The organism is Sphingomonas baiyangensis (genome assembly GCF_005144715.1).
Taxonomy (GTDB): Bacteria; Pseudomonadota; Alphaproteobacteria; order Sphingomonadales; family Sphingomonadaceae; genus Sphingomonas; species Sphingomonas baiyangensis.
The window spans coordinates 1-115,343 of record NZ_SWKR01000001.1; the positions used below are offsets into that span (position 1 = coordinate 1).

Genomic DNA, 115,343 nt, shown 5'->3' on the forward strand with positions numbered 1-115,343 from the left:
TCCGATCCCCACATCACCGGGATGCGCGGCAGCGTGCCGTTGGGGCGCATCGAGGCGGCGTGGAACGCATCGGCCAGCGCCAGCCACTCGGGCGCAGGCGCATTGTACGCGCCGCTAGGCGTCGAATTGCCGCCGTTCAGCACCGAGCCCAGATGATAGCGATGCACGTCTTCGGGCGTCAGGCTGGCGATGTCGCCCTGCACCACCTGCCCCACCTTCTGCTCGAGCGACATCGCCCGCAGCAGCGCCTCAACCCGCGCCTCGACCGCCGCATCCGACGTGACCGTACGCGACGGCACCGGCCATGACTGCGGATCGACGGAAGGGGCAACGGAGGCCGCCTGCTGCGCCGATGCAACCACGGGCAGCGCGAACGCCGCGATCGCGACGCCCGCCGCGAGAATTGCACGGCGAAGCCCTGGCTGCGCGATCATACACCCGTCCCCTATCAATTTTGAGAACGTTCACTTAGCAGCCCAGGGGTCGCTGTCCAACCCCTTCGCGCCGTCCGATCACGCAGTGGCGCGGCGACGGGCGAACAGGCCGAAGCCGCCTATGACGGCATAGCAGGCGGCGGGCACGACGAGCGCGAAAGCAAGGCTGCCGCTCGCATCGGCCAGCCCGCCGGTGAGCGGCGGGATCACCGCGCCGCCGACGATCGCCATGCAGATGATGCCCGAGCCGTCGGCCGCGCGGCGGCCCAGTCCCTCGCTCGCCAGCGAGAAGATCGTCGGGAACATGATCGCATTGGCAAGCCCCACCGCGAGCAGCGAATAGCCCGCGACCGCGCCCGTCGAATTGGCCGAGATCGCGATGAGCACGATCGCCGCGGTCGCGACCGCCGCCAGCACCTTGCCCGGCGACACGACGCGCAGCACGCCCGCGCCGATGAAGCGCCCGACGAGCGCGCCGCCCCAGTAGAGCGGCACGTGCTGGCCCGCGACCTGCTCGGGGAGCGCCAGCACATCGGCCTCCATCAGATAATTGACGATCAGCGAGCCGATCGCGACCTCGGCGCCGACATAGAGGAAGATGCACGCGGCACCGAAACCGAAGCGCGGGCGCCTGAGCAGCGCGAACGAGGCGAGCACCGATCCGCTGCGATCGTGCACATCCTGCAGACGGTTGCGGCGCGCGAACACGACGATGGCGACGATCGCAAGCGCTGCGGCGAGCCCCAGATAGGTGTTGACGATGACCTGCGCTTCCTCGGCGCGATAGGCGGCGAGCGCGGCGCCGCTCAGCGTCGCGGGATCGACGGTGGCGAGCGTGCCGAGGATCAGGATCGAGCCGACCCAGGGAAAGATCGTGGTGCCGAGCGAATTGAATGCCTGCGCGAAGGTGAGGCGGCTATGCGCGGTCTGCGGCGCGCCGAGCAGCGAGATCAACGGATTGGCGACGACCTGCACGATGGTGATGCCCGCCGCGAGCACGAACAGCGCGACGAGAAACATGCCGAAGGTGGCCGATGACGCCGCCGGGATGAACAACAGGCACCCCGCCATCATCGTCAGCAGGCCGATCGAGGCGGTACGCATGTAACCGGCGCGCTTGACGATGGCGGCGGCGGGCAGCGAGACGAAGAAATAGGCTGCGAAGAACGCTGACTGTACCAGCATCGCCTGGAAATAGTTGAGCGTGAACAGCTCCTTGAGCTTCGGAATCAGCACGTCGTTGAGCGAGGTGATGCCGCCGAAGATGAAGAACAGCGCGAACACGAACAGCTGGAGATCGGGCGCGTTGACGTGCGTGCCGTCCCCCTCGCCGGGAAGCGGATCGCTGCTCGAGGCGGCGGCGGGATCGATCGTCATGGCCACGGGGCGTCTCTCCTGATGCGCGGGGCAGGCGTACGTGAAATCAGGCCCGGCGGGGCGGCGCGGTCGACGAGCGCACGGCCAGGCTGGCGGGAATGGCTTCGGGCTGGCGATCGGCTTCGCCGTCGCTGCCGTCGCCGGCGATGATGCGCTCAACCGCGCGCGCCGATACCTCGGCGATCGGCTGGACGACGGCGGTGAGCGGCGGATGCGTGAAGCGCACGATCGGGGTGTCGTCGAAACTGATGACCGAGAGGTCCTCGGGCACGCGCAAGTCGCGGCGTCGTGCGACCTCGAGCGTGGCGAGCGCCATGCGATCGCTGCTGGCGATGATCGCGCTCGGCATCAGCGGGCCATCGAGCAGCGCTTCGGCGGCGGCGATGCCCGACTCGTACCCGAAATCGCCGCGCGCGAATGAGTCGGTCGCAAGACCCGCGGCCTGCATCGCATGCTGCCAGCCCTTGATACGCCACTGGCTGAGTTCATAGGCCGCCGGCCCGGCGATGAAGCCGATGGCACGATGGCCGAGCTCGATCAGATGGTCGGTCGCAAGACCCGCCGCGCGCTCGTCGTCCATCGTCAGCGCGAAGCCGGGGCCGGGCTTGAGCGAGCCGATGCGCGCCACACGGATATGCGCGGCTTCGAGCATGGCGAGGATGACGGGGTTTTCCGAATGCGGCGGCGTCAGGATCACGCCGTCGGGGCGCAGCGCCGCGAGCGCCGCCGAAAGCTCGCGCTCGACATGGTCGCTATGCGTGTCGACGAGCTCGACGATGAGGCGATAGCCGTGCTCGGCGCATTTCGACATGCCGCCGAGCATCATCTGGTCGACCCAGTCGGCGCCCTGCCGCTCGCGCCAGTCGGCAAGCGTGCGCTCGCGATCGTTGAGTGCGAGGATGAGGTACGAACGCGAGCCGCGCATCCGCTGCGCCGAGATCGAGGGAACATAGCCCAGCCGGTCGATCGACGCCTGCACGCGCTCGGCCATCTGCGGGCGGACATTGGGTTCCTTGTTGATGACGCGGCTGACCGTCTGGAGCGACACGCCGGCATCGGCGGCGACATGCTTGATCGTGACCGACGGGCGACGCACCATGATTTCAGGCGGCCTTGCCGGTCGCGGCGGCAGCGGTGGCGCCGCAATAGCGCGCGACATAGGCGGCATGGCCGGGCAGCCCCGCCACGGTGCGCGTCACCCGCTCGCGGATGCCGCCGAGCAGCCGCGCGAGCTCGTCGTCCGAAAGGCGGGCGGCAATGGGATGCCAGCTGCGCGGCACGATGCCCTGCCCCAGCATCACCTGCACCCAGCTATTCTCGGCGAACAGCTCCTCGTTGCGGCGGAACACGCGACCCGTCTCGGCGAACAGCGCCATCTTCTGTGCCAGCGTATCGGGCACGTCCATTGCCGCGCATTGGCGCCAGAAGGGCGAATCGCGCCGCTCGGTCGCCTTGTAGTGCAGGATCAGGAAGTCGCGGATCTGCTCCATGTCCTGCAATTGCTGGTCGTTGAATTCGGCGACGTCGCTGGGATTGACCGCCCCTAGCGGCAGCATGCGGATGAGCCGCAGGATCGCGCGCTGGATGAGGTGGATGCTCGTCGATTCGAGCGGCTCCATGAACCCGCCCGACAGGCCGATGGCGATGCAGTTGCGGTGCCATTGCCGCCGCCTGGCGCCGGTGGTGAACTTGAGGTGATTGGGCTCGGTCAGCACAGTGCCTTCGAGATTGCCCATCAGCCGGTCGAGCGCGGCGTCGCGCGAGAGGTAGCGGCTGCACCAGACGAGGCCGTTGCCGGTGCGGTGCTGCAACGGGATGCGCCACTGCCAGCCGGCATCATGCGCCATCGCGCGCGTATAGGGCACCGGCGGGCCGGCATTGGCGGTCTGCACCGCGATCGCCGAATCGCACGGCAGCCAGTGCGTCCAGTCCTCGAACCCGGCGTGCAGCGCGCCCTCGATCAGCAGCGCGCGAAAGCCCGTGCAGTCGAGGAACAGATCGCCCTCGATGCGGCGGCCATCGTCGAGCACCAGGGCCGCGATGTCGCCGCGTTCGGGATCGAGCGCGACCTCGGCGATCCGCCCTTCGATGCGCTGCGTGCCGTCGCCCTCGGCCATGCTGCGCAGGAAGCGCGCATAGGCGGTCGAATCGAGCTGATAGGCGTAGTTGAGCGCGTTGTCGGGCAGATGCGCGAACTTGCCCTCGAGCGCCGCGACCAGCTCGAGGCAATAGTCGTCATAGGGCGCGTCATGGCCGCGCGTCCGGCCGTTGAGCCAGTAATGCTGGAAGCCGGCGGCCCAGTGATCGTTGCCCGTCGAGCCAAACGAATGGAAATAGCGGTCGCGCCCGTTCTTCCAGCCGTCAAACAGGATGCCCAGCTTGAAGGTGGCGTTGGTGGCGCGCATGAAATCGGCTTCGTTGATGCCGAGCAGCCGGTTGTAGGTCACGAGCGGCGGGATCGTCGATTCGCCGACGCCCACGGTGCCGATGGCGTCCGATTCGACCAGCGTGACGCTCGCCGCCGGGCCCATCGATCGCGCGATCGCAGCGGCTGCCATCCAGCCGGCGGTGCCGCCGCCCGCCACGACGATGCGCTTGCACACGCCGCCGCTCATCGGCTGAGCTGCCGCAGCAGATAGGCGCGCAGCCGCCCCGCGGTGTCGGGCGTCAGCGGTGCGAGCACGCCGCGCCCGTCCTGGGGCAGATGCGCGGCGGCGGCATCGCGCGCGCCGAAGACATAATGATCGAACATGTCGCGCCAGTGCGCCCTTTCGTCATCGGGCAGGTCACGGATCGCGAGCAGCGCGTGGTTGAGCGCGTCCTGCGGGTGCCCCAGCCAGCGCGGCGTGTCGCGCCACCAGTAATTGACCAGCACGTTGAAGCCGTCGAGCCCCTCGACATGGTGCCACCACATCGCCGGGATGTGCAGTGCGTCGCCTGGCGAAAGATCGGCGACGAGCGCGTGCGCCAGTGCATCGGCGAAGCGCGGGTGGCGTGCGAGGTCGGGGCGATGGAAATCGACCATGCTTACCGCGCGGCCGGCGGGCGTGTTGTCGATCGGGCCGAGATAGAGATTGGCGAACTGCTCGCGCGGGAACAGCGTGAAGCGCCGGCGGCCGACGGCGACGCAGGCAAGGTTGTGCGGGACGTCGTTATGCGCGGCGATGCGCGTGGGCGTGCCGATCCAGATGCTCGCCAGCGCCTCGCGTTCGCCGAGATCGACATGGTTGGCGGCGTGCAGCCCGTCGAAATAGTCGTGGATGTCGACCGAGCCGAGATAGATGGTGGGCGCCCCCGCCTGCCCCTCGCACTCCTCGATGCGCGCGAAGATTTCGGGCAGCCCGGCCTTCAGCATGCGGAAGTTCATCGCCATGCCGTCGTCGTAGAACAGCCGCCCGCCTTGCGTTTCGACGCCAACCGACACGGCGAAGGCACGGTCGCGCGCATGGGCAAGAAGATAGGCGCGCGCTTCGGCGGCGGATCGCCCGCCGGCCTGCACCAGCGGCCAATCGGCCACCAGCCCGCGCACGACGAACGGCGCATCCGCTTCGCGCAGCAGCGCATCGAGCGCGGCGGCGTCGCCCGCCTCGACCTCGCGCACCGCGGGTAGCGCGCCGAAGATGCCGGGACCGGCCTCAGCCATCGGCGCTCCGCCGGTTCTTGCGCGCGACCAGCCCCGACAGGTTGGTGAGCGAGGCGAGCGCCATGAAGATCGGCATCAGATGCCCCCCGCCATGCAGCTCGCCGAGCGCCGCGGCATCGAGCGCGCGCAGCTTCGCCTCGTCGATCACGTGATAACCCACCAGCCGGTTGACCGCGCCGTCGGCGAGCGTGACCTCGAGCGTGAAGGGTTCGAGCAGCTCGTGCCGGCGCAGCGCCGAGAAGAAAGCGGGGGCGGCCTGCCAACCGGTATCGAGCGCGCTCAGCTTCTCGACCGCGGCGTCGGTGAACGGCGTGGTGCGCCCGTCCTCGTCGAACAGCCGCACGCCGGCCGGCGCCACGCGCACATGGTCGAGATCGATATGCACCTGCCGCGCGGTGCCGTCGCGCGTCGCGCCGATCAGGAAGGGCTGGATGTCGATGGCGAGCGGCAGCGCGCCGGCGTCCCAGCGATCGCCCTCCAGATACAGGTTCTCGCCGGGCTCGAAGCCGAACAGCGCATGCGCATCGAAACGGTCGGCGGCCAGATCGTGGCGGAACAGGATGGCATAGTCGTTCTGCACGCGCCGGAACTCGGCGGGCGTGACGATCGCGCTCATCACCGCATCGCCCCATTGCGCGCCGCGCGCGAAGCTGACGCGCAGGTCGCGATGCGCATCGGGATCGAGCATGACGTGCCGTGCCATCAGCGCATTCCCTCTAGTGCGGGCGCCTGCGCGTGCAGCGCGTCCAGATAGGCGCGGTTGGTGGGCAGGCTTGCGGCGAGCGCCCGCGCGCGCTCGGCCGCCTGCGCCATGCGCTGCGCCACGCCCGCGCGATCGGCGACGCGCATCGCGCCGGCGGGGGGTGGCAAAGCGCCCATGCCGTAGAGCACATATTGGTGGCTGGCGGCGGGGAATATCTCGTCCTCGGCACCGAAGTCGCGCGCGCTCGGGGGCGCCTCACGCCACATCGCCAGCAGATCGGCGAGGCGGCCGGGGATCGAGGCGGCGGCGCGGTGATCGCGCCAATAGGGCTCGCTTCGCACGCTTGGCACATAGTGCAGCTTGAGGAACTCGACGATGCGGTCCCAGCGATAGGCGAAGCGCGCGTTGAAGCGCGCCGCGTGGTGCGCCATGCCGCCGCGCGTCACGGGAAAGTCGCCGACCAGCGCATCGAGCGACAATTCGATGAGCACGATCGCCGATGCCTCGAGCGGTTCGAGAAAGCCCGCCGAGAGGCCGATCGCAAGGCAGTTGCGCTCCCAGAAGCGCGCGCGATGGCCCGATCGAAACGCGAGCCGGCGCGGCGCGAGGGCGGCTGCATCGGCATCGGGCATCGTGCGGCGCACATAGGCGGCGAGCGTGTCGGCCGCTTCATCGTCGCCCAGATGCGCCGAGGAATAGACGCAGCCGATGCCGCGCCGGCCGGGCAGGCCGATATCCCAGATCCAGCCGGCGGCGTGCGCCGTCGCGTCGGTCTGCGAGGCGATCGGCGATCCGGGCGCGACGGGCACCTGCACCGCGAGCGCGCGATCGTTGAACAGCACGTCCGACCGGTCGACGAAGGGCACGCCGTAGCGCTCGCCGATCAAGAGCGCGGCATGGCCGGTGCAATCGATGAACAGGTCGCCCGCCACGGCGCCGCCCGCCCGCGTCTCGACCGCGGCGATATCGCCATTCTGGGCGAGCACGACGCGGTCGACATGATCGCGCAGGTGCCGCACGCCCAGCCGCTCGACGCCGTGGCGGCGCAGCAGCGCGGCGAAGCGGCCGGCGTCGAGGTGATAGCCATAGTTCAGCGCGCCGGCATAATCGGGCATCGCCGGCTGGCGCGGCGCCAGATCGCGCGCGCAGACATGCGGCTGCGGCGAGACGGCGGCGGCGAACGGCAGCGCCCCGCGCGCCTGCCAGCCTGCTAGAATCGCGCGCGCATCGCCCTCGACGGGCGGCGTGAAGGGGTGGAGATAGGCGTCGTCGGGCGCGCCGTCGCGCCAGCCGACGAAGCGCGATCCCTGCTTGAACGAGGCATCGCACGCGACGAGGAAATCGGCCTCGGCGATGCCGATCGCCGCCAGCGTCCGGCGCATCGTGGGCCAGGTGCCCTCGCCCACGCCGATGGTCGGAATGTCGGGCGATTCGATCAGCGTCACGCGAAGCGGCGTGTCGGCATGCGGATCGGCAGCGGCGGCGATGCGGCAGGCGGCGAGCCAGCCGGCGGTGCCGCCGCCCACGATCACAACGCTTGTCACCCGATCCGCCACGCGATCCACCCGCTCCCAGACTGCCTTTCGTGGCCGGCATGTGTGCCGTGCGGCTCAAAAAAATGCCACCCCCGCCGAACGGAGGTGGCACAAGGGGGAGCCTTAGAAGGTGAAGCGCAGGCCCGCCATGTAACGGGCGAAGCCGGGCTGCGCGAAGGTGACGAAATTGTCCGACCGGCGATGGCCGCGACGATTGGCGTTGAGGATGTTGATGCCCTCGCCGAACACCGTCAGCCCGCGCATGAACTCGTAGCTGATGCTGCCGTCGACCTGCCCGTAATCCTCGACATAGAGCGGATCGAACGCGCCGCCGGCGTAGAATTCGGCACGCCAGTTATAGGCGATGCGCGCCTGCAACCCGTTCTTGTCGTAATAGCCGACGACGTTGGCGCTGTCGCTAAGCCCGGTCAGCGCGAACTGGCCGATATTGGGATCGAGCGTGTTGTCGTAGGTCGCGTCGCCGTTGACGATCGTGTAGTTGAGCTGGACGCCGAGACCCGTATCCCAGAAGCGATGCTGGATCGCGAACTCCCAGCCGTTGATGTTCGCGGTCTGGTCGCTGTTGAAGGGCTGGGTGATCTGGAAATTGAACAGATCGTCCTCGGGCAGGCCGAAGATGTTGCCGGTCAGATAGCTCACGCCGCCCGCCTCGGTCGTGCCGGTGACTTCGGACGATCCGGGGAAGTTGCGCAGGATATAGTCGCGCACGCGCACCGCATCGCTGGTGCCGAGCGCCGCCACCGCCTGGCGATAGCGCGGGCCCGAACCCGGATTGCGCAGGTTGAACGCGTTCTGGTTCACCTGCGTGTTGCCGATGAAGTTCTCGACGTCCTTGTTGAAATAGCCGACCGAGATGTAGCTCTCGCGCGTGTAGTACCACTCGGCCGAGAAATCGATGTTCATCGACTTGAAGGGTACGAGGTTGGGATTGCCCAGCCGCCCGGTGCCACCGCCGATGCGCGGATTGGCATCGAGCTCGAGCCCGCCTTGCAGGCTGCCGTAATCGGCGCGCGTGATGGTGTGGCTGTACGATGCGCGCAGCTTGACGTTGCGCACCGGCTCCATGTCGAAGTCGATCGCCGGCAGCCAGTTGGCATAGCTGCCCTTGAAGGTCGTGAAATCGGCGTCGGGCGCATAGACGAGCGCGAACTCGTTGGCGCCCGTCCAACGCGTGCCGGTGGGCACGGGCACCAGTGCCGACGAATTGACGTTGGTCTGGTCGTAGCGGATGCCGGCGATGATGTGCGCGGGATTGCCGAACAGGTCGAAGCGCGTGTTGACCTGCACGAAGGGCGAGATCGTCTGCTCGCGGATGCGGCGATCGACGGTGAAATCGGCAAGGCAGGTGCCGGGCGCGACCGTGCCGGTCTGCGGATTTTCGCAGATGGCATATTGCGCGCGCAGCAGCTCGGCCATCTGCTCGAAGTTGAAGGTGTAGATCGCCGGCGGCAGGTTGCCGTTGCCGTCGAAGCCGCGGAACTTGTCGGGCAGGCTCACGCGCTCGAAGAAATCATCGGGCACCGCCGCCGCTCCGAACGACTGGCCGCGCGGATCGACGCCGCCCCAGGTCTCGTTCTGGATGAAGCCATAGGCCGAGCGGACCTGGTTGTTGATGTACGAGAATCCGGCATCGATGCTATCAAGGAACGAGCCGTCGTGATCGTAGCGGCCCGCGAGCTGCACCTGATCGAGATCGTTGCGGAAATAGGCGTTGCGGAAGGCATTGCCCGTCGGCGTGATGAGCGCGGGATTGAGCGGATCGATGCCCGGATACATCTGGTAGTTGATGATCGGCAGGTCGCCGGTGAAGTCGACGCGCTGCGACTGCACGCCGAAGATCGCGCCGCCGATCGAGGTGCTCGATCCATATTCGTTGGTGGGCTTCGATTCGGCGCTCGACATGTGCGCGTCGAGCGACACGGTGACGCCGCCCGGGGCTTCCCAGGTGAGGTTGCCGCCCAGCGAGCGGTTGACCGACTTGTTGGCGGTCAGCGCGCTCGAATAGGACAGGTCCTTGCCCGGATCGAACTGCTCCGAATAGAAGACGGGGCCGGCATTGGGGCCGTCGGTCCACTCGCTCGAGGTGTTGCCGAAGTTGAACCAGATGCCGACGCTGCTGGTGCGCGCCTCGACGCGGTTGCTCGAATAGGTATAGTCGAGCGTGGCGGTGAGCGTGTCGGTGGGACGCGCCTGGAGCACGAGCTGGCCGTTGATGCGCTCGCGATCGATGTCGATCAGGTCGTAGGCCGCGCTCTGCGGCACTTCGTACACATCGGTGGGGCCGGGGCGGTTGGTGACGCGCTCGGAACCCGGCGTGCCCGGCTGCGGCAGCGTGCCCCAGTTGTTCTCGGCACCAAGAAAGCCGTCGCGGAAGCCGACGCCGGCGTTGTTCACGCTCGCCTTGCGGCGCTGGTAGGTGCCGCTCAGCAGGATGCCGAAGCGATCATCGCCGAAGGTGGTCGAGGCGACGCCCGAGACTTCGGGGGTGATCTCGTCGCCGCTGTTGAGCGAGGTGTCGAGCACGCCGCGCGCCGCGATCGAGCCGCGCAGGCCCGGACGGTCGAGCGGGCGCGGGGTGCGGATGTTGATCGTCGAGCCGATGCCGCCCGAGGGCACCGAAGCGCGGCCGGTCTTGTAGACCTCGACGCCGGCAATGCCTTCGGACGCGAGATTGGCGAAATCGAACGAGCGCGAGTTGGGCGCGCTGGCGCCGTCGCCCAACGTCGAGGTCGGCATCTGGCGGCCGTTGAGCGTGACGAGGTTGTATTCGGGACCGAAGCCGCGGACGGTGACGGTCGAGCCCTCGCCGTTCGAACGGTCGATCGAGACGCCGGTGATGCGCTGCAGCGACTCGGCGAGGTTGGTGTCGGGGAACTTGCCGATATCCTCGGCCGAAATCGCATCGACGACGCCCTGCGCGTTGCGCTTGATGTCGACGGCTTCGCGCAGCGAGGCGCGGATGCCGGTGACGACGATATCCTCGCCCTGCTCGTCGACGGGCGCGGTTTCCTGGATTTCCGACGGACCGGGCGCGCCGAGCGTGGCGGCGGCATCCTGCGCCATTGCCGTGCCGGGCAGCCCGGCAAGCGCCAGACCCGAAACGCCGGTCACGAGTCGCGAAATCAAGCGAGCCTTTGCGCGCAACATCCCAGTTCCTCCCCTGATGGCCACGCCTATGCGCGCGGTCGCCCTGCAATTGAGAACGTTCACTCTGCCTGTCTCGATTGAAAGTCAAGCGGCGCGAGCGCGCGGGCGTCGCACTGTTGCCTATTCGACACATGGCATTTGAGAACGTTCTCAGTTTAGAAAGCCCGCGAGAGGAAATCCTGATGCGCCATCGCTTCGCCGCGCTGCTTGCGGCTGCCGCCTTCATCGCCCCCGCCGTCGCGCAGACGCCGCCCCCCGCCCCCGCGCCGCCCACCGACGCGGCAGCCGCCGAGCGGGCACGCGGCATCGTCGCGCGGATGACGTTCGACGAGAAGATCGCGCTGTTGCACGGGCTGTTCCCGCCGATGGCGGCAGGCAAGACGCCCAACGAGCTGATTCCATCGGCCGGGCATGTCGACGGCATCGCGCGGCTCGGCGTGCCGATCGTGCGCAAGAGCGATGCCTCGCTCGGCGTCGCCAACCAGGTCGAGCAGCGCAAGGGCGACGTCGCCACCGCGATGCCCTCGGCGCTCGCGACCGCCGCGAGCTTCGATCCGGCGATCGCGCGCGAAGGCGGCGCGATGATCGGCGCCGAGGCGCGCGCCAAGCGCTTCAACGTGCTGCTGGCCGGCGGCATCAACCTGACGCGCGATCCGTGGGGCGGGCGCAACTTCGAATATATGGGCGAGGACCCGCTGCTCGCGGGCGTGATGGGCGGTGCGCAGATCGCCGGCGTGCAATCGAACGGCATCGTCTCGACGGTCAAGCATTTCGCGCTCAACGCGCAGGAAACGGGCCGCATGGTGCTCGATGCGCGCATCGACGAGGCGGCGCTGCGCATGAGCGACCTGCTCGCCTTCCAGATCGCGATCGAGCAGGGCCGCCCCGGATCGGTGATGTGCGCCTACAACAAGGTGAATGGCGACTGGGCGTGCGAGAACGACTTCCTGCTCAACAAGGTGCTCAAGCGCGACTGGGGCTATCGCGGCTGGGTGATGAGCGACTGGGGCGCGGTGCATTCGTCGGCCAAGGCGGCGAATGCGGGGCTCGACCAGCAGGCGGGCCAGGAACTCGACCCGCAGATATGGTTCGATGCGCCGCTGCGCGCCGACGTGGCAGCGGGGCGCGTGCCGATGGCGCGGATCGACGACATGGCGACGCGCTACCTGACCGGCCTGATTGCGACGGGCGCCTATGACCGCGCGATGCCCGAGGCAGCACAGACGATCGACTATGCCCGCCACGCCGATGTCGCGCAGCTCGCCGCCGAGGCGGGGATCGTGCTGCTCAGGAACGAGCGCGACCTGCTGCCGCTCGCGCGCACCGCGCGGCGCATTGCGGTGATCGGCGGCGCGGCCGACAAGGGCGTGCTCTCGGGCGGCGGATCGAGCCAGGTGCGCTCGGTCGGTGGCGCGCCGATCGAGATACCACTGGCGCATGGCCCGGCCGCCTCGTTCGTGCGCGTGACCTATCACGCCTCCTCGCCGCTCGCCGCGCTGCGCAAGGCGCTGCCCGAGGCCGAGATCGCCTTCGTCGACGGCCGCAACCTCAGCGAGGCGACCGAAGCGGCGGCCAAGGCCGACATCGCCATCGTCTTCGCGACGCAGTGGACGACCGAGGCCGAGGACGTGCCCGATCTGCGCCTGCCCGATCATCAGGACGCGCTGATCGCCGCGATCGCCGCCGCGCAGCCCGCGACGGTAGCGGTGCTCGAAACGGGCGGCCCGGTGCTGATGCCCTGGGCCGACAAGGTGCCCGCGATCGTGCAGGCCTGGTATCCCGGCCAGCGCGGCGGCGAGGCGATCGCCAACATCCTCACCGGCCGCGTCAATCCCTCGGGGCGGCTGCCGATAACCTTTCCCGCGCATGCCGGCCAGCCGCCGCGCCCCTATCCGGTAGGGCTGGAGACCGCGCGCGCGCTCGAGAACAAGGCCGCCGCCGATCCCGCCAATGCCGGCAAGTACCGGCTCGAGAGCTTCCCGGTCGACTATCAGGAAGGCGCCGATGTCGGCTATCGCTGGTACGAGCGGCAGGACCAGACGCCGCGCTTCGCCTTCGGCCACGGCCTCAGCTACACGCGCTTTACCTATGGCACACCCACTGTCACCGGCGGCAAGGGCATCACCATCGCGTTCGACGTGACCAACAGCGGCAAGCGCGCGGGCGCCGACGTGCCGCAGCTCTACGTATCGCGCGATGGCGCCGACGCGCCGATGCGGCTGGCGGCGTTCACGCGCATCACGCTCGCGCCGGGCGAGACGCGGCGCGTGACACTGACCGCCGAGCCGCGCGTCGTCGCCGATTACGATCCCCGCCTCCCCGGCTGGCGCATCGCGCCCGGCCGCTACCGCGTGGCACTCGCGCGCGATGCCGCCGATCGCAGCATGGTCTCCACCGTCACGCTCGATGGCGCGACGATGAAACCATAAGGATTGCAGGCGGCGCAGCGGGGGTGGATAGCGTGGCGATGGCACGCCCGCCCGCCCCGCCCCCGCGATCCGCGCGTCTCGTCGCGCTCTATGCGCTGGCCAATGCGGGCGGCGTCGTCGCCTATCTGCCGCTCTTGTCGCTACTGCTGCCGCTGCGCATCGCCGAGGTCGCGCCCGCCGCGCGGATCGACTGGTTCACGCTTGCCGCGATCCTGGGCGCCGTGGTGGCGAGCATCGCCAACATCGCCGCCGGCTGGGCGAGCGATCGCTCGGTCGCGCGCGGCGGCGGGCGGCGCGGCTGGGTGATCGCGGGGCTGGTGGCGCTGCTGCCCGCCTATGCCGCCGTCGCGCTTGCGACGACGCCGGCGCTGTTGGTGGCGGCGGTCGTCGGCGTGCAGCTAGCGGTCAATCTGCTGCTCGCGCCGCTGCTCGCGATGATGGCCGACGAGATCGACGATGCGCACAAGGGGGTCGCGACCGGGCTGCTCGCGCTCGGCGCGCCGTTGGCGGCGGCGTTCGCCGCGCTGCTGCTGACGCTGTCGAACGACGCCGATGTCGCGCTCGCGCTCGTGCCGCTCGCGGTGATCGTCTGCGTGCTGCCGCTCGCGCTTGCCCGCCCGGCCATGGCCGCGCCGATCGCGGCGGCATCCTCGCGCCGGGCGACGCGGCGCGACCTTGCCATCGCATGGACGGCGCGGCTGCTCGTGCAGGTCGCGGGCACCGTGCTCTCGCTCTATCTCGTCTTCTATTTCCAGAGCATCGCGCCGCCCGGCGGCGACGCGCGGCGCGGCGCGGCGAGCGTTGGGTCGCTGATGGCGCTGGCCTCGGTGCTGGCGCTCCCCGCCGCCGTCGCCTTCGGCCGCCTGTCGGATCGCACCGGGCGGCGGCTCGCGGTGCTGTGCGGCGCGGCGATCATGGCCGCGACGGGGCTGCTGGTGATGGCGTTCGCGCGCGGCTGGGTACTGGGCGCGGCGGGCTATGCGCTTTATGCCGTGGGATCGGGCGTGTTCCTCGCACTCCATTCGGGCGTGGCGATGCTGCTGCTGCCCGACCCCGCGCATCGCGGCCGCGATCTGGGCATCGTCAACCTCGCCAACACTGCCCCCGCGCTGATCGGCCCCGCACTCACCTGGGCGCTGGCGACGACACAGGATTTCAGCCGCGCGCTGGTCGCCCTGGCGGCGCTGACCGCCGCCGGCGGGGTCACGATGCTTGCGGTGCGCGGGCGGGGTTCGGATTAGATCGGGCGACTTGGCAAGGCGTGCGTCCGTCGAGCGCAACGTTTCGCGCACCTGGCGATCGGCGCTTTTCCATTTCGGCGCGCTCGAAGCTCTCGTCGCCGATCCGAACGGCCTGGTGTTCGACCACCTCGAACCCCAGCGCGGCGAATGCCGGTTGCGCCATCAGGCTGGCATGTACCCACATCCGGGCGTCGCCGCGCGCGCGGCTGTGCTGCTCGATGCGCTCGAAAAGCCGCCGGAACAGGCCCGTTCGCTGGGCTTCGGGGCGGATATAGGCGAAATCGATATAGCCCGCCGGATCAATGCTCATGAACCCGAGCATGCGCGACGCGTCGCGTGCCACGATGACCGTCTGCCGGTCGAGCCGTGCTTCCCAGTCGTCACCGCTGCGCCGATGCGGCATCCAGGCGGTGCGCTGCCTTTCCGAATATAGGCTGTCCCCGCTCCTGACGGCCTCGAACATCACATCCGCGATGTCGTCATAGTCCCCGTGCATCGCCTCGCTCAGGATGACGCCGCCGAGCGGACCCGCGGAACTGCCGGTCGGCGGCGCCACCCCTACCCCGCCTTCCAGTAGCGAACATGGTCGATCGAGAGGCGCATCGGCATCGCCGCGTCGTCGACGCCCTGCTTGCCGCCCCAGTCGCCGCCGACGGCGAGGTTGAGGATCATCTGATAGGGCTTGTCGAACGGCCAGGCGCCGTCGTCGCCGGGCTTGTCGTTGGTCACGCGCATATAGGCGCGCCCGTCGACGCCAATGGTGATCGCCTGCGGCGTCCATTCGAGCTGATAGTCATGGAAAGCGGTGCACGCCGTCGGGACGCGCTTCTGCGCGCCGCGCTGCGTGCCCTTGGCATGGTTGTAATCGCCCGAATGGAGCGTGGCGTGGATGACGTGGGCGTCCCAGCCGACCATCTCCATGATGTCGATCTCGCCCATCTGCGGCCAGGTGCCGCGCTCGGGCAGCATCCAGATCGCCGGCCATGCGCCACGTCCGCACGGCAGCTTGGCGCGCACTTCGTAGAAGCCATAGCCCATCGGCGTGCGCGACACGAGCTTGGCCGAGCTGTAGGCCTGCCCGCCCCAATCGGGGAAACGCGCCTTGTCGAGCTGCTCGCGATGCGCCTCTATCACCAGCACGCCATCCTCGATCCGCGCGTTCTGCGCGCGATCGTCCGAATAATATTGCAGCTCGTTATTGTGCCAGCCTTCGGCATTGCGATGCGTGTCGAACCGCCACGCCTGCGTGTCGACGCGCGGGCCGTCGAACGCGTCGGCGAAGTCGGGCGCGTCGGTCGGCGCCTGCATCGGCGCGTCGGCGGCGTAGTTGGTGGCGCCAAGGCCGGCGGTCTGGAGCGCGAGAGCGAGAAGGATCGTCATCGGGCGATGCTAGGCCCGCCGAAGCGGGGCGGCAATGCCGCGCTCAGTCGACGGCCAGTACGCGTAGATCGGCGTCGAGCGTCACGGTCGCGTCGCGCGGAACGCCGCCCGCGAGCATGTGCCGCGTCAGCCGCTCGTAATGGCTGACGAAACGGCGCACTTCGGCGGGGCGCATCACCGCGCTGCCCGCCGGCGTGGCCTCGCGCAGCCTGGCCTCCTGTCGCTCGCGATTGGCAAGCACTGCCTCGAAGCCGGGCACCGCAAGCGCGATCATCCGGTCGATCCGCGCGAACCAGTCGGCATAGTCGCTCGCCAGCGCCGCGTTGACGGCGTGGCGCCAGCGGCCATCGGCATCCTCGTCGCGTTCGAGCGCGTTGACCGGCGGCGCGAGCGCATCGGCAGGCTGCGGCCGCGCGCCGGCGCACCAGCCCTCGAACAGCACGATATCGGCGGGGCCTTCGAACCGCGGCCAGCCCTCCTCGGGCGCGCGATCGTCCTCGGCCTTGGCGAAGCGCGGCAGGCGGACGGGCTGGCCGACGAGCAGCGCATCGAGCACCGCCTGGCCTAGCGCAACGTCATGCGTGCCCGGTACGCCACGCGTCGCGAACAGCGGATGGACGTCGCGCGCGAGCCGCTGCCGTGCTGCGCGCGTCAGGTAGAAATCGTCGAGCGACAGCGTGACGGCGGCGAGCCCCAGCTCGGGCAGCAGCGCCTCGCCCAGCATCCGCCCGACCGTCGACTTGCCGCTGCCCTGCGGCCCATTGATGCCGACGACGATCGGCCGGCCGACTTCCGCATGCCAGCCCGCGATCCGCGCGGCGAGCGGACGCCACCAGCGATCGACGGTGGCGGGATAGTCGGCGGGCAGTTGCTCGTCGGCGATTATGCGCGCGACGGCGTCGCTCATGTGCGCAGGTCGGCCGGCGTTTCTCCGGCGGCGAAGGCGTCGAGATTGGCGAGTGCGCGCATCCCCATCGCCTCGCGCGTCTCGACCGTCGCGCTCCCCAGATGCGGCAGCAGCACCGTGTTGGGCGCGCCGCGCAGCCGTGCCGAGACGTTGGGCTCGCCGACGAACACGTCGAGCCCCGCGCCCGCGATCCGTCCGTTCTCGAGCGCGTCGGCCAGCGCCTCCTCGTCGACCACGTCGCCGCGCGCGGTGTTGATGAGGATGGCATGCGCGGGCATCCGCGCCAGCGCCGCCGCGTCGATCAGGTTGCGCGTCTCGGCGCCGCCCGGCACGTGCAGCGACACCACGTCGCTCGCGGCGAGCACGTCGCCGAGCGAGGCCAGCCGCCGCGCGCCGAGCGCCGCCGCATCGGGATCGTCCACGCCGCGCCGCGAGTGATAGACGATGTCCATGCCGAAGCCCGCATGCGCGCGCCGCGCCACCGCCTTGGCGATACGGCCGAAGCCCACCAGTCCCAGCGTCTTGCCCGTCACGCTGGTGCCCAGCATGTGCGTCGGCCGCCAGCCGGTCCATTCGCTGCTACGCAATTCGCGCTCGCCCTCGCCCGTGCGGCGGCTGGTCATCAAGAGCAGCGTCATCGCGAGATCGGCGGTGGCGTCGGTCAGCACGCCAGGCGTGTTGCTCACGCCGATGCCCGCCGCGCGCGCGGCGTCGAGATCGATATGATCGAGCCCGGCCCCATAATTGGCGATGAAGCGCACGCGCCGCCCCTCGGCCGAAAGCACGTCGGCGTGCAGCCGGTCGGTGATCGTCGGGCACAGCGCGTCATGCTCGCGCATCGCCGCGCGCAGCGCGTCCTCGGAGAGCGGGCGGTCGTCGGGGTTGAACGTCGCGTCGTAGCGCGCGGCGATCGCCTGCTCGACGGCCTCGGGCCATTTGCGCGTGACGAGGATTTTCAACCGCGTCATCGTTCAGGCCGGCGCGGTCGACTTCACGAAATAGTCGGTGAAGGGATCGTCGGCGGCCTCGGGCGGCGCACCTTCGCGCACCGTGGTGCGGCGCATGTCGCGGCGTTCGTTGAAGATGTCGAAATCGCCGCCGCGGTGCATCGTCGTCAGATTGTCCCAGATCGCGAGGTCGCCCGGCTGCCAGGTGACGCCGAACACATATTGCGGCTGGGTCGCGAAATCGATGAGATACTCGATCAGCTCGAGCCCTTCCTTGCGCGGCAGGCCGACGACGTCGAGCGCGTGGCTGCCGATATAGATGGCGGTGCGCCCCGTCGCCGGCTGCGGCATCGCCATCGGCTGGCGCGCCTTGGGCCGCGCGTCGACCTCCTCCTCGGTGATCGGGAAACCCGCCAGCAGGCGCGACCACCACAGCGAATGTTCGGCCTCCATCGTGTCGACCTTGTGGCGCACGTCGTCGGGCAGGTCCTCATAGGCCGATCGCATGTCGGCGAAAAAGGTCTGGCCGCCTTCGGCGGGCGTTTCATAGGCCAGCAGCAGCGAATAGGCCGATCGCTTTTCCATGAACGAGCTGTCGGTATGCCACAGCCGGTCGCCCTTCTTGTGCAACACCATGTTGTTGTCGACGAGGATCTCGCCCGCCGGCGTCAGGTTGCTCGCGTCGAAGATCTCGGCATGGTCGGGGTGGCGGCGCGGCCGGTCCTTGACGACGGGCGCGGTCTCCAGATGGCCCAGATTGCGGCTGAAGGCGATGTGCCCGGCATTGTCGAGCCCGGTGTCGCGAAACACGCACACGCCCCAGCGGTTCATCGCGTCGACGATCGCGGCGCGCGCCTCGTCGGTCAGCAGCTGGCGCAGGTCGATGCCCGAGATTTCGGCGCCGAAGCGCGGCAGGATGGGGGTTTCGGTGAGCTTCATAGTGGCGTCCTAGCTTGATTGCCCGGCGGCGGCGGGCGGGATGGCGGGAATGGGCGGCAACGCGGCGTCGGGCGCGGCGCGCATCCGGCGCTGCTGGCGCCCCAGCAGCAGCAGCGCGACCGCCGACAAGGCGGGCGTCGCGGCGAGTAGCACGAACAGCAGCCGCGGCGCGATGCTGGTGGCGAGCAGATAGCCGCCGATGAGCGGCGCGCTGATCGAGCCGATCTTGGCGATCGACGTCGCCCAGCCGGCGCCGTTGGCGCGGATGGCGCTGGGGTAGAAGATGCCCGAGATGCTGTGCATCCCCACATGCGTGCCGCTTATCATCGCCATGCTGACGAGCGTGAGCGCGGCGAAGGCCGCAAGGCCGATATCGGCGAGGCCCATCAGCAGGAGCAGTGGGATGGCGACGACGGGATAGACGGCGATGGCGATGGGGCCGAAGCGATCGGTGAAGCGCATCAGCACGAGGCCGGCGACCGCGCCCGCCACCGAACTGGCCGAGGTTATCATCGCCGCCTGCGTGCGCGTGAAGCCCACTTCCTCGAACAGGATCGGCCCCCAGCTAGACTTGAAGAAGATCGCCATCGACGTGCCGATATAGGCCAGCCAGATGAGCAGCGTGATCTGGCGCAGATGGCCCTTGAAAAGGTCGGAGAGGCGGAAGGCGTGCGCGCTCTCGGCGGGCGTCTCGTCGGGCACGCCGAAGCGGTCGCTCGCGCGCGCGCCGAGGCCGGGCTCGATGGCGTTGAGCGCCTTGGCAATGCGCTCGGGCGAGCGGTTCTTGACCGCGAGGTAACGCGCCGATTCAGGAAGCGTCGCCAGCAGCAGCGCGACGAGCAGCAGGGTAGCGAGGCCCGAGAACAGGAATACCGACTGCCAGCCCATCGACGGCGCCATCCAGACGGTCACCGGCCCCGCGATGACGCCGCCCAGCGTATAGCCGAGCATGATGACCGTCACCACGGTGGCGCGGAAGCGCGTGGGCACATATTCGATGTTGAGCGCCCAGGCGAGCGGCATCAGCCCGCCCAGCGTGATGCCGTTGACGAAGCGCGCGACCATCAGCGCCGACATCGACCCGACAAGCGCGATCGCGATGCTCGACAAGCCGAATGCGGCGACCGAAGCGATAATCATCGGCCGCCGGCCGAAGCGGTCGCCCAGCCAGCCGAAGGCGATGCCGCCCAGCATCGCGCCGAAGGTGCCGCACGCGAACAATTGGCCCAGCGTCACCGCGTCGGCGCCATATTCCTCGCGGATATAGGGCGCGACGAACGAGATTAGCAGCATGTCGAACCCGTCGAAGAAGGTGACGGTCCACGACAGCAGGATCAGCCGGATGACGAAGCCGTTGGGCCGCTGCCGCTCGATCACCTCGGCAACATCGATATCGACGGGCGATCGCGCGGCTTCGTGCATCGAGGCGGCGGCTGCGCTCACAGGTGGAAGCGCGCGCCCATCTTGAAGGCGCGGCCTACGGGGTCGAACAGGATCTGGTTGGTGCCGCCGAACGGGCCCGGCAGCGAGGGCGGATCGCGGTCGAGCACGTTGTTGACGGTGCCGAACAGCTGGAAGCGCCGGCCGTCGGCGGTGTCGACGTTCAGCCGCGCGGTGAAGTCGAGATAGAAGCGGCTGGGCACGCTGTTGTCGTCGACGCTGTTGGGCGAGGTGATGCTGTAGCCCGGATCGTTCGGCCCCACGAAATTGGTCCAGTAGATGCCTTCGGGGATGTAGCGGCCATGCCCCGTCAGCTGGAAATTGTCGATCGTCCAGGTGATGACGCCGTCGATCACATAATCGGGCACGCCGGGGATGGTGCCGGTGCGCAGCCCCGTCTGCCCCGCACGATCGACCGCGCCGGCCGAATCGACGGTGGTGAGCTCCTGCGTGATGTTGGCGATGATCTGCGCGTTGAGGTCGCCCATCCGGCCGAGTCGTTGGCGATACTGCATCTCGATGTCGAAGCCCGAGGTGCGCAGCGCGTTCGAGTTGAGATACACGTCTTGGATGTCGCTGATCTGGCCGAACTCGTCGCGCGTGATCTGGTTGCAGAACGCGGTCACGCCCTCGAAGCAGCGGTTCACCAGCGTCTGCGCGCCGAGCAGGCCGATCGCGTCGTCGACCTCGATATTGTAATAGTCGGCCGACACGCGGAAGCGGCCGAGGAAGCCGCCGCGCGGCGTGAGCACCACGCCCGCGGTCCAGCTGTCGGCCTTCTCGACCGACAGATTGGGGTTCGATCCGCTGGTGACGAACGGATTGGTCTGGAGCCCGCCTAGCTGCGGGTCGGAGAGGCCGATCGAGCGGCGCGTGCGCGGGCCGAACAGCTCGAACAGGTTGGGCGCGCGGATGTCGCGCGAGCGCGTGGCGCGCAGGCGGATACCGTCAACGGGCTCGTACACCGCGCCCACCTTCCACGTCGTCACCGCGCCCGTGGTGCTGTAGTCGGTACGGCGGATCGCGCCGTTCAGGTCGAGCAGATGCCCAAGCGCCGATTCGGCGAGCACCGGCACCGCGATCTCGCCATAAGCCTCGCGCACCTCGACCGCGCCCGAGAGCGCCGATCCGTTGAGCGTGTAGAAGCCGTTGGCGACCGAGATGGGATCGGCGGTGCCGACGATCGCGTCGCGGCGATATTCGGCGCCGACCGCCACCGTCACCGCGCCCGCGGGCAGTGCGAACAGCGATCCGCGCACGTCGAGCGCTGCGACATGCTGGTCGCTCTCGGTGCGCTGGAGGCCGTTGCCGGTGATGTAGGCCGCCGATGCCGCGCTGTAGTTGTTCTCGCCGAACGGATTGAACGGCACGCAAGCCGGATCGTCGTTGGTGGTCGATGCGTCGGCATTGACGCGGCAGACGATCTGCCCGGCGCCGTTGCGCACCGCATCGATCGCGCGCGGCAGGCGCGACAGGATCACGCTGTTGGTCGAGCGCTGCTCGAAGATCGTGCGGCCATATTGATAGAAGCCCTCGACGGTCCAGTTCTCGTTGAGCCGCGCTTCGAGCCCGACGACGCCGCGATAGGTCTCGGTGTCGGATACGCCGATCGCCGGGCCGAGATCGAAATAGGCACGGCCGAGAATGAACGAGTTGACGCCGTTGGCGTCCATCGCCGCGGCGACGCCCGCCGGGATGAACGGATTGTCGCGGCGGATGCGGCCCATCAGCGATGCGTTGAAGTCGCGGAAGATAGCCGCGTCGACGGTGCCCGTGACCTTGCCGTAGGACAGGTCGGTCGTCAGCGTCACATTGTCGGTCAGCTCGGCGGTGAGCGCGCCATAGGCCGACACGCGCTCGAGCGGCGCCTTCAGCCGCAGGCGCGAGACGAAGCCGTTGCGCCCCAGCCCCTCGCCGCCCAGCATGAACAGCGGCCCCACCAGCGTGCCGTACTGGAAGGCGCCGGGCGTGCCATCGGCAAGGAACTTGGTGCCGCGCAGCGGATCGGTGGCGGTGGTGCCGATCACCTGGCCGGCGGCGTTGTACGAGCGATTGATGAGGCCGCCCGGCGTCATCGTCGAGGTGTTGACGCCCGGCACGATGAGGTTGGCGGGAAGTCCGCCGGTGCCCGGCGGCGTGTTGCCCAAGATCAGCGTCTGGTTGGCGCACCAGCTGCGCGTGTTGCAGGTGCCGAGCCCCTCGAGCTTCTCATATTCGACCGCACCGACGATGTGGATGCGATCGCCGATGCCGAAGCCGCCCGACAGCGAGGCGAAGAAATTGCCGTCGTCGCCGCGCTCGGAGACGCCGGCGGCGATCTCGCCGTCGAGCCCTTCCTTGCGGCGATCGAGCACGAAATTGACGACGCCGGCGATCGCGTCCGAGCCATAGGCCGCCGAGGCGCCGCCCGTGACGACGTCGATCGTACGGATCAGCGACGAGGGGATGAGGTTGGTGTCGACCGAGCCCTGCGAGGTGCTCGGCACGAAGCGGCGGCCATCGACCAGCACCAGCGTGCGCTGCGGATCGAGCCCGCGCAAATCGAGCAGCCGCGCGCCGATATTGCCGCCCAGATTGGCCTGCTGCGCGGGGCCGCTCGAAGCGCGGAAGCTGGGAAGCTGGTTGAGCGCCTCGCCCACATTGTTCACCGACAGCGCGTCGAGCCGTTCCGAGCTGATCGAGGTGACGGGCGTCGGCGCGGTGAAGTTGGCGCCGAGGCGCGATCCGGTGACGACGATTTCCTGGCTTGGCGGCACGGCATCGTCGGCCTGCTGCTCGGCGGCGCGCTCCTCGACGGGCGTGGCGTTGAGCGGTGCCGATGGCTGGGCGGCACCTGTGTCCTGCGCCGCCGCGGGGGTTGCCGCAATCGTCGCCGCCAAGGCGATCAGGCTGGTGCCGACACGGCCGCGAGTCCAAGCGAAGTCGATCATCATTCCCTCTCCCGTGCCGTGTCTGCCGGCTTGGTAGTATTCTATGTATCACGCTACGCATTGCGTCAATCGGGCAAATGCAGCATTCGTCGCGTAATGAACCGGGGGCGAGGATGAACGACATAGCCGGCAGCCCGGCGCCACCCGCGCGCATGGCCGATTATTTCGAGCCCGGCTCGCGCGCCGAGACCGAGTTTCTGTTCACCCGCGCGCTGTCGCTCGCCGCGCGGCGCTGGGGCCAGCATGTCGAGACCAGCCTCCAGGCGATGACCGGCCAGTCGCGCCCGCGCTGGCAGACGCTGTTCGTGCTAAGCATGGCCGAGCCGCCCGTCACCACCTCGACGCTCGCCACGCGCCTCGCCATCCGCTGGCCGTCGCTCATCCGCACGCTCAACGGGCTCGAGGCCGACGGGCTGGTGCGCCGCACGACCAACCCCGACGACCGGCGCTCGCGCTGGATCGCAATCACGCCGGCGGGCCTTGCCGTGCTGCACAGCGTGATGCCGGTGCTCACCGAGGTGCGCGCCGACGCGCTCGACACGCTCGACGATGCCGACATGCAAGCCGCCACGCGCGTGCTCAGGGTGTTGATCGACGGACTGGCGAGCGCACCGCTGCGCTGACGCGCGCGCAGGTCAGGGGCGCCCCCCCTTCCAGATCGTCACGGTACCCGCATCGCCGTCGACGCGCACCCAGTCGCCCGTCGCGATCAGCGCCAGCGGATCGCCGTCGAGATCGGTGACCGAGGGCACGCGCATGACCACGCAGCCGAGCGCCACCTTGGTCGTCATGGTGGTGAACACCATCGCCAGCGGCGCGGTGCCCGCCAGCCGCGCGGTGTGGAACACCCCCGACCAGCCCGACGACCCCTTGGCGCCGGGGAACACCAGCACCTTGCCCGCGAAGCTCACGCCCTTCAGCTCGTGCCGGCTTTCGATGACTGTCCCCGTCATCGCGTGCACGCCGCCCCAGCCCGAGATCGTCTCCTGCGTCACCAGCGCCTCGCCTTCGGCGACGCCCTCCACCACGCGGCGGCCGGTGAGGACGATCGGCTCCACCTCGTCGATCACCGCGCTCATGCCGCCAGCCTCCCGGCCCAGCGGCCGGTACACGCCGCATCGATGCATTCGGCAGTGGTGCCGTACCAGCCCTCGATCCCCATGATCGCAGGCAAGTAATGCACCTGCTTGGCGCTATCGAGCGCCGCCACGCGCGTGCCCGGCGGCACCGCCTGGCTGATCGACGAGCAGGTATCGGTCATGAGCCGCGCGCCCGCGCGCTCGAGGATGCGCGTGAAGCCGCTGGCGTCCGCCGTCGCCTTCACCGCGCGCGAAGTGAAGATCCACAGCGCCGAGCTGGCTGAGACGCTGCGTCCCTCGATCAGGTGCGCGGCCTGGGCGATCTGCTCGATCGAATAATGCGGGCAGCCCAACATCACGAAATCGACGTCGCGGCTGTCGCCCACCGCGTTCAGCCGCTCATAGGTGCGCGCGCGTGCGGCGGCGTCGTAGACGAACACCTCCTCGGCCTTTCCGCCGCCGAATGCCCGCTCGGCGCTCGGCGCCTCGGGCGTGATGCCGACCATGTGATACATCTCGACTCCGCCCGACGAAGCGGCGGCAGCGCCGAAATGCTTGTGGCGGATGAGGCTCGGCGCGCCGATCGCGCCATCGAGCACGGGGATGGTGTCTTGCACCGCGTCGCCGGTGAAATAGCCGAGCATCCCCCATTCGAAGATGTCGTCCACCGGCACCTCGACGCGCACTGCATGGCGCCCGTAGCGGAAATCGTCGCGGTGGAAGCCCCAGTCGGGAATGCGCTTGGTGAGCATCGCCGCCGACGTCGATTCGCGCCCCTCGCAATTGGTGCGCCCGCCGATCACCGAATTGCAGAACACGACGGCGCTGCTCTCCATCCACGCGCAATGCTCGCCCATCACCGGGACGTTGCCCGCCAGATAGGGCGTGCAGGTCTTCATCACCTGGATGCCGTGCGCCGCGACCTGTCCCTCGTCATAGGCGAAGTTCGCGTGCTGCGCCTCGGTCATCCCCTGTTCGCGCCACAATTCGGGATCCATGCCGCCCTGGAGATGGCACGAAAAGGCGTTCATCCGCGGTACGTCGACCACTTCGTCCGAATCGAGATCGAAGCGCGAGAAGATGGCGCGGTAATCGCCGCCATCGGCCTTGTAATATTCCTTGATCCACGGCGTCGACGAACCCGGCACGCCCGCCACGTTGTTGGTCTCGACGAAGCGCTCGGCGCCCAGCGCCTCGGCATAGCGGATGAGCAGGTTCATCGCCTTGGCGGTCGCGGCACCCTGCTCGCCATCGAGCATCGCCTGTTCGGCGGTCGTGAGGCTGACCATGACACTCTCCTCTATTGCGTAGAGTGCTACCTATAACGCTGCACTTCGCTTGCCAAGGCTCAGCGCAACGTATCGATTTTGCGCAGGATCTGGCCGAGCACCTCGATCGTCGTCGCCAGCTTGTCGCGATCGATATCCTCGAGCACTTCGCGCCGCAGCTGGTTGGTGATGCCCATCAGCTCGCCGATGACGCGCATCCCCTCGGGCGTGATGCGGTTCGAGGTCACGCGCCGGTCGGTATCGCTCTGACGCCGCTCGATCAGCCCGTCGCGCGCGAGCACGTCGAGCATCCGCACCATCGTCGGCCCTTCGACCGAGATGAGGTGCGCAAGCTCGCTCTGCGTCAGGTCGTCGCCCGAAAAGGCGACGAGGAACAGCGTTTCCCAGCGCGCCATCGTCTGCCGCACGGGTTTGACGCGATCGTTGGCGAGCTTGCGCCAGCGTCGCGCGGCGGTGACGATCGAGCGCGTCGCACGGAAGAACAGGTCGTCGTCGCCGAGGTCGCCGAAATGCCGGCTGTAATTCATCAGATGGCGCTCGCCGTCGCGCGGTCGCCACCGGTTGCCGCTTTCGCGCTCGACCGTCGCGGCGCCACTGGCGGCATCGAGCGCCGCCGCCTTGGGGCCACGGCGCTGGCGCGAGCGCTTGCCCGCTGGTGCATCCTCACTCATCGGCAGCGTCTTACCGCGCGGCGCGGGCGCGACAAAGGCCCATCAGGCCACGCGCGCATTCTCCGTTTCGGCCGGCGCTTCGGCCTGGAGAAACACCTTCTGCCGCCGCAGCTCGGCCTGCAATGCCGGCACGTCGACGTCGCGCGGCTGCACACCCTGCCGCACCGCCAGTGCCGCGGCGGCGCCCGCTGCCTGCCCCGTCAGCCAGCATTGCGGGATCTCGCGCAGGAAACCGTGCGAATTGGCGTCGCACGAGATGTGCCGGCCGCACGCCAGCAGCCCGTCGAGCCGCCGCGGCACCAGCGCGCCATAGGGCACCGAGATCACCGGGAACTTGGGCGATACCGAGGGGCTGACGCCCACTTCGTCCGCATGCGGCACGCCCGCCGACCATTGCGCGCGCTCGACACGGCCAACACCGGCCAGCCGCCGCGTATGGCGCACCCCCAGTTGCGAGGCGCTTTGCAGCATATAGGCGTTCTCGAACCCCGGCGCGTTGGCGCGGAAGAAATCGCAATGGCTCGCCATGAAGCGGTGCGAGCGGATCTCGATCTCGGTCATCTCGTCGACATCGAGCGCCGAAAGGCCCGTCTGGCGCGGCCCGAGGAACAGCGCGATATCGTCGCGCCACGACACATAGGGTGCCTGGAAGAAGCCCAGCTCGCTGCGCCCGCGCTGCACGAATTCCATGTATCGCGTCTGATCGGCCGCGCGGAACGCCAGCCAGCGCGGCATGTCGACGCCGCCCAGCATGAAGGCGGTGTTCATCGCATGATGCGTGTCGGCAGGCTCGATGTCATGCTCGAATTCGGCGCCGGCGCGCGCGAACAGGTCGCCGTCGCCCGTCGCATCGACCACGACCTTGGCGAGCATCGCCTGCCGCCCGCCCTTGCTCTCGAAATAGGCGCCCTTGACGCGCCCTTCCTCGACGATCGGCAACGCCGCCCAGCCGTGGAACACCAGCCGCACGCCCGCCTCGATCAGCATGTCCTGCGACAGCAGCTTCAATCGCTCGGGATCGATCGTCGGCGCCCAGGCGACAATGCCGTGGAACGCAGCGGTGCGCTGTGCCCAATAGGCCGCGAGCGCCGGGTCCTGCGACCCCCACTGGTTCGGCCCCGGCCCCGCCACCGCCTCGGCGGGCATCCGCGCCAGCAGTTCCTCGGCGAAGCCGCGAATGACCGGGCGGCCCTCCCAGTCGGTCATCCGGTCGATCCAGATCACCAGTCCGCCGGTCGAGAGCCCGCCCAGGTGATTGTAGCGCTCGAGCAGCACCACATCCGCGCCCGCCTTCGCTGCGGCATAGGCCGCCGCACAGCCCGACGGACCGCCGCCCACCACCAGCACGTCGCATTCGTGATACACGGGCACGTCGCGCGCGGGCTCGTGATGCGTGCCCGTGCCGTTGCGCGGCGGCAGCGTACGATCGCGCTTCTCGAAGAGATCGGACGTGAGGATGCGGTCCTCGGTCCGCGTGACGCTGCGCACCGCGGGGGTGTCGGTCGGAATATCTGCCATGCTTCCCTGCCTAGTTAGGTAGCATGTTACCTATTTCGCGACACAGGTCAACGGTGGCGCCGGAACAAGGCGAAGCGCGACTTGGATAGCCAAGGAGAACCGCGATTCCTTCGCCGGCGTCAGGACATTGCCGGCGGTGACTTGGGACCATGTTCGGGCATCGGAATGAACTCCGCATCGTCGGCGTCGGGCAGCTTCATCCGGCCGCCCTTCCAGTCCTCGGCGGCCTGCCGCAGCCGGTCCTTCGAGGACGATACGAAATTCCATTCGAGGAAGCGCTCTCCTACCGGTTCGCCGCCGAGCACCATCACGGTCGAAGGCTCGACCGCGCGCATCGCCGATGCTGCAGGCTGCACCACCGCCATCTGTCCTTCGCTGACACGTTGGTGGCCGACCTCGACCGCGCCGCGTGCCACGTAGAGCGCCCGTTCGGGATAGTGCGGCGGCAGCTGCGCGACCGCGCCGGCCGCCAGCTCGAGGTGGACGTAGAATTGCGGCGAGTGGATCGCGGCGGCCGCAGTCAGCCCATAGGCGCTGCCGACGATCAGCATGCCGTCGACGCCGCCGTCGCTCCACGCGGGCAGATCGTCGCCCTCGTGGTGCGAGAATGCCGGCGCGGTTTCCTCGTCCTCGGTCGGCAGCGCCACCCAGGCCTGGATGCCGTTCAGGAAATCGCCTTCGGCGCGCGCCTTCTCGAAACGTTCGGAATGCGTGATGCCGCTGCCCGCGGTCATCCAGTTGACCTCGCGCGGACGGATCGGCTGCTCGTACCCCAGGCTGTCGCGATGCATGATCTCGCCCGAAAAGAGGTAGCTGACCGTCGACAGGCCGATATGCGGGTGCGGGCGAACGTCGAGGCTGCGATCGATTCCTGCGTGCAGCCGGACCGGCCCCATATGGTCGAAGAACACGAACGGCCCCACCGTCCGCCGCCGGGCGAACGGCAGTACGCGCCCGACCTCGAACCCGCCGCCCAGATCCTTGCGCCGTTGGTCGATGACGATCTCGATCATGGCTCATCCTTTCGCACGCGATGCCACATGGTAGCGCTCGACGCGCGTCGCTTCCACCCGATGCCGGCATGTCCCCCCGCAGCCGAGCCTTGACGCTGGGTGCTTCGAGCCCAAATTACCGTTGCCGCAGGGAGAAGCACGATGGTCGAAGCGCGATGGAACGGCTCGGTGATCGCCAGCAGCGACGATACCGTGATCGTCGAAGGTAATCACTATTTCCCCGCCGACGCGGTCGATGCCGCGATTCTTCGGCCGAGCAGCACCACGTCCGTCTGCCCCTGGAAGGGCACGGCGCATTATTACGACCTGCATGTCGATGGCGCCGACAATCGTGATGCCGCCTGGTACTATCCGGACCCCAAGCCCAAGGCGGAGAATATCCGCCGCCGCATAGCCTTCTGGAAAGGCGTGACCGTCGGTTGATCGAGCCGCATCATGTCGCCACCGACGCCAGCATGAGCCGCTCCTCGTCGCACGCGCACTTCAAGGCGATAGAGGATATGATGCCCCTCGAATATTAAAAGCAGCCGCGGGTCTCATGTGCTTCCGGGATTGCCCGGCTGTGATCCTCGGCGCAACGTCGGTCGTTAATCGGCAAATCCCGATCGAAGTTGACAGGCAGAATGCATCGGATAAATCCGATGTGTGGACATGTCTGACGCTTTGGCGGCGCTCGCCGCGCTATCTCACCCGACCCGCCTCGATGCGTTTCGGCTGCTCGTCCGGCATTCGCCCAATGGCTTGCCGACCGGGGCGCTCGTCGACGCAAGCGGCCTGACGCAGAGCACCTTCTCGACCCATCTCGCGGTGCTGGCGAAAGCCGATCTCGTGACCGCCGAGAAGCGCGGGCGGCAGCAGGTCCAGCACGCCCGCCTCGATACCCTGCGGCAGCTGATGACGTTCCTCGCCAAGGATTGCTGCGAGGGCCGAGCCGAGCTGTGCGAACCGCTGATCGCCGATCTGACCTGCTGCTGAGAGAGCCGACATGCCGACCGATATCGTCATCTATCACAACCCCGGTTGCGGCACGTCGCGCAACGCGCTGGCGATGATCCACAACGCCGGGATCGAGCCGCACGTCGTCGAATATCTGAAGACGCCGCCCTCTCGCGCGATGCTGGTCCAGTTGATCGAGCGGGCGGGCCTGACGCCGCGCGCGCTGCTGCGCGAGAAGGGCACGCCCTATGCCGAGCTTGGCCTCGGCGACGAGAGCCTGTCGGACGATGCGCTGCTTGATGCGATGATGGCGCATCCGGTACTCATCAACCGGCCTCTGGTGGTGACGCCGCTCGGGGTGCGCCTGTGTCGCCCGTCGGAGGCGGTGCTCGACATCCTGCCCGAGCCGCAGCGCGCCGCGTTCGCCAAGGAAGACGGCGAGCAGGTCGTCGACGCCGCCGGACAGCGGGTGCGCTGATGGCGACGCTGGCAAGCGAGGCGCAGCGGCCCGGCATCGGCACGTTCGAGCGGTACCTGTCGGTCTGGGTAGCGCTCTGCATCGTCGCGGGAATCGGGCTTGGCCAGCTCCTGCCCAGTGCATTTGCCGCGATCGCGGCGGCAGAGGTCGCGCAGGTCAACCTCGTGGTCGCGGGCCTGATTTGGCTGATGATCGTGCCGATGCTACTCAAGATCGACTTTGCCTCGCTCAAATCGGTGCGCCAGCACTGGAAGGGCGTCGGCGTCACGCTGTTCGTCAACTGGGCAGTGAAGCCATTTTCGATGGCGGCGCTCGGCACCTTCTTCCTCGGCTGGCTGTTCGCGCCGCTGTTGCCCACGGGCGAGATCCCGTCCTATATCGCCGGACTGATCCTGCTCGCGGCGGCGCCGTGCACAGCAATGGTCTTCGTGTGGTCGAACCTGTGCGACGGCGAGCCGACCTATACGCTCAGCCAGGTCGCGCTGAACGACGTGCTGATGGTGTTCCTGTTCGCGCCGCTGGTCGGGCTGCTGCTTGGCGTCGCATCGGTGACGGTGCCGTGGGACACGCTGCTGCTGTCGGTCGCGCTCTACATCGTCGTGCCCGTGATCGCCGCGCAGGTCGTGCGGCAGGTGCTGCTGGCATCGGGCGGACAGGCAGCGCTCGACCGGCTGCTGGCCACGCTTGGCCCGATATCGCTGGTCGCGCTGCTGGCGACGCTCGTGCTGCTGTTCGGCTTTCAGGGCGAGCAGATCCTCGCCCAGCCCGCCGTCATCGCGCTGATCGCGGTGCCGATCCTCATTCAGGTCTATCTGAACGCGGGCATCGCCTATTGGCTGTCGAAGCGGCTCGGAGTCGCCTGGTGCGTCGCGGCACCCGCGGCGCTGATCGGCGCGTCGAATTTCTTCGAGCTGGCGGTCGCAGCCGCCATCAGCCTGTTCGGCCTGAAGAGCGGCGCTGCGCTCGCCACCGTCGTCGGCGTGCTGGTCGAGGTGCCGGTGATGCTCAGCGTCGTCGCGATCGTGAAGCGGACGCGCGGATGGTACGAGGGAGCAAGCGCATGAGCCGCCTGCGCACGCTGACCGACGCCGGCCATCTGCCCGCGCTCGACCCCGCTTCTGTCATCCGGCGCCCCGCTGCCGGGCTGGGCGACGACCAACCGCCGCCGCGCATTCTCCTCCTCTACGGCTCGCTGCGCGAGCGGTCCTTCTCGCGCCTGGCGGTCGAGGAGGCTGCCCGGCTGCTCCAGCTGTTCGGCGCGGAGACGCGCATCTTCGATCCCAGCGACCTGCCGCTGCCCGATCAGGTGCCCGGCGACGACCACCTCGCGGTCCATGAACTTCGCGAGCACGCGCTCTGGTCGGAGGGCATGGTCTGGTGCAGCCCCGAGCGGCACGGACAGATAACCGGGATCATGAAGGCGCAGATCGACCATCTGCCGCTCGAGATGAAGGGCATGCGCCCGACTCAGGGGCGTACGCTCGCCGTCATGCAGGTGTCGGGCGGCTCGCAGTCGTTCAACGCCGTCAACACGCTGCGGCTGCTCGGCCGCTGGATGCGGATGTTCACCATCCCCAACCAGTCGTCGGTCGCGATGGCCTATAAGGAGTTCGACGAAGCCGGGCGCATGAAGCCGTCCGCCTATTACGACCGGATCGTCGATGTGATGGAAGAACTGGTGCGCGTCACCGTCCTGCTACGCCCGCACGCAGCGCAGCTGGTTGATCGGTATTCCGAGCGGAAGTCTGTCGGTCTCATCACCGCCGATGCGGATCACGCGGCCATCGCGATCAGGCCGCAGCCGCCTGTCACGAAGTGAGTTTCATTGCCCGTTCGATCAGGTTGCAGAGACCCCTGCCCCAATCTCTATTGTCCGAAGCATGCCTTTCGCAGCAGCCAGATCGGTACATCCGCCCGCCGGCGACGGACGAACCGGTCGCCCAAGGTTCCGCGCGCACCATAGGCCCCGCGCAACACGTTGTCAGCGCGCGCACTTCTGCTAACCCTCTGGCAAACAGAAATGACCTGGGGGGTGTGATATGCGGCGGATGGTTGGACGAGCGGCGCTGATCGGATGGTTGCTCGCGAGCACCGCGGCGTTCGCGCAGGACGACAAGGGCGATACGTCGGCCAGCACCGCGATCGAGGACGCCGCGCCGCCCGAGGACGAGCAGGCGTTCTTCACCGCGCTCAGCTGGCGCAATATCGGCCCAAACCGTGGCGGGCGCTCGATCTCGGCGGCGGGCAGCGTCAGGCGGCCGCACGAATATTACTTCACCGCAGCCGGCGGCGGCCTGTGGAAGACGACCGACAGCGGCACGACATGGAAGCCGGTGACCGACAAGCAACTCGACACCGCCGCGGTCGGCGCGGTGGCGGTCTGCGAGGCGAACCCGGACGTCGTCTACCTGACCACCGGCGAAACGCAGCTGCGCGGTAACATCCTGCCCGGCAATGGCGTGTGGAAGACGGTGGACGCGGGCAAGACGTGGAAGAAGGTGGGGCTGGCCGCCGTCCACAACTTCTCGCGCGTCCGTGTCCACCCGACCGATTGCGACACCGCTTATGTCGGCGGTTTCGGCCATTACGGCGAGCCCAATCCGGAACGCGGCGTCTTCAAGACCACCGACGGCGGCGCGAACTGGAACAAGGTGCTGTACCGTGACACCAGGACCGGCGCGGTCGACATCTCGATCGATCCCAACAATCCCCAGACGCTCTACGCCGCCATGTGGGAAGCGTGGCGCAAGCCATGGGGCATGAGTTCGGGCGGGCCGGGCAGCGGGCTGTTCCGCAGCACCGACGGAGGCGCCAGCTGGACCGAGCTGACGCGCGCACCGGGAATGCCGCAGGCGGGGCTGATCGGCAAGATCGGCGTCAGCGTATCGCCGGTCGACGCCCGGCGCGTCTACGCCATCGTCGAGCATGAGACCGAGGGCGGCGTCTACGTGTCGGACGATGCGGGCGCAAGCTGGCGCCGGACCAACGACAGCCGCGACCTGCGCCAGCGCGCCTTCTACTATTCGCGCCTCGTCGCCGATCCCAAGGTGAAGGACCGGGTCTACATCCTCAACGTCGAGTTCTACCGCTCGGACGATGCGGGCAAGACCGTCACCAAGATCAAGACCCCGCACAGCGACAATCACGACCTCTGGATCGCGGCCGACGACAACATGCGCATGATCCAGGCCAATGACGGCGGCGCGAACGTCAGCGTCAACGCCGGCGAAAGCTGGACACGGCAGAACTACCCCACCGCGCAGATGTATCGCGTGGGCATCAGCCATCACTTTCCCTATTTCGCCTGCGGCGGGCAGCAGGACAATTCGACGATCTGCGTGCCCTCGGACGACTGGAAGCACGTCAACGTGCTGGGCGGCCTGTACGGCTTCGCCGCCGGCGGCGGCGAGAGCGGTTATGTGACCAACGATCCCCGGAACCCCGACATCTTCTATTCGGGAAGCTATGGCGGCACGCTCGACCGCTACGATCACGCAAGCGGGCAGGAGCGCCGGATCAACGTGCTGCCCGACAATCCGATGGGCTATTCGGCAGGCGACATCGCCGAGCGGTTCCAGTGGACCTTTCCCATCGTGTTCGATCCGCACGATCCCGCCAGCCTGTACGTCACCTCGCAGCACGTCTGGCGCACGCGCGACGAGGGGCAGAGCTGGCAGAAGATCAGCCCCGATCTGACGCGCGCCGATCCGGCGACGCTCGGGCCGTCGGGCGGGCCGATTACGCTCGACCAGACGGGGGTGGAAACCTACGCCACGGTATTCGCGCTGGCTCCCTCGCGGCGTGAGCGCGGCGTCATCTGGGCGGGCTCCGACGACGGGCTGGTCCATCTGACGCGTGATGGAGGCGCCAGCTGGGCCAACGTAACGCCCAGCGGACTACCCGCGAACACCAAGATCACGACGATCGAGGATTCGCCGCACGCGGCAGGCACCGCCTATCTGACCGGGCATCGCTTCCTCCTCGGCGATTCGAAGCCCTATGTGCTCAAGACCACCGACTATGGCCGCAGCTGGTCGCCGATCGCCGCGAACGTGCCCGCCGACGAAATGGCGCGCAGCATTCGGGAGGACACGGTTCGTCCGGGACTGCTGTATCTCGGCACCGAACGCGGCGTTTGGGTGTCGTTCGACGCGGGCGGGCGCTGGAACAAGCTCCAGCGCGAGCTTCCGGCGGTTCAAGTGTCCGACCTCGCGGTCGCGGGCAATGATCTGGTGATCGCGACGCACGGCCGCTCGTTCTGGGTCATGGACAATATCGACGTGCTGCGACAGCTCGGATCGGGCAACGACCGCCGCCAGCGGCTGTTCACGCCCGGCGCGGCGGTGCGCGGCGTCGACAAGGGCGTGGCGATCGATTATTTCCTGCCCGCGCGTCCCGACACGCTGTCGCTCGAGGTGCTCGATGCCGAGGGCAAGCTCGTCCACCGCTTCGCCGGCAGCCTGGCCGAACCCAAGAAGGCGCAGGACGACGAGGAGGACGAGGATCCGAACAAGCCCCGGCCCGCTCCGACCGCGACCATGAAGGCGGGGCTGAACCGCTTCACCTGGGACATGCGCTATCCCGGCTTCACGAGCTTTCCCGGCATGATCTTGTGGACCAGCCGCAACAAGGGCGTGCTGGCCCCGCCGGGGCGCTACCAGGCGCGGCTGACGGTCGACGGCAAGGCGCAGACGCAGCCCTTCGAGATCCGCACGGATCCGCGCGTGACGGGCGTGACGCCCGCCGATCTCGCCGCGCGGTTCGATCTCGCGAGCCGCGTCAGCGCGCGGGTCAGCCAGGCCAACGAGGCGGTGCTGCTGATCCGCGGATTGAAGCAGCAGACCGCCGCGGCGGCGGCGAAGGCCGACCCCGCGCTCAGGACGGCGCTGGCGGCGTTCGACGCGCGGCTGAGCGCTATCGAAGGCCGGCTGTACCAGGTCCGCAACCGCAGCCGGCAGGACCCGCTCAACTATCCGATCATGCTCAACGACAAGCTCGCCGGGCTGATCGGTGCGGTCGAGAGCGCCGAGGCGCGGCCGACCGCGCAGAGCGTGGAGACGTTCGATCGGCTGGCGGCCGAACTGGACCGCGAACTCGCGGCGCTCGACGGCGTGATCGGTACCGAGCTGCCCCGGCTCAACGCGCAGGTGCGCCAGACCGGCGGGCGGGAAATCGTCCGCCGGCCATTGGCGGTTTCCGACAAGCCCTGACCGCCCGGCCGCAGCAGGTCGCCGCCGCCATCGCGGCGGCGCCTCCGGCGCGCGAGTGCCGGTATGCCAAACGTGCGGAGAAACTGCGCCCGACGAGCGCATCGGTATCGCCTGCACGCGCTCGGCCATACCGCCAGCACCGACTAGTCGACTTGGCAGCAGCGCACAGCACCACCATCAAATTAGAACAAAATCAAAAGCTGTGAAATGGTGCCGCCTACAGGACTCGAACCTGTGACCCCCGCATTACGAATGCGATGCTCTACCAACTGAGCTAAGGCGGCGCAGCGCGGGCGTGCCGCGTGCGGAGGCGGCGCTTAGCAGGCGGCTTGCGGGCTGGCAAGGCGCGAGATTGAGCGGGGCGTAATCGCCGACCGCTTTACGCATCGTTTACCACGCAGCGTGCACAAGCGGCATCACCGGGGCCGCGTTCGGCCCGCGTTGGGGACAGGCGCATGAATATGGTTCGCGGCGAGGATGATCGGTTCGGCGGCACCGGCGGCGCCGATGCCGGACGCGGCGACGATCGCGGTCGCCGCCCGCTCGACATCGGCACCGATGAGCGGCGGATGCACGTCCGCGCCTATAATCACTGGGTTTCGCTGCTGCACGGACGCGCCTATCCCTCGATCGAGGATCTCGATCCCGCCAATATAGCCGATTTCGGATCGAACAGCGTGCTGCTCGATTTCTCGCGCGGCATCGAGGATCCGACGATCCAGTATCTGGGCCGCGCGCTGCGCGAGGAGTGCGGCGTCGAATCGGGCATCACGCAGATCAGCCAGGTGCCCAGTCGCTCGCTGCTGTCGCGCCTCACCGACCATTATCTCCAGATCATCGCCAATCGCGCGCCGATCGGCTTCGAGGCCGAGTTCGTCAGCCAGCGCGGCCACAACACCATGTATCGCGGCATCCTGATGCCCTTCTCGTCCGACGAGGACACGATCGACTTCATCTACGGGGTCATCAACTGGAAGGAGATGGTCGACGCCGAGACGCAGGCGCGCCTCAATGCAGAGATCGAGGCGGCGCGGCGCGAGCTTCCGCGCCCGCAGGCGGCGCACCATGCCTGGGCCGACGGACCAAGCGCCGGGTTCGACGAGGCGCCGGCAACGTCGGCACCCGAACCCGCCGCCGACACGCCGCCCGGCGCCGATGCGGCGATCTGGGACCATCTCGACCATGCACGCGCCTGCGCTGCCGAAATGGCCGAGAGCGACGGCCGCTCGCGCGCCGCGCTCTATCGCACGCTCGATCGCGCCTATCGCTTCGCCGAGGCGGCGGCCGCCGATCCCGCAGGCTATGCCGAGCTGCTCGCCGATGCCGGCGTCAAGCCGCAGGCGCGCGCGCCGATGACGCCGATCGTCAAGCTCGTCTTCGGCATCGGCTACGACAAGCGCCGCGTCACCGAGTTCGCGACGGTGCTGACGCATGCCCGCCGCAACGGCGTGGCGGCGCCCGAGTTCGCCGATTTCCTCGATCGCGCCGAAGGCGGCATCAAGGGCGTGGTCGCCGCCGAGCGTGCCGCGCGTCGCCCCGCTGCCGATACCGGCGCCACGCTTGCCGATGCGGCCAAGCGCCTGCGCGAACGCGCCGCGCTCGCCAGCCTGCCGATCGCGGCGGGCGACGACGAGTTCGTGCTGCTGCTGGCGCGCGCGAACATCGACGGCATGCTCGATATCGTCGCCACGCTCGACGGCGACCGCGCGATGACCGAGCGCGCGGTCCGCAGGGCGGCGCGCTGACGCGCTCGCGCGTCGCTTCGCCACCGCCAAGCGTCGACGGCGCTTGAGCCATGCGCCAACCCGGCGCATAGGCGGGCATATGTCGAAGAAACAATCGAACAATGCCGAAAAGGCAATCGCCGCGTTGCTGTTCGAAGGCGCGCTGCCGGGAGAGACCGAAGGACTGGACAAGGCCGAGCGCGGCGAGATCGCGCGCTTCGTCGCCGAGGCTGCCGCCGTGCGGCCGCCGGGCAAGGCGGTATCGGCGATCGCGACCTTCGCCGATGGCGAGCGGCGGCGGATGCGGCTGGCGGTCATCAACGACGACATGCCCTTCCTCGTCGATTCGATCGCCGCGACGGTGGCGGCGCACGACGTCCAGATCGACCGCATCATCCATCCGGTAATCGGCGTGCGGCGCGATGCCGAAGGCGCGATCGAGGCGATCGACGCAGCCGCCACGCCCGAATCGATGATCTATCTCGAGCTTGACCGCATCGACGCGCGCGATCGCCGCGCGCTGCTCGCCGAGATCGAGCGCAACCTCGCGCATGTCCGCCACGCCGTCGCCGACTGGCCGGCGTTGCAGGCCGCGCTCGGCGCCGATGCCGATGCGATCGAGGACGACGAGGGCGCGGCGCTGCTGCGCTGGTTCCTCGACCGCAACATGACGCTGCTCGGCCATGAGCGCTGGCTGCGCGACGGCACCACGAGCGACCGGCTGGGCATCGCGCGCGCCACCTTCGACGTGCCGCTGCTGGCCCCCGCCTCGCGCGAGCTCGCGATCGAATGGTTCGAGCGCGGCAATGCGGCGCCGTTGCTGCTCAAGTCCAACTGCATCGCCACCGTCCACCGCCGCGTGCCGCTCGATCTGGTGCTGGTGCCGATCCGCGAGGGCGGCAAGGTCGTGGGCCTCTCGCTGCACGCGGGCCTTTGGACCTCGGCGGCGCTCAACGCCGCGCCCGGCGACGTGCCGCGGCTGCGCGCCAACATGGCCGCCCTGTCGCACAAGTTCGGCTTCGATCCCAAGGGCCATACCGGCAAGGCGATGGCGCATGCGCTCACCGCGCTGCCCAACGACCTCACCGCCGCTTTCCCGGTCGAGGCGATCGAGGCGCTGGCGCTCACCGCCATGTCGCTCGCCGACCGCCCGCGGCCCAAGCTTGTGCTCGTCAAGAGCGCGCTCGGCCGGCACCTCTATGCCTTTGTCTGGATGCCGCGCGACGAGGTGTCGACCGGCCGGCGCGAGGCGATCGGCGCGATGCTCACCGAGGCGGCGAATGCCAGCCTGCTCAACTGGTCGATCGAGCTCGAGGACGGCGAGGTCGCGCTCATCCGCTACATGCTCGATCTGCGCGGCGAAGGGCGCATGCCCGATGCCGCCGCGCTCGACCGGCGGCTCGAGCGCATGGTGCGCGGCTGGAATCCCGCGGTCGAGGCGGCGCTCACCGAGCTTGCCGGCGCGCGCGCGACGCGGCTGACGCTGCGCTACGCCGCCACCTTCCCCGCCAACTACCGCACCACCTACGGCCCCGACGAGGCCGCGCACGACACGCTGCGGCTGGCGGCGATCGAGGACGAGACGCAGCGCCAGGTACGGATCATCGCCGACGACGATCCCGACGACAATTTCTTCCGCATCAAGATCTATCGCGAGGGCGGCACGCTGCCCTTGTCCGACGCGGTGCCCGTGCTCGAGAATTTCGGTTTTCGCGTGATCGAGGAAGTGCCGACCGAGCTGATCGACGAGACGCGACCCGTCATCCACGACTTTCTCGTCGAAACGCCGGGCGCGCCCGATGCCGAGCGCAATCTCGATCGCCCGATGGTCGAGGATGCGATCCGCGCGGTGCTCGAGAACCGCGCCGAGAACGACGCGTTCAACCGCCTGATCGTCGAGAACGGCGTCGCGCCGCGCTCGGTGGTGCTGCTGCGCGCATGGTTCCGCTATCTGCGCCAGACGGGCATGGCTTATGGCCTGCAGACGGTGGTCGATGCGCTGCGTCGCGCACCCAAGGTGGCGACCGCGCTGATCGCGCGGTTCGAGGCGGCGCATGATCCCTCACGCGATCGCGCCAAGGCCGACGCCGAGGTCGAGAAGGCGGCGAAGGCGATCGATGCTGGGCTCGAAAAGGTTTCGGCGATCGACGACGATCGCATCCTGCGCGCGCTGTCAGGCGTCGTAGCCGCGACGCTGCGCACCAACGCCTTCGCGCCCGCCGCAAACGAGGCATTGGCGTTCAAGCTCGATTCGGCGCGCGTGCCGGGGCTGCCGCAGCCCCTGCCGTGGCGCGAGGTGTTCGTCTATTCGCCGCGCGTCGAGGGCATCCATCTGCGCGCCGGCCCGGTCGCGCGCGGAGGCCTGCGCTGGTCCGACCGGCGCGACGATTTCCGCACCGAGATCCTCGGCCTGATGAAGGCGCAGCGCGTGAAGAACGCGGTGATCGTGCCGACGGGTGCCAAGGGCGGCTTCTATCCCAAGCAGCTCCCCTCCCCCGCCAATCGCGACGCCTGGCTCGCCGAGGGCACCGAGAGCTACCGCATTTTCATCCGCTCGCTGCTGTCGATTACCGACAACATCGTCGAGGGCGCGGTGGTGCATCCCGATCAGGTCGTGGTGCATGACGGCGAGGACCCTTATTTCGTCGTCGCCGCCGACAAGGGCACCGCGACGTTCAGCGATGTCGCCAATGCGCTGGCGCAGGAGCGCGGCTTCTGGCTGGGCGACGCCTTCGCGAGCGGCGGGTCGAAGGGCTACGACCACAAGGCGATGGGCATCACCGCCAAGGGCGCCTGGGTGTCGGTGCAGCGCCACTTCGCCGAACAGGGCGTCGACGTGCAGACCGACAGCATCGACGTCGTCGGCTGCGGCGACATGTCGGGCGACGTGTTCGGCAACGGCATGCTGCTGTCGAAGGCGATCCGCCTCAAGGCGGCGTTCGACCACCGCCACATCTTCCTCGACCCCGCGCCCGATCCCGCCGCAAGCTGGGACGAGCGCGACCGGCTGTTCGCGCTGCCGCGATCGAGCTGGGCCGATTATGACCCGGCGCTCATCTCGAAGGGCGGCGGCGTGTTCGCGCGCAGCGAGAAGACGATCAAGCTCACGAAGCAGGTGCGCGAGATGCTCGGCGTCGAGGATGCGCAGCTCGAACCATCGGCGCTGATCCAGGCGATCCTGAAGGCGCCCGTCGACCTCATCTGGTTCGGCGGCATCGGCACCTATGTGAAGGCCGCCTCCGAAGGCCATTCGGATGTCGGCGATCCGGCGAACGATCGCACGCGCGTCAACGCCGAGCAGCTGCGCGCCCGCGCGATCGGCGAGGGCGCCAATCTGGGCGTGACGCAGGCGGCGCGCATCGCGTTCGCCGCGCGCGGCGGACGCATCAATACCGACTTCATCGACAATTCGGCCGGCGTCGACTGCTCGGACAACGAGGTCAACATCAAGATCGCGCTCAACCGCGAAGTGACCGAAGGCCGCCTCAAGCTCGACAAGCGCGACGCGCTGCTCGAATCGATGACCGACGAGGTCGCGCACCTCGTGCTCGAGGACAACCGCCTCCAGACGCTGGCGCTGTCGTTCATGGAGAGCGACGGTGCGGTCGCGGTGCCGAGCTATCTGCGCGTGATCGAGATACTCGAGGCCTCGGGCCGGCTCGACCGCACGGTCGAGGGGCTGGGCACCAACGAGGATCTGCTGCGCCTCGCGCAGGACGGCCGCGGCCTCACGCGGCCCGAGCTCGCGGTGCTGCTCGCCACCGCCAAGCTGGCGTTGCAGGACGCGATCGAGGATGCGCCGCTCGCCACCGATCCCGAGACCGAGGGCGATCTGATGGCCGCCTTCCCGCGCCCGATGCAGAAGAAGTTCGCCGATGCGATCCGCGAGCATCGCCTGCGCGGCGAGATCGTCGCGACCAAGCTCGCCAACCGCATCGTCAACCGGCTGGGCGTGCTGCATCCCTTCGAGCTTGCCGAGGAGGAAGGCGCTGCGATGGCCGACATCGCCGCGATGTTCGTGGTCGCCGAGCGGTTGTTCGGCCTGCCCGCCTTGTGGGAGGAAATCGAGAACGCGGCGATCCCCGAAGCGGCGCGCATCGCGCTGCTTGACGAAGTGGCGGTCGCCGCGCGTTCGCAGATCGCCGATCTGCTGCGCACCGCGCCGAGCGGCGCCTCGCCCGCCGATGTGATCGCGCGGCTGAAGCCCGGTATCGACAGCCTCGACAAGAAGACGCGCGAACTGCTGCTCGAGGAAGCGAGCGCGCAGAGTGACCGCATCGCCGCCAAGCTCGAAGCATCGGGCGCGCCGCGCGCGCTGGTGAAGAAGGTAGTGCGCATCTTCGAGCTCGACGGCGCCGTCGGCCTCGCCGATCTCGGCTCGCGCCTCGGTATCGAGGAAGCCGTGCTCACGCGCGCCTTCACGCGCCTTGGCCATGCGCTGGGGCTCGACTGGGCGCAGGCCAATGCCGCGCGCGTCTCGTCGGGCGATCCGTGGGAGCGGCTGCTGATCGCCGGCCTCGCGCGCGATTTCCAGCAGTTGCGGCTCGATTTCCTCGCGCGGCATGGCAATTCGGACCCGCAGGAAGCCGTCGAGCGCTGGCTCGATGCCAATGCGCCGCGCGTCGAGCAGTTCGCCAAGCTGATCCAGCGCGCGCGCCGTGCGCCAACGCCCAACGCGGCGATGCTGGCACAGATCGCCGGGCAGGCTCGCGTGCTACTGGCGCGGTGAGGGACCGCGGCGCGCAAGCGACCGCGAGCAGCCCCTAGCGCCGGGGGCGCGTAGCAGGCGGATGCATCCGCTCGAGGTTGAAACGCTCGTCGAATGCCAGGCCCGCCTGCCCGTCATGCGCCCAGCGCACGGTCGCGTTGAACATCTGGCCCTCGATCAGCTCGATCTGGACGGGGAATTGCGCGGCGCCTTCGGGAAAGGCGATGCCGTCGATCATCGCGCCCGTCGTCGATACGTTGCGGATGCGCACCTCGCCTGACTGGTCGCCCGCCTGCAACCGCGCCCAGCGCAGCGTCCGGATGCGCGGCGCGCGGCTGATGCGATAGCCACCGGGCTGCGCGAAGCCTTTGCGGCTGAGCGCCACCGCCGCCTCGGCGTCCATCGGGCGACCATAGACATAGCCCTGGATGTGGCTGCACCCTAGCCCGCGGATCAGCTCGATCTCGTCCTGCACCTCGACGCCTTCGGCCGTCGTCTCCATGTCGAGCGCGGCCGCGAGCGTCACGATCGCCTGAATGATCGCGGCGTTGCGGCTGCCGCTGATCGCCGCGCCGCGCACGAAGCTCTGGTCGATCTTGATCTTGTCGAACGGCGCCTTGCGCAGATAGCCGAGCGACGAATAACCGGTGCCGAAATCATCGAGCGCCAGGCGCACGCCCAGCCGCTTGAGACTGGCGAACATCGCATCGGTCGACGCACTCTCGTTGAGGAAGACGCTTTCGGTGATCTCGAGCTCGAGCCGCTCGGGCGCGAGATTGCCCGCCGCCAGTGCGCGCGCGACGACGGCGGGAAAGGCCGGGTTGGCGAACTGGATGGGCGAGACGTTCACCGCGACGCGCGCGTGATTCGCGAACTGGCGCGCCGCGGCGATGGCGGTATGCAGCACCCATTCGCCGATCGGCTCGATCAGGCCGCATTCCTCGGCGATCGGAATGAAATCGGCGGGCGAAACCGGCCCGCGCACCGGGTGCTGCCAGCGCACCAGCGCCTCGTAGCCAACGATGCGCGCGTCGCCGGTGGCGACCACCGGCTGATAGACGACCTGCAACTCGCCGCGTTCGAGCGCGTGGCGCAGATCGTCCTCGAGCGCCTTTCGCGTCTGCGCGCCCTCGAGCATGTTCTCGTGATAGAAGCGGTGCACGCCGCGCCCATCGGCCTTGGCGGCATAGAGCGCGAGATCGGCGCTGCGCACCAGCGTTTCGGCGTCGTGCCCGTCTTCGGGCGCGATCGCCACGCCGATCGAACAGCCGATCGTCACCGACGATCCGGCAAGGAAATAGGGCTGCGAAAGCTGCGCGATGATCGTGCGCGCAAGCTCACCCAGCCGGTCGCGATTGCTTTCCTCGGGCAGCATCACCTGAAATTCGTCGCCGCCCAGCCGGCCGACCAGCCCGCTTTCGCCGACAACGCGCTGCAATCGCTGCGCCACCTGTTGCAGCAGCAGGTCGCCCACCTGATGGCCGAGCGTATCGTTGACCGCCTTGAACCGGTCGAGATCGAGCAGCAGCATCGAGATCGAACGATACGAACGCCGCGATTGCGCCAGCGTCTGGTCGAGCGAGAGGCGCATGCGCTGGCGGTTGGCGAGGCCGGTCAGCCCGTCGAACAGCGCCAGGCGTGTGATTTCGGCCTCCGAGCGGCGCTTCTCCGAAAGATCGCTGCCGCTGCCGGTGAAGCCCTGGAACTGGCCGAACGCATCGAGCCGGGGGCGCCCCGAGATCGACCAGCAGCGATCGGCGGCATCGCCCTGCGCGGCACGCACCGCATAGTCGGAAAAGGATGTCCGCGCGGTAAAGTGGAAGGCAAGCGTCCGCTCGGTATCGGGGTTGTCGCCGTCCATCTGGAACAGCGCGGTGAGCGGCGCGCCCAGCGCAGGGCTGTCGGGCGTGCCGAGCGCTTGCGCGACCTTGGCCGACAGATAGGTCAGCCGGCCCGTGCGGTCGGTTTCCCAGAACCATCCCGCGCCATGTTCCTCGACATGGCGCACGAGCCTGAGCGCCGTCTCGCCCGCGGCGGCGCGCACGGCCTCGTCGTCGCGCGCAGCGCTGCCGAACAGCCCGCGTACCGCCCCCAATTGCCGCTTGATCTCGAACCCTGGTGCCACCCGCCAATTCTAGCGGGCAATGCTTACCGATTTGCTGCGCGGGGCTTGGCCCAAACGGCGGCGCGCCCTATGCGATCGCCAGCATTTTCCCTGCCTCGGACCCCTGCCCCATGACCGTCACCATTCGCGAAGCCGACCTGATCGAAAGCGTCGCCGACGCGCTCCAGTTCATCAGCTACTATCACCCGATGGACTATATCCGCGCGCTCGGCGAAGCGTATGAAGCCGAGCAATCGCCCGCCGCCAAGGATGCGATCGCGCAGATCCTCACCAACAGCCGGATGTGCGCCGAGGGCCACCGGCCGATCTGCCAGGATACCGGCATCGTCACGGTGTTCGTGCGCTGGGGGCAGGATTGCCGGCTCGAGAGCACGCGCTCGTTGCAGGAAGTGATCGACGAGGGCGTGCGCCGCGCCTATCTGCACCCCGAGAACAAGCTGCGCGCCTCGATCCTCGCCGACCCCGCCTTCACGCGCCGCAACACGCGCGACAACACGCCATCGGTGCTGCATGTCGAGATGGTACCCGGCGCCACCGTTTCGGTCGATGTCGCCGCCAAGGGCGGCGGCAGCGAGAACAAGTCGAAGTTCAAGATGATGAATCCCAGCGACAATATTGTCGACTGGGTGCTCGAGATGATCCCGCAAATGGGCGCCGGCTGGTGCCCGCCGGGCCTGCTCGGCATCGGCATCGGCGGCACTGCCGAAAAGGCGATGCTGCTCGCCAAGCAGTCGCTGATGGGCGCGATCGACATGGGGCAGCTGAAGGCGCGCGGCCCGCGCGACGATATCGAGGCGCTGAGGATCGAACTGTTCGACAAGGTCAACGCGCTCGGCATCGGCGCACAGGGCCTGGGTGGGCTCTCGACGATCCTCGACGTCAAGATCCTCGACTGGCCGACGCACGCCGCCTCCAAGCCCGTCGCGATGATCCCCAATTGCGCCGCCACCCGCCACGCCCACTTCACGCTTCGTGGAGAGGGGCCGGTCTATCTCGAAGCGCCGAGGCTCGACGAGTGGCCCGACGTGAACTGGACGCCCGACAAGGCCGCGATCCGCGTCGATCTCGACACGCTGACGCCGGAAGTGGTGCAGAGCTGGAAGCATGGCGACCGGTTGCTGCTCTCGGGCAAGATGCTCACCGGCCGCGACGCCGCGCACAAGCGCATCGCCGACATGCTGGCAAAGGGCGAGCAGCTGCCTGTCGAGTTCGCCGGCCGCGTCATCTATTATGTCGGCCCCGTCGATCCGGTGGGCGAGGAAGTCGTCGGCCCCGCCGGCCCCACCACCGCCACGCGCATGGACAAGTTCACGCGCATGATGCTCGAACAGGGGCTGCTCGCGATGGTCGGCAAGGCCGAACGCGGCCCCGCCGCGGTCGAGGCGATCCGCGATCACCAAAGCGCCTATCTGATGGCGGTGGGCGGTGCGGCCTATCTGGTCGCGCGCGCGATCAAGGGCTCCAAGGTCGTCGGCTTCGCCGATCTCGGCATGGAAGCGATCTACGAGTTCGAAGTCGCCGACTTCCCCGTCACCGTCGCGGTCGATGCCGCGGGCGAGAATGTCCACCACCTCGCCCCGCTCGTCTGGCGCGAGAAGATCGCCGCGATGGCCGAGCCCGCCTGACGATGGAGGCCATCGCGTTTCACGATGCCGAAGCTGCGGCACGCGAGGCGTTATGGTGGATTTACGAGGAAGCGCTGCCCGCCAGCGAACGCAAGACGCGCGATGCGCTCGCCGCGATCGGCGACGATCCCGAATATAGCTTCACGCTGTTCTGCGCCGACGGCGCAGTCGCCGGCTTTTCGATCCTGTTCCTTCCGATCGACGCCCAGTTCGCGGTGCTCGAATATCTCGCCGTCGATGCCGGCCGCCGATCACGGGGCATGGGTGCATCGATCATGCAGGCGGTAATCGACCAGACAGGCGACCGCACGCTGCTGATCGAGATCGATCGCGACGGTAGCGAACAGGCGATGCGCCGCCGCCGCTTCTACGAGCGCTCGGGATGCATGGTGCTTGACGGTGTGCGCTATCGCATGCCGCGAATCGGCGCTGAGGCACCTCCCGAAATGGCGTTGCTTGCGCGTTTGGCCGATGACCATGCCACGCTATCACGCGATACGCTTCGCGATTGGATCGCCGTCATCGACACTCGCATGTACGCGCAGGCGCGCGACGACAGGCGCATCGCCGCAATGCTCGACAAGGCGCCCGCGATGTGGCGGCGCGCCGATGGCTGAGCATCGCCGGCCGTCGCGTCGAGCGGTTCGCGCTACCGCCCCGGGGCACAAAGCGCGGCTTCGTGAATTGATGCCGATCGGTCATCCGGAAAGTGGAGCGGCATGAAGAAGGCAGCGAGGACGATCGGCTGGACGCTGCTGTGGCTGATCGTCACCGCATGTCTTGCCGCCACCATCGTCCCTGCCTTTCTCGATCGCGTCTATTATCGCGGCCCCGTCAGCGATCATTTTGACGGGCAGCGCTTCTTCAATCCCGATGGCGAGGATACCGTGCGCCCTCCCACCGGCGGCTCGCGCGGCGGCTTCTTCGCGCGGATGCTCACCGACGACCGGCCCGAATGGCCCGATCGCATCGACATCCAGCGCGCACGCCCGCCCGCGCGCGTCGATGGCGACCGGATGCTCGTCACCTGGATGGGCCATGCCAGCCTGCTCATCCAGACGCAGGGGCTCAACATCCTGACCGACCCGATCGTGTCGCGCACTGCCGGCCCGTTCGGCATCGGCCCGCAGCGCATCGCACCCTCGGGCATCGGCCCCAATGCGATGCCCAAGATCGACCTGATCGTCGTCAGCCACAATCACTACGATCATCTCGATCTGGCAACGCTCAAGCGCTACTGGGATCGCGACCGGCCGCGTATCGTCACGGCGCTCGGCAACGATGCGATCATGGCGCATGAAGATATCGAGGCGACCGCGCTAGACTGGGGTGGCCGCGCCAATATCCGTCCGGGCATCGACGTGGTGGTGATGCGCAATCATCACTGGTCGAGCCGCTGGTTCACCGATCGCAACCGCGCCCTGTGGTCGGCCTTCGCGATCACGCTGCCCGGCGGCAACATCTTCTTTTCAGGCGACACCGGCCTCGGTGACGGAAGCTGGGCCGACGAGGCTGCCGCCCTCGGCCCCGTCCGCTTCGCCGCGATCCCGATCGGCGCGTTCCGGTTCGAGGAAGGGCAGATGGGCACCGGCAACCATATCGGCCCCGTCGATGCGGTCGAGGTCTATCGCCGGCTGGGCGCCGCCCGGGCGCTCGGCGTGCATTGGGGCACCTTCCGCCTGAGCTACGAAGCGCGCGACACGCCGCCGCGCCTGCTCGCCGCCGCGCTTGCGTGCACCGGCCAGACGGGGTTCGGCACGGTCGAGATCGCCGGACAGGTCGAGGTGCCCGCCTATGTGTCACCGCGCGCGATGCAGCCGATCGATCGCGAGGCGTTGCTCGCATGTCTCGACACGCCGAAGGTGCGCGCGCTGCGCTAGAGTCGTTTTCGGCTTCGCTGAACCGGCACCGGCCCGCTCCCCCACCCGGCCACCCATGAGGATAGCCTGGCTGGGTGGCCGGGTGGGGGAGCGGGCCGGTGCCGCTCTGTTTCAGCTTTGCTGAAACAGACTTTAACGCACGCCGCGCCCGAAGGTGTAGCTGAGCGCGATGCCGCCCGAAATCTGGTTGGCGGTGCCGAACGCGCGCGTCACCGGCGAGCGGCCGGCATCGCCCGCCAGCCGATCATATTTGGCGTAGCTGTAGATGCCCCAGCGCGGTGTCAGCTGGCGGATGAAGCCGGCCGTGAGGCCGACGGCGTTGATCCCCGCGCGTGCGTCGAACGCGGCGATGCCCGCTGCCGCCGCATCGGCCGGGGCGGCGGTGAAATAGGCGTCCTGGTAGCGATTGTCGGCCAAGGTCACGCGCGGGCCGATCGAGAACAGCCAGCGATCGGCGTTGCGCAGCACATAATCTGCGCCCGCAACCGCGATCAGCCCCTTGTGGCCGCTCAGCCCCTTGCGCACCTCGGCGCGCAGCCGCAGCGCCGGCAGCGGCTCGTACTGGACGAAACCGCCGAGCTCGAAGCTGAAGCCGACCTCGGGCAGCGCCACCCCCACCTCGCGCCGCGTCCGCCGCCCCTCGACGCCGATCGCGGGACCGATCGCCAGCGTCTCGCGGCGCAGCAGCGGAAAGCCGAAGCTCTCGTCGGGCGCCTCGAAGTCGAAGGCGTCGTCGCCGCGCGCACGCGACACGTCGACCAGCGGGCGCCATGCCAGCCCGTCCGAACCCGGATAATTGGGCACGAGTTGCGGCCCGAGCGCGACGCGCGTGCGTACCGGGCGCGCATCGTCCTGCGCGACCGCCGGCACCGCCAGCGCCGCCACATACGCGCATACCAGCGATCGAAGGATCATGCGCCGGGCATGGGCACGTTGAACACCGCCAGCTTGTTGCCTTCGAGGTCGCGAAAATAGGCGGCGTAGAAGCCCATCGCCTCGGGCTCGCGCAGGCCCGGCGCGCCCTCATCGCTGCCGCCCAGTTCCATTGCCTTTGCGTGCAGCGCGTCCACCTTGTCGCGGCTGTCGACATTGATCGCCACCATGCTGCCATTGCCCGGCGCCGCGCTGCCGCCGTCATAGGGTCGCGTGAGTACGATGCCCGGCTGGTCCCAGCCGGTGCCCCACATGGTGAAGTCGTTCTCGGGCCATTCCATCAGCCGCTTGGCGCCGATGGTAGCAAGCAGCGCGTCGTAGAAGGGCAGCGTGCGCGCAGGCTCGTTCATGCCGAGCGTGACATAGCCGATCATCGTCTCTCTCCCGTCAGGTCGTGCAGTCGCCCAGCCGCTTGCCCGTGACGCGCGCCGCCATCGTCAGGCTTTCGGCCCCCGCGACATTCGTCACCTCGAGCCGGTTGTCGATATCGAAGCTGGTGGCATCGTAGCGGCCCTGCATCGTGGCGGTCATCGCCGGCTGGTCGGCCATCGCCATGCACGTCATCGCCGCGGCGATGCGCCCGTTCGCCATGTCGTATCGATCGAAGCGGCAATTGCCCCGATCGGTGCCGCTGAACATCGTCTCGTTGGGGCGCGTGGCCTCGTCGGGCGTCATGCAGCTGGAGCTGGTGCGCACCGTGATGAGCTGCTTGCGCATCTGATCGACCATCGCGGGCGGCATCCCGGCGATCTGCGCGTCGGTTACTTGAACGCGCGTTTCCCATTCGCCGGGCGAGAAGGCGGCGGCGCCCAGGCCGCCGGCGGCCTCGGTCTGTTCGGCGACTTCGCCGACGCTCGCATTTCTGAGGCTGATCTCGCCGGTACGCGCTGCGCTCTCGGTCGTCGATTCGCCGCCACAGCCGGCGAGCGCGCCCGCCAGCAGGATCGCCCGTCCACCATGCCTCATTGCCCCGCTCCTTGCGTTGCCGATTGCGGTCCCATCAGGTCGAGCACGGCGGCGGTCATCGCGGTCGCGCCTGTGACGATCGCGGGCTCGGGTTCGATGCGGAACAGCGGCGAATGGTGCGAGGGCACCGGCGCGCCGCCCTTCGCCGCCGCCGCGATATCGGCGGCCGGGGTGCCGCCGACGGCGAAATAATAGCCGCGCACGCCGGTATCGGGCTGCACCAGATAGGCGAAGTCCTCCGCCCCCATGCCCTGCTGGACGAAGGGCTCGAAGCGCGCCGCGCCCAGCTCGCGCTGCAGCACGCCATTCAGCCGGCGCGCCAGATCGCCATCGTTGATCGTCGTGGGCGTGCCCTCGACCACGGTGACGACGGGCATCTTGTCCTTCGCCATGCCGTTGAGCTCGCCCACGCCGCGCGCGACGCGGCGGATGCCGTCGATCAGCCGCTTGCGCTCGGCCTCGTCGTTGGCGCGCACCGTCACCTGCAATTTCGCCATGTCGGAGATGATATTGTGCTTGAGCCCGGCATTGAACGCACCGACGGTGATGACGCCCGGTTGCAGCGGATTGCGCTCGCGGCTCACCAGCCCCTGCAACGCGATGACGAGCTGCGAGGCCATGTAGATGGGGTCGCGTCCGGCATGCGGGCTGGCACCATGCGCGCCGACGCCGGGCACCGCGATATCGACCGAATCGGACGACGAATACTGGATGCCCTCGGCCGCCGATACCTTGCCCGCCTCGAGCCCGGCGGCGACGTGGAAGGCGAGCGCATAATCGGGCTTGGGAAAGCGCGTGTAGAGCCCGTCGTCCATCATCGCCTTGGCGCCGCCCACACGCTCCTCGGCGGGCTGGACGATGAAGACCAGCGTGCCTTTCCAGCGATCACGCAGCGCCGCAAGCCGCCGTGCGCTGGCGACCATCGCGGTGATGTGCGTATCGTGCCCGCAGGCATGCATCACGGGCGCCTCGACACCGTCGACGCCCACCTGCCGCGCCTTCGAGGCATAGGCGAGCCCCGATTTCTCCTCGACAGGCAGCCCGTCCATGTCGGCGCGCAGCAACACCACGGGGCCGTCGCCGTTCTTCAGCACGCCGACCACGCCGGTGCCGCCAACCTTCTCGGTCACCTCCATGCCCGAAATCTTGCGCAGCTCGGCGGCCATGCGCGCGGCGGTGTTTGTCTCGCGGAACGAGAGTTCGGGATTGGCGTGGAACCACTCGAACAGCGCGCGCAAGTCGCGGTCGTAATCGGCCTTTACCGCCGCGGCGTAATCGGGCTCGGCCGAAGCGGGCGCGGCCAGCCCCAGCGTCAGCGCCGCGGCAGAGGTGGCGAGCAGGCGACGCATGATGATTCCCCCCGGCTGTGATGTGCCCGGGAGAGTATCGCATCGCCTGCCGAGATCAATCGACGAAGGCGCGCTCGATCACGAAATCGCCGGGATTGGCGTTCGATCCCTCGGTGAAGCCCTGTGCTTCGAGCCGGGCTGCGAAATCGCGGATCATGCCCATGCTGCCGCACAGCATCACGCGGTCGGTCGCGGGATCGAAGCCGCGCTCGCCGGTCAGCGGCGGCGCGAACAGCCGGTCGTCGTCGACCAGATCGGGAATGCGCCCCCTGGTGTGGAAATCCTCGCGCGTCACCGTCGGCACGTAGTGGAACTGGAGCAGCGCCTGATCGCCCACCAGCGGATCGTCGGCGAACTTGGCGCTCATCTCGTCATGCCAGGCAAGGTCGGCAACGCGGCGCACGCCGTGCACGATGACGATCTGGCCGAACCGCTCATAGGCATCGGGATCGCGCGCGATCGACAGGAAGGGCGCCAGGCCGGTGCCCGTCGAGAGCAGGAACAGCCGCCGCCCCGGCGTCAGCGCGTCGAGCACCAGCGTGCCCGTGGGCTTGCGGCCCATATAGAGCTGGTCGCCCGGCTCAATCGTCTGGAGGCGCTGCGTCAGCGGCCCGTCCTCGACCTTGATCGACAGGAACTCGATCTCGTCGGACCAGGCGGGGCTGGCGACCGAATAGGCGCGCATCACGGGCTTGGCACCCTCGCCCACACCCGGCAGCCCGATCATCACGAACTCGCCCGAGCGGAAGCGGAAGCTCGCCGGCCGCTCGACCGCGAAGCTGAACAGATGCTCGTTCCAGTGCCGGACCCACTTTACCGCGACGGTCGAGAACGCGGGATTGTCGGGGATCACGCGCTCGGTGCGCGTCATCAGGTTCATGCGGTATCTCCGGGCTTGCAGAAGCGCACGCGCGCGTGGCGTGCGAGGATGGCGGCTGATATGGGAGGCAAGGCGCGGTGCACAAGCCGGTTTGGCATTGCGCCGGCGATAGCGGGGCTTGGCACGCGGTACTCCATGTTGCGAGCGGGTCGCAATAAAGCGTTGCTGTCGCAGGTCAATCCCCGCGTTGCCGCATCGCCGCCGCCTCCCCATATCCGGCGCGATGGCGATCCAGATCCGCACCAACCTGGCCGAACCCGAAACCGGGCAGAGCTTCGTCCCCCACCGCCCCGCCCGCCCGCCTAAGGCCGAAGGCGGCCGGCCGTTCAGGCTGGTCAGCGACTATGCGCCCGCCGGCGACCAGCCCGCCGCGATCGCCGAACTGGTCGAGGCCGCGCGCGGCGGCGAGCGCGATCAGGTGCTGCTCGGCGTCACCGGATCGGGCAAGACCTTCACCATGGCCAAGGTGGTCGAGGCGTTGCAGCGCCCCGCGCTGGTGCTCGCGCCCAACAAGATCCTCGCCGCGCAGCTCTATGGCGAATTCAAGTCGTTCTTCCCCGAGAACGCCGTCGAATATTTCGTCAGCTATTACGACTATTACCAGCCCGAGGCCTATGTCCCGCGCTCGGACACGTACATCGAGAAGGAAAGCTCGGTGAACGAGGCGATCGACCGGATGCGCCATTCGGCCACGCGCAGCCTGCTCGAACGCGACGACGTGCTCATCGTCGCGTCGGTATCGTGCCTGTACGGCATCGGCTCGGTCGAAACCTATTCGGCGATGATCTTCGACCTGAAAAAGGGCGAGACGCACGACCAGCGCGAGATCGTGCGCAAGCTGGTGGCGCTGCAATACAAGCGCAACGACGCCGCCTTCCAGCGCGGCGCCTTCCGCGTGCGCGGCGACAGCCTTGAGGTGTTTCCCTCGCATTACGAGGACACCGCCTGGCGCATCAGCTTCTTCGGCGACGAAATCGAGGAGATCACCGAGTTCGATCCGCTGACCGGATCGAAAGTGGCGAGCCTCAACAGCATCCGCATCTACGCCAACAGCCATTATGTGACGCCCGGCCCCACGCTCAAGCAGGCGACGCACGCGATCCGCCACGAGCTTGAGGAACGGCTCAAGGAATTGCAGGCCGAGGGCCGGCTGCTCGAAGCGCAGCGGCTCGAGCAGCGCACCAATTTCGACCTCGAGATGATCGCCGCCACGGGTTCGTGCGCGGGCATCGAGAATTACAGCCGCTTCCTCACCGGCCGCCTGCCCGGCGAGCCGCCGCCGACCCTTTTCGAATATCTGCCCGAGAATGCGCTGCTGTTCGTCGATGAGAGCCACCAGACGATCGGCCAGATCAACGGCATGGCGCGCGGCGACCATCGCCGCAAGATCACGCTTGCCGAATATGGCTTCCGCCTGCCTTCGTGCATCGACAACCGACCGCTAAGGTTCAACGAGTGGGACGCGATGCGCCCGCAGACCACCTATGTCTCGGCGACGCCCGGCGGGTGGGAGATGGAGCGCACCGGCGGCGTGTTCGTCGAGCAGGTCATCCGCCCGACGGGCCTCATCGACCCGCCGGTCGAGATCAAGCCCGTCGAGGAGCAGGTGCAGGACCTGATCGTCGAGGCGAAGAAGACGACCGAGCTGGGCTATCGCACGCTGGTGACGACGCTCACCAAGCGCATGGCCGAAGACCTGACCGAGTATATGCACGAGGCCGGCATCAAGGTGCGCTACATGCATTCGGACGTCGAGACGCTCGAACGCATCGAGCTGATCCGCGACCTGCGCATGGGGGTGTACGACGTGCTGGTGGGCATCAACCTGCTGCGCGAGGGGCTCGACATTCCCGAATGCGGGCTTGTCGCGATCCTCGATGCCGACAAGGAAGGCTTTCTGCGCTCCGAGACCTCGCTGATCCAGACGATCGGCCGCGCGGCGCGCAACGTCGAGGGTCGCGTGATCCTCTATGCCGATCGCATGACGGGCAGCATGGAACGCGCGCTCAACGAGACCAACCGCCGCCGCGAGAAGCAGGAAGCGTACAACGCCGAACACGGCATCACCCCCACCACGATCAAGCGCAACATCGGCGACATCATCGCGCACGTCGCGTCGAAGGATCAGGTGACGGTCGAGATCGACGCCGATCGCCCGCACATGGTCGGCCACAATCTGCGCGCCTATATCGAGGAGCTTGAAAAGAAGATGCGCAAGGCCGCCGCCGACCTCGAATTCGAGGAAGCCGGCCGCCTGCGCGACGAAATCCGCAGCCTTGAAGCCGAGGAACTCGGCCTGCCCGACCATGAGCGCAAGGCCCCGGTCATGGGTCGCAGCAACGAAGGCAAGCCGGGCACGCGCAAGGATCGCTTCGGCAAGACGCGGCGCAAATGGGGTGGCGCACGGGGGTAGGTGGGCGACGAGCTCGATCGCATCACGCCGCGCGCCGCCTGACGGCGATCAGTTCTTCAGCATCGAGCGGATGAAGCCGATCAGCCCCGTCTGGCGCGAGCGCTTCAGGCGTTCGGCGGCCAGGATCGTGCGCACGCTCTGGTAGCAGGCTTCGACATCGTCGTTGACGAGCACATAGTCATAGCCGTCCCAGTGGCTCACCTCGCCCGCCGCGCGGGCCATGCGCGCGTCGATCACCGCCTCGGCGTCGGTCGCGCGCGCGGTCAGGCGGCGGTGGAGTTCCTCCATCGACGGCGGCAGGATGAACACGCGCACCACGTCGCCGCCGGCGATCTGGAAAAGCTGCTGCGCGCCCTGCCAGTCGATATCGAACAGCACGTCGCGTCCCGAATCGAGGATCGCGTCGACCTGTGAGCGCGGCGTGCCGTAGCGATGATCGAACACATGCGCCCATTCGAGAAACGCATGATCGGCCACCATCGAGCGGAACCGCTCGAGATCGACGAAATGATAGTCGCGCCCGTCGACTTCGCCGGGGCGCATCGGCCGCGTCGTCGCCGATACCGACATTTCGAGCTGCGGATCGCTCGCCAGCAGCTTGCGCGCGATCGTCGATTTGCCTGCACCCGAGGGCGAGGACAGCACGAACAGCACGCCGCGACGCCGGAAGCCGTGCGGATCGGACTCGGGAGTATGCGCCATGGGGGCCTTTGGGCCGCTCGCCGCCGCCGCGTCAAGCCATGGCGCGCGGTCTTACAGCGGCCGGCGCTTCGATGCCTTGCGCCGCTCGTACAGCTTCTTGCCGACATAGGCCGCGCCGAGCGCGGTGCCGAACGGCCCCATGCGCCGCAGCACGCTACCCGCCGCCCAGCCGAGCGCCGCGCCCTTCATGCCGCCCGAACCATCGCGGCGGTCCATTTCGCGGCCTACCAGGGCGCCGATGACACGCTTCAGCATGCTTCCAATTCCTCGTCTGATTCCAGAAGTTCGAGCGCGCGGCGGGGGGGAAAGTTCCGCCTGCGGCACGATCAGTCGCTTGCCGCTTTTGCGCCATCGCCGCTCACCGCGTCGCCCAACGCGTCGACGCCTTCGCTCAGGCCCTTGAGCACCAGCCAGCCCACCGCGTAGGTGAACGCGATCGGTACCGCCACGCGCAGCACGCCGCCAATGATCGCGCCCTTGAGCGCACCGTCGAGTGGCGAATCGTCGCCATCCGAAGCATCGAGCGCGCCGCCGATCAGCGCGCCCCACTTGATTCCCACCATGTCGCACAGCCTCCAGTTGCGGGCGCATCAATCGCGCAAGCGGCGTGTCAGTTCCCGACCATCGTCTCGGGGCGGACCAGCCGGTCGAACGTCGCTTCGTCGACCAGCCCCAGCGCCAGCCCTGCCTCGCGCAGCGTCGATCCGCTTTCGTGCGCGTGCTTGGCGATGCGCGCGGCGGCGTCGTAGCCGATCTCGGGCGCCAGCGCGGTGACGAGCATCAGCGACCGGTCGACATGTTCGGCGATCCGCGCCTCGTTCGCCACCAGCCCCTCGATGCAGCGCTCGGCGAAGCTTTCCATGCCCGTCGCCAGAAGGTCGATCGAGCGCAGCACATTGGCGCCGATCAGCGGCTTGAACACGTTGAGTTCGAGATGCCCCTGCAACCCGCCTACGGTGCAAGCCATGTGATTGCCCATCACCTGTGCCGCCACCATCGTCAGCATCTCGCACTGCGTGGGGTTGACCTTGCCGGGCATGATCGAGCTTCCCGGCTCGTTGGCGGGAAGCTCCAGCTCGCCCAGCCCCGATCGCGGGCCGCTGCCGAGCAGGCGGATATCGTTGGCGATCTTGGTGAGCGCCACCGCCAGCGTGTTGAGCGCGGCCGAAAGGTGCACCAGCGCGTCGTTCGATGCCAGCGCCTCGAACTTGTTGGCGGCAGGCACGAACGGCAGGCTGGTGAGCGATGACAGCTCATTGGCCATCGACTGGTCGAAGCCCCTGGGCGCGTTCAGCCCGGTGCCGACGGCGGTACCGCCCTGCGCGAGCTTCATCACACCATGCGCCACCGCGCCATCGATCCGGTTGCGGCAGGCATAGATCTGCGCGGCATAGCCCGAGAATTCCTGGCCCAGCGTGAGCGGCGTCGCATCCTGCAAATGCGTGCGGCCGATCTTGACGATGCCGTCCCACGCCTCGCTCTTCGCCCCCAGCGCCTCGAACAGCCGGTCGAGCGCGGGATAGAGCCGCTGATAGGCCGCGCAGGCGGCGGCGACGTGCAGCGCGGTGGGGAAGCTGTCATTCGAGGACTGGCCGCGATTGACGTCGTCATTGGGGTGCACCGGCGCCTTGCCGCCGCGCGTGCCGCTGAGGATCTCGTTGGCGCGGCCGGCGATCACCTCGTTGACGTTCATGTTGGTTTGCGTGCCCGATCCGGTCTGCCAGATGACGAGCGGGAACTGGTCGTCATGCAGGCCGGTCGCCACTTCCTCGGCCGCCTTGTCGATGGCGTCGGCCTTGTCGCGCTCGAGCCCCTGGCGCCGCGCGATCCGCGCCGCCGCCTGCTTCACGCGCGCCATCGCATGGACGATGCCGATCGGCATCCGCTCGCTCGCGCCGAAGGGGAAATTGGCGATCGAGCGCTGCGTCTGCGCGCCCCAATAGGCATGGGCGGGCACGTCGATGGTGCCCAGCGAATCACTTTCCTGGCGATAGTCGGTCATGCCCGCGACAACCCGTCAGCCGGCAGGTCGATCCTTCGCGGCCAGCAGCCGTTGCGGCGGGCACCGGGAAGGTCCGGGAGAGGATGGATGCCCCGCGTGGATTCGAACCACGATTGACGGAGTCAGAGTCCGTAGTCTTACCATTAGACGACAGGGCAACGGGAGGCGCGCAGATAGGCGGGCGTTCGGGGGCTGTCAACCGGCCGCTGCGGCGTTCGTCGCACCGCCTTGTACGTACCCGTCGCTTGCGATAGCGTTGGCATCAAGCACCGGCGGCTATGTGCCGTGACGGAACAAGAACATAAGCGAGATTGGACGGCATGGGGGACCTATCCCACCAGTTGCCGCAGCAGCCGGACCGTCCGGCTGTACAGCAGGCGAAGGATATCCGCCCCCGGCGCGCGCGCTGGCCCGAGGCGCGCCATTATGCCGCGCTCGATCTTGGCACCAACAATTGCCGGCTGCTCATCGCGCGCCCGCAGGGGCCGGGGTTCGCGGTGATCGACGCCTTCTCGCGCATCGTGCGGCTGGGCGAGGGGCTTGCCGCCTCGGGACGGTTGAGCGACGCCGCGATCGACCGCACGCTCGCTGCCCTGCGCATCTGCGCCGACAAGCTCCGGCGCCGCAACGTTACGCTGGCGCGCTCGGTCGCGACCGAGGCATGCCGCCGCGCCGCCAACGGCCCCGAGTTCATCGCACGCGTGCGCGAGGAGACGGGCATTCGGCTCGACATCATCTCCGCCGAGGAGGAAGCGCGGCTGGCGGTGCTCGGCTGCCACGCGCTGCTCGAACCCGGTGACGGCCCCGCGATGGTGTTCGACATCGGCGGCGGATCGACTGAGCTGGTGCTGATCGACACGCACGGCACCGTGCCGAGCGTGATCGACTGGCACAGCGCGCCCTGGGGCGTGGTGTCGCTCACCGAGGCCGCCGCTGCCAGTGCGCGTTGCGGCGAAAGCCTCGCCACGCATTACGCACGGATGCGCGCGATGGTCGCCGAATCGTTCGCGCCCTTCGCCCGGCGCCTCGACCCGCCGCGCGGTGGCGTGCCGCGGCTGCTCGGCACCAGCGGCACCGTCACCACGCTCGCTAGCGTCCATCTGGGGCTTTCTTCCTATGATCGCTCGGCGATCGACGGGCTGATCGTGCCGACACAGGCGATGCGCGATGTCAGCGCACGGCTCGCCGGCCTCGCCATCGCCGATCGCGCGCGCGTGCCGTGCATCGGCCAGGAACGTGCCGATCTGGTGGTGGCGGGGTGCGCGATCCTCGAATCGATCCTCGACATCTGGCCCGCCGAACGCATCGGCATCGCCGATCGCGGCATTCGCGAGGGCATCCTGCGCCGGCTGATGCAGGCCGGGACATGAGCCGGGGTCCGGGCCGCGTGCGCGTACGCACCGCGCGCAACCGCACCGCGCAGTCGACGCGCTGGCTCGAGCGCCAGCTCAACGATCCCTATGTCCGCAAGGCCAAGGCCGAGGGCTATCGCAGCCGCGCGGCGTACAAGCTCATCGAGCTCGACGAGAAGTTCGGGCTGCTGCGCGGCATGAAGCGCATCGTCGATCTCGGCATCGCGCCGGGCGGCTGGACGCAGGTGGCGCGCAAGAAGGCGCCGGGCGCCGCGATCGTCGGCATCGACCTGCTGCCCGTCGACCCGATCGAGGGCGTCACCATCCTCCAGATGGATTTCCTCGCTGAAACCGCACCCGCGCTGCTGACCGAGGCGCTGGGCGGCCAGGCCGATCTCGTCCTGTCGGACATGGCGGCGAATACCGTCGGCCATCCGCAGACCGATCACCTGCGCACCATGGCGCTGGTCGAGGCCGGCCTCGCCTTCGCCTGCGAGATATTGCGCCCCGGCGGCGCCTATGTCGCCAAGGTGCTGGCGGGCGGTGCCGACAACAACCTCGTAGCCGACCTCAAGCGCGCCTTCACCACCGTCAAGCACGCCAAGCCGCCGGCGAGCCGCAAGGATTCGTCCGAATGGTATGTCGTGGCGCAGGGCTTCAAGGGCGGCGGCGAGCCCTCCCCTCCCTGAAAGGGAGGGGTCGGGGGTGGGTCGGGTCCGGGTGGTACGGTAAGCCTTACGCGCAAGGGCAATCGTATCGCGATTACGCCAGCCACCCCCTGCCCCTCCCTTCAAGGTAGGGGGCCAAAAAAACGCCCGCGCCGGGCATCCCCCGCGCGGGCGTTTCGCAAAGGCCGGCCGGGCGAACCCGGCCAATGCCGCGTATCAGCGCTTTGAGAACTGGAAGCTGCGGCGGGCCTTGGCCTTGCCGTACTTCTTGCGCTCCACCGCGCGGCTGTCGCGCGTCAGGAAGCCGGCGGCCTTGACGGGCGCGCGCAGCACCGGCTCATACTTGGTCAGCGCCTGGGCGATGCCGTGCTTGACCGCGCCGGCCTGGCCCGAAAGCCCGCCACCCTTGACGGTGCAGATCACGTCATACTGGCCGGTCCGCTCGGTCACGCCGAACGGCTGGTTGATGACGAGGCGCAGCGTGGGGCGCGCGAAATAGGTTTCCTGGTCGCGGCCGTTGACGGTGATCTTGCCCGAGCCGGGCTTGAGCCACACGCGCGCCACGGCATCCTTGCGGCGGCCAGTGGCGTAGGAGCGGCCATATTGGTCGACTTCCTGCTCGCGCAGCGGCATCGTGGGGGCGGCGGGCTGCTGCGGCGCGGCAGCGGCCTCGTCGCCCGTGGCGGCAGCGGGAGCGTTGGTGCCGGCGGGCGCCGGCTGGGCGGGCTGGCCCGCGGCGATGGCGCCGAGATCGGCGAGGGACTGGCGGTTGTCGGACATTATGCGCCCACCTTGTTCTTGCGGTTCATGCCCGCGATATCGAGGACCTGCGGGTTCTGCGCTTCGTGCGGATGCTCGGTGCCCTTGTAGATGCGCAGGTTGCGCATCTGCTGGCGCCCCAGCGGGCCGCGCGGGATCATGCGCTCGACGGCCTTTTCGAGCACGCGCTCGGGGAAGCGCCCGTCGAGCAGCTTGGCCGCGGTCACTTCCTTGATGCCGCCGGCATAGCCGGTGTGCTTGTAATAGACCTTGTCCTGCAGCTTCTTGCCGGTGAAGCGCACCTTGTCGGCGTTGATGACGACGACATTGTCACCGCAATCGACATGCGGGGTGAAGCTGGTCTTGTGCTTGCCGCGCAGCACATTTGCGATGATCGTCGCGGCACGGCCGACGACGAGGCCATCGGCATCGACGATGTGCCACTGCTTTTCCACCTCGGCCGGCTTGACCGACTTGGTGGTCTTCATGAGCGCCTTCATGGCTTGGAAAACCCTATGATCGAGGACTGGGCGAACGCCACGCGGCCGAAGCGACGGGCGCCGTTGCGCGGCCAATTGCCGTTCGATCGCCAGAAAGTCAAGTTTGCCGCGGGATTTCTGACGGGTATCTGGATACCCTAGGATTCGATAGCATCGTTGATCCAGCGTGCCGCGGCCTCGGTTGCGGCGGCGGGCCACAGCTCGATCACCGGCAGATCGTAGCTGTGCAGCTCGGCGATGCGGTCGCGCAGCGCCAGCGCCTGTTCCATCGTCGTCTTGAACAGCACCGGCGTCTCGACTTCCTGCTCGACGCCCTCGCCCCAGCGATAGATCGAGATGCACGAGGCCATCACGTTGGCGCACGCCGCCAGCCGCTCCTCGACCATCGCCCGCGCCACCTGTTCGGCTTCCTCGACGGTGCCGAAGGTGACGTGCAGCAGCGCGATGTCGCTCATGCGCGCACGCGCCCCGCGGCATGCGCGCCCCACGCCGTCGCCGCGACGAGCAGCGCGCCGACGATCTGGTGCGTCAGCGCGGCATGGAACTGCACGCCGCTCATCACCGTGGCGATACCCAGCAATATCTGCGTGCCCACCGCCAGATGGATCGCGATCGACGCGCCCCGCGCGCCCGTGCGCCTGGCCGCGCGCGCGAGGAACATCAGCGCGACGAAGGCCGCGAACGCCCACCAGCGATGGATGAAGTGCAGCGCCCAGGGATCGTTGACCAGCGCATTGCCCAAGCCCCCGGCGGTATCGATCGCCGGCACCAGCCGCCCGTTCATCAGCGGCCATTCATTGGTGACGAGGCCGGCGTTCAGCCCCGCGACGAACGCGCCGAACAGCAGCTGCACCAGCAGCACGCCACCCGCTACCCATGCCACGGGCACGATCCGCGCCGGCGCCGCTGCCGGGTCGCGCGCCAGCGCACGCATGTCGAGCGCGGTCCACACCGTCACCGCTAGGATCGCCAGCGCGAGATTGAGATGCACCGCGAGCCGGAAATGGCTGACATCGGTACGCTCGGCGAGGCCCGACGTGACCATCCACCAGCCGATCACCCCCTGCAATCCGCCGAGCGCCAGCAGCGCCGTCAGCCGCGCGCCATAGCCCGGCGGAATCGCGCGGCGCAGCGCGAACCACGCCAGCGGCAGCGCGAAGGCGATGCCGATCAGCCGCCCCAGCAGCCGGTGGAACCACTCCCAGAAATAGATGAACTTGAACTCAGCCAGGCTCATGCCGCGATTGATCTCGCGATATTCGGGTGTCGCCTGATATTTGACGAACTCGGCCTGCCAGTCGGCGGCGTTCAAGGGCGGGATTGCGCCCGACACCGGCTTCCACTCGGTGATCGAAAGCCCCGATTCGGTCAGCCGCGTGATGCCGCCCACGGCGACCATCAGCACGATCAGCGCGGCGATGCTCCACAGCCACGCCGCGATCGCGCGCGGGCGGGCGCGCGGCGAAACGGCGGTGGAACGTGGAGCGGCGAACGTCGTACCAGTCATGCGCGCGCCATAGCCCTTGGCAGCAGCCCCGTCGATGCCGCCTTCGACCCGTGCCGCATGCAGCCATAGCGATGGCCCGCACAAAAACATTATATGTGATATTGTAACGTCGCGGGTTGCGGTCTACATGGCGTGCATGGCCGGCATCGCCCTCCCCCTTCCCCGCGGCAACGCGCTCGATCGTCTGGCGATCAGCGTGTCGGCTTTGTGCGTCGTGCACTGCCTTGCCAGCGCGGTGCTGCTGGCGTTGCTCTCGTCGGTCGCGCAACCCTTCCTGCACGAATCGGTGCACGAGATCGGTCTGGGCCTCGCAATGCTGCTCGGCGCCTTCGCGCTCGGGCGCGGCGTGCTCGATCATGGCTATATGATGCCCGCGGCGATCGGATCGCTGGGCTTGGGCATCATGGGCGGCGCGCTGACGCTGCCGCACGATTCGGGCGAGATCGTCTGGACGCTCGTCGGCGTCGCGGTGCTCGCGCTCGGCCACGACCTAAACCGTCGCGCTGTAATCTAGCCGCAGTTGCTCGCGCGCGCGCCGCGCCCTACATCTGCGCCATGCACAGCCACGCCGCCCACGATCATCGCGAGCCTACCGGCAAGGCGCTCACCAGCGCCGCGCAGAAGACACTCGAAGCTGCCGGCGAGCAGTGGACGGCGATGCGCCAGCGCATCTTCGAAGTGCTCGCCACGTTCGACAAGCCCGCCTCGGCCTATGACATCGCCGAAGCCGTCTCGAAGGCCGAGGGTCGTCGCGTCGCTGCCAACAGCGTCTATCGCATCCTCGACCTGTTCGTCGGCGCCAATCTCGCGCGCCGCGTCGAAAGCGCCAACGCCTATGTCGCCAACAGCCATCCCGGCTGCCTGCACGACTGTATCTTCCTTGTATGCGACAGCTGCGGCCAGACCACGCATCTCGACGACGACGCGATCACCGCGAGCGTACGCGGCGTGGCGACGGGTGCGGGCTTCTCGCCCAAGCGCCCGGTGATCGAGGTACGCGGCACCTGCGCCGATTGCGAGGATCCGGATTGAGATCATGCGGCAGCTACGGTAACAATCGACACTTACCTTCGGCCGCGATAAGCAGGGGTAATGGTTGATATGCCCCCTACGCCGCTGCTCGACACCGTCCGCACGCCCCATGATCTGCGCCGCCTCAAGCCCGCGCAACTCCGTCAGCTTGCCGATGAGCTCCGCGCCGAGACGATCTCGGCCGTCGGCACCACCGGCGGCCATCTGGGCTCGGGCTTGGGCGTCGTCGAGCTGACCACCGCGATCCATTATGTGTTCGACACGCCCGCCGACCGGCTGGTGTGGGACGTCGGCCACCAATGCTATCCGCACAAGATCCTCACCGGCCGGCGCGACCGCATCCGCACGCTGCGCATGGGTGGCGGTCTGTCGGGCTTCACCAAGCGCACCGAGAGCGAATACGACCCCTTCGGCGCCGCACACAGCTCGACCTCGATCTCGGCGGCATTGGGCTTTGCCGTCGCAAACAAGCTCGCCGACACGCCGGGCAAGGCGATCGCGGTGATCGGCGACGGCGCGATGTCCGCCGGCATGGCCTATGAGGCGATGAACAACGCCGAGCAGGCGGGCAATCGCCTCATCGTCATCCTCAACGACAACGACATGTCGATCGCGCCGCCCGTCGGCGGGCTGTCGGCCTATCTCAGCCGCATCGTCTCGAGCCGCGAGTTCCTCGGCCTGCGCGAGACGCTGCGCAAGGTCGCGCGCCGCCTGCCGCGCCCCATCCACACCGCCGCGCGCAAGACCGACGAGTTCGCCCGCGGCATGACGATGGGCGGCACGCTGTTCGAGGAGCTGGGCTTCTATTATGTCGGCCCGATCGACGGCCACAATCTCGATCACCTCATCCCCGTGCTCGAGAATGTCCGCGATGCCGAGGAAGGGCCGATCCTCGTCCATGTCGTGACCAAGAAGGGCAAGGGCTATGCCCCGGCCGAGGAATCGGCGGACAAATATCACGGCGTCCAGAAGTTCGACGTCATCACCGGCGCGCAGGCCAAGGCGCCGCCGGGACCGCCATCCTACCAGAACGTCTTCGGCGAGACGCTGGCGAAGCTCGCCGAGACCGACAGCCGCATCTGCGCGATCACCGCGGCGATGCCCTCGGGTACCGGCGTCGACAAGTTCGCCAAGGCGCACCCCACACGCGCCTTCGACGTCGGCATCGCCGAGCAGCACGCCGTCACCTTCGCCGCGGGCCTCGCCGCGCAGGGGATGCGCCCCTTCTGCGCGATCTACTCGACCTTCCTCCAACGCGCCTACGATCAGGTGGTGCACGACGTCGCGATCCAGAACCTGCCCGTGCGCTTCGCGATCGACCGCGCCGGGCTCGTCGGCGCCGATGGCTGCACGCATGCCGGCAGCTTCGACGTCACCTATCTGGCGACGCTCCCCAATTTCGTCGTCATGGCGCCCGCCGACGAAGCCGAGCTGGTGCATATGACCTACACCGCCGCCGAGCATGACACGGGGCCGATCGCGGTGCGCTATCCGCGCGGCAACGGCACCGGCGTGGCGCTGCCCGCAATTCCCGAGCGGCTCGAGATCGGCAAGGGCCGCGTGGTGCGCGAGGGCAAGACCGTCGCGATCCTCTCGCTCGGCACCCGGCTCGGCGAGGCGCTCAAGGCCGCCGAGACGCTTGAGGCCAAGGGGCTGTCGACCACCGTCGCCGACCTGCGCTTCGCCAAGCCGCTCGACGAGGCGCTGATCCGCCGCCTGCTCGCGACGCACGAAGTCGCGGTCACGATCGAGGAGAATGCGGTGGGCGGCCTCGGCGCCCACGTCCTCACGCTGGCGAGCGACCAGGGGCTGATCGACGGCGGGCTGACGCTGCGCACGATGCGCCTGCCCGACACCTTCCAGGATCACGACAAGCCCGAGGTCCAGTATGACGAGGCCCGCCTCAACGCCCCGCACATCGTCGAGACGGTGCTGACGGCCCTGCGCCACAACGAACGCGGCATCGAGGAAGCGCGCGCCTGATCGGAACGCCCTGCCCGCCCATGCGTCCCTTCCGGTATCAACCACCGAGAGGACACGCATGGACTTCCTGTTTCACAGCGACGACCGGATCGAGGGCGGCAACGCCATGGCCGATGCCGCCGAGGCGCGCATCCGCGAGCGTACCGCACGCTTCGCCGATCGGCTGACGCGCATCGAGACGCGTCTGCGCGACATCGACGGCGATACCAACGGTGCCGACGGCATCGAGGCCTCGATCGAGGCGCGGCCGGCGGGCGCGCAGCCCATCGTCGTCACCGATCGCGCCGCGCAGCCGCAGACGGCGATGAACGGCGCGCTGCAAAAGCTGATCGCGCGGCTCGAAAGCGATTTCGGCAAGGCCGATCGCGTCCGCTGATCGGCGTCAGTCGACCGGATCGATGAAGGTAACGCGCGTCACGCCGCGATCGGCCAAGCGGAAGGCGACTTTCGCCAGGCATTTGTAATCGGCGCGGCGCTGCGCGCGAACCTGCACGGGAATGCCCGCCGCCCAGTCACCGGCCAGCGCATCGAGCTGCCGCCCCGAAAGCGCCCCCCCGCGCCACTGCGTCCGACAACTCCCCTTGCGCGCGGTGACGACGATCTCCTCCGCCGTGGGTTCGGCCTGTTGCGGCAGGGCGAGGGCGAGAAGGACGAAAGCGAGCATCGCCAATACCGATACAGCCCCGCCCGTCCGTGTCGAGCGAAGTCGAGAGAACGGACGGACTCAAGGCTCGGACCCGCAAACGATCCTTTCGGCGCTGTAACTTAGCGGCCGGGATGGGCAGGAAAGCGGAATGGCTGCTTTTTCAGTGTTAACTTCAAAAGCAGACGGTGATGCCCGACAGTTATCAGAGCCTCTCGACCGTCTCGGCCTTAGTCTCCGTCTCAATTGAGCCGTCTGGCCGTTTGGTTCTTAGACGAATGACGCGAACGCGCCGTATGACCTGGCCGGCGTCGTCGATCGTTAAAGTCACAGACAAGTTTCCTGATACATCTTCTTTCCGGCGCTCGAGAAGCGCCGCCTCAAGCGAGACAGGCTTTTGCATCAATTCCCCAACTGCGACGTCTGATTCCGCTCGGGCGCGAAGCACGACATCAGGATTTACCTGTAACTCGGCCGTGAACGTCTCAACCTTTGAGCGAGGCGCCTTTCGGACTAGCGTTCCAGCCGCCTTCGCATCGTCATCGAAGTAAGGGGCGCCTTCGCGGAGGTCGCCTACGCGCAGATCGAAGGCGTTGATCGTATCGATAACCGATTCAGGTTTGCATTCGATACGAAACGCACTCCAAGTAAAAATCAGTTTCCCACAAACCGACCGATCCAACCCAGCAGACTGCAACCAGATAGCTAGCCGCGCCTCCAGATCGTCACGATTGAGAAGCTTTATCGTCCCGCGATTTGGCTGAAATATGTGAGCTGGAAATTGCCAGCTGCGTGCTCGATCCTCCTTCGTGGCGCTTTCGGGCAGATCATAGATCAGCTCCTTGCCATCATCCCGGACTGCAACGATGCGTTCTAAAAGGCTGTCTTGACCGCGTGAGCTTCCGGACGAAGACCCGTCGCTCGCCTCGTTGGACGTCTCGTAACTCTTCCGGATTACTACCTCGTCGCCGACAGCCGAAGTTCGAGCATGCGGGGCTAACAGCGCGAAAACCATCGCGCTAGCAAAAAACAGAGTACGGGCAACTTTCACGGCGTTAGTTTATGTCTCAGCGAATGGCCGCTTTCAAGTTAGACCGTGAGCATTTGGAATGACCAGCATTGAGCGGAAGCCGAACGGCTGCTTTATGACGCTACAGCCTGGTCCGCCGCAGACCCTCCTACCCCGCCCCCGCCCCGAACATCGCCCGCAGCTCCTTCTTCAATATCTTCCCGTTGGCGTTGCGCGGCAGCACGTGGTCGACGAACTTCACCGCCACCGGCACCTTGAACGCCGCCAGATGCTTGGCCACCCATGCCTGCAACTCGGCCTCGCTCGCGGCGCAGCCGGGGCATAGATGGACGACGGCGGCGGGTTCCTCGCCCAGCGTCTTGTGCGGCACGCCCACCAGCGCGGCGTCGGTGACGGCTGGGTGCGCGTAGAGCACGTTCTCGACCTCGATCGAATAGATGTTCTCGCCGCCGCGGATGATGATGTCCTTGGCGCGATCGACGATGTAGCAGAAGCCTTCCTCGTCGAGCCGCGCCAGATCGCCGGTGCGTACCCAGCCGTCGATGAAGGTCTCGGCGGTCGCCTCGGGCTTGTTCCAATATCCCTTCACCACCATTGGCCCCTTGGCCCATAGCTCGCCCGTCTCGCCCACGGGCAGCTCGCGTTTGCCTTCGGGGTCCATCACCTTGAGCTCGGCCACCGGCACCGGCGGGCCGCAGCTGTCGGGGCGGTTGAGGTAGTCCTCGCCCTGATGGCTCGTCACCGTCGCCATCGTCTCGGTCATGCCCCAGCCATTGCCCGGCAGCGCGCCGAACTCGGCATGGATTCGCCGCACCAGCTCGGGGGCGGAGGGCGCGCCGCCATAGGCGATGCTCTCGAGGCTCGACAGGTCGTAGTTCGCGCGATCGGGATGCTCGATCAGCTGCCACGCGATCGTCGGCACGCCGCCCGTCGCGTTGATGCGCTCGCGCTCGATGAGCTTCAGCGCCTCGGTCGCGTCCCATTTGCGCATCAGTACGATCGTCCCGCCCGCCACCATGTTGCCCATCAGGAACGCCGAGCAGGCGGTGACGTGGAAGAAGGGGATGACGATGAGGTTGACCTTGGGCTCGGGCACCGCGGGCGGCACCTCGCCGCGCCGCAGCAGCATCCGGGCCGCGCCATAGCCGGTGGAAAAGATGTTCGAGAGCATGTTGCGATGCGTGCCGAGCGCACCCTTGGGCGCTCCCGTCGTGCCGCTGGTGTAGAAGATCGCCACTTCGTCGTCGGGCTGGATCGTCATGGCGATCGGCGGCAGGCCGACCTCGTCGAGCGTCGCCCAGCCGGCGGTGGGGCCGACCAGCGGCTCGAACGGCTCGGCGGGCGCGGCGAGCGGCGCCTTGGCGCGCGTGACGAGGATGCGCTCGAGGCCGGGCATGTCGGCATAGCAGTCCTTCAGCCGCTCGTGCCGTTCGCCGTCGAGGATCAGCAGCTTGGCGCCCGAATCGTTGACGCCATAGGTCATCTCGCCGCCCGTCCACCATGCGTTGAGCGGCACCGCGATCGCGCCGATCGCGGTGGTGGCGAAGAAGATCAGCGTCCATTCGGGCAGGTTGCGCATCGCGAAGGCCACGCGGTCGCCCTTGCCCACGCCCATCTCGATCAGCTTGTGCGCAAGCTGCGCGACGGCGCGGAAATGCGCGTCATAGGTGATGCGCTCGTCCTCGTAGATCAGGAACTCGCGGCTGCCATGGCTGCGCGAGAAGGCGGTGAGCAGCGCGAGGCTTGCGGGCGCCTGCTTCCACGTGCGCGTCGGCACGCCGCGAATGTCGACCGTCTCGATCTCGAAACGCTGGCCGGGGGCGGTGAGGATGTCCTGTATCTGGCCGAGCGACATGCGCGGCCAGCTGGGATCGAGCGCGACGAGCGGTTGCGAAGCCAAGGTGAATCTCTCCAGATTGAATATCGGGTTTGGAAGACGCCCGTTTGCGATGCAGGTTAGTGTTGATTCGCGGCGCGCTCAAGGCAATAGCGGAAGCGCACACGCGCGGCGCGCGATGCCAATGGATTCGAACGAGGGGTATGCCGTTGCACGCAAGGATCGAGAACCCCGCCAACCTTGGCTTCGATGCCGGCCGGCTGGCGCGGATCGACGCCTTTCTGGCGACCCGCTATCTCGACACCGGCCGGCTGCCGCATGCGCAGCTGCTGATCGCGCGCGAGGGCGAGATCGCGCATTTCTCGCATCAGGGCGCCGCGCGCGCCGACGATGCCCGCCCCATCGACGCGACGAGCCTGTTCCGCATCGCCTCAATGACCAAACCCGTCACCTCGATCGCATTCATGATGCTCGCCGAGGAGGCGCTGGTCGCGCTCGACACGCCGGTGCATCATGTGCTGCCCGAGCTGAAGGGCGTGGGCGTCTATGCCGGCGGCGGCGGCGGCGGCGTGCCCTTCCTCACGCGAGCCACTGCGCAGCCGATGCGCATGGTCGATCTGCTCCGGCACACCGCAGGCTTCACCTACGGCTTCCAGAACCGCTCGAACATCGACGCCGCGCATCGCGAGCGGCGCATCGAGAGCTGGCACGGCGATCTCGATCTCGACGGCTTCGTCGCGGCGCTGGGCGAGTTGCCGCTCGAATTCTCGCCCGGCGAGGGCTGGAACTATTCGGTCGCGACCGACGTGCTCGGCGCCGTCGTCCAGCGCGTCAGCGGCATGCCGCTCGACCGCTTCTTCGCCGAGCGCATCTTCGCGCCGCTCGGCATGCACGACACCGGCTTCCACGTGCCCGCCGACAAGCTCGACCGGCTGACCGATTGCTGGACGATGCACCCCGCCAAGGGACGCGTGCTCTACGATCGCGGTGCCGACAGCGCGTGGAGCCGGCCGCCGCGCCTCGTCTCGGGCGGCGGCGGCCTGGTGTCGACCGCGCTCGACTATCACCGTTTCTGCACGATGCTGCTGAACGGCGGCAGCCTCGACGGTGCGCGCATCGTCAGCCGCAAGACGATCGAGCTGATGACCGCCAACCACCTGCCCGGCGGCGTCGACCTCGCCGCCATCTCGCGCTCGATGTTCTCGGAGGCGACCTATGCCGGTGTCGGCTTCGGCCTCGGCTTCTCGGTACTGCTCGATCCCGCGCGCGCGATGCTGGCTGGTTCGGCGGGCGAATATGGCTGGGGCGGGCTGTTCTCCACCGCCTTCTTCTGCGATCCCGTAGAGCGACTGCACATGATCTTCATGACGCAGCTGTCGCCCTCGAGCACCTGGCCCGTCCGCCGCGAGCTCAAGGCGATGCTCTTTGCGGCACTCGATTGACCTGCGGCCCCGCCGCCCGACCTTCCAACAGGAGCCAAAGCCATGACTTCCCCCATCACCACGCACCGCGAAGGCGACGTGCTCGTCGTCGTCTCGAACAACCCGCCCGTCAACGCGCTGGGTGCCGCGGTACGCACCGGGCTCGACGCCGCGATCGACGAGGCAGCGGGCGATGACGGCATTAAGGCCGTGGTCATCGCGTGCGATGGCCAGACCTTCTTCGCCGGTGCCGACATCACCGAGTTCGGAAAGCCCCCCGTCGAGCCGCTGCTGCCCACTTTGGTCGACAAGATCGAGGCGTCCGAGAAGCCCGTCATCGCCGCGATCCACGGCACCGCGCTTGGCGGCGGCTGCGAGGTCGCGATCGCCTGCCATTACCGTATCGCCGTCCCCTCGGCGAAGCTCGGCACGCCCGAGGTGAAGCTCGGCCTGCTGCCCGGTGCCGGCGGCACGCAGCGCCTGCCGCGCCTGGCGGGCGTCGAACTCGCGCTCGAGATGGTCGCCAAGGGCGATCCCATCCCCGCCACCAAGGCACATCAGGCCGGCCTCGTCGATCGCCTCGCCGACGAGGGCGCCTTGCGCGAACAGGCCGTGGCGTTCGCCCGCGAAGTCGCTGGCGCGCGCCCGCTGCCGCGCGCCAGCGAGGGCGAGGCCAAGGCCGACGCATCGGTATTCGCCGATTTCCGCAAGGCCAATGCCCGCCGCTTCCGCGGCTTCGACGCGCCCGAAGCCAATATCGCCTGCGTCGAGAAGGCGACGCAGACGCCCTATGCCGAGGGCGTCCAGTTCGAGCGCGAGAGCTTCATGAAGCTGATGTTCGGCGTGCAGTCGGCCGCGCAGCGCCACGTCTTCTTCGCCGAGCGCAAGGCTTCGAAGATCGACGGCATCCCCGCCGACACGCGCCCGCGCGACATCAAGCGCGTCGGCATCATCGGCGCGGGCACGATGGGCGGCGGCATCGCGATGAACTTCCTGTCGGCAGGCATCCCCGTCACCATCGTCGAGATGCAGCAGGACGCCCTCGATCGCGGCACCGCGACGATGCGCAAGAACTACGAAGCCACCGCCGCCAAGGGCCGCATGAAGCCCGAACAGGTCGAAGCCGCGATGGGCGCGCTCACGCCGACGCTCAGCCTCGACGACCTCGCCGACTGCGACCTCATCATCGAGGCGGTCTACGAGAATATGGACGTCAAGAAGGACATCTTCGGCAAGCTCGACAAGATCGCCAAGCCCGGCGCCATCCTCGCGTCGAACACCTCGTATCTGAACGTCGACGAGATCGCCGCCAGCACCGCGCGGCCCGAGGACGTGCTCGGCCTCCACTTCTTCTCGCCCGCCAATGTGATGAAGCTGCTCGAGGTCGTGCGCGGCGCCAAGACCGCGCCCGACGTGCTGGCGACGGCGATGGCGGTCGCCAAGAAGATCCGCAAGGTCGCGGTGGTCGCAGGCGTCTGCCACGGCTTCATTGGCAACCGGATGCTGATGCCGCGCCAGGTCGAAGCGATGAAGCTGCTGATGGAAGGCGCCACGCCCGAGCAGATCGACAAGGTGCACGTCGCCTTCGGCATGCCGATGGGGCCGTTCCAGATGAGCGACCTCGCCGGCGTCGATATCGGCTGGCACCGCGATCCCACCCGCATCGAGAGCATCCGCGATGCGCTCGCCGCCGAGAAGCGCTGGGGCCAGAAGACGCAGGCAGGCTTCTACGATTATGACGAGAAGCGGAACCCCTCGCCTTCCCCGCGCGTCGCCGAGATCATCGAGGATTTCCGCCAGAAGACCGGCACGCCGCAGCATGACGTGACCGACGAGGAGATCGTCGAGCGCACGCTCTATCCGATGGTCAACGAAGGCGCGCTGATCCTCGAGGAAGGCATGGCGCAGCGCGCATCCGACATCGATGTCGTGTGGATCTACGGCTATGGCTGGCCCGTCTATCGCGGCGGCCCGATGTTCTGGGCCGATACCGAGGGCCTCAAGAAGATCGTCGCCGGCCTAGAGAAGCACGGCTTCGAGGTCGCGAAGCTGCTCAAGGACAAAGCCGAAAAGGGCGAGCGCTTCAATTGAGGCCAACGATCGCACCCCTTTTCCGTTCGGTTCGAGCGAAGTCGAGAATAGCGGCCGAGCGAAGCCGAGGCGTCGTCCGACGTCTCGCTCCGCTCGACCTTGCCCCTCGACGTCGGTCGGGACGAACGGTTGAGGGGAACCCGTGACGGAGCTGACCGCCCTCGCCACCGCCGCCGCGATCCGTGCCGGCACCACTAGCGCGCGCGCCGAGACCGAAGCCGCCATTACGCGCATCGAGGCCGATGACGGCGCGATCAACGCCGTCGTCGTGCGCGATTTCGAGCGCGCACGCGCCGCCGCCGACGCGATCGACGCACGCGAGACGATCGATGACGGCGCGCCCCTGCTCGGCGTGCCGATGACGGTCAAGGAAGCCTTCGACGTCGCCGGCCTGCCGACGACATGGGGCTTCCGCCACCACGCCGGCAATATCGCGACCGCCGATGCACTGGCGGTGCGCAGATTGAAGGCGGCGGGCGCGATCATCCTCGGCAAGACCAACGTGCCCAAGGGACTGGGCGACTGGCAGTCGGTCAACGCGATCCACGGTCGCACCAGCCACCCGCGCGACCCCTCGCGCACGCCCGGCGGCAGCTCGGGCGGCGCGGCGGCGGCGCTCGCCGCCGGCTATGTGCCAATCGAGCTCGGCAGCGATATCGGCGGCTCGATCCGCATCCCCGCACATTTCTGCGGCATATGGGGCCTCAAGCCCACTTGGGGTGCGATCGACAGCCACGGCCATGCCTATCCCGGCATCGACGGGGCCGAGACGGTGCTCGGCGTCATCGGCCCCATGGCGCGCGATGCCGACGATCTCGCGGTCATGCTCGACATTCTCGCCACGCAGTCGCTGCCGCGCGACGATCGCCCCGCAGCGCGCGTGCTCGCGCTGACAAAGCATTCCGAAACGCCGACCGCGGCGGCATGCGTCGCCGCCGTAGAGCGGGCCGCCGATATGCTCGCGCGAACCGGCGTCGAGATTCTCCGCAAGCACCCCGCGCTGCCTGATCTCGCTGCGCAGCATGACGCCTATGGCCGCGTGCTCGCCGTCACCTTCGCGCGCCACGATCCCGCGTTGCACGACACGCTGCCTCCACTGCGCGACTGGCTCGACTGGCTCGATGCGCAGGCGCGCAACCGCCGCGCATGGGAAGCGCTGTTCGGCGATGTCGATGCCGTCATCGCGCCGCCCGCCGCGACGCAGGCGTTCGCGCACGACCATCGCCCGCAGGCTGAGCGGCGCCTCGCGATCGACGGTGCCGACAGTCCCTATGACGCGCACCTCGCCTGGGCGGGTCTTGCTACCTATCCCGGCCTGCCCGCAGTCTGCATGCCCGCGGGCGAGGCGAACGGCCTTCCCGTCGGCGTGCAGGTCATCTGCGCGCCGCATCAAGACCACCGCGCCATCGCCATCGCGCGCGGCATCTACCAGTCCCTCGAAGGAGCGACCGCATGACCGATCTCGACCAGTTCCGCGCCGATACGCGCGCATGGCTCGAAGCCCATTGCCCGCCCGAAATGCGCCAGCCCGTGCGCGGCGAGAAGGATATCTGCTGGGGCGGCCGCCGCGCCGAATATCGGCCCGGCCAGAAGGAGTGGCTCGATGCGATGGCGTCGCGCGGCTGGACGGTGCCCGACTGGCCCGTGCAATATGGCGGCGGCGGGCTCTCGCCGGCCGAAACCAAGATATTGCGCGAGGAGATGGCGCGGCTCGGCGCGCGCAATCCGCTGAACAGCTTCGGCATCTCGATGCTCGGTCCGGCGCTGCTCAAATACGGCACCGAGGAACAGAAGCTCGAGCATCTGCCCGCAATCGCACGCGGCGAGATACGCTGGTGCCAGGGCTATAGCGAACCCAATGCCGGATCGGACCTCGCCGGCCTCGCCGCCTCGGCCGAAAGCGACGGCGACGATTACATCGTCAACGGCCAGAAGGTGTGGACCAGCTATGCCGACAAGGCCGACTGGATCTTCTGCCTCGTGCGTACCTCGAAGGAATCGAAGCAGGGCGGCATCAGCTTCGTGCTGTTCGACATGGAGAGCCCCGGCGTCTCGACCAAGCCGATCCTGCTCATCAGCGGCTATTCGCCCTTCTGCGAAACCTTCATGGACAATGTCCGCGTGCCCAAGCGCAATCGCGTGCACGACGAGAACAAGGGCTGGGACGTCGCCAAATATCTGCTCGGCCACGAGCGCGAGATGATCTCGGGCATGGGCCTCGGCGCGGGCGGCGCCAATCCGCTGATCGAAGGCGCGATCGCGACGATCGGCCTCAACGATCGCGGCGAGCTCGCCGACCCGATGCTGCGCAGCGCGATCGCGATGTTCGAAGTGCGCGCGCGCGCCTTTTCGGCGATGTCCGAACGCTTCATCGACGAGCTGAAGGCCGGCCGCGCGCACCCCGCGCAACCCAGCATGATGAAATATGTCGGCACCGAACTGAACAAGGCGCGCCACGAGCTGATGATGGCCGCCGGCGGCAGCGGCGCGCTCGAATGGGAAAGCGAAGCCTCGAACGGCGGCGCGGCGGCGCGCGCATGGCTGCGCACCAAGGCCAATTCGATCGAGGGCGGCACCAGCGAAGTGCAGCTCAACATCATCGCCAAGCGAATACTCGAGCTGCCGGGCGCGTAGGCCTTGCATCGTCGCCCCAGCGAATGCTGGGGCCTTCGCGTAACGAAGCGTGCGCGTGCCGCACGAGACCCCAGCTTTCGCTGGGGTGACGGAGTGAAAAAATGCCCCTCTACCTCACCGAAGAACAGACGATGCTCGCCGACACCGCACGCGATTTCGTCGCCGAGCATGCGCCCGTCTCGCACCTGCGCGCCTTGCGCGACGCCAATGACGCCACCGGTTTCAGCCGCGATCTGTGGCGGCAGTTCGCCGATATGGGCTTCACCGGCATCCTCGTGCCCGAGGCGCAGGGCGGCCTGGGGCTCGGCCATGTCGAAGCGGGCGTGGTGATGGAGGAAATCGGGCGCAACCTCTCGCCCTCGCCGTTCCTCGCCACCGCCGTCGCGGCGGTCGAGGCGTTGAAGGGCACCGCGCATGCCGATCGCTGGTTTCCGCGCATCGTCGCGGGCGAGGCCGTGGCGGCGCTCGCGATAGACGAGACGCCGAAGTTCACAAATGCGATTTCGCTGCGCGCCGAGCGCGCGGGCAACGGTTTCCGCCTGTCGGGCACCAAGCGCTTCGTCCAGCACGCGCATGTCGCCGACCTGATGATCGTCGCGGCGCGCACTTCGGAAGCAAGTGCAAACAACGGGGAAGGCCTCACGCTGTTCGCGATCGACCGCGAATCGGCCTTTCCCGACACCGACCCCCGCCGCCTGGCCGATGCCAGCATCGCTTCGTGCGTGAACTTCGACAACTTCGAAGTCGATGCTGATGCCGTGATCGGTGAGGTCGATGGCGGCGGCGCGGTGCTCGGCCGGCTGCTCGCCGCCGGCCGCACCGCCGCCTCGGCCGAGCTGCTCGGTGTCGGTGGTGGCGCGATGGACATGACCGTCGCGTATCTCAAGCAGCGCAAGCAGTTCGGCGTGCCGATCGGCAGTTTCCAGGCGCTCCAGCACCGCGCCGCGCACCTCTATGCCGAACTCGAAGTCGCTCGCGCCGCCGTGCTCAAGGCGCAGCAACTGCTCGATGCGAGCGACGAGCATGCGGACGGCGCCGTCGCGGTCGCCAAGGCAATGACCGGGCTGGCCACGGGCCTCGCGGTGCAGGAAGGCATCCAGATGCACGGCGGCATCGGCATGACCGACGAATATGACATCGGCTTCTACATGAAGCGCCACCGCGTGCTTGCCGAGACGTTCGGCGATGCCGGTTTCCAAGCCGACGCGCTCGCCCGAGCGGCAGGCTATTGATGGCCGAAGAAGCGCGCGCCGACGATCCCGCCGGGCTCGTCGCCCAGCTAATCTACCTGCTCGACGTCGAGGAGATCGACACCGATCTTTATCGCGGCCGCCGCCAGCCCGAAGGTGTCGGCCGCGTGTTCGGCGGGCAGGTGATCGCGCAGGCGCTCCAGGCCGCGCAGCGATCGGTCGAAGCGCCGAAGGTGGCACATTCGCTGCACGCCTACTTCATGCGCGCGGGCAGCGAGGACTATCCGATCATCTACCGCGTGGTGCGCGATTTCGACGGTCGCAGCTTCGCCAATCGCCGCATCATTGCGATGCAGCGCGGCAAGCCCATCCTCAATATGATCGCCTCGTTCCATTCGCCCGAGCGCGGCCTCGCGCATCAGGTGCCGATGCCCGACGTGCCGCCGCCCGACGCGCTGCGCAGCGAAACCGAGCTGCGCGAGGAGATCGCCGACAAGGTGCCCGAGAAGCTCAAGCGCTTCTTCCTGCGCGCCCGCCCGATCGAAATCCGGCCCTGCGATCCGCGCGACTGGTTCGCACCGACGCCGCAGGAACCGGTGCAGCACAGCTGGTTCCGCGTCGCCGCGCCGCTTCCCGACAACCCGGCGCTGCACCGCGCGATGCTCGCCTATGCCAGCGACATGACGCTGCTCGGCACCTGCCTGCTGCCGCACGGCGTCAACTGGATCTCGGGCAAGGTGCAGACCGCCAGCCTCGATCACGCGGTCTGGCTACACGGCGATTTCCGTTTCGACGAATGGCTGCTCTACACCGCCGACAGCCCCTGGTCGGGCGGCGCGCGCGGCTTCAATCGCGGCCGCATCTATACCCGCGCCGGCAAACTGGTGGCAAACGTCGCGCAGGAGGGGCTGATCCGGCAGCGCGACTGAGTATTCTGCGCAATATCGTTACGTCTGCGACCAAATTTCGTCTGCGTCGATGCGGCTTTTCGAGCCGTGCGGCGTTCTCGTTTCATGCTTCCCGCTCTGCTCCCCCTCGCAATCGCGACCGCAGCCGCACCGGCTCCCGAACAGATCGAACGTGAAAAGCGCACGCTCATCGTCTTCGCGCCCAGCCAGCGCGATGCGCGGCTCGCTCGCCAGCTTGCGCTGCTCGACAGCGACCGGGGTGTGCTCGCCGATCGCGACGTTCACGTGGTCAAGGTGGTGGGGGACAGCGTGGCTGGTGCCTATGACTATGCGGGTCATCTCCGCGCGCGCTATGGCGTAGCGAACGAAAGCTTCGAGACGGTGCTTCTGGGGCGCGATGGTGGCGTCAAGCTGCGTACCGACGATGCCGTCGCGCTGCCGCGCCTCGCCGCGACGATCGACGCGATGCCGATGCGCCAGCGCGAGATGCGCGTGCGCTGAGCGCTCAGGCGGCGGTCTTGCCGAATTCCTGACGCGTCACCGGATGGCTGGTCGACAGGCCCCCGTCGACGACGATGGCCTGCCCGTTCACATAGCTCGCGGCATCCGAGGCCAGAAACAGCGCAACGCTGGCGATCTCCTGCGGCTGCCCTGCACGGCGCAGCGGATTGAGGCGCCCGATCCGATCCTCGACGCCCTTCTCGCGCGCATAGGTGAAGGCGCGCTCGGTCATCCCCGTCTCGATCAGGCCGGGGCAGATCGCGTTGACGCGCACGCCCGAGCCGCTCAGCTGCTGCGCGGCGGTCTGCACCAGATTGATGACGCCCGCCTTCGATGCCGAATAGGGCGGGCACCCCGCCCCCGAACGCAGGCCAGCGACGCTCGCGGTACACAGGATCGCACCGCCGCCGCGCGCGACGATGCGCGGGGCCGCATGTTTGATCGCGAGGAACGGCCCGATCAGATTGACGCGCAGGATGTCGGCCCACTCCTCCGCCGTGCCGTCGAGCAGACCAGTCAGCCCGCCCGACACGCCGGCATTGGCATGAATCACGTCGAGCCCGCCAAATACTTCGCACGCTGCCGCCACGGCCGCCGCGACGTCGGCATCGCTGCCCGCGTCAATCCGCATCGCGCGCGCGGTGCCGCCCGCCTCGGCGATCGTCGCCGCGGTCTCGTCGGCGCCTTCGCTACGATCGGCACACAGCACCGAACCGCCTTCGGCAGCAAAGGCGCGCGCGGTCGCGCGGCCGATGCCCGATCCCGCCCCCGTTACGATGATCGATTTGCCCTCGAACCGCATCGCCATCGCTCCCGCGCTCACGCGCCCGCCCTCACCGCGAAATCCCATGCCACAGCAGCAAGTCCCGGCACGCGCGCGGCGGTGGCGGCGGCCTGCGCATTCGACGCATTGCCGTCGAGCACGCGCTTCTTGATGCCCTGGACAATGCCCATCAGGCGAAACAGATTGTAGCTGAAATACCAGTTCAGATCGGGAATGCCCTCGCGCCCCGTGTGCGCGCAGTAGCGCACGGTGATCGCCTCGAGCGTCGGGATACCTGTCTCGGGGCCGGTCATGCCCTTCACGCCCGATCGCCCTTCGGGCTCGGTGACCCAGTTCATCGCCAGATAGGCGAAATCGGCAAGCGGATCGCCGAGCGTCGACAATTCCCAGTCGAGCACCGCGCGAACGCGTGGTCCGTCGGTCGCGAAGATCAGATTGTCGATGCGGTAATCGCCATGGACGATCGCGGTGCGCGTCTGTTCGGGCACGGTGCGCGGCAGCCATTCGATCAGCCGTTCGGCTTCGGGCAGATCGTCGGTCTGGCTCATGCGATACTGGCGCGTCCAGCGCGCGACCTGCCGCTCGAAATAATTGCCGGGTTTGCCATAGTCGCCGAGACCCGCAGCTTCGTAATCGACGGCATGCAGATCGGCGAGCGTGTCGACCATCGCCTCGTAATGGCGGCGGCGCTCGGAGGGCGCCATGCCGGGCAGCGTACCGTCCCACAGCGTGCGCCCCTCGACCATCTCCATCACGTAGAAGGCGGCGCCGAGCACGGCCTCGTCCTCGCACAGCGCATAGGGCCTTGCGACGGGAAAACCCGTGGGGTGCAGCGCGGCGATCAGGCGATATTCGCGATCGACCGCATGGGCCGATGGCAGCAGCGGCCCGAAGGGCTTGCGGCGCAATACATAGGCCCCGCTCGCCGCATCGATCCGATAGGTCGGGTTCGACTGGCCGCCCGCGAACTTCTCGATGCGCAACGGCCCCTCGAACCCCGCGACATGCCCGTCCATCCAGCGCGCGAGCCGATCATGATCGAGATCGTCGGTCATTCGAACACGATCACCGATCGCGCACTGTCACCCGCGCGCAGCTTGTCGAGCGCGTCGTTGATCGCCTCGAGCGGGATCGTTTCGGCAACCATCGTATCGAGATCGAGGCGGCCGTCGAGATACATCTGCACCAGCCGCGGCATGTCGACGGGAAACTGTGTCGATCCCAGCAGCGATCCCTGCACCTTCTTGCCCGTGAGGAAGGTTGGGCCGGGAATCGACATCGCCTTGCCCGGCGCGATGATGCCCAGGATCGTCGCGGTCCCCCCGCGGCGCAGGATGTTCCACGCAAGCTCGGCGGTTGCGGGGCTGCCAACTGCCTCGATCGCGTAGTGCACGCCGCCGCCCGTCAGCGCGAGCACCGCCTTGACGATGCCGGGATCGCCCGGATCGAGCACGTCGGTCGCGCCGAGCTTGGCCGCCGTCTCGCGCTTCGATGCGACGGGATCGATCGCGATGATGCGGCCTGCCCCGGCGATCTTCGCGGCGTTGATCGCGGCGAGGCCGATACCGCCCGCGCCGATCACCGCCACGCTTTCGCCCGGCTTCACCTTGCTGTCGTTGAACACCGCTCCCGCGCCGGTGATTACCGCGCAGCCGAGCAGCGCGGCGCGATCGAGAGGCATCTCCTTGGGGATGGCAACGCAGGCATTCTCGTGCACCAGCATCCTCTCGGCGAACGCGGAGAGATTGAGGAACGGCGCCAGCGGCGTACCGTCGGCAAGTGCCACGCGCGGCGCGGCATCGGCGGGGCGGCGCGTCGAGGGATCGATGCACAGGCTCGGGCGCCCCGTCGTGCAGAACTCGCAAGTGCCGCAGAATACGGTGAAGAAGGTGATGACGTGATCGCCGGGCTTCACGCTCGACACGCCCTCGCCCACCGCCTCGACCACGCCGGCGGCCTCATGCCCCGGCACCGTGGGCAGGGGGTGCGGCACCGCGCCGTCGATGAAATGCAGGTCCGATCGGCACACGCCGCACGCCGCGGTGCGGATCAGCACTTCGCGCGGGCCGGGCTTGTCGATCGCCACTTGCTCGATCGAGAGCGGCTGGCCAGGCTGGCGCAACACCGCTGCCTTCGCGCTGATCCGGCCCTCAGCCGACATGGCGGGCGAACTCGGCGCGTGCGATCGCGCGGTTGTGCACTTCGTCGGGGCCGTCGGCGAAGCGCAGCGTCCGCACATTGGCCCATGCCGCCGCCAGCGGGAAATCGCCCGAAACGCCGCCGCCGCCATGCGCCTGGATCGCATCGTCGAGGATCGCGAGCGCCATCGTCGGCGCCTGCACCTTTATCATCGCGATCTCGAGCTGCGCTGCCTTGTTGCCCGCCTTGTCCATCATGTCGGCGGCCTTGAGGCACAGCAGCCGCGTCATCTCGATGTCGATGCGCGCGCGCGCGATGCGCTGCTCCCATACCGAATGTTCGGCGATCGTCTTGCCGAAGGCGGTGCGCGACTGCAATCGCTTCGCCATTGCCTCGATCGCCATTTCGGCGACGCCGATGGTGCGCATGCAATGGTGGATGCGTCCCGGCCCCAGCCGGCCCTGCGCGATCTCGAAGCCGCGGCCTTCGCCCAGCAGCATGTTCTCGGCGGGGACACGCACATTGTCGAGCACCACCTCGCCATGGCCGTGCGGCGCATGGTCATAGCCATAGACGCTGAGCATCCGCTCGATTCGCACGCCGGGCGTATCGAGCGGAACGAGGATCATCGACTGCTGCTGGTGCCGGCGTGCCGAGGTATCGGTCTTGCCCATCACGATCGCGATCCTGCAGCGCGGATCGCCCGTGCCCGACGACCACCATTTGCGGCCGTTGATGACGTAATGATCGCCATCGCGGACCATCGAGGTTTCGATGTTGGTGGCATCCGACGAGGCGACGCCCGGCTCGGTCATCAGGAAGGCCGAGCGGATCTCGCCGTCCATCAGCGGGCGCAGCCACTGCTCCTTCTGCTCAAGCGTGCCGTAGCGGTGCAGCACTTCCATGTTGCCGGTATCGGGCGCCGAACAGTTGAACACCTCGCTCGACCAGTAGAGCCGCCCCATCTCCTCGGCGCACAGCGCATATTCGAGATTGGTGAGCTGCGTACCTTCGAACGCGAAGCTGTCGTCGACATGCACCTGGCCCGAATGCGGCGGCATGAAGAAATTCCACAACCCCGCCGCCTTGGCCTGCGGCTTGAGCGCCTCGATCACCTGCGAGGGCGCCCAGCGATCGCCCGCGGCCAGATCGGCGGCATAGTCGGCCTGACGCAGCGCGATGTGCGACTGGATGAAGGCGCGCACCCGGTCGCGATAATGTGTTTCGCGTTCGCTCAGCGTGAAATCCACCAGTGCCTCTCCTCGTTCGTGAACGCGGGCCTAAACCATACCCGATCTTCGGTAAAGCAGGTAGCGGCACTCCCCACCTCCATCGACCCGACGGAAAGCACGGGCTGCGAAAAACACTGTTTCTTCGAAACGATCGCGCTAAGCTCGGCGCATGAGCGTAGCCAACCACTCGATCGACCCCGCCGACACCGGCACCAAGCGCTTTCGCGCCAAGCGCGACGCCATCCTCGCCGCCGCTGCCGAGGCGATCAACGAGCAATCGGCAAAGGGCATGACCTTCGCCGATGTGGCGCGGCGCGTCGGCCTCAATACCACCAGCGTGACCTATTATTTCAAGCGCAAGGAAGACCTTGCCGCCGCCGCGTTCGACCAGACGATCCAGACGCTGCTGGCGACGCTCGACGAGGCGCTCGAACTCGCCGAGCCAAAGGCGCGTGTCGAACGCTTCCTGGCTATCACCTTCGCCCGGCTGGCGCGCGTGCGGCGCGGCGAGGAGACGGGCGTCGCCGTCCTATCCGACCTGCGCGCGATGGACGAGCCGATGAAGAGTGGCCTGCTGGCAGGCTGGCGCGAGGTGTTCCGCCGCACGCGCCAGCTGTTCGGGCCGATGCCGACGCGCGCGCACACCGACCTTAACGGCGCACGCGCGCACGTGCTGCTCGAAAACAGCTTCTGGCTGACGGCGTGGCTCGATCGCTACGGCGTCGATCAATATGACCGCGTCGAGGCGCGGCTGATGGATGTGTTCGCGCATGGCATCGCCGCGCCCGACCAACAATGGGCGCCACCGGTGCTCGATCTCACGCACGGCGCGGCGCCTTCGAACCGCGAGGCGTTCCTGCTCGCGGCCACGCGACTTATCAACGAACTCGGCTATCGTGGTGCCAGCGTGCAGCGGATCGCGAGCGAACTGAACGTCACAAAAGGCAGCTTCTACCACCATCTCGATGCCAAGGACGATCTCGTCGCCGAATGCTACAAGCGCAGCTTCGCGACCTTCACCGAAGCGCAGCGCGAGGCCGATGCAGCTGGCGGCAGCCACTGGCAGCGGCTGTCGGCGACGATGGCGACGCTGCTCGACATCCAGTTCTCCGAACGCGGCCCGCTGTTGCGCACCACGGCGCTGTCGGGCCTGCCCGTCGACGTGCGCCAGACGATGATCGACCGCTCGAACCGCATTGCGCGGCGCTTCGCGGGCACGATCAGCGACGGGATCGCCGAGGGATCGTGCCGCGCGGTCGATCCGCTCGTCGCCAGCCAGGCGCTGATGGCGCTCCAGAACGCGGCCTTCGACATGCGCAAATGGGCCGGCACGATGCCGCGCGAGCGCGCCGTCGCGATGTACGCCTCGACGCTGGCTTTCGGCATGTTCGACGATCGCGCGCTCGCACTGTAGTGCGGAACCGCCCGGCAACCGGCCGGGTTGGTATCACGTCGAGATCAGAGATCGGGTCACAATGCGTATCGCACTGTTATGCTGTCCGCTTGCGCTGTTGCTGGGCGCCGGCACCGCGATGGCCCAGCAGCGCGACGACGATGACGATTCAGAGACATGGCGCCGCGCCGGCGAGATCGCCAGCCAGCCCGCGCATGATCTTGGCGCGATGAAGCGCGAGATGCCGCCCGTGCTGGCAGTCGCGGCCGATGACCCCTATCACATTGCCGATCCGATCAACTGCGCCGCGATCGAGACCGAGCTCGGCGCGCTCGACGCCGCGCTCGGCCCCGATTTCGACCAGCCTGCCGAGCAGCGCGACCGGGCCGGGCGGCTGGCCGAGGCAGGCGGCAAGTTCCTCATCAACACGCTGCTGCCCTTCCGCTCGTTGGTGCGCGAGGTAAGCGGCGCGGCGGCGTCCGACCGACGGATCGAGGCGGCGGTCGATGCCGGCATGGCGCGGCGCGGGTTCCTGCGCGGCATTCGCATCGCCAAGGGCTGCCCGCCCCCGCTCAGCGCCGGTCAGGCCGCCGCGCGCCTCAGCAGCACGCCGGCGCGCCAGTAATGGAAGATGGCCCACGGGGTGATCGCCGCGAACACGCATAAGGCCCAGCGCAGCGAATCGGCACCGAATTGCGGGCGCAGCGCGTCGCTCAGCACGCCGACCAGCGTCGGCCCCGCCCCAAGCCCGATCAGGTTGATGACCAGCAGCGTGATCGCCGCCCACAGCGCGCGCATGCGAAGCGGCGCCAGACCCTGGATCAGCGCGAAGGTAGGGCCGAGATAGCTGTTGGCGAACAGCACCGACAGCCAATAGGAGCCGATCGCGAGCATCGGCTGGTCGATCAGGTAGAAGCCCAGCATGAAAGGCAACGCGACGAGCTTGAACACCGCTACCATCAGGCTTTGCGCATAAAGGCCGCGCCCGCGCGCCAGCCGATCGGCGATGCGACCGCCGCCGACCGCCGAGATGACGCCGAACACGCCGCCCGGCAGCGCCACATACAGCGCGATGTCGCGCACCGAGATTCCAAGCGTGCGCTGCATGTAGCTCGGTCCCCAGGCCGTGAGGCCATAGCCAATCATCGAGGTGAGCGTGACCGCGATCACCAGATGCACCGCCGGCGCCGACCGCCCGAGCGACGCGAATCCCGCAGCCAGCCCCGGCATTGGCGTGCCCGGCGCATCGGGCGCGCGCGCCGGATCGGACAGGCCGCGCCGCGGTTCGACGACGAACAGCCAGACGATGACCGCGAGCACCACGCCCGGCAGTCCGATCACGAACATCGCGTTGCGCCAGCCATAGGACGACGCCACCAGCCCGCCGATCGTGGTGCCGAGCGCCGCGCCAAGCACGACGCCAAGCGAGAAGATGCCCATCGCCCCCGCGCGCTCGTTGGGCGGATAGAGATCGGCGATGATCGAGTGGCTCGGCGGCGACGACCCGGCCTCGCCGATGCCGACGCCAATGCGCGCGGCGAGCAGCTGGCCGAAATTGGCCGCCAGCCCGCCCGCCGCCGTCATCATGCTCCACAGCGCCAGGCTAATCGCGACGATATTCTTGCGGTTGAACCGGTCGGCCAGCCGCGCGACCGGAATGCCGAGCGTCGCGTAGAAGATGGCGAAGGCCAGCCCCGAAAGCAGCCCCAGCTGCGTATCGGTCAGCCGCAGATCGGCCTTGATGAGCTCCTGCAGAATCGCGAGGATCTGCCGGTCCATGTAGCTGAAGAAATAGGTGACGGTGAGCAGCGTCAGCGTAAGGCCGCGCCGGCGCAGCGCGCGGGCGTCGGCGGGGTCGGGGGCGGCAACAGGGGCGGCTTGGGTCACGCTTACTCCTTGTTCCGCCCCCTTCGACTTTCCGTCACCCCGGATTTGATCCGGGGTCCCGCTTCTCTTCCGATCTGCGAAGAGCGGGACCCCGGCTCGCAGGTTGGGGTGACGACGTGGAGAACGCCTCAGGCGTTCTCCACGTCGTTAGAACCGTCCCCGCAGCGTGATGCCGTAGGTCCGCGGCTCGGCGAGGAACTGGGAGAATATCTGGCGTCCACCCGGATATTGCGGATCGACGAACGGCGCGGCAGTAGCGCCTGCCTGGAAGGGCGAGTTGAACGCCACCTGCGCATAGTCGTGATTGGTGAGGTTCTGCGCCCAAACCTCGATCCCCCAGCGCTGGTCGGGGCCGCGCAGGCCGACGCGCGCATTCATCAGGAAGAAGCTGTCCTGCGCCTTTTGCGGGAACAGGTCCGAGCCGGTGTTGAAATCGTCGGTCAGGCGACCGTCGATGTAGAACAGGCCCGACAGCCCCGAGCTGCCGATCTCGGGCGTCCATGCGAACGACGAAGTGACGACGATCTCGGGCGCGTTCGAAAGCTGCTGGCCGGGCAGCACGCGCAGCGCGGGATCGAGCGGCAGGCCATTGGCGCTGCCCACCAAATTGTCGCGATAGCGCGTGTCGGCATAAGTGAAGCCGAGGTTCATGTTGACGTCGCGCACCGGATTGATCGCGGCTTCGAGCTCGATGCCCTGCGAGGTCAGGCCATAGGTCACGTCGTCGGGGTTGCATGCGCCGGTCGTCGGCGAAAGATCGCGATCGTCGCCGCCCAGATCGGTCTTGCACGCATTGACCGTCGCGACGAGGAAGACGGTACCGTTGAAGGTGTTGAGCTGGAAGTTGCTGAACTCCTGCCGGAACGCCGCTGCGGTCAGCACGAACGGCCCGCTCGAATATTTGGCGCCGATTTCATAGGCGTCGACCAGCTCCTGGTCGAACTGGAGGCCGCCCACCAGCGCCTGCGCGCCGCCGACTGCCGCGAAGGGCAGGATCGGCGACTTGAGTGCCGAGCGATCGAGGTTGAAGCCGCCCGCCTTGTAACCGCGCGAGAAGCTCCCGTAGAGCAGCAGGTCGTCAGTCGGCTTGTACGAGAGCACCGCGGTGCCGGTGAACTCGTCCTCGTTGCGCTCGTCGTTGATGCTGACGCCGTTCAGCTCGGCGGTCGAATTGCCCTGGCACGTCAGGCCGATCAGGCCGCCTGCGATCGCCGCGAGTCCGGCGTTCGAAAGGAATGGCGCGAGTGCCGCCTGCTGCGCGGGGCACGCGACATTGTCGTTGCCGAAGGTCGCCGAGAAACGCTTGCGCTCGTTGGTGTAGCGCAGGCCGAGCGTCAGATCGAGCTTGTCGGTGATGTGGATGATGTTGTGCGTGAAGAACGCATAGTTGCGGCTGTTCTGGAAATAGCGGTCAAGTGTCGAGCCGCGATCGTTGACGCCGTCGAGCCGATCGAGCCCGGCCACGATCGCCGGTCCTGCCGGCCCGAAGGGCGAGGGCACGCCCGGCACCACGCCCGACAGCACCGCGCGGCCCGTGGGCGAGATGCAGCCCGCGCTGCCCGGCGCATAGAAGCCGGCAAGCGCCGTGCCCGAGATCAGGCGGCAGGTCGCGAACCGGCCATATTGGCTGCCGAAGCGCAGATTGTCGGTGACGTTCAGGTCTTCGTCGGCATAATAGGCGCCTACCAGCCAGTCGAGCTTGCCCGCGAACGCTTCGCCCTGCAACCGCAGTTCCTGGCTGAACGTCTTGAACTGGCGTGACGAGTTGTTGTCGCCCTCGCGGTACAGGATGTCGACGGTCGAATAGTCGGTATCCGATCCTTGGCCGCTGAAATATTCGCGATAGGCCGTCACCGACGTCAGCGTCGCGTTGCCGAAGCTCCAGTCGATCTGCGCCGAGACGCCCTTGTCCTCGGTCTCGCCTTCATAGCTGCGGCCAGGCGATACCGATAGCGTGCGATCGTAGCCGGCATTGTTCACGCGATCGAGCGGCTGGCCCAGATCGCGGATGACGTTGATGATGTTGTTCCCCTGCGCCAGCCCGCCGGGAAGCGTGGGGGCCGGGTTGTTGAGATTGCCGACGAACGGATTGACGCTGCTGTCGACATAGGTCGCGCCGCAGCAGCTTTCGTTGCGCTTGGTATAGTCGCCGATCAGCCGTACGCTGAAATCGCTCGACGGCTCGAAGCGCAACTGTGCGCGGATGAAATAGCGGTCGCGGTCGTTGACGTCGACGTCGTTGGTCGGGTCGTAGTAGAAGCCGTCGCGCTTGACGTACACGCCGTCGATGCGGCCCGCGAGCGTCTCGCCCAGCGGCACGTTAAGCGCGCCCTGGAAGCGCCAGAAATCGTAATTGCCGTAGGTCGCCTCGGCATTGCCGCTGAAGCCGTTGAAGTCGGGCTGCTTCGAGATGATGTTGATGAGACCCGCCGATGCGTTGCGGCCGAACAGCGTGCCCTGCGGGCCGCGCAGCACCTCGACGCGGTCGATCTCGCCCAGCTCGTTGAGGCCGATGCCCGAGCGCGAGCGATACACGCCATCGATGAACACCGCGACCGAGCTTTCGAGGCCCGGATTGTCGCCCACCGTGCCAATGCCGCGGATACGCGCCGAGCCGTTGGCCTCGCTACCCGTCGAGCTGACGAGCAGCGAAGGTGCCAGCTGGTTTAGCTGGCGGATGTCGTTGGCGCCCGAAAGCTGAAGGCTTTCCGAGCTGATCGCCGACACCGCGACGGGAACGTCGGTGAGCAGCTGCGCGCGGCCTTGCGCGGTGATGACGATCTCGCCGCCGGCATCGAGCTCGGGCGGAGCCTCGTCCTGCGTCGTGGCGCCTTCCTGCACGGGCGAGGGCGTGACGGGCGTGGCTTCCTGCGCATGGGCCGGCATTGCCAGCGCGAGGACAAACGCGGGAAGCGCGCAGGCGGTCAGAAGCTGCCTTTTCATCATCACTCTCCTCCTTTGGCTGCACCTGTTTTCCGGTGCATACCGATTTCTCTAAATCTTCGCGCAAACGATGGTCACGTCAAGCCACGCACGCTTATTTCGCCCAACAAATTTGTGCATGTGGCGAAATTACCATGATTGGATACCGGCATACCCTGACGCCGAAAAGTTGCTGTTCGCAACCTTTAATCGTCACATGCCGTTGGCACGGGCAAAGCGCTCGCGATGCCAGGCGGCGTTGCCCCACATCGCCTCAAGCACGCGCGCGCGCTTGAGGTAGAAGCCGGCGTCATATTCGTCGGTCATGCCGACGCCGCCATAAAGCTGCACCATCTCGCGGCTGACGAGATGCAGCGTGTCGCCCGCCAGCGCCTTGGCGAGGCTTACCGCCTGCCCGACATCGGATCGCTTTGCGTCGATCGCCTCGAGCGCCCCCTCGACTGCCGATCGCATGAGCTCGATCTCGGTCAGCATCCTTGCCATGCGGTGCTGGAGTGCCTGGAAGCTGTCGAGCGTCTGGCCGAACTGCACGCGGCCCTTGAGATAGTCGTTGACCTGCTCGAACGCCGAGGTCGCCATGCCGAGCATCTCGGCGGCGGTGGCGGCGGCCGCGCGATCGGTCACAGCCTGCAACAGCGCCTCGCCACCCTCGCCCAGTCGATCGGTCGGCGCATTCTCGAAAGTGACGAAGGCATGGCTGCGCGCGTCGACCATGCGGCGCGAAGCGACCGACACGCCTTCGCCGCGCTCGACCAGATAGAGCCCGTCGGTTGCGGCGACGACGAACAACGCGGCACTATCCCCCTCGGCGACGAACGCCTTGGTGCCCGTCAGGCGCCCGCCCTCGACACGCGCGGCGACGCGATCGGGAGCGAAATGCGGCCCTTCGTCGACCGCGAGCGTGGCGACCAGTTCGCCAGCGGCGATGCGCGGCAGCCATGCCGCCTGCTGCTCGGGCGTGCCGCCGAGCACGATCGCGCTCGTCGCCGCCGCCGTGGCGGCCAGCGGCGAGGCGACGAGATTGCGGCCGAGCTGTTCGAGCACCAGTCCGAGCGACAGATAGCCCATCCCGGCGCCACTCTGCGCCTCGGGTACCAGCACGCCCGCCCAGCCCATTTCGGCCTGCGCTCGCCACAGATCGGCATCATAGCCCTCGGGCGGCGCGGCATCGCGCATGCGGCGGAAAGCCGCGACGGGTGCCTCGTTGTCAGCCCATTCGCGCGCCATGTCGCGCAGCATCACCTGATCTTCGTCGAGTACCGCCATCATCCTCCCCTTCGCCCTGACAGGGCGCGGTCGTTTATGCCTTGGCGCCCATTCCCAGGATGCGCTTGGCGATCACATTGTTCTGGATCTCGGTCGATCCGCCATAGATCGACACCGCCTTGCCCCACAGCCACGTGCGCGTTTGTGCGAGCTCCTCCTCGGCGAAGCCCTCGCCTTCCCAGCCGAGCCCCTGCATCCCCATGATCTCGATCGCGAGCTCGGCGCGTTCCTGCGTGATGCGCGCGCCGACATTCTTCATGATCGAGCTGGTGGCCGACGGCCCCGAATTGGACTTGGCGTCGAGCGCGGCGCGGCGCAGCGTCAGCGCGAAGGCGCGCATCTCCATCTCGTGCCGCACGATGCGGCCGCGCAGATCGGCATCGGCGATGCGGCCATCCGCGTCGCCGCGATATTCCTTCGCCATTGCCGCCAGCGGCTTGCCCGCGAGCATCCGCCCCGCGCTGCCGCCGCCGCCCGAAAGGCTGCTGCGCTCGTGCTGAAGCAGCCGCGTGCCGATTTCCCAGCCCTGCCCCTCGCGCCCCACCAGATTGGCCTTGGGCACGCGCACATCGGTGAAGAAGGTCTCGCAGAAGGGCGACTGGCCCGAGATCAGCCGGATCGGCCGCGTCTCGACGCCCGGCGCATCCATGTCGATCAGGAGGAAGCTGATGCCGCCATGCTTGTGCCCCTTGTCGGTGCGCACCAACGCGAAGCACTTGTCGGCCCATTGCCCGCCCGAGGTCCAGGTCTTCTGGCCGTTGACGACATAATGGTCGTCGTCGGCCGCAAAAGTCTGGACGTTGGCCAGGTCCGATCCGGCGTTGGGTTCCGAATAGCCCTGGCACCAGCGCACTTCGCCACGCGCGATCGGCGGAATGTGCTCGGCCTTCTGCGCCTCGCTGCCATATTCGAGCAGCGTCGGCCCGAACATCATCACGCCCATCCCGCCGATCGGGTTCCAGGCGCCGATGCGTGCCATCTCCTCGCTAAGCACGCGCGCCTCGGCACGGCTGAGGCCACCACCGCCATATTGCGCGGGCCAAGTGGGCACGCCCCAGCCCTTGGCGCCCATCGTCGCCTTCCAGCGCGCTTCGGCCTCGGTCAGTTCGCCCGGCCCCTCGACCGCGGACATCGCATTGTCCTTGCCCTTCAACTCGGGCGGGAAATGCTCGGCGAGCCAGGCGCGCGCCTCGGCGCGGAATCCTTCGATCGGTTCGGGTGCATCGGCCATCGAATCCTCTCCTCGCCGGCGAGCATAGCAGCTTCGCCGGCGAGGAAAATCCGGTTTTTGATGACACGGTACGGACTTCGGCCCTTAGCCCCCGACGCAGGCCGCCTTTTTAGAAGGCGCCGTACGCCGTCAGCCGTTCGTCGGCCCGTCGACGGTGCGGATGTGCAGCTCGCGCAGCTGCTTCATCGATACCGTCGACGGCGCGCCCATCATCAGGTCTTCGGCGCGCTGGTTCATCGGAAACAGCACGACCTCGCGCAGATTGGGCTCGTCGGCGAGCAGCATGACGATGCGGTCGATCCCAGGCGCCGATCCGCCATGCGGCGGCGCGCCGCACTTGAAGGCGTTTATCATGCCGGCGAAATTGGTATCGACATCCTCGCGCGAATAGCCCGCGATCTCGAACGCCTTGTACATGATCTCGGGCTTGTGATTGCGGATCGCCCCCGACGACAATTCGACGCCGTTGCAGACGATGTCGTACTGATAGGCGAGGATATCGAGCGGGTCCTTGGTCTCCAGCGCCTCCATCTCGCCCTGCGGCATCGAGAAGGGATTGTGGCTAAAATCGATCTTGCCCGTTTCCTCGTCGGCCTCGAACATCGGGAAATCGACGATCCAGCAGAACTCGAAGCGCGACTTGTCGATCAGCCCCAGCGCCTCGCCCACGCGCGTGCGCGCAAGGCCGGCCAGCCTGGCCGCCTGCGCTTCCTTGCCGGCGGCGAAGAACACACCGTCATTGTCGCCGAGGCCGAGCGCAGCGACGAGCTTGGCGGTCGCTTCCTCGCCATGGTTCTTGGCGATCGGGCCGCCGGGCACGCCGTCCTTGATGTTGATGTAACCGAGCCCCGAATAGCCCTCGCCGCGCGCCCAGTTGTTCATGTCGTCGAAGAACTTGCGGCTGCCCGCACCCGCGCCGGGAGCGGGGATCGCGCGGATCACGCTGCCGCTCTCGACCAGCGAGGCGAAGATGCCGAAGCCCGATCCGTGGAAATGATCGGTCACGTCGGCGATCTCGATCGGGTTGCGCAGATCGGGCTTGTCGCTGCCGTATTTCAGCATCGATTCGCGAAACGGGATGCGGCGGAACGGCCGCGCGCTGACGCTGCGCCCCTTCCCCTGCCAGTCGGCGAACTCCTCGAACACGCCGTGCAGCACGGGCTCGATCGCCTGGAACACGTCTTCCTGCGTGACGAAGCTCATCTCGAAGTCGAGCTGGTAGAATTCGCCGGGCGAGCGATCGGCGCGCGCATCCTCGTCGCGGAAGCACGGCGCGATCTGGAAATAGCGGTCGAACCCCGCTACCATCAGCAGCTGCTTGAACATCTGCGGTGCCTGCGGCAGCGCGTAGAACTTGCCCGGATGCACGCGGCTGGGCACCAGATAGTCGCGCGCGCCCTCGGGGCTGCTGGCGGTCAGGATCGGCGTCTGGAACTCGGTGAAGCCCTGATCGACCATCCGCCTGCGGATGCTGGCGATCACGTTCGAGCGCAGCATGATGTTGGCGTGGATGCGCTCGCGCCTGAGGTCGAGGAAGCGGTAGCGCAGGCGGATATCCTCGGGATAGTCGGCCTCGGCGGCAACGGGCAGCGGCAGGTCGTGCGCGTGGCTCTGCACCACCGCGTCGATCGCGCGCACTTCGATCATGCCCGTGGGCAGGTTGGGGTTAACCGCCTCGGCGGCGCGCGCCACTACCTTGCCGGTGATCGTGACCACCGATTCGCTGCGCAGCTCCTCGATCACCGCGAATACCGGCCCGTCGACCTCGGTGACGATCTGCGTGATGCCGTAATGGTCGCGCAGGTCGACGAACACCAGGTCGCCATGGTCGCGCTTCTTGTGGACCCAGCCCGACAGGCGGACCTCGGTGCCGACATCGGTGTCGCGAAGGGCGCCGCAATGGTGCGTGCGATAGGCGTGCATGGTCGTTGCTCTTTCAAATCAGCGCGAAACGGAATGGCGCCGCGCATCCATGCCGCTCCCCTCTTTGTCAAGGCGCGCAACTCGCTCTATGGAGCCGCGATGCACATACATGGCCTGATCGAGGACAATGCCGCCCTCGCCAATCTTTGCGCGCGTCTTGCGCAGTCGCCCTTCGTCGCGGTCGATACCGAGTTCATGCGCGAGAACAGCTACTGGCCCGAGCTCTGCCTGATCCAGATCGCCGACGCCAACGAGGCTGCGGCGATCGATCCGATGCAGCCGGGCATCGACCTGAAGCCGCTGCTCGACCTGCTGACCGAGAATGAGGACGTGCTCAAGGTCTTCCATGCCGGCGGGCAGGATCTGGAGATCGTCTACAACCTCACCGGCAAGACGCCGCATCCGCTGTTCGATACGCAGGTGGCGGCGATGGCGCTGGGGCAAGGCGAGCAGGTGGGGTATTCGAACCTCGTCGACAGCTATCTGGGCATCACCGTCGACAAGGGTGCGCGCTTCACCGACTGGTCGCGCCGCCCGCTCGACGCACGCCAGATCGACTATGCCATCGCCGACGTCACGCATCTGGCGACGATCTTCCCCAAGATGCTCGAAAAGCTGCGCAAGACCGGGCGTGGCCTCTGGCTCGACGAGGAAATGGAGCGGCTCGCCGACCCCGCCAACTATTTCAATGATCCCGAACAGGCGTGGCGCCGCGTGCGCATCTCGAGCCGCAAGCCCGAGGTGCTCGGCCGCCTGAAGGCGCTCGCGCGTTGGCGCGAGATCGAGGCGCAGGGCAAAGATCTGCCGCGCGGCCGCATCGTCAAGGACGAGACGATCGCCGATCTCGCTGCCAATCCGCCGCGCAAGCAGGGCGACCTCACGCGCGTGCGCGGCCTCTCGGCGACATGGGGCGGCAACGACATCGGCGGCCGGATGATGACCGCGCTTGCCGAGGCGAAACCGATGCCCGCCGACGAGATGCCCGGCCGCGACGAGCGGCGCCCCGGGCTCGGCAAGGACGGCGCGCTTGTGGCCGACCTGCTCAAGCTGCTGCTCAAGATCCGCGCCAAGGAGATCAACGTCGCTTCGCGGCTGCTCGCGCGCAGCGACGATCTGGAGGCGCTTGCCGCCGGCCAGCGCGAGGGGCTGTCGATCCTCAACGGCTGGCGGTTCGAACAGTTCGGCCGCGATGCGTTGGCGCTCGTCGAAGGCCGACTGGCCTTTGCCGTCAAGGGTGGCAAATTGCGGATGACGCGTACCGAGGAGTCCGAATGATGCGCCTTGTCACCCTTTTGCCGCTGGCGTTCGCCGCTGCGGCCTGCACCCCCGTCGATCAGGCGCCGCCCGACGCCGCCACGCCGCCGAGCGGCGCGCAGTGCGACGCCACCGACGTGCGCGCGCTGCTCGGCCGCATGGCCGATGCCGCGACGGTCGAGGAAGCGCGGACCCGCGCCGGCGCACGCACGGTGCGGCAATATGTCACCGGATCGGCGCTGACGATGGACTTCCGTCCCGACCGGCTCAACATCGAAACCGCGTCCGACGGTACGATCGTTAAGGTCAGCTGCGGGTAATTGTCTGTTTGAAATCCAAAAGCGCCGATCCACCACCCCGTTCGTCCCGAGTAGCCGCCGAGTAGCTGCGCCAGCAGCGTATCGAGACGGCGTATCGAGGGACAGTTTGGAGCGCGCCAGCCATGCCTCGATACGAGTCCTCGACACGCGCCTACGGCGCTACTCGGCCTCTACTCGGCACGAACGGTGGGGGCGGGGAGCGATCGGAAACACCGCTGGCGTTCCGACCGTAGCCCCCTACCGCGCGATATAGCGCAACGCCGCTCCCTCACGCACGTCGAGCGCCGCGGCGCAGCCTTCGTCGAGCAGGATGCCGTTCCCCTCGCGCGCGACGCGGCCATAGGCGCTGACGAAGCCCGCGAGCGATCCCGCCGCCACGATCGCGGGCTCGCCGTCATCGGCCAGGCCCGCGAGCGTCGCCGTGCGGCTCTCGGCGATCGAGCGCACTGCGTCGGTGCGCGCGGTCATCGTCGGGCCGCCGTCGAAGATGTCGACATAGCCTTCATAGGCGAAGCCCTCGTTCTCGAGCATCCGCATCGCCGCGCGGCCCGAAGGGTGCGGCATGCCGATCGCGGCGCGCGCGGTTTCGGTCAGCATCGCGATATAGATCGGGTGGCGCGGCATCAGATCGGCGATGAACTGGTTGCCGTGCGTCGCGTTGAACTCGTCGGCCTGCTGGAAACCCATGCCGAAGAAGCGCCCCGCCACGCCATCCCAGAATGGCGAACCGCCCGCCTCGTCGATCACGCCGCGCAATTCGGCGAGGATGCGATCGGCGAAGCGCGCACGGTGCTGCGCGATGAACAGATAGCGGCTGCGCGCCAGCAGCAGCCCCAGCCCGCCCGCCCGCTCGGCCGGATGCAGGAACAGCCCCCCGACCTCCGAACAGCCCTCCAGATCATTGACGAGGTTCAGCGTTTCCGAGCGGAAGGTGCGGCCAAGTTCCTCGCTATGCTTGGTGATCGTGCTCAGCCGGTAGCTGTAGAAAGGCCAGCGCTGGCCGACCTTGGTGAAGATCTGGCAGGTGCCGCGCACCTCGCCCGTTTCGACATTCTCGAGCACGAGCACGAACAGATCGTCGCGCACGACATCGTCGGTGGTGGCGAACGCTTCGGCGCTGCGATCGAGCTTGGCCTTCAGCGCGGGCCGGTCGGGCGGCAGGTTGGTGAATCCGCCGCCGGTGAGCTTGGCCATCTCGTACAGCGGTTGCAGATCGTCGTTGCGCGCGGCGCGGATGCGAAAGCTCATGGGCGGCCCCTCTCGGCGATGCGCAGGATGGTGACCGCGGACAGCGCCGCGCGTTCGGCGAGGCTCTCGGGTATCATGAACTCGTCGGCCGAATGGATCGCGCCGCCGCGCACGCCCATCGTGTCGACCACGGGCACGCCGGCAGCCGCGATGTTGTTGCCGTCGCACACCCCGCCGGTCGATCGCCACGCGACGGGAATGCCGAGATCGGCGCCTGCCGCCTTCACCAGTCCGAACAGCTTCTGCGAAGCGGGATCGATCGGTTTGGGCGGGCGGTTGAAGCCGCCATGCACCGCGATACGCACGTCATGCGCGGGCGCAACGGCGGCCACCGCCTCGTCGAGCGCGGCCTGCGCATCGGCGATCGCGGCGGCGTCCGACGGGCGGAAATTGACGCGCAGGATCGCGTGATCGGGAACGACGTTGTTCGGACCCCCGCCCTCGATCCGCGCGGGATTCACCGCCAGCCCCGCGCGGCCGGCGCGCGCCAGGCGCAGCGCCAGATCGGCGGCGGCGACCACGGCGTTGCGGCCCTCCTCGGGATTGCGCCCCGCATGCGCGCTGCGGCCACTCACGACGAGCGCGAAATTGCCCGTGCCGCCGCGTGCGCCCGCCAGCGTGCCGTCGGCCAGCGCGGGTTCGTACGTGAGCGCCGCCACCTTGCCGCGCGCGGTCTGCGCGATGCGATCGGCCGATGCGAGCGAGCCTGTCTCCTCGTCTGAGTTGATGAGCACCTGATAGCCGAGTCGCGCCGCCGCCGGGCCAGCCTCGATCGCCTTCAGCGCCGCGAGCAGCACCGCGAGCCCACCCTTCATATCGGCGGCGCCGGGGCCGTTCCAGCGCCCGTCGGGCAGCACGGTGAGCTTCTGGAAGCGGTGATCGACGGGAAACACCGTGTCCATATGACCCGTAAATAGCATCTGTACCGGCGCCTGCGGTCGTACCGTCACGAGCAGGTGCCGGCCATGATCGAGCCGCTGCACGCGGCCCTCGCCATCGACCTGCTCGACGGGTTCGGGCGCCACCAGCACCGCGCCGCCGGGCAGCGCCGAAAAGGCGTCGGCGAGCATTTCTCCCATCCGCGCCACGCCCTTGAGGTTGCGCGTGCCCGAATTGACCGCCACCCACGCCGCCACATGATCGGCGATCGGCGCGGCCGCGACATGGTCGACGGCGGCGCGTTCGGTGCTGTTGAGACCCTGCATGGCGGCTTGGGTAGCGTGCACCGCCTTGCGCGTCACCCCCCGCCCCCGGGCGCGTCAGGCCAGTTCGGCGCGAACCTCGATCGCACGGGCGAATACCGCCTCGAACATCGCAGGCGTCAGCCGCCCGGTATTCTGGTTGTAGCGCGAGCAGTGATAGCTATCGATCAGCACCTGCCCGCCCGGCATGCGGTGTTCGGCAAGATGGCCGAACTTGGCCTTGGGCAGCTTGCCGCCCAAAACCTTGACTGCCGACTGGTGCGCGATCTGGCCCAGCGCCACGAAGATCCGTGGCTGCGGCAGCGCGGCGATCTGCCCTTCGAGAAACGGACGGCAGGTGCGGATCTCTTCGGGCGTCGGCTTGTTCTCGGGAGGCAGGCACTTGACCGCGTTGATGATGATCGCGCCCTCGAGCCGCAGCGTATCGTCGGGCCGCGCTTCATAGGTGCCGCTCGCGAGCCCGAACTTGGCGAGCGTGTCGAACAGCAGCACGCCGGCATGATCGCCGGTGAAGGGCCGCCCGGTACGGTTGGCGCCATGCTTGCCCGGCGCCAGCCCGACGATCGCCAGCCACGCATCGGGATCGCCGAACGCATTGACTGGCGCATTCCACCAGTCGGGATATTCGATGCGCAGCGCCTCGCGAAACGCGACGAGGCGGGGGCAGCGCGGGCAATCGCGCGGCGGTTCGGATGCGGGAAGCGGGCTTGGCGCGAACATCCATGCGCGATAGGCGCAGCGGCATGGCGCCGGCAACCTATCTGATCGCGCTCGGATCGAACCGGCGCGGGCGCATGGGCGCACCGCGCGCGATGGTGGCAGCGGCGATCGCGGCGCTGCCAGGGCAGGTGATAGCGGCCGCACGCGTGATCGAGACACCGCCGCTCGGCCCTTCGAACCGCCGCTATGCCAATGGCGCGGCGCTGGTCGAATCCACGCTCGCGCCGCCTGCGATGCTCGCCGCGCTCAAGGCGATCGAACGCGATTTCGGCCGCCGGCGCGGCCAGCGCTGGGGCGCGCGTGTGATCGACTGCGACATCATCCTGTGGTCGGGCGGCAGCTGGGCCTCGCACGGCCTCGCCATCCCGCACCCGGCGTTCCGCGCGCGCCGCTTCGTACTCGATCCGGCAGCCGCGCTCGCGCCGCGCTGGCGCGATCCGGCGAGCGGGCTCACGCTTGCGCAGCTCGCCGCGCGCCTGCGCACGTCGCGACCGGTTGACCCCGGCGGCGCGCGATCATAGGTGCAGCCGCGCGGGCCCTTAGCTCAGTCGGTAGAGCAACTGACTTTTAATCAGTAGGTCGCTGGTTCGAACCCAGCAGGGCTCACCATCCATGGAAATGCGGTTGCCACGGCGCCGCCGGTTGCGATCGATGCAATAAAGCGCCGCGCGCAGCCTTTCGATCGCGGCACGCCGTAAAATCCGCCCGCCAATGGCTGGTCATTGGCGAGCGAACGATGTTCGTCAGAACGGCACGTCGTCGTCGAGATCGTCGGCGAAGCCGCCACCGCTGCGGCTGCCGCTACCGCCGCCATATCCACCACCGCTGCCGCCGCCGCGCGACGAGGACTGGCCGGCGAAGTCGCCGCCGCCGCCCCAGTCGTCACCGCCGCGCGATCCGTCGCCGCCACCGCCGCCGCCTTGGCCCGGCGCACCGTCGAGCATCGTCAGCACGCTGTTGAAGCCTTGCAGCACGATCTCGGTCGAATAGCGGTCCTGCCCCTGCTGGTCCTGCCATTTGCGCGTCTGGAGTGCACCTTCGATATAGACCTTGCTGCCCTTGCGCAGATAGCGCTCGGCGACGTTCGCGAGGCCCTCGTTGAAGATCGCCACCGAATGCCATTCGGTCTTTTCCTTGCGCTCGCCGCTGTTGCGATCCTTCCAGCTTTCCGAGGTCGCGATGCGCAGGTTCACCACCTTGCCGCCGTTCGAGAAGCTGCGCGATTCGGGATCGCGGCCGAGATTGCCCACGAGAATGACTTTGTTGACGCTGCCGGCCATGTCCGCTCCGCTTGTCTGGATGGGCGCCGGTGGTTGCCGGCGCGGGATATCGCGCTACCTTTGGAAGCCCATGGCCGACATCGTCAATCTCAATCGCGCACGCAAGGCCAAGGCGCGCGCCGCGCGCGTGGCGCAAGCCGATGCCAACCGCATCGCGCATGGCCGCACGCGCGCCGAACGCGAAGCCGCCGCCGCCGAGGAAGCGCGGCGCAGTGCATTGCTCGACGGCGCGAAACGCTCCGACGACTAGGGTAGCGACTGGCCTTCGCGCTGCCCATCGACTAGGCCGCGCGCAACTCGTTCCGGGAGAACCCCCATGCCCGTACCCGACTGGTCGCCGATCGAATCGGCACCCCGCCCCACGCTCACCGAACTCTTCGCCGCCGACGACAACCGCCTTGCGGCGCTGGCGCACGACGTGGCGGGCATCCAATTCGACTTTGCCAAGACGCACCTGACGCCCGATCTGGTCTCGGCCTTTGCCACGCTCGCCGAGCAGGCTGGCTTCGCCGACAAGCGCGCCGCGCTGTTCGGCGGCGAGGCGGTGAACGTCACCGAAGGCCGCGCCGCCGAGCACACTGCCGAGCGTGGCGAGGGCGCGGCCGCCAGCGTCGATCGCGCGCGCGCGCAGCACCAGCGGATGCGCGCGGTGATCGACGCGATCGAGGCCGAGGCGTTCGGCCCCATCCGCCATGTGCTGCACATCGGCATCGGCGGTTCGGCGCTCGGCCCCGAACTGCTCGTCTCTGCGCTGGGGCATGAAGGCATGCGCTACGACGTGGCGATCGTCTCGAACGTCGATGGCGTTGCGCTCGAGACCGCGCTCGACCAGTTCGACCCCGAAGCCACGCTGATCGCGGTCGCCTCCAAGACCTTCACCACCACCGAGACGATGCTCAACGCCGAAAGCGCGCTCGGCTGGCTGGCCGAGGCTGGCGTCGACGATCCCTATGGCCGCGTGATCGCGCTCACCGCCAATCCCGAAAAGGCCGTCGAATGGGGCGTCGACGAGACGCGCATCCTGCCCTTCAGCGACAGCGTGGGCGGGCGCTACTCGCTCTGGTCGTCGATCGGCTTTCCCGCCGCGATGGCGCTTGGCTGGGACGCGTTCGAGGAGCTGCTCGAAGGCGCCGCCGCGATGGACCGGCATTTCCGCCTGACCGAGCCGACGGGCAATGTGGCGATGCTCGCCGCGTTCGCCGACCTCTACTACACGCAGGTGCGCGGCGCCGAGACGCGCGGCGTGTTCGCCTATGACGAGCGGCTGGCGCTGCTGCCGAGCTATCTACAGCAGCTCGAGATGGAATCGAACGGCAAGTCGGTAACGGCCGAGGGCGCGCCGCTGGGGCGCCCATCGGCGGCGATCACCTGGGGCGGCGTCGGCACCGATGCGCAGCATGCGGTGTTCCAGCTGCTGCACCAGGGCACGCATCTGGTGCCCGTCGAATTCGTCGCGGTGCGCGAGGGCGGCGACGCGCTATCCGAGGCGCATCACCGCCAGCTGCTGCTCAACGCCTTCGCGCAGGGCGCCGCGCTGATGGCGGGCAAGCCGCACGAAGACGGCGCGCGCGCCTATCCGGGCAACCGGCCTTCGACGACATTGTTGCTCGACACGCTCGATGCGCGGACGCTGGGTGCGCTGATCGCCTTCTACGAGCACCGCACCTTCACCAACGCCGCGCTGCTCGGGATCAACCCGTTCGACCAGTTCGGCGTCGAGCTGGGCAAGGAGATGGCGAAGGCCGCCGATGCCGGCGATCTCGACTTCGACGCATCCACCAACGAACTGATTCGGCTGGCGCTGGGCTGAGGATAACTCTCTTCCTCGTCACTCCGGACCTGTTCCGGGGCGACGAGAGATTTAGCAGGCATCTCCGACGAGAGTGGCCGATGGAAGGACGCGACGATGGCGGAATACGACTATGACCTGTTCGTCATCGGCGCGGGATCGGGCGGCGTGCGCGCGGCGCGCGTGTCGGCCGCGCACGGCGCCAGGGTGGCGATCGCCGAGGAATATCGCGTCGGCGGCACCTGCGTGATCCGCGGCTGCGTGCCCAAGAAGCTGCTCGTCTACGGCGCGCATTTCGCCGAGGACCTGCGCGACGCGCGCCATTTCGGCTGGGACGTGCCCGAGCAGTGCGCGTTCAGCTGGCCGCGCCTGCGCGACAATGTGCTCGCCGAGGTCGATCGCATCAACGGCGCCTATACCAGCACGCTCGAGAGCCATTCGGTCGAGATCATCCCGCATCGCGCGACGATCGCGGGACCGAACGAGGTGCTGCTCGCCGACGGGCGGACGGTCACCGCCGAGCGCATCCTCGTCGCGGTGGGCGCGCGGCCGCACGTACCCTCCTGCCCCGGCCACGAGCATGGCATCACCTCGAACGAGGCGTTCCATCTGGAAGCCGTGCCCAAGCGCATCCTGATCGCAGGTGCTGGCTATATCGCCAACGAGTTCGCGGGCATCTTCCACCAGCTCGGCGCGCATGTGACGCTCATCAACCGCACCGACGTGATCCTGCGCGGTTACGACGAATCGATCCGCGACCGGCTGCTCCAGATTTCGATGACCAAGGGCATCGAATTCCGCTTCAACGCCGAGTTCGCCGGCATCGAGAAGCAGGACGATGGCTGCCTCAAGGTATCGATGTCGAACCATGAGCCGATCACCGTCGATTGCGTGATGTTCGCCACCGGCCGTGTGCCCAATACCGAGGGTCTGGGCGTCGAGAATGCCGGCATCCAGCTCGACGAGAAGGGCGCGATCCCCGTCGACGAAGACAGCCGCACGACGTGCGAGAGCATCTGGGCAGTGGGCGACGTCACCAACCGCGTCCAGCTGACGCCCGTCGCCATCCGCGAGGGACAGGCCTTTGCCGATACCGTCTTCGGCGGCAAGCCGACGCGTGTCGATTACGGCTGCATCCCATCGGCGGTTTTCAGCCATCCGCCGATGGCGGGCGTCGGCATGACCGAGAGCGAGGCCAAGACCAAACTCGGTTCGGTCAAGGTCTATACCTCGGATTTCCGCGCGATGAAGAACGTGCTCGCCGGCCGCAACGAGCGCGCGCTGTACAAGATGATCTGCGACGGCGATTCGGGCCGCGTGGTGGGGCTGCACATGATCGGCCCCGACGCGCCCGAGATACTCCAGGCGGCAGCGATCGCGGTGAAGGCGGGGCTGACCAAGGACGCGTTCGATGCCACCGTCGCGCTGCATCCCTCGATGGCCGAGGAACTGGTGCTGATGCGCTGAGAGCGCGCAATACCCCTCGTAGATTGGGGATGGTGTTTGCGGGCGGTTATTGATAATCGCTCGCAATGCTATCCCCGACCTTCCCCCTGTCGCGGCTCGCGCCCGAGCAGCGCGGCACGATCGAATCGGTCGATTGGGCGGCGCTCAGCGAACCCGAGGCCAAGCGGCTGCGCGAGTTCGGCATCGATGACGGCGTGGCGGTCGAGATGGTGCATCGCGCCACGCTCGGCGGCGGGCCGATTGCCTGTCGCATCGGCCGCATGACGGTAGCGCTGCGCCGCCGCGTCGCCGATGCGGTGCATGTGGTGCCCGCATGACGCCCGCCCCGCTCGTCGCGCTGGTCGGCAATCCCAATGCGGGCAAGTCGGCGCTGTTCAACGCGCTCACCGGCGCGCGGCAGAAAGTGGGCAATTATCCCGGCGTCACCGTCGAGCGCCATGCCGGGCGCAGCGAATTGCCCGATGGCCGCCCGGTCGAGCTGCTCGACCTGCCGGGCACCTACAGCCTCGATCCCGCCAGCCCCGACGAGCGCGTGACGCGCAACGTCGTGCTGGGCGAACTGGCGGGCGAGCGGCGGCCCGACGCGCTGATCGTCGTGGTCGATGCCGGCAACCTCGACAATCACCTGCGCTTCGTGCTGCAACTGAAGGCGCTGGGGCTGCCGATGGTGGTGGCGCTCAACATGGTCGATCTGGCGACGCGCGACGGGCTCGAACTCGATCCCGAGAAACTCGCGAGCGCGCTTGGCCTCCCCGTGGTGCCGACAGTGGCGGTGCGCCGGCGCGGGCTCGACGAGCTGCGCGCGGCGCTGCACGAGGCGCTGCGCCGAGGGCCGCGGGCCGTACCGGCCGCAAGCGCGATCGCCGACCTGCGCAGTCTCCAGCGCGAGGCACGCAGCATCGCCGCCGCCGCGATCATGAGCGAGACGGCGACGCGGCGGCTGGGCAACCGCTTCGATCGCATCGCGCTGCATCCGGTAAGCGGATCGGCGCTGCTGCTCGTCATGCTGTTCGTCATCTTCCAGGCGGTGTTCGCCTGGTCCGAGGCGCCGATCGGCTGGATCGAGAGCGGCATGGCGGCGCTGGGAGAGGGCGCGGCGGCGGTGCTGCCCAACGGCTTCTTCCAGTCGCTGATCGTCGACGGCGTGATCGCCGGCGTCGGCGGCGTCGTCGTGTTCCTGCCGCAGATCCTCATCCTGTTCGCGTTCATCCTGCTGCTCGAGGCGTCGGGCTACATGGTGCGTGCGGCGTTCCTGATGGACCGGCTGATGGCATCGGCGGGCCTTTCCGGGCGCGCCTTCATCCCGCTGCTCTCGAGCTTCGCCTGCGCGATCCCCGGCATGATGGCGACGCGCAGCATCGACGACGAGAAGGACCGGTTGACGACGATCCTGATCGCGCCGCTGATGACCTGCTCGGCGCGGCTGCCCGTCTACACCATCATCATCGGCGCCTTCATTCCCGACCGCGCTATGGGTCCCGGCATCGGCTTGCAGGGGCTGGTACTCTTCGCGCTGTATCTCGCGGGCATCGTTGGCGCGTTCGTCGCGGCGCTCGTGCTGCGCCGCACCGTCACCAAGGGCGCGTCGTCGGGGTTCATGCTCGAGATGCCGCGCTACCAGTGGCCGCACGCGCGCGACCTGCTGCTGGGGCTGTGGCAGCGCGCCGCCGCGTTCCTGAAGCGCGCCGGCAGCATCATTCTGGTGACGACGATCGTGCTGTGGGCGCTGCTCACCTTTCCGCAGGCGCCCGAGGGGCAGAATCAGGTCGAATACTCGGCCGCCGGCCGCATCGCGAACGGTATCGAGGTGGTGGTCGCGCCGATCGGCTTCAATCGCGACATCGCGCTGGCGCTGCTGCCCGCGATGGCGGCGCGCGAAGTGGCGGTGGCGGCGATCGGCACCGTCTATGCCGTCGAGGATTCGGAGAGCGAGGGCGGCCAGGCGACGATCCGCGAGCAGTTGCAGGGCCGCTGGAGCCTGCCGACGGCGCTCGCCTTCCTCGCCTGGTTCGTGTTCGCGCCGCAATGCATCTCGACGATCGCCGTCGCGCGGCGCGAGACCAATGGCTGGAAATGGCCGGCGTTCATGGTCGGCTATCTGTTTGCGCTGGCCTATGTGGCGGCAGGACTGACCTACTGGATCGCGACGGCCGCAGGACTCTAGTGTTTCTTGCGGCTGCGCCGGAGCGGGCCGGTGCGCGCCCTAAGCCGGCGATAGTGCTTGACGCCAGCGACACACCCTCGCACATCGCCGCGATGGCCAATCCCGCCCGCGCGCGCCGCGCATCGAGCACGCAGAAATCCGAATGGCGCGAAACGCTGGTGTTTCTCGTCAAGCTCGCTCTGTTCGTGTTCGTCATCCGCAGCTTCCTGTTCTCGCCCTTCGTCATCCCCTCGGGGTCGATGCTGCCGCGCACGCTGATCGGCGACTATCTGTTCATCACCAAGTGGAATTACGGTTATTCGCGTCACTCGCTGCCGCTGAGCCTGCCGCTCATCCCCGGCCGCATCCTCCCCTCGACGCCCGAGCGCGGCGACGTGGCGGTATTCAAGGCGCCGCCCGCCGACAACGAGGACTGGATCAAGCGCGTGATCGGCCTGCCCGGTGACACGATTCAGATGCGCGGCGGCCAGCTCATCCTCAATGGCCGCGCGGTGCCCAAGCAGCGGATCGCCGATTTCGTGCTGCCGGTGACGCCCAATTTCGGCTGCGAGGCGGTGTTTCAGGACGACGACGCCGAGGGGCGCCCGATCTGCCGCTACCCGCAATATCGCGAGACGCTGCCCGGCGGGCGGAGCTATCTCGTGCTCGACCAGGGCTTCAGCCCCGCCGACGATACCGGCGTGTTCACCGTGCCCGCAGGCCATGTATTCATGATGGGCGACAATCGCGACGATTCGAAGGACAGCCGCTTCGCCGATTCGATCGGCTTCGTGCCGCTCGAGAATCTGCAGGGCAAGGCAGTCGTCACCTTCTGGTCGACCGATGGCAGCGCCTCTTGGCTCAAGCCCTGGACCTGGCCCGGCGCCACGCGATGGAGCCGCATCGGAGAGGGTTTTTGAACGATAGCGGCCTCGCCGCCTGGCTGGCCGACACGCTCGGCCACCCGCCCCACGACCTCGCCCGCTACGAACGCGCCCTGACGCATGGCAGCCAGGCGGGCCGCAACTATGAGCGGCTCGAGTTCCTCGGCGACCGCGTGCTGGGGCTGACGATCGCCGAATGGCTGTACGAACGCTTTGCCGACGAGCCCGAGGGCAAGCTCTCGCGCCGGCTCAACGCGCTGGTCACGGGCGCGGTGTGCGCCGAGGTGGCGCGCGAGCTCGGCGTGCCCGCGCGGCTGCGGCTGGGCAAGCAGGCGCGCGACGACGGCGTCAACGACAGCGACAATGTGCTGGGCGACGTGGTCGAGGCGCTGATCGGCGCGCTCTATCTCGACCACGGGCTCGATGCCGCGCGCGCCTTCATCCGCCGCGCCTGGGGCGAGCGCATCGGCGCGCAAGCGGCCGCTCCCCGCCATCCCAAATCGGCGTTGCAGGAATGGGCCGCCGCCAACCAGCGCCGCCCGCCCGAATATGCGCTGCTCGATCGCTCGGGGCCGCACCACGCCCCGCGCTTCACCGTGCGCGTGACGATCGGCAAGCTCGCCGACGCCGAGGCGACGGGCAGCTCGAAGCAGGAGGCGGAGACGGCGGCGGCGGCGGCGCTGCTGGCGAAGCTGGGGGGGTGAGCTTCTTCGCATATCTCCTGCGATGCAACGACGGCAGCTTCTACGCCGGACACACCGATGCGCTCGAATGGCGGATCGCGCAGCATCATGCGGGCGAGGGTTCTGCGCACACGAAGCACCGCCGGCCGGTCGAGCTGGTCTGGAGCAACGCTTTCCCTACTCGGTTGGAAGCGCTTGAGGCCGAGCGCCGGATCAAGGGTTGGTCACGAGCGAAAAAGGAGGCATTGGTGCGTGGCGACTGGACCGGCATGCAATTGCTTTCACGAAACTGGCAAACCGAGGGCCGCCCTTCGACGGGCTCAGGGCGAACGGTAGAAGGCGATACCAGAAACGCCGTTCGCCCTGAGCTTGTCGAAGGGCGGCCATCATCTCGATTGAAGAATGACGCACATGGCTGACGACACCACCCCCTCCCCCCGTTGCGGCCTGATCGCCGTGGTCGGCGCGCCCAATGCGGGCAAGTCGACGCTCGTCAATGCGCTCGTCGGCCAGAAGGTGGCGATCGTCAGCCCCAAGGCGCAGACCACGCGCACGCGGCTGATGGGCATTGCGATCGAGGGCGAGACGCAGTTGCTGCTGGTCGATACGCCGGGCATCTTCGATCCCAAGCGCCGGCTCGATCGCGCGATGGTATCGGCGGCGTGGGAAGGTGCGACGGGCGCCGATGCGCTCGCGCTGGTGGTCGATGCCAAGGGCGGGCTACCCGAAAAAGTGACGGCGATCGCCGATCGGCTGGCACCGCGCAGCGAACCCAAGATCCTCGTGCTCAACAAGGTCGATCTGGCCGACAAGCCCCGGCTGCTCACGCACGCCCAGCGCCTGAACGAACGCGTCGGCTTCGACGAGACGTTCTTCGTTTCCGCCACCACCGGCGACGGCATCGCCGAACTCAAGGCCGCGCTCGCCGCGCGGATGCCTGAGGGGCCATGGCATTTCCCCGAGGACCAGGTGTCCGACGCGAGCGAGCGGATGCTCGCCGCCGAAGTGACGCGCGAGCAGCTCTATCTCCAGCTCCACGCCGAGCTGCCCTATGCCAGCGCCGTCGACACCGAGAAATATGCCGAGCGGCCCGACGGATCGGTCGAGATCCACCAGCAGATCCTCGTCGCGCGCGATACGCAGCGTGCGATCGTTCTCGGCAAGGGCGGCGCGCGCATCCGCGAGGTGGGCGCACGCGCACGCGCCGAACTGTCGCGCATCATGGGCGTGCCGGTGCATCTGTACCTGCACGTCAAGGTCAAGCCCGGCTGGGACGAGGATCGCAGCGTTTACCGCGACATCGGGCTCGACTGGGTCGACTGAACGCGCTCAGTTCGCGAGCAGCGCATCGACCCATTGCGGCACCAGATCGCCCGCGCGGCCCATCCGGCTCTCGGCGAAGAAGATGCTGCCCTGCGAGGGCTCAAAATTGATCTCGAGCGTGTCGGCGCCATGCCAGCGCGCGGTCTGGACGAAGCCCGCCGCCGGATAGACCGCGCCCGACGTGCCGATCGAGACGAACAGGTCGCACCGCGCCAGCGCCGCCTCGATCCGTTCCATCGCTTAGGGCATCTCGCCGAAGAACACGATGTCAGGGCGCAAGGCCGGCGCATCGCATGATGGGCACCGCGTGCCGGGCGCGAGCGCGCCGTCCCACGGCTGCCGCGCGTCGCACGCTGCGCACAGCGCCGACTTCAACTTGCCATGCATGTGGAGCAGGCGCCGCGCCCCCGCGCGTTCGTGCAGATCGTCGACATTCTGCGTGACGATCAGCAACTCGCTAAGCCACGCAGCATCGAGCCGCGCCAGCGCATGATGCGCGGCATTGGGCTCGACCGTCGCCAGCGCCGCGCGCCGCAGATCGTAGAAGCGGTGCACCAGTGCCGGATCGGCGGCGAGTGCTTCGGGTGTGCACACGTCCTCGACGCGGTGTCCTTCCCACAGCCCGCCCGGCCCGCGGAACGTCGCGACGCTGCTTTCGGCCGAGATGCCCGCGCCGGTCAGCACGACGATGTTCGCGACGTCTTTCATCGAAGCTGGATAGCGATCCATTCGCTCCGCCGCCAGCGCGGCCGCCACTAATACCATGTGACCGATATCAGGAGAGTTCGTTTAGCCAACGATGCGTTGGGCCTTGCCAGCGCGTTGCTCTCTAAAGGCGCCACACGGTCGATGTCATCGCATATGACAGGGATTGCCAAGGCCCCTGTAGATGCGTAATGGGACCGATATCAGACAAGGCACGAGCGTGCCGCACTTGGGAGGATGGCATGAACGGATTTTGTTCGTCCGCACGCATGATGACGGCCCTCATGGGCAGCGGCGTCGCGCTATGGGCATTGGCGGCGGGTACCGCGCAGGCGCAGACCGCCACGCCGGCCGATCCGGTCGCGGCCGAACAGGTCGATCAGGGCGGCGAGATCGTCGTCACCGGATCGCGCATCGTCCGCTCGGGCTTCGATGCCCCCACGCCCGTCACCGTGCTCGGCGAGGAACGGCTCGATCAGCGCGCCATCACCAATGTCGGCGAGGCGCTCAACGAGCTGCCCTCGTTCCGTCCGCTGGTGACGCCCGCGACGCAGCAGGCAGCCGGCGGCAATATCGGCGCCCGCGTGCTCGACCTGCGCGGCCTTGGCGCCACGCGCACGCTGGTGCTGCTCGACGGCAAGCGCTTCGTCCCCTCGACCACGCAGGGCACGATCGACGTCAACCTCATTCCCAGCTCGATCGTGTCGCGCACCGAGGTCGTGACCGGCGGCGCATCGGCAGCCTATGGTTCGGACGCGGTGGCGGGCGTGGTCAACTTCATCCTCGATCGCAATCTGCAAGGCCTGCGCGCCTCGGTGCAGGCGGGCATTTCCGAGCGCGGCGACGGCGGCAACCAGAATGTGCAGCTCGCCTGGGGATCGCGCTTCGCCGACGGTCGCGGGCATTTCATGGTCGCCGCCGAATATGACAATTCGGAAGGGCTGGGCGACTGCTACACGCGCGACTGGTGCCCCAACGAGCAGCTGATCGGCAACACGCCCGCCGGCTTCGGCGGCCTGCCCGCCAGCATCCGCGGCGGCCCCGCCGGCACCGGCACGCTTTCGTCGGGCGGGCTGATCGTCGCCAATTCGGGGCCGTTGCGCGGCCTCGCCTTCCGCCCCGACGGCAGCACGTTCAACTATGATTTTGGCACGATCTTCGGCAGCAATCCCTCGCCGCTGTTCACGCTCGGCGGCACCGAATCGGGTCGCAACGGCTTTCTCGACGGCATCCTGCTGATCCCACCCGTCGAGCGCGTGGTGGGCTATGCCACCGGATCGTTCGAGTTTTCGGATGCGCTGAAGGCCAGCATCGATCTGTCCTATGGCCGTGTCGACGGCACCGTCATCGGCTCGGTCGCGCGCTCGACCGCGACGATCCAGCGCGACAACGCCTTCCTGCCCGCGGGCGTCGCGGCACTGCTCGACGCCAACAACCTTACCTCGTTCACGCTGGGCCGCGCGTTCGGCGATCTCGGCGGATCGGTGAACAACGCGCGCAACGAAACGTACCGCGCCGTCCTGTCGCTCGAAGGGCGCATCGCCGACGGCTGGCGCTGGGACGCCTATTATCAATATGGCCGCAACGAATTCCGCCAGGACTATACCGGCAACGTCGTCAACGCCCGCGTCGCGCGCGCCGTCGATGCGGTGAATGTCGGCGGGCAGATCGTCTGCCGCGTCAATGCCGATGCCAATCCCGCCAACAACGACAGCGCGTGCGTGCCGCTCAACATCTTCGGCGCCGGCAATGTCTCGCCGGCGGCGGCGGCCTATGTCGCGCCTTCGGGCTTCCAGTCGACCGACACGACGCAGCATGTCGTCGCTGCCAACGTCAACGGATCGCTGTTCGCGCTGCCCGGCGGCGACTTCGCGATCGCGGTGGGCGGCGAGTATCGCAACGACGATGCGACCGGCGCCGCCGACGCGCTGTCGACCGCCAACGCCTTCTGGTCGTTCAACGGCAAGGCGGTGACGGGCACGATCAGCGTGGTCGAAGGCTATGTCGAAGCCGTCGCGCCGCTGCTGCGCGACGTGAGTTTCGCCGAGACGCTCGAGCTTAACGGCGCGGTGCGCCAGACGCATTACAACCGGTCGAGCCCCGGCCTCACCGACAGCAGCGTCGATGCGACGACGTGGAAAGTGGGCGCGGTCTGGGCGCCGATCGAGGCGGTACGCTTCCGCGCCACGCGCTCGCGCGACATCCGCGCGCCCAACCTCACCGAATTGTTCGGCCCGGTCACGCTGGGGCGCACGACGGTGGTCGATCCGCAGAACAACGGCGCACAGATCCAGGTCGATGCCTTTTCGGGCGCCAACCAGCAGCTCGCGCCCGAGACTGCCGATACCTGGACCGCGGGCGTAGTGCTGGCGCCGCGCGGGGCGCTGGGCGGCATCCGCCTCGCCGTCGACTATTACGACATCGACCTCAAGGGCGCGATCTCGACGCTGGGGTCGCAGGTGCTCGTCGATCGCTGCTTCGGCGGCCAGACCGAGCTTTGCCAGTTCATCGAGCGCAATGCCGCCGGCACGCTGACGCGCGTCAGCGACGTGCTCCAGAATGTGAGCTCGATCCGCAACCGCGGCATCGACTTCGAAGCGAGCTACCGCACCTCAGTGGGTGCCGGCAGCCTCGATTTCCGCGTGCTCGCCACGCACTATCTCGAACTGTCGATCGGCGGCGTCGATCGTACCGGCCAGACCGGCTTCCGCCCCGGCACGACGACGGGCGTGCCCGACTGGATCGTGGACGGTACGATCGTGTGGACGAGCGGCAATTTCTCGCTCAACGCGCACGGCAAGTACATCCCGCAAGGCGTGTTCGACACGACGCTGCTCGGCCCCGAGGATGATGGCTATTCGCCCAACCTGCCCAACAGCATCAACACCAACCGTGTCGACAGCCGCTTCTACCTCGATCTGGGCGCGACGTTCGAGGTCGACGAGGGCTTCGAGATGTTCGGCGTGGTCAACAACGTGCTCGATCGCGATCCGCCGCTGGCGGCCAGCGCGCAGGGCGGCACCAACCAGGTCTATTTTGATCCCATCGGCCGCTACTTCAAGGTCGGTGCACGCATCCGCATGTAATCGGTTCAATCCAAGGAAAAGTGTAGCTCATGGCCAAGAAGACCCTGCGACAATTGCTCGAGACCGCCGATCGCTGTGTCGTCGCGCCCTGCGTCTATGATTGTGCATCGGCGCGCGCGGTGGAGATGGTGGGCTTCGAGGCCATGATGCTGTCAGGCGGCGAAGTGTCGATCGCGATGAACGGCGTGATCGACTATGGCTTCAGCAATCTGACCGATATCGAGTGGATCACCAGCCGCATCGCGCAGACCTCGCCGATCCCGCTGGCGGCGGACATCGAGGACGGGTTCGGCGGCCCGCTCGCGGTCTATCGCAGCGCGCGCCGCATGGCGATGGCCGGCGCCACGGCGCTACAGCTCGAGGACGCCGACGACATGGAGGAGTCGACCGGGCTGCTCCCGCGCGAGAAATATCTGGCGAAGGTGAAGGCCGCGCTCGCCGCGCTCGAAGGCACCGACTGCTTCCTCATCGCGCGCACCAATGCCGACCCCGAAACGCAGATGGACGAAGGCTGCGAGCGGATGCGGCTGGCGCACGAGATGGGCGCGAAGATGACCACCGTGGTCAAGATCGGCACGCTCGATCACGCGAAGTACGTCTCCGAGCGCGTGCCCGGCTGGAAGATGTTTCCCGACGTGCGCGATATCGACGGCAAGCCCGCCGTGACGGTCGACCAGATCCATCCGCTCGGCTTCAACATGATGACGATGCACTACACGCTGAAGGCCGCGATGGACGGCATGCTCGAGCACGGAAAGCATAATTTCGCGCAACAGGGCTGCCACTATACCTGCCAGAAGGTCGATGCGACGGGCATCATGGGCATGAGCGCCACGCCGCTGTTCGATCCGCAAAGCTACATGGAGCTCGAAGGCCGCTTCAGCGGGCGCGACAAGGAATATACGATCGTCGGTAATCAGGTGGAGGAATTCCCCGAAGGCTTCGTGCGCTCGCGCATCGACGATCGACTGTAATCGACCGCCCTCTCCCCTGCATGCCCGGTCGCCCTCGGCGGCCGGGCATCTTTTTGTCAGCACCGCCGCCGCGTACCGGGTGTCGATGGCGATGCGTGAGCGCGCCCGCGCGGGTGGCGCGCGCCGGGCGGCAGCGTGGTACCACGCATCGGATCGATGATGCTGGCCTCGGCGGCGAGGTCGCACAGCAGGCCGAGTTGCCGCAGGCGGGACATGCGGGCTCCCGTTGACGATTGGGAAACCCTAACCGATCGTAAATCGTGAAGTTTCGCGCAATAAGGGTTAACGCGCGGAGCGTACGCGACCGTACCGGCGCCACATGCATGGCGGGTAAGCCACTTGCGTTACAGGCTTTCGGACAGGCCCCGCTTGCGCGTGCCGGGTAAATGAACGAAACGATGATGACTGTACGGAACCGTCCATCATTTCCGGTCGTTCCGCGCCGGTTCATCGCGGCTTCACCTTGCATCCCCGAGGTCAGCCACGGTGGCATACTGTTCCTTCCGTGACGAGGCCTCCCCTTTGCGTCTGACCCAAGCGAGCCTCGCTCCGCTGCTATGCCTGCTTGCCGCTTGTGGCGGCGGCGGGGAGGATGCGCAGAAGAAAGGCCAGCAGGGGCCGCCCGAAGCGGGCTTCGTCGTGCTGCGTGCCGAGGCCGTGCCGCTGGTGTCCGAACTCGCCGGGCGTACCGCGGCGTTCGAGACCTCGGACGTCCGCCCGCAGGTATCAGGCGTGGTGCAGGCACGGCTGTTCACCGAAGGCGCGATGGTCACGCGCGGCCAGACGCTCTACCGCATCGATCCGAGCATCTACCGTGCCGCGGTGGCCGAGGCCCGCGCTAATCTGGCCAATGCCGAAGCCAATCTGACCGCGCAGCAGGCACGCGCCGACCGCTTTCGCCCGCTCGCCGAGATCGAGGCCGTGTCGCGCCAGGAATATACCGATGCGCAGGCCGCCGCGCGCCAGGCGGCCGCCGCCGTGCAGCAGCAGCGCGCGCTCCTCGATACCGCGCAGATCAACCTGCGCTTCACCAACGTGCCCGCCCCCATCACCGGACGCATCGGCCGCAGCCTCGTCACCACTGGCGCGCTCGTCACGGCCAATCAGGCCGAGGCGATGACGATGATCCAGCGGCTCGACCCGATCTTCGTCGATATCCAGCAATCGAGCGCCGATCTGCTCGCGCTCCGACGCGCGCTGGCAAGCGAGGGCGTGGTGCCCTCGTCGGCCGAGGTGCGGCTGCGCCTCGAGGACGGCAGCGACTATCCGCAGGTAGGCACGCTCCAGTTCGCCGAGGCGATGGTCGATCCGCAGACCGGCGCGGTCACGCTGCGTGCACGCTTCCCCAATCCGCAGGGCCTGCTGCTGCCCGGCATGTTCGTGCGCGCGCGCTTCAGCCAGTCGACCGCGCCCGCCGGGCTGCTGGTGCCGCAGGCCGCGGTATCGCGCGATCCGCGCGGCGTGGCGACGGTGTTCGTGATCGGTCCCGACAACAAGGCGGTGCGGCGCAACGTTCGTGCCGAGCGCACCGTGGGCGATGCGTGGCTGGTGACGGCGGGCGTGCGCGCCGGCGATCGTGTGATTACCGAGGGGCTCGGTCGGATCGAGGCGGGCCAGCCGGTCCGGCCGGTGCCGGCAGGCACGCCGCGTCGCGCGCCGGCGCCGCAGGTCAAGGGCGGTGAAGGCAATGCACAGGCGGGTGCCGCCGCGCGATGATCTCGCGCATCTTCATCGACCGGCCGATCTTCGCCTGGGTCATCGCGATCGTCATCATGCTGGCAGGCGTCGGCGCGATCGCGGTGCTGCCGATCGAGCAATATCCCGATATCGCCCCGCCCGAAGTCAATGTGCGCGCAAGCTATCCCGGCGCGTCCGCGGAGATCCTCGAATCGTCGGTGACGCAGGTGCTCGAACAGCAGCTGACGGGCATCGACGGGCTGCTCTATTTCACCTCCAATTCGAGTTCGTCGGGCAGCGTCTCGATCTCGGTGACGTTCGAGAAGGGCACCGATCCCGACATCGCGCAGGTGCAGGTGCAGAACCAGGTGCAGCAGGCGCTGCCCCGGTTGCCGCAGCAGGTGCAGCAGCAGGGCCTGCGCGTCACCAAGTCGAGCTCGGACCCACTGCTCATCGTGTCGGTCTACGATTCGACCGATCGCACCACCAATATCGACGTGGCCGACTATCTGATCTCGAACCTCCAGGACACGCTGGGCCGCGTGCCCGGCGTCGGCGAGGTGGACGTGTTCGGCGCGCAATATGCCATGCGCATCTGGCTCGATCCCTATCGCCTGTCGTCGGTCGGCCTGATGCCGGGCGACGTTATCGCCGCTATCCAGGCACAGAATACGCAGGTCGCCGCCGGTCAGCTCGGCCAGCAGCCCTCGCCGCAGGGCCAGATGCTCAATGCGACGGTGACCGCCAAGTCGCGTCTCACCACGCCCGAGCAGTTCCGCGCGATCATCGTCAAGACGCAGACCGACGGATCGAAGGTGCTGCTGCGCGACGTCGCGAGGGTCGAGCTGGGCGCCGAGAGCTACACCATCATCAGCCGCCTGAACGGTCATCCGGCCGCAGGCATGGCGATCCGCCCCGCGCCTGGCGCCGACGCGCTGCAGACCTCCGATCTGGTGAAGGAGGCGATCGCCGAGGCCGCGCGCGGCTTCCCCGACGGCTATGAATATACCTTCCCCGAGGATGCGACCGCGTTCATCCGCCTGTCGGTGAAGGAAGTGGTCAAGACGCTGATCGAGGCAATCATCCTCGTCGTCATCGTCATGTTCGTGTTCCTGCAAAGCTGGCGCGCGACGCTGATCCCCGCGATCGCGGTGCCGGTGGTGCTGCTGGGATGTTTCGCGGTGCTCGCGATCACGGGATTCACGATCAACACGCTCACCCTGTTCGGTCTCGTCCTGTCGATCGGACTGCTCGTCGATGACGCGATCGTCGTCGTCGAGAATGTCGAGCGCGTGATGGAAGAGAACCCCGACATGTCGCCGCGCGAGGCGACGATCCAGTCGATGGGCGAGATCCAGATCGCGCTGATCGCAATCGCGCTCGTGCTGTCGGCAGTGTTCGCGCCGATGGCGTTTTTCGGCGGATCGGTGGGCGAGATATACCGTCAGTTCTCGATCACCGTCATCTCGGCGATGATCCTGTCGGTGGTAGTGGCGCTGGTATTGTCGCCGGCGCTGACCGCGACGCTGTTCAAGCGGCACTCAGAAAAGCAGCAGCCGCGCACGCGCGCGGGGCAGTTTCTCAAGCGCATGGGCGGCAAGTTCAATCGCGGCTTCGAGCGAACCTCGGAGAAGTATCGCGACGCGGTGCGCTGGATCTTCGGCCGACGCATTCTGGCGCTCGGTGTCTATGCCGGTCTCTGCGCCGTGCTGGTGCTCGTGTTCCTCGGCCTGCCGTCGAGCTTTCTACCAACCGAGGATCAGGGCCGTGCTTCGTTCCAGTTCACGCTGCCGACCGGCGCCACGCTCGAGCGCACGCTCGACGTCGCCGCCGAGATCGAGGAGCATCTGACGCGCACCGAAGGCGAGAACATCGCCTCGCTCTATGTCATCGCCGGCACGGGCACCGGCGGCGCGGGACAGAATGCCGGCCGTGGTTTCATGAATCTCAAGCCATGGGACGAACGTGAAGGCGTCGAGAACGCATCGACCTCGATCACCGCGCGTGCTTCGCGAGCCTTGGGCAATCTGCGCGACGCCGAGTTCTTCGCGCTCAATCCACCGCCGGTGCGTGGCCTTGGCCAGACGGGCGGCTTCACGATGCAGCTGCTCAACGCCGGCGGCCTCGACCGCGAGACGTTCAAGGCGCGGCGCGATGCCCTGATCGCGGCCGCACGCGCCGATCCGCTGCTCACGTCGGTGCGCCAGAACGAGTTGCAGGACATTCCCACGCTCGAAGTGCTGATCGACCAGGAAAAGGCGGGCGCGCTCGGGCTCGATCCCGATCAGGTCGATTCGACGCTTTCGGCGGCATGGGGCGGGGTTTACGTTAACGACTTCGTCGATCGCGGCCGCGTGAAGCGCGTGTTCGTGCAGGGCGATGGCCAGTATCGTGCCCGCCCCGAGGATCTGGGCGACTGGTTCGTGCGCGGTGCCAATGGCCAGATGGCGCCCTTCTCGTCCTTCGCCGAGACGCGCTGGTCGACCGCGCCGACGACGCTGGCGCGCTTCAACGGCGTGCCTTCGTACCAGATCCAGGGCGAGCCCGCCGAGGGCGAAAGCACCGGCGCCGCGATGGACCGGATGATTGAGCTCGCCGCCGAACAACCGGGCACCGGCGTGGCGTGGAGCGGGCTTTCGTATCAGGAGCGCGAGGCCGGTGGACAGGCGCCCTTGCTCTACGGGCTGTCGCTGCTCGTCGTTTTCCTGTGCCTTGCTGCGCTGTACGAAAGCTGGTCGGTGCCGCTGGCGGTGCTGCTCATCATCCCGCTGGGGCTGCTCGGCGCCGTCGTCGCGGTGGCGCTGCGCGGGCTCGACGCCGACGTGTATTTTCAGGTCGGGCTGCTCACCACCATGGGCCTGTCGGCGAAGAACGCGATCCTCATCGTCGAGTTCGCCGAACAGGCCGAGCGCGAAGGCATGAGCCCGATCGATGCCTCGCTCGAAGCCGCGCGGCTGCGCCTGCGCCCTATCCTGATGACGAGCTTCGCGTTCATCTTCGGCGTGGTGCCGCTGGCCATCTCGACGGGCGCGGGCGCTGCCAGCCGCGTCGCGATCGGTACCGCGACGATCGGCGGCATGATCGCCGCGACGGTGCTCGCGATCTTCTTCGTACCGCTGTTCTACGTGCTGGTGCGCAGCCTGTTCGGCGGCAAGGTGCA

At 67.9% G+C, this 115,343-nt stretch carries 95 protein-coding genes, 3 tRNA genes and 2 pseudogenes (1 of these 100 running past the window's edge); 47 read left to right on the plus strand and 53 right to left on the minus strand.

What is annotated here, in order from left to right; all coding sequences use genetic code 11:
• The 8 genes and pseudogenes from FBR43_RS16270 to FBR43_RS00040 all read right to left on the minus strand — a co-directional run.
• Positions 1 to 434: pseudogene (locus FBR43_RS16270) on the minus strand (1,4-beta-D-glucan glucohydrolase); the annotation flags it as partial.
• 78 nt (positions 435 to 512) lie between these two features.
• Entirely contained in the window at positions 513 to 1,811 is a 1,299-nt protein-coding gene (locus tag FBR43_RS00010) for a sugar MFS transporter (protein ID WP_136941749.1), read from the minus strand.
• A 46-nt stretch (positions 1,812 to 1,857) separates the two neighbouring features.
• Positions 1,858 to 2,910: a LacI family DNA-binding transcriptional regulator gene (locus FBR43_RS00015; RefSeq protein WP_394343999.1), complete on the minus strand. Its 1,053-nt coding sequence runs from the start codon at positions 2,908 to 2,910 to the stop codon at positions 1,858 to 1,860.
• A 4-nt stretch (positions 2,911 to 2,914) separates the two neighbouring features.
• Positions 2,915 to 4,426 (minus strand): tryptophan halogenase family protein, encoded by a 1,512-nt coding sequence (locus tag FBR43_RS00020; protein ID WP_136941212.1) that lies wholly within the window; start codon positions 4,424 to 4,426, stop codon positions 2,915 to 2,917.
• Positions 4,423 to 5,454: a cupin-like domain-containing protein gene (locus FBR43_RS00025; protein WP_136941213.1), complete on the minus strand. Its 1,032-nt coding sequence runs from the start codon at positions 5,452 to 5,454 to the stop codon at positions 4,423 to 4,425. Before FBR43_RS00025 ends, FBR43_RS00020 begins: the two co-directional genes overlap by 4 nt.
• Positions 5,447 to 6,157 (minus strand): SapC family protein, encoded by a 711-nt coding sequence (locus FBR43_RS00030; protein WP_136941214.1) that lies wholly within the window; start codon positions 6,155 to 6,157, stop codon positions 5,447 to 5,449. The genes FBR43_RS00025 and FBR43_RS00030 overlap by 8 nt, the downstream gene beginning before the upstream one ends.
• Complete coding sequence (locus FBR43_RS00035) at positions 6,157 to 7,713, minus strand: tryptophan halogenase family protein (RefSeq protein WP_136941215.1); 1,557 nt, start codon at positions 7,711 to 7,713, stop codon at positions 6,157 to 6,159. Before FBR43_RS00035 ends, FBR43_RS00030 begins: the two co-directional genes overlap by 1 nt.
• Positions 7,714 to 7,815: 102 nt before the next feature.
• A complete protein-coding gene (locus tag FBR43_RS00040; protein ID WP_136941216.1) occupies positions 7,816 to 10,860 on the minus strand; it encodes a TonB-dependent receptor in 3,045 nt (1,014 codons plus the stop codon).
• 182 nt (positions 10,861 to 11,042) lie between these two features.
• Here FBR43_RS00040 and FBR43_RS00045 point away from each other — a divergent pair, with 182 nt between their 5' ends.
• Both FBR43_RS00045 and FBR43_RS00050 read left to right on the plus strand, forming a co-directional pair.
• Positions 11,043 to 13,289: a beta-glucosidase gene (locus FBR43_RS00045; RefSeq protein ID WP_136941217.1), complete on the plus strand. Its 2,247-nt coding sequence runs from the start codon at positions 11,043 to 11,045 to the stop codon at positions 13,287 to 13,289.
• 38 nt (positions 13,290 to 13,327) lie between these two features.
• Positions 13,328 to 14,530 carry an MFS transporter gene (locus FBR43_RS00050; protein ID WP_136941218.1) on the plus strand — a complete coding sequence of 401 codons (1,203 nt, stop codon included), beginning with the start codon at positions 13,328 to 13,330 and terminating at the stop codon, positions 14,528 to 14,530.
• On the opposite strand, the gene FBR43_RS00055 is transcribed toward FBR43_RS00050, so the two are convergent.
• From FBR43_RS00055 to FBR43_RS00085, 7 genes are read right to left on the minus strand one after another with little or no spacing between them, the layout of a single operon-like run.
• Positions 14,493 to 15,086: a GNAT family N-acetyltransferase gene (locus FBR43_RS00055; RefSeq protein ID WP_136941219.1), complete on the minus strand. Its 594-nt coding sequence runs from the start codon at positions 15,084 to 15,086 to the stop codon at positions 14,493 to 14,495. The two genes, FBR43_RS00050 and FBR43_RS00055, sit on opposite strands and share 38 nt — an antisense overlap.
• A 2-nt stretch (positions 15,087 to 15,088) precedes the next feature.
• On the minus strand, positions 15,089 to 15,910 hold the full coding sequence (locus FBR43_RS00060; RefSeq protein ID WP_136941220.1) for a glycoside hydrolase family 16 protein: 822 nt from the start codon (positions 15,908 to 15,910) through the stop codon (positions 15,089 to 15,091).
• 43 nt (positions 15,911 to 15,953) lie between these two features.
• On the minus strand, positions 15,954 to 16,817 hold the full coding sequence (locus tag FBR43_RS00065) for a kinase (RefSeq protein ID WP_136941221.1): 864 nt from the start codon (positions 16,815 to 16,817) through the stop codon (positions 15,954 to 15,956).
• The gene (locus FBR43_RS00070) at positions 16,814 to 17,785 is read right to left on the minus strand and encodes a 2-hydroxyacid dehydrogenase (protein ID WP_136941222.1); all 972 of its coding nucleotides are present in this window, start codon (positions 17,783 to 17,785) and stop codon (positions 16,814 to 16,816) included. The genes FBR43_RS00065 and FBR43_RS00070 overlap by 4 nt, the downstream gene beginning before the upstream one ends.
• Before the next feature lie 3 nt (positions 17,786 to 17,788).
• A complete protein-coding gene (locus FBR43_RS00075) occupies positions 17,789 to 18,703 on the minus strand; it encodes a TauD/TfdA dioxygenase family protein (RefSeq protein ID WP_136941223.1) in 915 nt (304 codons plus the stop codon).
• A 9-nt stretch (positions 18,704 to 18,712) separates the two neighbouring features.
• Positions 18,713 to 20,146, minus strand: a complete 1,434-nt coding sequence (locus FBR43_RS00080) for an MFS transporter (protein WP_249276373.1) — start codon at positions 20,144 to 20,146, stop codon at positions 18,713 to 18,715.
• Positions 20,143 to 23,073: a TonB-dependent receptor domain-containing protein gene (locus FBR43_RS00085; protein ID WP_249276374.1), complete on the minus strand. Its 2,931-nt coding sequence runs from the start codon at positions 23,071 to 23,073 to the stop codon at positions 20,143 to 20,145. Before FBR43_RS00085 ends, FBR43_RS00080 begins: the two co-directional genes overlap by 4 nt.
• Before the next feature lie 113 nt (positions 23,074 to 23,186).
• Here FBR43_RS00085 and FBR43_RS00090 point away from each other — a divergent pair, with 113 nt between their 5' ends.
• Complete coding sequence (locus FBR43_RS00090) at positions 23,187 to 23,696, plus strand: MarR family winged helix-turn-helix transcriptional regulator (RefSeq protein ID WP_136941225.1); 510 nt, start codon at positions 23,187 to 23,189, stop codon at positions 23,694 to 23,696.
• 12 nt (positions 23,697 to 23,708) lie between these two features.
• Here the strand turns inward: FBR43_RS00090 and FBR43_RS00095 are convergent, their stop codons facing one another.
• The 5 genes from FBR43_RS00095 to FBR43_RS00115 form a co-directional block, all read right to left on the minus strand.
• The gene (locus FBR43_RS00095; RefSeq protein WP_136941226.1) at positions 23,709 to 24,152 is read right to left on the minus strand and encodes an aconitase X swivel domain-containing protein; all 444 of its coding nucleotides are present in this window, start codon (positions 24,150 to 24,152) and stop codon (positions 23,709 to 23,711) included.
• Entirely contained in the window at positions 24,149 to 25,441 is a 1,293-nt protein-coding gene (locus FBR43_RS00100; protein WP_136941227.1) for an aconitase X, read from the minus strand. The genes FBR43_RS00095 and FBR43_RS00100 overlap by 4 nt, the downstream gene beginning before the upstream one ends.
• Positions 25,442 to 25,500: 59 nt before the next feature.
• On the minus strand, positions 25,501 to 26,112 hold the full coding sequence (locus FBR43_RS00105; RefSeq protein ID WP_136941228.1) for a MarR family winged helix-turn-helix transcriptional regulator: 612 nt from the start codon (positions 26,110 to 26,112) through the stop codon (positions 25,501 to 25,503).
• 42 nt (positions 26,113 to 26,154) lie between these two features.
• Positions 26,155 to 27,630, minus strand: coding sequence for an FAD-dependent oxidoreductase (locus FBR43_RS00110; protein ID WP_212611862.1), 1,476 nt, complete (start codon positions 27,628 to 27,630; stop codon positions 26,155 to 26,157).
• Between the two features lie 119 nt (positions 27,631 to 27,749).
• Positions 27,750 to 28,643: a pirin family protein gene (locus tag FBR43_RS00115; protein ID WP_136941229.1), complete on the minus strand. Its 894-nt coding sequence runs from the start codon at positions 28,641 to 28,643 to the stop codon at positions 27,750 to 27,752.
• 141 nt (positions 28,644 to 28,784) lie between these two features.
• Between FBR43_RS00115 and FBR43_RS00120 the strand changes: the two genes are divergently transcribed.
• From FBR43_RS00120 to FBR43_RS00145, 6 genes are all read left to right on the plus strand, one after another.
• Positions 28,785 to 29,066, plus strand: a complete 282-nt coding sequence (locus tag FBR43_RS00120; protein WP_136941230.1) for a DUF427 domain-containing protein — start codon at positions 28,785 to 28,787, stop codon at positions 29,064 to 29,066.
• Between the two features lie 222 nt (positions 29,067 to 29,288).
• On the plus strand, positions 29,289 to 29,618 hold the full coding sequence (locus FBR43_RS00125) for an ArsR/SmtB family transcription factor (protein WP_136941231.1): 330 nt from the start codon (positions 29,289 to 29,291) through the stop codon (positions 29,616 to 29,618).
• A 10-nt stretch (positions 29,619 to 29,628) separates the two neighbouring features.
• Entirely contained in the window at positions 29,629 to 30,057 is a 429-nt protein-coding gene (arsC, locus tag FBR43_RS00130; RefSeq protein WP_136941232.1) for an arsenate reductase (glutaredoxin), read from the plus strand.
• Positions 30,057 to 31,121 carry an ACR3 family arsenite efflux transporter gene (arsB, locus tag FBR43_RS00135; RefSeq protein ID WP_169542416.1) on the plus strand — a complete coding sequence of 355 codons (1,065 nt, stop codon included), beginning with the start codon at positions 30,057 to 30,059 and terminating at the stop codon, positions 31,119 to 31,121. The genes arsC and arsB overlap by 1 nt, the downstream gene beginning before the upstream one ends.
• Entirely contained in the window at positions 31,118 to 31,876 is a 759-nt protein-coding gene (arsH, locus tag FBR43_RS00140) for an arsenical resistance protein ArsH (protein ID WP_136941233.1), read from the plus strand. The genes arsB and arsH overlap by 4 nt, the downstream gene beginning before the upstream one ends.
• Before the next feature lie 220 nt (positions 31,877 to 32,096).
• Positions 32,097 to 35,267 (plus strand): VPS10 domain-containing protein, encoded by a 3,171-nt coding sequence (locus FBR43_RS00145; protein ID WP_249276375.1) that lies wholly within the window; start codon positions 32,097 to 32,099, stop codon positions 35,265 to 35,267.
• A 208-nt stretch (positions 35,268 to 35,475) separates the two neighbouring features.
• Here FBR43_RS00145 and FBR43_RS00150 read toward each other — a convergent pair.
• Positions 35,476 to 35,551: transfer RNA gene (locus tag FBR43_RS00150), tRNA-Thr, on the minus strand.
• A gap of 171 nt (positions 35,552 to 35,722) precedes the next feature.
• Here FBR43_RS00150 and FBR43_RS00155 point away from each other — a divergent pair.
• Positions 35,723 to 37,012 (plus strand): PAS domain-containing protein, encoded by a 1,290-nt coding sequence (locus FBR43_RS00155; RefSeq protein WP_136941234.1) that lies wholly within the window; start codon positions 35,723 to 35,725, stop codon positions 37,010 to 37,012.
• 79 nt (positions 37,013 to 37,091) lie between these two features.
• The gene (locus FBR43_RS00160) at positions 37,092 to 41,720 is read left to right on the plus strand and encodes an NAD-glutamate dehydrogenase (RefSeq protein ID WP_136941235.1); all 4,629 of its coding nucleotides are present in this window, start codon (positions 37,092 to 37,094) and stop codon (positions 41,718 to 41,720) included.
• Positions 41,721 to 41,754: 34 nt separating this feature from the next.
• Here FBR43_RS00160 and FBR43_RS00165 read toward each other — a convergent pair whose 3' ends face one another.
• Entirely contained in the window at positions 41,755 to 43,824 is a 2,070-nt protein-coding gene (locus FBR43_RS00165) for a putative bifunctional diguanylate cyclase/phosphodiesterase (RefSeq protein ID WP_136941236.1), read from the minus strand.
• Positions 43,825 to 43,934: 110 nt separating this feature from the next.
• Between FBR43_RS00165 and FBR43_RS00170 the strand changes: the two genes are divergently transcribed.
• From FBR43_RS00170 to FBR43_RS00180, 3 genes are all read left to right on the plus strand, one after another.
• Positions 43,935 to 45,449, plus strand: a complete 1,515-nt coding sequence (locus tag FBR43_RS00170; RefSeq protein WP_136941237.1) for a fumarate hydratase — start codon at positions 43,935 to 43,937, stop codon at positions 45,447 to 45,449.
• A gap of 2 nt (positions 45,450 to 45,451) precedes the next feature.
• Entirely contained in the window at positions 45,452 to 46,066 is a 615-nt protein-coding gene (locus FBR43_RS00175; protein ID WP_136941238.1) for a GNAT family N-acetyltransferase, read from the plus strand.
• Positions 46,067 to 46,168: 102 nt separating this feature from the next.
• A complete protein-coding gene (locus FBR43_RS00180; RefSeq protein ID WP_136941239.1) occupies positions 46,169 to 47,329 on the plus strand; it encodes an MBL fold metallo-hydrolase in 1,161 nt (386 codons plus the stop codon).
• 132 nt (positions 47,330 to 47,461) lie between these two features.
• On the opposite strand, the gene FBR43_RS00185 is transcribed toward FBR43_RS00180, so the two are convergent.
• Genes FBR43_RS00185 through FBR43_RS00205 form a run of 5 tightly spaced genes read right to left on the minus strand, consistent with a single transcriptional unit; the run spans position 47,462 to position 51,457 of the window.
• Positions 47,462 to 48,244: a MipA/OmpV family protein gene (locus FBR43_RS00185; protein ID WP_136941240.1), complete on the minus strand. Its 783-nt coding sequence runs from the start codon at positions 48,242 to 48,244 to the stop codon at positions 47,462 to 47,464.
• Positions 48,241 to 48,636 carry a VOC family protein gene (locus FBR43_RS00190; protein ID WP_136941241.1) on the minus strand — a complete coding sequence of 132 codons (396 nt, stop codon included), beginning with the start codon at positions 48,634 to 48,636 and terminating at the stop codon, positions 48,241 to 48,243. Before FBR43_RS00190 ends, FBR43_RS00185 begins: the two co-directional genes overlap by 4 nt.
• A gap of 13 nt (positions 48,637 to 48,649) precedes the next feature.
• Positions 48,650 to 49,228, minus strand: coding sequence for a DUF3617 domain-containing protein (locus tag FBR43_RS00195; RefSeq protein WP_136941242.1), 579 nt, complete (start codon positions 49,226 to 49,228; stop codon positions 48,650 to 48,652).
• On the minus strand, positions 49,225 to 50,577 hold the full coding sequence (locus tag FBR43_RS00200) for an amidohydrolase (RefSeq protein ID WP_136941243.1): 1,353 nt from the start codon (positions 50,575 to 50,577) through the stop codon (positions 49,225 to 49,227). The genes FBR43_RS00195 and FBR43_RS00200 overlap by 4 nt, the downstream gene beginning before the upstream one ends.
• Before the next feature lie 55 nt (positions 50,578 to 50,632).
• Positions 50,633 to 51,457 carry a ferredoxin--NADP reductase gene (locus FBR43_RS00205; RefSeq protein ID WP_136941244.1) on the minus strand — a complete coding sequence of 275 codons (825 nt, stop codon included), beginning with the start codon at positions 51,455 to 51,457 and terminating at the stop codon, positions 50,633 to 50,635.
• Between the two features lie 223 nt (positions 51,458 to 51,680).
• Here FBR43_RS00205 and uvrB point away from each other — a divergent pair, with 223 nt between their 5' ends.
• On the plus strand, positions 51,681 to 53,870 hold the full coding sequence (uvrB, locus tag FBR43_RS00210) for an excinuclease ABC subunit UvrB (protein ID WP_136941245.1): 2,190 nt from the start codon (positions 51,681 to 51,683) through the stop codon (positions 53,868 to 53,870).
• A 48-nt stretch (positions 53,871 to 53,918) separates the two neighbouring features.
• On the opposite strand, the gene gmk is transcribed toward uvrB, so the two are convergent.
• From gmk to FBR43_RS00235, 5 genes are all read right to left on the minus strand, one after another.
• Positions 53,919 to 54,572, minus strand: a complete 654-nt coding sequence (gene gmk, locus FBR43_RS00215; RefSeq protein ID WP_136941246.1) for a guanylate kinase — start codon at positions 54,570 to 54,572, stop codon at positions 53,919 to 53,921.
• Positions 54,573 to 54,623: 51 nt separating this feature from the next.
• Entirely contained in the window at positions 54,624 to 54,827 is a 204-nt protein-coding gene (locus FBR43_RS00220) for a hypothetical protein (RefSeq protein WP_136941247.1), read from the minus strand.
• A gap of 71 nt (positions 54,828 to 54,898) precedes the next feature.
• Positions 54,899 to 55,135: a hypothetical protein gene (locus FBR43_RS00225; RefSeq protein WP_136941248.1), complete on the minus strand. Its 237-nt coding sequence runs from the start codon at positions 55,133 to 55,135 to the stop codon at positions 54,899 to 54,901.
• A 47-nt stretch (positions 55,136 to 55,182) separates the two neighbouring features.
• Positions 55,183 to 56,574 (minus strand): class II fumarate hydratase, encoded by a 1,392-nt coding sequence (gene fumC, locus FBR43_RS00230; protein WP_136941249.1) that lies wholly within the window; start codon positions 56,572 to 56,574, stop codon positions 55,183 to 55,185.
• An 84-nt stretch (positions 56,575 to 56,658) separates the two neighbouring features.
• Positions 56,659 to 56,732: transfer RNA gene (locus tag FBR43_RS00235), tRNA-Gln, on the minus strand.
• 162 nt (positions 56,733 to 56,894) lie between these two features.
• Here FBR43_RS00235 and FBR43_RS00240 point away from each other — a divergent pair.
• Positions 56,895 to 57,944, plus strand: a complete 1,050-nt coding sequence (locus tag FBR43_RS00240; RefSeq protein WP_136941250.1) for a Ppx/GppA phosphatase family protein — start codon at positions 56,895 to 56,897, stop codon at positions 57,942 to 57,944.
• Positions 57,941 to 58,615: an RlmE family RNA methyltransferase gene (locus tag FBR43_RS00245; protein WP_136941251.1), complete on the plus strand. Its 675-nt coding sequence runs from the start codon at positions 57,941 to 57,943 to the stop codon at positions 58,613 to 58,615. The genes FBR43_RS00240 and FBR43_RS00245 overlap by 4 nt, the downstream gene beginning before the upstream one ends.
• 195 nt (positions 58,616 to 58,810) lie before the next feature.
• On the opposite strand, the gene rpsI is transcribed toward FBR43_RS00245, so the two are convergent.
• The 4 genes from rpsI to FBR43_RS00265 form a co-directional block, all read right to left on the minus strand.
• On the minus strand, positions 58,811 to 59,374 hold the full coding sequence (gene rpsI / locus FBR43_RS00250; protein WP_136941252.1) for a 30S ribosomal protein S9: 564 nt from the start codon (positions 59,372 to 59,374) through the stop codon (positions 58,811 to 58,813).
• The gene (gene rplM / locus FBR43_RS00255; RefSeq protein WP_136941253.1) at positions 59,374 to 59,853 is read right to left on the minus strand and encodes a 50S ribosomal protein L13; all 480 of its coding nucleotides are present in this window, start codon (positions 59,851 to 59,853) and stop codon (positions 59,374 to 59,376) included. The genes rpsI and rplM overlap by 1 nt, the downstream gene beginning before the upstream one ends.
• A 137-nt stretch (positions 59,854 to 59,990) precedes the next feature.
• Positions 59,991 to 60,308: a divalent-cation tolerance protein CutA gene (cutA, locus tag FBR43_RS00260; RefSeq protein WP_136941254.1), complete on the minus strand. Its 318-nt coding sequence runs from the start codon at positions 60,306 to 60,308 to the stop codon at positions 59,991 to 59,993.
• Positions 60,305 to 61,360, minus strand: coding sequence for a COX15/CtaA family protein (locus tag FBR43_RS00265; protein ID WP_136941255.1), 1,056 nt, complete (start codon positions 61,358 to 61,360; stop codon positions 60,305 to 60,307). The genes cutA and FBR43_RS00265 overlap by 4 nt, the downstream gene beginning before the upstream one ends.
• Positions 61,361 to 61,496: 136 nt before the next feature.
• Between FBR43_RS00265 and FBR43_RS00270 the strand changes: the two genes are divergently transcribed.
• The 4 genes from FBR43_RS00270 to FBR43_RS00285 are packed head-to-tail and all read left to right on the plus strand — an operon-like array spanning position 61,497 to position 64,751.
• Positions 61,497 to 61,874, plus strand: coding sequence for a MerC domain-containing protein (locus tag FBR43_RS00270; RefSeq protein ID WP_136941256.1), 378 nt, complete (start codon positions 61,497 to 61,499; stop codon positions 61,872 to 61,874).
• 41 nt (positions 61,875 to 61,915) lie between these two features.
• Positions 61,916 to 62,392: a Fur family transcriptional regulator gene (locus FBR43_RS00275; RefSeq protein ID WP_136941257.1), complete on the plus strand. Its 477-nt coding sequence runs from the start codon at positions 61,916 to 61,918 to the stop codon at positions 62,390 to 62,392.
• 60 nt (positions 62,393 to 62,452) lie between these two features.
• Positions 62,453 to 64,375, plus strand: coding sequence for a 1-deoxy-D-xylulose-5-phosphate synthase (gene dxs / locus FBR43_RS00280; protein ID WP_136941258.1), 1,923 nt, complete (start codon positions 62,453 to 62,455; stop codon positions 64,373 to 64,375).
• A gap of 58 nt (positions 64,376 to 64,433) precedes the next feature.
• Positions 64,434 to 64,751: an HPF/RaiA family ribosome-associated protein gene (locus tag FBR43_RS00285; protein ID WP_136941259.1), complete on the plus strand. Its 318-nt coding sequence runs from the start codon at positions 64,434 to 64,436 to the stop codon at positions 64,749 to 64,751.
• A gap of 6 nt (positions 64,752 to 64,757) precedes the next feature.
• On the opposite strand, the gene FBR43_RS00290 is transcribed toward FBR43_RS00285, so the two are convergent.
• The 3 genes from FBR43_RS00290 to FBR43_RS00300 form a co-directional block, all read right to left on the minus strand.
• Complete coding sequence (locus FBR43_RS00290; protein ID WP_136941260.1) at positions 64,758 to 65,039, minus strand: hypothetical protein; 282 nt, start codon at positions 65,037 to 65,039, stop codon at positions 64,758 to 64,760.
• A gap of 184 nt (positions 65,040 to 65,223) precedes the next feature.
• Complete coding sequence (locus tag FBR43_RS00295; RefSeq protein WP_136941261.1) at positions 65,224 to 66,033, minus strand: hypothetical protein; 810 nt, start codon at positions 66,031 to 66,033, stop codon at positions 65,224 to 65,226.
• A gap of 163 nt (positions 66,034 to 66,196) precedes the next feature.
• A complete protein-coding gene (locus FBR43_RS00300) occupies positions 66,197 to 67,903 on the minus strand; it encodes a class I adenylate-forming enzyme family protein (protein WP_136941754.1) in 1,707 nt (568 codons plus the stop codon).
• 185 nt (positions 67,904 to 68,088) lie between these two features.
• Here FBR43_RS00300 and FBR43_RS00305 point away from each other — a divergent pair, with 185 nt between their 5' ends.
• The 7 genes from FBR43_RS00305 to FBR43_RS00335 all read left to right on the plus strand — a co-directional run bounded on the left by FBR43_RS00305 (position 68,089) and on the right by FBR43_RS00335 (position 76,630).
• Positions 68,089 to 69,327: a serine hydrolase domain-containing protein gene (locus tag FBR43_RS00305; protein ID WP_136941262.1), complete on the plus strand. Its 1,239-nt coding sequence runs from the start codon at positions 68,089 to 68,091 to the stop codon at positions 69,325 to 69,327.
• Between the two features lie 42 nt (positions 69,328 to 69,369).
• The gene (locus FBR43_RS00310) at positions 69,370 to 71,397 is read left to right on the plus strand and encodes a 3-hydroxyacyl-CoA dehydrogenase NAD-binding domain-containing protein (RefSeq protein ID WP_136941263.1); all 2,028 of its coding nucleotides are present in this window, start codon (positions 69,370 to 69,372) and stop codon (positions 71,395 to 71,397) included.
• A 142-nt stretch (positions 71,398 to 71,539) separates the two neighbouring features.
• Positions 71,540 to 72,853 carry an amidase family protein gene (locus tag FBR43_RS00315; protein WP_136941264.1) on the plus strand — a complete coding sequence of 438 codons (1,314 nt, stop codon included), beginning with the start codon at positions 71,540 to 71,542 and terminating at the stop codon, positions 72,851 to 72,853.
• Positions 72,850 to 74,031 (plus strand): acyl-CoA dehydrogenase family protein, encoded by a 1,182-nt coding sequence (locus FBR43_RS00320; protein WP_136941265.1) that lies wholly within the window; start codon positions 72,850 to 72,852, stop codon positions 74,029 to 74,031. The genes FBR43_RS00315 and FBR43_RS00320 overlap by 4 nt, the downstream gene beginning before the upstream one ends.
• A 101-nt stretch (positions 74,032 to 74,132) precedes the next feature.
• The gene (locus tag FBR43_RS00325; RefSeq protein WP_136941266.1) at positions 74,133 to 75,263 is read left to right on the plus strand and encodes an acyl-CoA dehydrogenase family protein; all 1,131 of its coding nucleotides are present in this window, start codon (positions 74,133 to 74,135) and stop codon (positions 75,261 to 75,263) included.
• On the plus strand, positions 75,263 to 76,150 hold the full coding sequence (locus FBR43_RS00330; protein ID WP_136941267.1) for an acyl-CoA thioesterase: 888 nt from the start codon (positions 75,263 to 75,265) through the stop codon (positions 76,148 to 76,150). Before FBR43_RS00325 ends, FBR43_RS00330 begins: the two co-directional genes overlap by 1 nt.
• A gap of 84 nt (positions 76,151 to 76,234) precedes the next feature.
• Positions 76,235 to 76,630, plus strand: a complete 396-nt coding sequence (locus tag FBR43_RS00335; protein WP_136941268.1) for a DUF4174 domain-containing protein — start codon at positions 76,235 to 76,237, stop codon at positions 76,628 to 76,630.
• Positions 76,631 to 76,634: 4 nt separating this feature from the next.
• On the opposite strand, the gene FBR43_RS00340 is transcribed toward FBR43_RS00335, so the two are convergent.
• The 4 genes from FBR43_RS00340 to FBR43_RS00355 are packed head-to-tail and all read right to left on the minus strand — an operon-like array spanning position 76,635 to position 80,803.
• On the minus strand, positions 76,635 to 77,438 hold the full coding sequence (locus FBR43_RS00340; RefSeq protein WP_136941269.1) for an SDR family NAD(P)-dependent oxidoreductase: 804 nt from the start codon (positions 77,436 to 77,438) through the stop codon (positions 76,635 to 76,637).
• A gap of 11 nt (positions 77,439 to 77,449) precedes the next feature.
• The gene (locus FBR43_RS00345) at positions 77,450 to 78,469 is read right to left on the minus strand and encodes a phosphotransferase family protein (RefSeq protein ID WP_136941270.1); all 1,020 of its coding nucleotides are present in this window, start codon (positions 78,467 to 78,469) and stop codon (positions 77,450 to 77,452) included.
• Complete coding sequence (locus FBR43_RS00350; protein WP_136941271.1) at positions 78,466 to 79,575, minus strand: Zn-dependent alcohol dehydrogenase; 1,110 nt, start codon at positions 79,573 to 79,575, stop codon at positions 78,466 to 78,468. The genes FBR43_RS00345 and FBR43_RS00350 overlap by 4 nt, the downstream gene beginning before the upstream one ends.
• Complete coding sequence (locus FBR43_RS00355; RefSeq protein WP_136941272.1) at positions 79,565 to 80,803, minus strand: acyl-CoA dehydrogenase family protein; 1,239 nt, start codon at positions 80,801 to 80,803, stop codon at positions 79,565 to 79,567. The genes FBR43_RS00350 and FBR43_RS00355 overlap by 11 nt, the downstream gene beginning before the upstream one ends.
• A 151-nt stretch (positions 80,804 to 80,954) precedes the next feature.
• Between FBR43_RS00355 and FBR43_RS00360 the strand changes: the two genes are divergently transcribed.
• Positions 80,955 to 82,199 carry a TetR/AcrR family transcriptional regulator gene (locus FBR43_RS00360; protein ID WP_136941273.1) on the plus strand — a complete coding sequence of 415 codons (1,245 nt, stop codon included), beginning with the start codon at positions 80,955 to 80,957 and terminating at the stop codon, positions 82,197 to 82,199.
• 61 nt (positions 82,200 to 82,260) lie between these two features.
• Positions 82,261 to 82,803: a hypothetical protein gene (locus tag FBR43_RS00365; protein ID WP_212611863.1), complete on the plus strand. Its 543-nt coding sequence runs from the start codon at positions 82,261 to 82,263 to the stop codon at positions 82,801 to 82,803.
• Here the strand turns inward: FBR43_RS00365 and FBR43_RS00370 are convergent.
• The 5 genes from FBR43_RS00370 to aspS all read right to left on the minus strand — a co-directional run bounded on the left by FBR43_RS00370 (position 82,761) and on the right by aspS (position 91,428).
• Positions 82,761 to 84,065 carry a spinster family MFS transporter gene (locus tag FBR43_RS00370; RefSeq protein WP_249276376.1) on the minus strand — a complete coding sequence of 435 codons (1,305 nt, stop codon included), beginning with the start codon at positions 84,063 to 84,065 and terminating at the stop codon, positions 82,761 to 82,763. The two genes, FBR43_RS00365 and FBR43_RS00370, sit on opposite strands and share 43 nt — an antisense overlap.
• A gap of 147 nt (positions 84,066 to 84,212) precedes the next feature.
• A complete protein-coding gene (locus FBR43_RS00375) occupies positions 84,213 to 87,011 on the minus strand; it encodes a TonB-dependent receptor (RefSeq protein ID WP_394344000.1) in 2,799 nt (932 codons plus the stop codon).
• 189 nt (positions 87,012 to 87,200) lie between these two features.
• Positions 87,201 to 88,274, minus strand: a complete 1,074-nt coding sequence (locus tag FBR43_RS00380; protein WP_136941275.1) for an acyl-CoA dehydrogenase family protein — start codon at positions 88,272 to 88,274, stop codon at positions 87,201 to 87,203.
• 34 nt (positions 88,275 to 88,308) lie between these two features.
• A complete protein-coding gene (locus FBR43_RS00385) occupies positions 88,309 to 89,505 on the minus strand; it encodes an acyl-CoA dehydrogenase family protein (RefSeq protein WP_136941276.1) in 1,197 nt (398 codons plus the stop codon).
• Between the two features lie 129 nt (positions 89,506 to 89,634).
• Entirely contained in the window at positions 89,635 to 91,428 is a 1,794-nt protein-coding gene (aspS, locus tag FBR43_RS00390; RefSeq protein WP_136941277.1) for an aspartate--tRNA ligase, read from the minus strand.
• Between the two features lie 99 nt (positions 91,429 to 91,527).
• Between aspS and rnd the strand changes: the two genes are divergently transcribed.
• On the plus strand, positions 91,528 to 92,703 hold the full coding sequence (gene rnd / locus FBR43_RS00395; protein WP_136941278.1) for a ribonuclease D: 1,176 nt from the start codon (positions 91,528 to 91,530) through the stop codon (positions 92,701 to 92,703).
• Complete coding sequence (locus tag FBR43_RS00400) at positions 92,700 to 93,002, plus strand: I78 family peptidase inhibitor (RefSeq protein WP_136941279.1); 303 nt, start codon at positions 92,700 to 92,702, stop codon at positions 93,000 to 93,002. The genes rnd and FBR43_RS00400 overlap by 4 nt, the downstream gene beginning before the upstream one ends.
• 237 nt (positions 93,003 to 93,239) lie before the next feature.
• Here FBR43_RS00400 and FBR43_RS00405 read toward each other — a convergent pair whose 3' ends face one another.
• From FBR43_RS00405 to FBR43_RS00415, 3 genes are read right to left on the minus strand one after another with little or no spacing between them, the layout of a single operon-like run.
• A complete protein-coding gene (locus FBR43_RS00405) occupies positions 93,240 to 94,250 on the minus strand; it encodes an arginine N-succinyltransferase (protein ID WP_136941280.1) in 1,011 nt (336 codons plus the stop codon).
• Positions 94,247 to 95,455, minus strand: coding sequence for a hydrolase (locus tag FBR43_RS00410; RefSeq protein WP_136941756.1), 1,209 nt, complete (start codon positions 95,453 to 95,455; stop codon positions 94,247 to 94,249). The genes FBR43_RS00405 and FBR43_RS00410 overlap by 4 nt, the downstream gene beginning before the upstream one ends.
• A 54-nt stretch (positions 95,456 to 95,509) precedes the next feature.
• Positions 95,510 to 96,172, minus strand: a complete 663-nt coding sequence (locus tag FBR43_RS00415; RefSeq protein WP_136941281.1) for a uracil-DNA glycosylase — start codon at positions 96,170 to 96,172, stop codon at positions 95,510 to 95,512.
• 23 nt (positions 96,173 to 96,195) lie between these two features.
• Between FBR43_RS00415 and folK the strand changes: the two genes are divergently transcribed.
• Entirely contained in the window at positions 96,196 to 96,693 is a 498-nt protein-coding gene (gene folK, locus FBR43_RS00420; RefSeq protein ID WP_136941282.1) for a 2-amino-4-hydroxy-6-hydroxymethyldihydropteridine diphosphokinase, read from the plus strand.
• Positions 96,694 to 96,705: 12 nt separating this feature from the next.
• A tRNA-Lys gene (locus FBR43_RS00425) sits at positions 96,706 to 96,781 on the plus strand.
• 134 nt (positions 96,782 to 96,915) lie between these two features.
• On the opposite strand, the gene ssb is transcribed toward FBR43_RS00425, so the two are convergent.
• Positions 96,916 to 97,452 (minus strand): single-stranded DNA-binding protein, encoded by a 537-nt coding sequence (gene ssb / locus FBR43_RS00430; RefSeq protein WP_136941283.1) that lies wholly within the window; start codon positions 97,450 to 97,452, stop codon positions 96,916 to 96,918.
• A gap of 70 nt (positions 97,453 to 97,522) precedes the next feature.
• Between ssb and FBR43_RS00435 the strand changes: the two genes are divergently transcribed.
• The 9 genes from FBR43_RS00435 to era all read left to right on the plus strand — a co-directional run bounded on the left by FBR43_RS00435 (position 97,523) and on the right by era (position 105,741).
• The gene (locus tag FBR43_RS00435) at positions 97,523 to 97,702 is read left to right on the plus strand and encodes a DUF4169 family protein (RefSeq protein WP_136941284.1); all 180 of its coding nucleotides are present in this window, start codon (positions 97,523 to 97,525) and stop codon (positions 97,700 to 97,702) included.
• A gap of 66 nt (positions 97,703 to 97,768) precedes the next feature.
• Positions 97,769 to 99,262: a glucose-6-phosphate isomerase gene (gene pgi / locus FBR43_RS00440; protein ID WP_136941285.1), complete on the plus strand. Its 1,494-nt coding sequence runs from the start codon at positions 97,769 to 97,771 to the stop codon at positions 99,260 to 99,262.
• Positions 99,263 to 99,358: 96 nt separating this feature from the next.
• Complete coding sequence (gor, locus tag FBR43_RS00445; protein WP_136941286.1) at positions 99,359 to 100,708, plus strand: glutathione-disulfide reductase; 1,350 nt, start codon at positions 99,359 to 99,361, stop codon at positions 100,706 to 100,708.
• A 65-nt stretch (positions 100,709 to 100,773) separates the two neighbouring features.
• Positions 100,774 to 101,025: a FeoA family protein gene (locus FBR43_RS00450; protein ID WP_136941287.1), complete on the plus strand. Its 252-nt coding sequence runs from the start codon at positions 100,774 to 100,776 to the stop codon at positions 101,023 to 101,025.
• Complete coding sequence (gene feoB / locus FBR43_RS00455) at positions 101,022 to 102,872, plus strand: ferrous iron transporter B (protein WP_136941288.1); 1,851 nt, start codon at positions 101,022 to 101,024, stop codon at positions 102,870 to 102,872. The genes FBR43_RS00450 and feoB overlap by 4 nt, the downstream gene beginning before the upstream one ends.
• A 92-nt stretch (positions 102,873 to 102,964) precedes the next feature.
• Positions 102,965 to 103,771, plus strand: coding sequence for a signal peptidase I (lepB, locus tag FBR43_RS00460; RefSeq protein WP_136941289.1), 807 nt, complete (start codon positions 102,965 to 102,967; stop codon positions 103,769 to 103,771).
• Positions 103,744 to 104,439 (plus strand): ribonuclease III, encoded by a 696-nt coding sequence (gene rnc, locus FBR43_RS00465; protein WP_136941290.1) that lies wholly within the window; start codon positions 103,744 to 103,746, stop codon positions 104,437 to 104,439. The genes lepB and rnc overlap by 28 nt, the downstream gene beginning before the upstream one ends.
• Positions 104,436 to 104,837, plus strand: a complete 402-nt coding sequence (locus FBR43_RS00470; protein ID WP_136941291.1) for a GIY-YIG nuclease family protein — start codon at positions 104,436 to 104,438, stop codon at positions 104,835 to 104,837. Before rnc ends, FBR43_RS00470 begins: the two co-directional genes overlap by 4 nt.
• On the plus strand, positions 104,830 to 105,741 hold the full coding sequence (gene era, locus FBR43_RS00475; RefSeq protein ID WP_136941292.1) for a GTPase Era: 912 nt from the start codon (positions 104,830 to 104,832) through the stop codon (positions 105,739 to 105,741). Before FBR43_RS00470 ends, era begins: the two co-directional genes overlap by 8 nt.
• Positions 105,742 to 105,747: 6 nt before the next feature.
• Here the strand turns inward: era and FBR43_RS00480 are convergent.
• Positions 105,748 to 106,449: pseudogene (locus FBR43_RS00480) on the minus strand (NAD-dependent deacylase).
• Between the two features lie 266 nt (positions 106,450 to 106,715).
• Here FBR43_RS00480 and FBR43_RS00485 point away from each other — a divergent pair.
• The 4 genes from FBR43_RS00485 to FBR43_RS00500 all read left to right on the plus strand — a co-directional run.
• Positions 106,716 to 109,532: a TonB-dependent receptor domain-containing protein gene (locus FBR43_RS00485; RefSeq protein ID WP_249276377.1), complete on the plus strand. Its 2,817-nt coding sequence runs from the start codon at positions 106,716 to 106,718 to the stop codon at positions 109,530 to 109,532.
• Between the two features lie 29 nt (positions 109,533 to 109,561).
• Positions 109,562 to 110,506 (plus strand): isocitrate lyase/PEP mutase family protein, encoded by a 945-nt coding sequence (locus tag FBR43_RS00490; protein WP_136941294.1) that lies wholly within the window; start codon positions 109,562 to 109,564, stop codon positions 110,504 to 110,506.
• Between the two features lie 522 nt (positions 110,507 to 111,028).
• Positions 111,029 to 112,222 carry an efflux RND transporter periplasmic adaptor subunit gene (locus FBR43_RS00495; protein ID WP_136941295.1) on the plus strand — a complete coding sequence of 398 codons (1,194 nt, stop codon included), beginning with the start codon at positions 111,029 to 111,031 and terminating at the stop codon, positions 112,220 to 112,222.
• Positions 112,219 to 115,343: the 5' portion of an efflux RND transporter permease subunit gene (locus FBR43_RS00500; RefSeq protein ID WP_136941296.1), read on the plus strand. Its footprint extends 88 nt past the window's final position; the window shows 3,125 of its 3,213 coding nt (coding positions 1–3,125); it begins with the start codon at positions 112,219 to 112,221; its stop codon lies off the right edge, out of view. Before FBR43_RS00495 ends, FBR43_RS00500 begins: the two co-directional genes overlap by 4 nt.

Coding starts and splice junctions, on each gene's coding strand:
- FBR43_RS00010 (WP_136941749.1), bottom strand. CDS start 1,811: ATGACGATCGATCCCGCCGCCGCCTCGAGCAGCGATCCGCTTCCCGGC.
- FBR43_RS00015 (WP_394343999.1), bottom strand. CDS start 2,910: ATGGTGCGTCGCCCGTCGGTCACGATCAAGCATGTCGCCGCCGATGCC.
- FBR43_RS00020 (WP_136941212.1), bottom strand. CDS start 4,426: ATGAGCGGCGGCGTGTGCAAGCGCATCGTCGTGGCGGGCGGCGGCACC.
- FBR43_RS00025 (WP_136941213.1), bottom strand. CDS start 5,454: ATGGCTGAGGCCGGTCCCGGCATCTTCGGCGCGCTACCCGCGGTGCGC.
- FBR43_RS00030 (WP_136941214.1), bottom strand. CDS start 6,157: ATGGCACGGCACGTCATGCTCGATCCCGATGCGCATCGCGACCTGCGC.
- FBR43_RS00040 (WP_136941216.1), bottom strand. CDS start 10,860: ATGTTGCGCGCAAAGGCTCGCTTGATTTCGCGACTCGTGACCGGCGTT.
- FBR43_RS00045 (WP_136941217.1), top strand. CDS start 11,043: ATGCGCCATCGCTTCGCCGCGCTGCTTGCGGCTGCCGCCTTCATCGCC.
- FBR43_RS00050 (WP_136941218.1), top strand. CDS start 13,328: ATGGCACGCCCGCCCGCCCCGCCCCCGCGATCCGCGCGTCTCGTCGCG.
- FBR43_RS00060 (WP_136941220.1), bottom strand. CDS start 15,910: ATGACGATCCTTCTCGCTCTCGCGCTCCAGACCGCCGGCCTTGGCGCC.
- FBR43_RS00065 (WP_136941221.1), bottom strand. CDS start 16,817: ATGAGCGACGCCGTCGCGCGCATAATCGCCGACGAGCAACTGCCCGCC.
- FBR43_RS00070 (WP_136941222.1), bottom strand. CDS start 17,785: ATGACGCGGTTGAAAATCCTCGTCACGCGCAAATGGCCCGAGGCCGTC.
- FBR43_RS00075 (WP_136941223.1), bottom strand. CDS start 18,703: ATGAAGCTCACCGAAACCCCCATCCTGCCGCGCTTCGGCGCCGAAATC.
- FBR43_RS00085 (WP_249276374.1), bottom strand. CDS start 23,073: ATGATCGACTTCGCTTGGACTCGCGGCCGTGTCGGCACCAGCCTGATC.
- FBR43_RS00090 (WP_136941225.1), top strand. CDS start 23,187: ATGAACGACATAGCCGGCAGCCCGGCGCCACCCGCGCGCATGGCCGAT.
- FBR43_RS00095 (WP_136941226.1), bottom strand. CDS start 24,152: ATGAGCGCGGTGATCGACGAGGTGGAGCCGATCGTCCTCACCGGCCGC.
- FBR43_RS00100 (WP_136941227.1), bottom strand. CDS start 25,441: ATGGTCAGCCTCACGACCGCCGAACAGGCGATGCTCGATGGCGAGCAG.
- FBR43_RS00105 (WP_136941228.1), bottom strand. CDS start 26,112: ATGAGTGAGGATGCACCAGCGGGCAAGCGCTCGCGCCAGCGCCGTGGC.
- FBR43_RS00110 (WP_212611862.1), bottom strand. CDS start 27,630: ATGGCAGATATTCCGACCGACACCCCCGCGGTGCGCAGCGTCACGCGG.
- FBR43_RS00115 (WP_136941229.1), bottom strand. CDS start 28,643: ATGATCGAGATCGTCATCGACCAACGGCGCAAGGATCTGGGCGGCGGG.
- FBR43_RS00120 (WP_136941230.1), top strand. CDS start 28,785: ATGGTCGAAGCGCGATGGAACGGCTCGGTGATCGCCAGCAGCGACGAT.
- arsC (WP_136941232.1), top strand. CDS start 29,629: ATGCCGACCGATATCGTCATCTATCACAACCCCGGTTGCGGCACGTCG.
- arsB (WP_169542416.1), top strand. CDS start 30,057: ATGGCGACGCTGGCAAGCGAGGCGCAGCGGCCCGGCATCGGCACGTTC.
- arsH (WP_136941233.1), top strand. CDS start 31,118: ATGAGCCGCCTGCGCACGCTGACCGACGCCGGCCATCTGCCCGCGCTC.
- FBR43_RS00145 (WP_249276375.1), top strand. CDS start 32,097: ATGCGGCGGATGGTTGGACGAGCGGCGCTGATCGGATGGTTGCTCGCG.
- FBR43_RS00155 (WP_136941234.1), top strand. CDS start 35,723: ATGAATATGGTTCGCGGCGAGGATGATCGGTTCGGCGGCACCGGCGGC.
- FBR43_RS00160 (WP_136941235.1), top strand. CDS start 37,092: ATGTCGAAGAAACAATCGAACAATGCCGAAAAGGCAATCGCCGCGTTG.
- FBR43_RS00170 (WP_136941237.1), top strand. CDS start 43,935: ATGACCGTCACCATTCGCGAAGCCGACCTGATCGAAAGCGTCGCCGAC.
- FBR43_RS00175 (WP_136941238.1), top strand. CDS start 45,452: ATGGAGGCCATCGCGTTTCACGATGCCGAAGCTGCGGCACGCGAGGCG.
- FBR43_RS00180 (WP_136941239.1), top strand. CDS start 46,169: ATGAAGAAGGCAGCGAGGACGATCGGCTGGACGCTGCTGTGGCTGATC.
- FBR43_RS00185 (WP_136941240.1), bottom strand. CDS start 48,244: ATGATCCTTCGATCGCTGGTATGCGCGTATGTGGCGGCGCTGGCGGTG.
- FBR43_RS00190 (WP_136941241.1), bottom strand. CDS start 48,636: ATGATCGGCTATGTCACGCTCGGCATGAACGAGCCTGCGCGCACGCTG.
- FBR43_RS00195 (WP_136941242.1), bottom strand. CDS start 49,228: ATGAGGCATGGTGGACGGGCGATCCTGCTGGCGGGCGCGCTCGCCGGC.
- FBR43_RS00200 (WP_136941243.1), bottom strand. CDS start 50,577: ATGCGTCGCCTGCTCGCCACCTCTGCCGCGGCGCTGACGCTGGGGCTG.
- FBR43_RS00205 (WP_136941244.1), bottom strand. CDS start 51,457: ATGAACCTGATGACGCGCACCGAGCGCGTGATCCCCGACAATCCCGCG.
- uvrB (WP_136941245.1), top strand. CDS start 51,681: ATGGCGATCCAGATCCGCACCAACCTGGCCGAACCCGAAACCGGGCAG.
- gmk (WP_136941246.1), bottom strand. CDS start 54,572: ATGGCGCATACTCCCGAGTCCGATCCGCACGGCTTCCGGCGTCGCGGC.
- FBR43_RS00220 (WP_136941247.1), bottom strand. CDS start 54,827: ATGCTGAAGCGTGTCATCGGCGCCCTGGTAGGCCGCGAAATGGACCGC.
- FBR43_RS00225 (WP_136941248.1), bottom strand. CDS start 55,135: ATGGTGGGAATCAAGTGGGGCGCGCTGATCGGCGGCGCGCTCGATGCT.
- fumC (WP_136941249.1), bottom strand. CDS start 56,574: ATGACCGACTATCGCCAGGAAAGTGATTCGCTGGGCACCATCGACGTG.
- FBR43_RS00240 (WP_136941250.1), top strand. CDS start 56,895: ATGGGGGACCTATCCCACCAGTTGCCGCAGCAGCCGGACCGTCCGGCT.
- FBR43_RS00245 (WP_136941251.1), top strand. CDS start 57,941: ATGAGCCGGGGTCCGGGCCGCGTGCGCGTACGCACCGCGCGCAACCGC.
- rpsI (WP_136941252.1), bottom strand. CDS start 59,374: ATGTCCGACAACCGCCAGTCCCTCGCCGATCTCGGCGCCATCGCCGCG.
- rplM (WP_136941253.1), bottom strand. CDS start 59,853: ATGAAGGCGCTCATGAAGACCACCAAGTCGGTCAAGCCGGCCGAGGTG.
- cutA (WP_136941254.1), bottom strand. CDS start 60,308: ATGAGCGACATCGCGCTGCTGCACGTCACCTTCGGCACCGTCGAGGAA.
- FBR43_RS00265 (WP_136941255.1), bottom strand. CDS start 61,360: ATGACTGGTACGACGTTCGCCGCTCCACGTTCCACCGCCGTTTCGCCG.
- FBR43_RS00270 (WP_136941256.1), top strand. CDS start 61,497: ATGGCCGGCATCGCCCTCCCCCTTCCCCGCGGCAACGCGCTCGATCGT.
- FBR43_RS00275 (WP_136941257.1), top strand. CDS start 61,916: ATGCACAGCCACGCCGCCCACGATCATCGCGAGCCTACCGGCAAGGCG.
- dxs (WP_136941258.1), top strand. CDS start 62,453: ATGGTTGATATGCCCCCTACGCCGCTGCTCGACACCGTCCGCACGCCC.
- FBR43_RS00285 (WP_136941259.1), top strand. CDS start 64,434: ATGGACTTCCTGTTTCACAGCGACGACCGGATCGAGGGCGGCAACGCC.
- FBR43_RS00290 (WP_136941260.1), bottom strand. CDS start 65,039: ATGCTCGCTTTCGTCCTTCTCGCCCTCGCCCTGCCGCAACAGGCCGAA.
- FBR43_RS00295 (WP_136941261.1), bottom strand. CDS start 66,033: ATGGTTTTCGCGCTGTTAGCCCCGCATGCTCGAACTTCGGCTGTCGGC.
- FBR43_RS00300 (WP_136941754.1), bottom strand. CDS start 67,903: ATGTCGCTCGGCCAGATACAGGACATCCTCACCGCCCCCGGCCAGCGT.
- FBR43_RS00305 (WP_136941262.1), top strand. CDS start 68,089: ATGCCGTTGCACGCAAGGATCGAGAACCCCGCCAACCTTGGCTTCGAT.
- FBR43_RS00310 (WP_136941263.1), top strand. CDS start 69,370: ATGACTTCCCCCATCACCACGCACCGCGAAGGCGACGTGCTCGTCGTC.
- FBR43_RS00320 (WP_136941265.1), top strand. CDS start 72,850: ATGACCGATCTCGACCAGTTCCGCGCCGATACGCGCGCATGGCTCGAA.
- FBR43_RS00325 (WP_136941266.1), top strand. CDS start 74,133: ATGCCCCTCTACCTCACCGAAGAACAGACGATGCTCGCCGACACCGCA.
- FBR43_RS00330 (WP_136941267.1), top strand. CDS start 75,263: ATGGCCGAAGAAGCGCGCGCCGACGATCCCGCCGGGCTCGTCGCCCAG.
- FBR43_RS00335 (WP_136941268.1), top strand. CDS start 76,235: ATGCTTCCCGCTCTGCTCCCCCTCGCAATCGCGACCGCAGCCGCACCG.
- FBR43_RS00340 (WP_136941269.1), bottom strand. CDS start 77,438: ATGGCGATGCGGTTCGAGGGCAAATCGATCATCGTAACGGGGGCGGGA.
- FBR43_RS00345 (WP_136941270.1), bottom strand. CDS start 78,469: ATGACCGACGATCTCGATCATGATCGGCTCGCGCGCTGGATGGACGGG.
- FBR43_RS00350 (WP_136941271.1), bottom strand. CDS start 79,575: ATGTCGGCTGAGGGCCGGATCAGCGCGAAGGCAGCGGTGTTGCGCCAG.
- FBR43_RS00360 (WP_136941273.1), top strand. CDS start 80,955: ATGAGCGTAGCCAACCACTCGATCGACCCCGCCGACACCGGCACCAAG.
- FBR43_RS00365 (WP_212611863.1), top strand. CDS start 82,261: ATGCGTATCGCACTGTTATGCTGTCCGCTTGCGCTGTTGCTGGGCGCC.
- FBR43_RS00375 (WP_394344000.1), bottom strand. CDS start 87,011: ATGATGAAAAGGCAGCTTCTGACCGCCTGCGCGCTTCCCGCGTTTGTC.
- FBR43_RS00380 (WP_136941275.1), bottom strand. CDS start 88,274: ATGGCGGTACTCGACGAAGATCAGGTGATGCTGCGCGACATGGCGCGC.
- FBR43_RS00385 (WP_136941276.1), bottom strand. CDS start 89,505: ATGGCCGATGCACCCGAACCGATCGAAGGATTCCGCGCCGAGGCGCGC.
- aspS (WP_136941277.1), bottom strand. CDS start 91,428: ATGCACGCCTATCGCACGCACCATTGCGGCGCCCTTCGCGACACCGAT.
- rnd (WP_136941278.1), top strand. CDS start 91,528: ATGCACATACATGGCCTGATCGAGGACAATGCCGCCCTCGCCAATCTT.
- FBR43_RS00400 (WP_136941279.1), top strand. CDS start 92,700: ATGATGCGCCTTGTCACCCTTTTGCCGCTGGCGTTCGCCGCTGCGGCC.
- FBR43_RS00405 (WP_136941280.1), bottom strand. CDS start 94,250: ATGAGCTTTCGCATCCGCGCCGCGCGCAACGACGATCTGCAACCGCTG.
- FBR43_RS00410 (WP_136941756.1), bottom strand. CDS start 95,455: ATGCAGGGTCTCAACAGCACCGAACGCGCCGCCGTCGACCATGTCGCG.
- FBR43_RS00415 (WP_136941281.1), bottom strand. CDS start 96,172: ATGTTCGCGCCAAGCCCGCTTCCCGCATCCGAACCGCCGCGCGATTGC.
- folK (WP_136941282.1), top strand. CDS start 96,196: ATGGCGCCGGCAACCTATCTGATCGCGCTCGGATCGAACCGGCGCGGG.
- ssb (WP_136941283.1), bottom strand. CDS start 97,452: ATGGCCGGCAGCGTCAACAAAGTCATTCTCGTGGGCAATCTCGGCCGC.
- FBR43_RS00435 (WP_136941284.1), top strand. CDS start 97,523: ATGGCCGACATCGTCAATCTCAATCGCGCACGCAAGGCCAAGGCGCGC.
- pgi (WP_136941285.1), top strand. CDS start 97,769: ATGCCCGTACCCGACTGGTCGCCGATCGAATCGGCACCCCGCCCCACG.
- gor (WP_136941286.1), top strand. CDS start 99,359: ATGGCGGAATACGACTATGACCTGTTCGTCATCGGCGCGGGATCGGGC.
- FBR43_RS00450 (WP_136941287.1), top strand. CDS start 100,774: ATGCTATCCCCGACCTTCCCCCTGTCGCGGCTCGCGCCCGAGCAGCGC.
- feoB (WP_136941288.1), top strand. CDS start 101,022: ATGACGCCCGCCCCGCTCGTCGCGCTGGTCGGCAATCCCAATGCGGGC.
- lepB (WP_136941289.1), top strand. CDS start 102,965: ATGGCCAATCCCGCCCGCGCGCGCCGCGCATCGAGCACGCAGAAATCC.
- rnc (WP_136941290.1), top strand. CDS start 103,744: ATGGAGCCGCATCGGAGAGGGTTTTTGAACGATAGCGGCCTCGCCGCC.
- era (WP_136941292.1), top strand. CDS start 104,830: ATGGCTGACGACACCACCCCCTCCCCCCGTTGCGGCCTGATCGCCGTG.
- FBR43_RS00485 (WP_249276377.1), top strand. CDS start 106,716: ATGATGACGGCCCTCATGGGCAGCGGCGTCGCGCTATGGGCATTGGCG.
- FBR43_RS00490 (WP_136941294.1), top strand. CDS start 109,562: ATGGCCAAGAAGACCCTGCGACAATTGCTCGAGACCGCCGATCGCTGT.